The 89161-nt window shown below is 67.7% G+C and carries 91 protein-coding genes, 5 pseudogenes and 1 CRISPR repeat array; of the genes and pseudogenes, 37 read left to right on the top strand and 59 right to left on the bottom strand.

What is annotated here, in order from left to right; translation table 11 throughout:
• Positions 1 to 98: 98 nt before the first annotated feature.
• From L1088_RS05910 to L1088_RS05900, 3 genes are read right to left on the bottom strand one after another with little or no spacing between them, the layout of a single operon-like run.
• Positions 99 to 419, bottom strand: coding sequence for a DUF3208 domain-containing protein (locus L1088_RS05910; protein WP_038041038.1), 321 nt, complete (start codon positions 417 to 419; stop codon positions 99 to 101).
• A gap of 4 nt (positions 420 to 423) precedes the next feature.
• Positions 424 to 1503 carry an alanine racemase gene (gene alr, locus L1088_RS05905; protein ID WP_234554130.1) on the bottom strand — a complete coding sequence of 360 codons (1080 nt, stop codon included), beginning with the start codon at positions 1501 to 1503 and terminating at the stop codon, positions 424 to 426.
• A gap of 36 nt (positions 1504 to 1539) precedes the next feature.
• Complete coding sequence (locus tag L1088_RS05900) at positions 1540 to 3654, bottom strand: primosomal protein N' family DNA-binding protein (protein WP_234554129.1); 2115 nt, start codon at positions 3652 to 3654, stop codon at positions 1540 to 1542.
• A gap of 21 nt (positions 3655 to 3675) precedes the next feature.
• Here L1088_RS05900 and L1088_RS05895 point away from each other — a divergent pair, with 21 nt between their 5' ends.
• Both L1088_RS05895 and L1088_RS05890 read left to right on the top strand, forming a co-directional pair.
• Positions 3676 to 4725, top strand: a complete 1050-nt coding sequence (locus L1088_RS05895; RefSeq protein WP_234554128.1) for an MFS transporter — start codon at positions 3676 to 3678, stop codon at positions 4723 to 4725.
• An 18-nt stretch (positions 4726 to 4743) separates the two neighbouring features.
• Positions 4744 to 5403, top strand: a complete 660-nt coding sequence (locus L1088_RS05890; RefSeq protein ID WP_234554127.1) for a DUF5639 domain-containing protein — start codon at positions 4744 to 4746, stop codon at positions 5401 to 5403.
• A gap of 159 nt (positions 5404 to 5562) precedes the next feature.
• On the opposite strand, the gene L1088_RS05885 is transcribed toward L1088_RS05890, so the two are convergent.
• Complete coding sequence (locus L1088_RS05885; protein ID WP_234554126.1) at positions 5563 to 5853, bottom strand: hypothetical protein; 291 nt, start codon at positions 5851 to 5853, stop codon at positions 5563 to 5565.
• Between the two features lie 293 nt (positions 5854 to 6146).
• Entirely contained in the window at positions 6147 to 6698 is a 552-nt protein-coding gene (locus tag L1088_RS05880; protein WP_234554125.1) for a transposase family protein, read from the bottom strand.
• 96 nt (positions 6699 to 6794) lie between these two features.
• On the opposite strand from L1088_RS05880, the gene pheS reads away from it, so the two are divergent.
• The 3 genes from pheS to L1088_RS05865 are packed head-to-tail and all read left to right on the top strand — an operon-like array spanning position 6795 to position 10712.
• Positions 6795 to 7853, top strand: a complete 1059-nt coding sequence (gene pheS / locus L1088_RS05875; RefSeq protein WP_234554124.1) for a phenylalanine--tRNA ligase subunit alpha — start codon at positions 6795 to 6797, stop codon at positions 7851 to 7853.
• Positions 7850 to 10198 carry a phenylalanine--tRNA ligase subunit beta gene (pheT, locus tag L1088_RS05870; RefSeq protein WP_234554123.1) on the top strand — a complete coding sequence of 783 codons (2349 nt, stop codon included), beginning with the start codon at positions 7850 to 7852 and terminating at the stop codon, positions 10196 to 10198. The genes pheS and pheT overlap by 4 nt, the downstream gene beginning before the upstream one ends.
• A gap of 46 nt (positions 10199 to 10244) precedes the next feature.
• Positions 10245 to 10712, top strand: a complete 468-nt coding sequence (locus L1088_RS05865) for a hypothetical protein (RefSeq protein WP_234554122.1) — start codon at positions 10245 to 10247, stop codon at positions 10710 to 10712.
• Here the strand turns inward: L1088_RS05865 and pfkA are convergent.
• The 5 genes from pfkA to L1088_RS05840 form a co-directional block, all read right to left on the bottom strand.
• Entirely contained in the window at positions 10689 to 11657 is a 969-nt protein-coding gene (gene pfkA / locus L1088_RS05860) for a 6-phosphofructokinase (protein ID WP_234554121.1), read from the bottom strand. The genes L1088_RS05865 and pfkA overlap by 24 nt on opposite strands.
• The gene (rsmI, locus tag L1088_RS05855) at positions 11654 to 12442 is read right to left on the bottom strand and encodes a 16S rRNA (cytidine(1402)-2'-O)-methyltransferase (protein ID WP_234554120.1); all 789 of its coding nucleotides are present in this window, start codon (positions 12440 to 12442) and stop codon (positions 11654 to 11656) included. Before rsmI ends, pfkA begins: the two co-directional genes overlap by 4 nt.
• 1 nt (position 12443) lies before the next feature.
• Positions 12444 to 12947, bottom strand: coding sequence for a TFIIB-type zinc ribbon-containing protein (locus L1088_RS05850; RefSeq protein WP_038048528.1), 504 nt, complete (start codon positions 12945 to 12947; stop codon positions 12444 to 12446).
• 73 nt (positions 12948 to 13020) lie between these two features.
• Entirely contained in the window at positions 13021 to 13548 is a 528-nt protein-coding gene (locus L1088_RS05845; protein ID WP_234554119.1) for an inorganic diphosphatase, read from the bottom strand.
• Positions 13549 to 13558: 10 nt separating this feature from the next.
• A complete protein-coding gene (locus L1088_RS05840) occupies positions 13559 to 14197 on the bottom strand; it encodes a glycerophosphodiester phosphodiesterase (protein WP_234554118.1) in 639 nt (212 codons plus the stop codon).
• Positions 14198 to 14219: 22 nt separating this feature from the next.
• Between L1088_RS05840 and L1088_RS05835 the strand changes: the two genes are divergently transcribed.
• From L1088_RS05835 to L1088_RS05825, 3 genes are read left to right on the top strand one after another with little or no spacing between them, the layout of a single operon-like run.
• Positions 14220 to 14861, top strand: a complete 642-nt coding sequence (locus L1088_RS05835; RefSeq protein WP_234554117.1) for a YcxB family protein — start codon at positions 14220 to 14222, stop codon at positions 14859 to 14861.
• Positions 14834 to 15142 carry a ComEA family DNA-binding protein gene (locus tag L1088_RS05830; RefSeq protein ID WP_234554116.1) on the top strand — a complete coding sequence of 103 codons (309 nt, stop codon included), beginning with the start codon at positions 14834 to 14836 and terminating at the stop codon, positions 15140 to 15142. Before L1088_RS05835 ends, L1088_RS05830 begins: the two co-directional genes overlap by 28 nt.
• A gap of 2 nt (positions 15143 to 15144) precedes the next feature.
• A complete protein-coding gene (locus L1088_RS05825) occupies positions 15145 to 17199 on the top strand; it encodes a DNA internalization-related competence protein ComEC/Rec2 (RefSeq protein ID WP_234554115.1) in 2055 nt (684 codons plus the stop codon).
• Here L1088_RS05825 and L1088_RS05820 read toward each other — a convergent pair.
• From L1088_RS05820 to mnmG, 4 genes are read right to left on the bottom strand one after another with little or no spacing between them, the layout of a single operon-like run.
• Positions 17187 to 17999 carry a ParB/RepB/Spo0J family partition protein gene (locus L1088_RS05820; protein ID WP_234554114.1) on the bottom strand — a complete coding sequence of 271 codons (813 nt, stop codon included), beginning with the start codon at positions 17997 to 17999 and terminating at the stop codon, positions 17187 to 17189. The two genes, L1088_RS05825 and L1088_RS05820, sit on opposite strands and share 13 nt — an antisense overlap.
• Positions 17983 to 18732: a chromosome-partitioning ATPase Soj gene (gene soj / locus L1088_RS05815; RefSeq protein WP_234554113.1), complete on the bottom strand. Its 750-nt coding sequence runs from the start codon at positions 18730 to 18732 to the stop codon at positions 17983 to 17985. Before soj ends, L1088_RS05820 begins: the two co-directional genes overlap by 17 nt.
• Positions 18726 to 19454 (bottom strand): 16S rRNA (guanine(527)-N(7))-methyltransferase RsmG, encoded by a 729-nt coding sequence (gene rsmG / locus L1088_RS05810; protein WP_038048541.1) that lies wholly within the window; start codon positions 19452 to 19454, stop codon positions 18726 to 18728. The genes soj and rsmG overlap by 7 nt, the downstream gene beginning before the upstream one ends.
• 28 nt (positions 19455 to 19482) lie before the next feature.
• The gene (gene mnmG, locus L1088_RS05805; protein ID WP_267961067.1) at positions 19483 to 21378 is read right to left on the bottom strand and encodes a tRNA uridine-5-carboxymethylaminomethyl(34) synthesis enzyme MnmG; all 1896 of its coding nucleotides are present in this window, start codon (positions 21376 to 21378) and stop codon (positions 19483 to 19485) included.
• On the opposite strand from mnmG, the gene dnaA reads away from it, so the two are divergent.
• From dnaA to pyk, 4 genes are all read left to right on the top strand, one after another.
• The gene (gene dnaA, locus L1088_RS05800; RefSeq protein ID WP_038048545.1) at positions 21338 to 22651 is read left to right on the top strand and encodes a chromosomal replication initiator protein DnaA; all 1314 of its coding nucleotides are present in this window, start codon (positions 21338 to 21340) and stop codon (positions 22649 to 22651) included. The two genes, mnmG and dnaA, sit on opposite strands and share 41 nt — an antisense overlap.
• A 297-nt stretch (positions 22652 to 22948) precedes the next feature.
• On the top strand, positions 22949 to 24073 hold the full coding sequence (gene dnaN / locus L1088_RS05795; RefSeq protein ID WP_234554111.1) for a DNA polymerase III subunit beta: 1125 nt from the start codon (positions 22949 to 22951) through the stop codon (positions 24071 to 24073).
• A 45-nt stretch (positions 24074 to 24118) separates the two neighbouring features.
• Entirely contained in the window at positions 24119 to 25387 is a 1269-nt protein-coding gene (eno, locus tag L1088_RS05790) for a phosphopyruvate hydratase (RefSeq protein ID WP_234554110.1), read from the top strand.
• On the top strand, positions 25374 to 26798 hold the full coding sequence (pyk, locus tag L1088_RS05785) for a pyruvate kinase (RefSeq protein ID WP_234554109.1): 1425 nt from the start codon (positions 25374 to 25376) through the stop codon (positions 26796 to 26798). Before eno ends, pyk begins: the two co-directional genes overlap by 14 nt.
• A gap of 97 nt (positions 26799 to 26895) precedes the next feature.
• Here the strand turns inward: pyk and L1088_RS05780 are convergent, their stop codons facing one another.
• The 5 genes and pseudogenes from L1088_RS05780 to L1088_RS05770 form a co-directional block, all read right to left on the bottom strand.
• On the bottom strand, positions 26896 to 28368 hold the full coding sequence (locus L1088_RS05780; protein ID WP_234554108.1) for a phosphodiester glycosidase family protein: 1473 nt from the start codon (positions 28366 to 28368) through the stop codon (positions 26896 to 26898).
• A 50-nt stretch (positions 28369 to 28418) separates the two neighbouring features.
• Positions 28419 to 29675: an RtcB family protein gene (locus tag L1088_RS12540; protein ID WP_326490758.1), complete on the bottom strand. Its 1257-nt coding sequence runs from the start codon at positions 29673 to 29675 to the stop codon at positions 28419 to 28421.
• Between the two features lie 1164 nt (positions 29676 to 30839).
• Positions 30840 to 30944, bottom strand: a pseudogene (locus L1088_RS12610) (hypothetical protein); the annotation flags it as partial.
• 33 nt (positions 30945 to 30977) lie between these two features.
• Positions 30978 to 31295: pseudogene (locus L1088_RS12605) on the bottom strand (RtcB family protein); the annotation flags it as partial.
• 92 nt (positions 31296 to 31387) lie between these two features.
• On the bottom strand, positions 31388 to 32047 hold the full coding sequence (locus L1088_RS05770) for a hypothetical protein (protein WP_234554106.1): 660 nt from the start codon (positions 32045 to 32047) through the stop codon (positions 31388 to 31390).
• 213 nt (positions 32048 to 32260) lie between these two features.
• Here L1088_RS05770 and L1088_RS05765 point away from each other — a divergent pair, with 213 nt between their 5' ends.
• On the top strand, positions 32261 to 33193 hold the full coding sequence (locus L1088_RS05765; protein ID WP_038048554.1) for a PP2C family protein-serine/threonine phosphatase: 933 nt from the start codon (positions 32261 to 32263) through the stop codon (positions 33191 to 33193).
• Between the two features lie 21 nt (positions 33194 to 33214).
• Positions 33215 to 33628: a nucleoside-diphosphate kinase gene (gene ndk / locus L1088_RS05760; protein ID WP_234554105.1), complete on the top strand. Its 414-nt coding sequence runs from the start codon at positions 33215 to 33217 to the stop codon at positions 33626 to 33628.
• Positions 33629 to 33670: 42 nt separating this feature from the next.
• Here the strand turns inward: ndk and L1088_RS05755 are convergent, their stop codons facing one another.
• The 3 genes from L1088_RS05755 to folP form a co-directional block, all read right to left on the bottom strand.
• Positions 33671 to 34216 carry a LabA-like NYN domain-containing protein gene (locus L1088_RS05755; protein ID WP_038048562.1) on the bottom strand — a complete coding sequence of 182 codons (546 nt, stop codon included), beginning with the start codon at positions 34214 to 34216 and terminating at the stop codon, positions 33671 to 33673.
• A gap of 175 nt (positions 34217 to 34391) precedes the next feature.
• Positions 34392 to 34748, bottom strand: a complete 357-nt coding sequence (folB, locus tag L1088_RS05750; RefSeq protein WP_038048564.1) for a dihydroneopterin aldolase — start codon at positions 34746 to 34748, stop codon at positions 34392 to 34394.
• Between the two features lie 2 nt (positions 34749 to 34750).
• A complete protein-coding gene (gene folP, locus L1088_RS05745) occupies positions 34751 to 35569 on the bottom strand; it encodes a dihydropteroate synthase (protein WP_234554104.1) in 819 nt (272 codons plus the stop codon).
• Between the two features lie 34 nt (positions 35570 to 35603).
• Between folP and L1088_RS05740 the strand changes: the two genes are divergently transcribed.
• The 4 genes from L1088_RS05740 (at position 35604) to L1088_RS05725 (ending at position 38540) form a co-directional block, all read left to right on the top strand.
• Complete coding sequence (locus tag L1088_RS05740; protein WP_234554103.1) at positions 35604 to 36437, top strand: universal stress protein; 834 nt, start codon at positions 35604 to 35606, stop codon at positions 36435 to 36437.
• 10 nt (positions 36438 to 36447) lie between these two features.
• Positions 36448 to 37656, top strand: coding sequence for an MFS transporter (locus L1088_RS05735; RefSeq protein WP_234554102.1), 1209 nt, complete (start codon positions 36448 to 36450; stop codon positions 37654 to 37656).
• Between the two features lie 21 nt (positions 37657 to 37677).
• Positions 37678 to 38148 carry a cyclic pyranopterin monophosphate synthase MoaC gene (gene moaC, locus L1088_RS05730; protein ID WP_234554101.1) on the top strand — a complete coding sequence of 157 codons (471 nt, stop codon included), beginning with the start codon at positions 37678 to 37680 and terminating at the stop codon, positions 38146 to 38148.
• A 74-nt stretch (positions 38149 to 38222) separates the two neighbouring features.
• Positions 38223 to 38540, top strand: a complete 318-nt coding sequence (locus tag L1088_RS05725; protein ID WP_038041067.1) for a NifB/NifX family molybdenum-iron cluster-binding protein — start codon at positions 38223 to 38225, stop codon at positions 38538 to 38540.
• Here the strand turns inward: L1088_RS05725 and L1088_RS05720 are convergent.
• The 9 genes from L1088_RS05720 to L1088_RS05680 form a co-directional block, all read right to left on the bottom strand.
• Positions 38527 to 39486, bottom strand: a complete 960-nt coding sequence (locus tag L1088_RS05720) for a hypothetical protein (protein ID WP_234554100.1) — start codon at positions 39484 to 39486, stop codon at positions 38527 to 38529. The genes L1088_RS05725 and L1088_RS05720 overlap by 14 nt on opposite strands.
• An 81-nt stretch (positions 39487 to 39567) precedes the next feature.
• A complete protein-coding gene (locus L1088_RS05715; RefSeq protein WP_135259257.1) occupies positions 39568 to 39996 on the bottom strand; it encodes a c-type cytochrome in 429 nt (142 codons plus the stop codon).
• 28 nt (positions 39997 to 40024) lie between these two features.
• The gene (locus L1088_RS05710; protein WP_038041070.1) at positions 40025 to 41095 is read right to left on the bottom strand and encodes a TIGR04053 family radical SAM/SPASM domain-containing protein; all 1071 of its coding nucleotides are present in this window, start codon (positions 41093 to 41095) and stop codon (positions 40025 to 40027) included.
• A gap of 38 nt (positions 41096 to 41133) precedes the next feature.
• Entirely contained in the window at positions 41134 to 42132 is a 999-nt protein-coding gene (locus tag L1088_RS05705) for a DUF4139 domain-containing protein (RefSeq protein ID WP_234554099.1), read from the bottom strand.
• Positions 42129 to 42743: an MBL fold metallo-hydrolase gene (locus tag L1088_RS05700; protein ID WP_234554098.1), complete on the bottom strand. Its 615-nt coding sequence runs from the start codon at positions 42741 to 42743 to the stop codon at positions 42129 to 42131. The genes L1088_RS05705 and L1088_RS05700 overlap by 4 nt, the downstream gene beginning before the upstream one ends.
• Positions 42730 to 44577 (bottom strand): 1-deoxy-D-xylulose-5-phosphate synthase, encoded by a 1848-nt coding sequence (gene dxs, locus L1088_RS05695; protein ID WP_234554097.1) that lies wholly within the window; start codon positions 44575 to 44577, stop codon positions 42730 to 42732. Before dxs ends, L1088_RS05700 begins: the two co-directional genes overlap by 14 nt.
• 7 nt (positions 44578 to 44584) lie before the next feature.
• Positions 44585 to 45229 carry a hypothetical protein gene (locus L1088_RS05690; protein WP_234554096.1) on the bottom strand — a complete coding sequence of 215 codons (645 nt, stop codon included), beginning with the start codon at positions 45227 to 45229 and terminating at the stop codon, positions 44585 to 44587.
• Between the two features lie 10 nt (positions 45230 to 45239).
• The gene (locus tag L1088_RS05685; RefSeq protein ID WP_234554095.1) at positions 45240 to 45638 is read right to left on the bottom strand and encodes a hypothetical protein; all 399 of its coding nucleotides are present in this window, start codon (positions 45636 to 45638) and stop codon (positions 45240 to 45242) included.
• 7 nt (positions 45639 to 45645) lie between these two features.
• Positions 45646 to 46308, bottom strand: a complete 663-nt coding sequence (locus L1088_RS05680; protein ID WP_234554094.1) for a PspA/IM30 family protein — start codon at positions 46306 to 46308, stop codon at positions 45646 to 45648.
• A gap of 78 nt (positions 46309 to 46386) precedes the next feature.
• Between L1088_RS05680 and L1088_RS05675 the strand changes: the two genes are divergently transcribed.
• The 6 genes and pseudogenes from L1088_RS05675 to L1088_RS05655 all read left to right on the top strand — a co-directional run bounded on the left by L1088_RS05675 (position 46387) and on the right by L1088_RS05655 (position 50311).
• Positions 46387 to 46965, top strand: a complete 579-nt coding sequence (locus L1088_RS05675) for a TetR/AcrR family transcriptional regulator (RefSeq protein ID WP_234554093.1) — start codon at positions 46387 to 46389, stop codon at positions 46963 to 46965.
• A 46-nt stretch (positions 46966 to 47011) separates the two neighbouring features.
• A pseudogene (locus L1088_RS12600) lies at positions 47012 to 47368 on the top strand (ATP-binding cassette domain-containing protein); the annotation flags it as partial.
• Positions 47366 to 47809: an AAA family ATPase gene (locus tag L1088_RS12595; protein ID WP_438948061.1), complete on the top strand. Its 444-nt coding sequence runs from the start codon at positions 47366 to 47368 to the stop codon at positions 47807 to 47809. The pseudogene L1088_RS12600 and the gene L1088_RS12595, both read left to right, overlap by 3 nt.
• Positions 47806 to 48927, top strand: a complete 1122-nt coding sequence (locus L1088_RS05665; RefSeq protein ID WP_234554091.1) for an ABC transporter permease — start codon at positions 47806 to 47808, stop codon at positions 48925 to 48927. The genes L1088_RS12595 and L1088_RS05665 overlap by 4 nt, the downstream gene beginning before the upstream one ends.
• Positions 48924 to 49676, top strand: coding sequence for a hypothetical protein (locus L1088_RS05660; RefSeq protein ID WP_234554090.1), 753 nt, complete (start codon positions 48924 to 48926; stop codon positions 49674 to 49676). The genes L1088_RS05665 and L1088_RS05660 overlap by 4 nt, the downstream gene beginning before the upstream one ends.
• A complete protein-coding gene (locus L1088_RS05655) occupies positions 49673 to 50311 on the top strand; it encodes an outer membrane lipoprotein carrier protein LolA (protein WP_234554089.1) in 639 nt (212 codons plus the stop codon). Before L1088_RS05660 ends, L1088_RS05655 begins: the two co-directional genes overlap by 4 nt.
• Here L1088_RS05655 and cysK read toward each other — a convergent pair.
• On the bottom strand, positions 50308 to 51222 hold the full coding sequence (cysK, locus tag L1088_RS05650; protein ID WP_234554088.1) for a cysteine synthase A: 915 nt from the start codon (positions 51220 to 51222) through the stop codon (positions 50308 to 50310). The genes L1088_RS05655 and cysK overlap by 4 nt on opposite strands.
• 128 nt (positions 51223 to 51350) lie before the next feature.
• On the opposite strand from cysK, the gene L1088_RS05645 reads away from it, so the two are divergent.
• The 3 genes from L1088_RS05645 to surE all read left to right on the top strand — a co-directional run bounded on the left by L1088_RS05645 (position 51351) and on the right by surE (position 52949).
• On the top strand, positions 51351 to 51818 hold the full coding sequence (locus L1088_RS05645; RefSeq protein ID WP_234554087.1) for an FKBP-type peptidyl-prolyl cis-trans isomerase: 468 nt from the start codon (positions 51351 to 51353) through the stop codon (positions 51816 to 51818).
• Positions 51819 to 51937: 119 nt separating this feature from the next.
• Positions 51938 to 52144 carry a cold-shock protein gene (locus L1088_RS05640; RefSeq protein WP_038048619.1) on the top strand — a complete coding sequence of 69 codons (207 nt, stop codon included), beginning with the start codon at positions 51938 to 51940 and terminating at the stop codon, positions 52142 to 52144.
• Positions 52145 to 52199: 55 nt separating this feature from the next.
• Positions 52200 to 52949, top strand: coding sequence for a 5'/3'-nucleotidase SurE (gene surE, locus L1088_RS05635; protein ID WP_234554086.1), 750 nt, complete (start codon positions 52200 to 52202; stop codon positions 52947 to 52949).
• Here surE and L1088_RS05630 read toward each other — a convergent pair.
• Both L1088_RS05630 and L1088_RS05625 read right to left on the bottom strand, forming a co-directional pair.
• Positions 52946 to 53722, bottom strand: coding sequence for a (R)-S-adenosyl-L-methionine hydrolase (locus L1088_RS05630; protein ID WP_234554085.1), 777 nt, complete (start codon positions 53720 to 53722; stop codon positions 52946 to 52948). The two genes, surE and L1088_RS05630, sit on opposite strands and share 4 nt — an antisense overlap.
• A gap of 1 nt (position 53723) precedes the next feature.
• Positions 53724 to 55178, bottom strand: a complete 1455-nt coding sequence (locus L1088_RS05625; RefSeq protein ID WP_234554084.1) for a tetratricopeptide repeat protein — start codon at positions 55176 to 55178, stop codon at positions 53724 to 53726.
• 59 nt (positions 55179 to 55237) lie between these two features.
• On the opposite strand from L1088_RS05625, the gene L1088_RS05620 reads away from it, so the two are divergent.
• Positions 55238 to 55939, top strand: a complete 702-nt coding sequence (locus tag L1088_RS05620) for a tetratricopeptide repeat protein (RefSeq protein WP_234554133.1) — start codon at positions 55238 to 55240, stop codon at positions 55937 to 55939.
• A gap of 45 nt (positions 55940 to 55984) precedes the next feature.
• On the opposite strand, the gene L1088_RS05615 is transcribed toward L1088_RS05620, so the two are convergent.
• Together L1088_RS05615 and ispF are read right to left on the bottom strand one after the other, a co-directional pair.
• Positions 55985 to 56581, bottom strand: a complete 597-nt coding sequence (locus tag L1088_RS05615) for a trimeric intracellular cation channel family protein (protein ID WP_234554083.1) — start codon at positions 56579 to 56581, stop codon at positions 55985 to 55987.
• Positions 56574 to 57032 (bottom strand): 2-C-methyl-D-erythritol 2,4-cyclodiphosphate synthase, encoded by a 459-nt coding sequence (ispF, locus tag L1088_RS05610; protein ID WP_234554082.1) that lies wholly within the window; start codon positions 57030 to 57032, stop codon positions 56574 to 56576. Before ispF ends, L1088_RS05615 begins: the two co-directional genes overlap by 8 nt.
• 16 nt (positions 57033 to 57048) lie before the next feature.
• On the opposite strand from ispF, the gene L1088_RS05605 reads away from it, so the two are divergent.
• Positions 57049 to 57600 carry an HD domain-containing protein gene (locus L1088_RS05605; protein ID WP_038040910.1) on the top strand — a complete coding sequence of 184 codons (552 nt, stop codon included), beginning with the start codon at positions 57049 to 57051 and terminating at the stop codon, positions 57598 to 57600.
• A gap of 36 nt (positions 57601 to 57636) precedes the next feature.
• On the top strand, positions 57637 to 57957 hold the full coding sequence (locus tag L1088_RS05600; protein WP_167764528.1) for an FUN14 domain-containing protein: 321 nt from the start codon (positions 57637 to 57639) through the stop codon (positions 57955 to 57957).
• A 5-nt stretch (positions 57958 to 57962) separates the two neighbouring features.
• Here L1088_RS05600 and L1088_RS05595 read toward each other — a convergent pair whose 3' ends face one another.
• The 5 genes from L1088_RS05595 to L1088_RS05575 form a co-directional block, all read right to left on the bottom strand.
• On the bottom strand, positions 57963 to 58805 hold the full coding sequence (locus L1088_RS05595; RefSeq protein WP_234554081.1) for a carbohydrate ABC transporter permease: 843 nt from the start codon (positions 58803 to 58805) through the stop codon (positions 57963 to 57965).
• Positions 58802 to 59677 carry a carbohydrate ABC transporter permease gene (locus L1088_RS05590; RefSeq protein ID WP_038040906.1) on the bottom strand — a complete coding sequence of 292 codons (876 nt, stop codon included), beginning with the start codon at positions 59675 to 59677 and terminating at the stop codon, positions 58802 to 58804. Before L1088_RS05590 ends, L1088_RS05595 begins: the two co-directional genes overlap by 4 nt.
• Before the next feature lie 55 nt (positions 59678 to 59732).
• A complete protein-coding gene (locus L1088_RS05585; protein ID WP_234554080.1) occupies positions 59733 to 61022 on the bottom strand; it encodes an ABC transporter substrate-binding protein in 1290 nt (429 codons plus the stop codon).
• 316 nt (positions 61023 to 61338) lie between these two features.
• Positions 61339 to 62319: an asparaginase gene (locus L1088_RS05580; protein WP_234554079.1), complete on the bottom strand. Its 981-nt coding sequence runs from the start codon at positions 62317 to 62319 to the stop codon at positions 61339 to 61341.
• On the bottom strand, positions 62316 to 62597 hold the full coding sequence (locus L1088_RS05575; RefSeq protein WP_038048639.1) for a DUF309 domain-containing protein: 282 nt from the start codon (positions 62595 to 62597) through the stop codon (positions 62316 to 62318). The genes L1088_RS05580 and L1088_RS05575 overlap by 4 nt, the downstream gene beginning before the upstream one ends.
• Before the next feature lie 31 nt (positions 62598 to 62628).
• On the opposite strand from L1088_RS05575, the gene L1088_RS05570 reads away from it, so the two are divergent.
• Genes L1088_RS05570 through L1088_RS05560 form a run of 3 tightly spaced genes read left to right on the top strand, consistent with a single transcriptional unit; the run spans position 62629 to position 64725 of the window.
• Positions 62629 to 63429 carry an ABC transporter substrate-binding protein gene (locus tag L1088_RS05570; RefSeq protein WP_234554132.1) on the top strand — a complete coding sequence of 267 codons (801 nt, stop codon included), beginning with the start codon at positions 62629 to 62631 and terminating at the stop codon, positions 63427 to 63429.
• Positions 63416 to 64051 carry an ABC transporter permease gene (locus tag L1088_RS05565; protein ID WP_038040897.1) on the top strand — a complete coding sequence of 212 codons (636 nt, stop codon included), beginning with the start codon at positions 63416 to 63418 and terminating at the stop codon, positions 64049 to 64051. The genes L1088_RS05570 and L1088_RS05565 overlap by 14 nt, the downstream gene beginning before the upstream one ends.
• A complete protein-coding gene (locus tag L1088_RS05560; protein ID WP_234554078.1) occupies positions 64048 to 64725 on the top strand; it encodes an ATP-binding cassette domain-containing protein in 678 nt (225 codons plus the stop codon). The genes L1088_RS05565 and L1088_RS05560 overlap by 4 nt, the downstream gene beginning before the upstream one ends.
• 4 nt (positions 64726 to 64729) lie before the next feature.
• Here L1088_RS05560 and L1088_RS05555 read toward each other — a convergent pair whose 3' ends face one another.
• Complete coding sequence (locus L1088_RS05555; RefSeq protein WP_038040893.1) at positions 64730 to 65239, bottom strand: ubiquitin-like small modifier protein 1; 510 nt, start codon at positions 65237 to 65239, stop codon at positions 64730 to 64732.
• Positions 65240 to 65295: 56 nt separating this feature from the next.
• A complete protein-coding gene (locus L1088_RS05550) occupies positions 65296 to 67119 on the bottom strand; it encodes an aldehyde ferredoxin oxidoreductase family protein (RefSeq protein WP_234554077.1) in 1824 nt (607 codons plus the stop codon).
• Between the two features lie 133 nt (positions 67120 to 67252).
• Here L1088_RS05550 and L1088_RS05545 point away from each other — a divergent pair, with 133 nt between their 5' ends.
• A complete protein-coding gene (locus L1088_RS05545; RefSeq protein ID WP_234554076.1) occupies positions 67253 to 68161 on the top strand; it encodes a carbohydrate kinase family protein in 909 nt (302 codons plus the stop codon).
• A 54-nt stretch (positions 68162 to 68215) separates the two neighbouring features.
• On the opposite strand, the pseudogene L1088_RS05540 reads toward L1088_RS05545, so the two are convergent.
• Positions 68216 to 68431 (bottom strand): annotated as a pseudogene (locus L1088_RS05540) (DUF4277 domain-containing protein); the annotation flags it as partial.
• A 117-nt stretch (positions 68432 to 68548) separates the two neighbouring features.
• On the opposite strand from L1088_RS05540, the gene L1088_RS05535 reads away from it, so the two are divergent.
• Positions 68549 to 68818, top strand: coding sequence for a helix-turn-helix domain-containing protein (locus L1088_RS05535; RefSeq protein ID WP_234554075.1), 270 nt, complete (start codon positions 68549 to 68551; stop codon positions 68816 to 68818).
• Between the two features lie 255 nt (positions 68819 to 69073).
• Here the strand turns inward: L1088_RS05535 and L1088_RS05530 are convergent, their stop codons facing one another.
• The 15 genes from L1088_RS05530 to cas3 form a co-directional block, all read right to left on the bottom strand.
• Entirely contained in the window at positions 69074 to 69286 is a 213-nt protein-coding gene (locus L1088_RS05530) for a hypothetical protein (RefSeq protein ID WP_234554074.1), read from the bottom strand.
• Between the two features lie 120 nt (positions 69287 to 69406).
• Positions 69407 to 70471 carry a putative CRISPR-associated protein gene (locus L1088_RS05525; protein ID WP_234554073.1) on the bottom strand — a complete coding sequence of 355 codons (1065 nt, stop codon included), beginning with the start codon at positions 70469 to 70471 and terminating at the stop codon, positions 69407 to 69409.
• A gap of 27 nt (positions 70472 to 70498) precedes the next feature.
• On the bottom strand, positions 70499 to 71308 hold the full coding sequence (cmr6, locus tag L1088_RS05520; RefSeq protein WP_234554072.1) for a type III-B CRISPR module RAMP protein Cmr6: 810 nt from the start codon (positions 71306 to 71308) through the stop codon (positions 70499 to 70501).
• 193 nt (positions 71309 to 71501) lie between these two features.
• Positions 71502 to 71951 (bottom strand): type III-B CRISPR module-associated protein Cmr5, encoded by a 450-nt coding sequence (cmr5, locus tag L1088_RS05515; RefSeq protein ID WP_234554071.1) that lies wholly within the window; start codon positions 71949 to 71951, stop codon positions 71502 to 71504.
• Between the two features lie 2 nt (positions 71952 to 71953).
• Positions 71954 to 72754: a type III-B CRISPR module RAMP protein Cmr4 gene (gene cmr4 / locus L1088_RS05510; protein WP_234554070.1), complete on the bottom strand. Its 801-nt coding sequence runs from the start codon at positions 72752 to 72754 to the stop codon at positions 71954 to 71956.
• 3 nt (positions 72755 to 72757) lie between these two features.
• Positions 72758 to 73909 (bottom strand): type III-B CRISPR module-associated protein Cmr3, encoded by a 1152-nt coding sequence (cmr3, locus tag L1088_RS05505; protein ID WP_234554069.1) that lies wholly within the window; start codon positions 73907 to 73909, stop codon positions 72758 to 72760.
• Positions 73890 to 75404, bottom strand: coding sequence for a type III-B CRISPR-associated protein Cas10/Cmr2 (cas10, locus tag L1088_RS05500; RefSeq protein WP_234554068.1), 1515 nt, complete (start codon positions 75402 to 75404; stop codon positions 73890 to 73892). Before cas10 ends, cmr3 begins: the two co-directional genes overlap by 20 nt.
• On the bottom strand, positions 75401 to 76654 hold the full coding sequence (gene cmr1, locus L1088_RS05495; RefSeq protein WP_234554067.1) for a type III-B CRISPR module RAMP protein Cmr1: 1254 nt from the start codon (positions 76652 to 76654) through the stop codon (positions 75401 to 75403). The genes cas10 and cmr1 overlap by 4 nt, the downstream gene beginning before the upstream one ends.
• A gap of 84 nt (positions 76655 to 76738) precedes the next feature.
• Positions 76739 to 78606: a CRISPR direct-repeat array (repeat unit 37 nt; unit sequence GTTTCAATCCTCACCGGCCCTTTCGGGCCGGTGCAAC).
• A gap of 189 nt (positions 78607 to 78795) precedes the next feature.
• Positions 78796 to 79095: a CRISPR-associated endonuclease Cas2 gene (cas2, locus tag L1088_RS05490; RefSeq protein ID WP_135260054.1), complete on the bottom strand. Its 300-nt coding sequence runs from the start codon at positions 79093 to 79095 to the stop codon at positions 78796 to 78798.
• Positions 79096 to 79104: 9 nt separating this feature from the next.
• The gene (gene cas1c, locus L1088_RS05485; protein ID WP_234554131.1) at positions 79105 to 80115 is read right to left on the bottom strand and encodes a type I-C CRISPR-associated endonuclease Cas1c; all 1011 of its coding nucleotides are present in this window, start codon (positions 80113 to 80115) and stop codon (positions 79105 to 79107) included.
• A gap of 5 nt (positions 80116 to 80120) precedes the next feature.
• Entirely contained in the window at positions 80121 to 80705 is a 585-nt protein-coding gene (gene cas4, locus L1088_RS05480; RefSeq protein WP_234554066.1) for a CRISPR-associated protein Cas4, read from the bottom strand.
• A complete protein-coding gene (gene cas7c, locus L1088_RS05475; protein WP_135260057.1) occupies positions 80695 to 81594 on the bottom strand; it encodes a type I-C CRISPR-associated protein Cas7/Csd2 in 900 nt (299 codons plus the stop codon). Before cas7c ends, cas4 begins: the two co-directional genes overlap by 11 nt.
• Before the next feature lie 9 nt (positions 81595 to 81603).
• Positions 81604 to 83451 (bottom strand): type I-C CRISPR-associated protein Cas8c/Csd1, encoded by a 1848-nt coding sequence (gene cas8c, locus L1088_RS05470; protein WP_234554065.1) that lies wholly within the window; start codon positions 83449 to 83451, stop codon positions 81604 to 81606.
• Positions 83444 to 84121: a type I-C CRISPR-associated protein Cas5c gene (gene cas5c, locus L1088_RS05465; RefSeq protein ID WP_234554064.1), complete on the bottom strand. Its 678-nt coding sequence runs from the start codon at positions 84119 to 84121 to the stop codon at positions 83444 to 83446. The genes cas8c and cas5c overlap by 8 nt, the downstream gene beginning before the upstream one ends.
• A 10-nt stretch (positions 84122 to 84131) precedes the next feature.
• A complete protein-coding gene (gene cas3 / locus L1088_RS05460; RefSeq protein WP_234554063.1) occupies positions 84132 to 86666 on the bottom strand; it encodes a CRISPR-associated helicase Cas3' in 2535 nt (844 codons plus the stop codon).
• 158 nt (positions 86667 to 86824) lie between these two features.
• Here cas3 and L1088_RS05455 point away from each other — a divergent pair, with 158 nt between their 5' ends.
• Both L1088_RS05455 and L1088_RS05450 read left to right on the top strand, forming a co-directional pair.
• Positions 86825 to 87103: a hypothetical protein gene (locus L1088_RS05455; protein WP_234554062.1), complete on the top strand. Its 279-nt coding sequence runs from the start codon at positions 86825 to 86827 to the stop codon at positions 87101 to 87103.
• Positions 87104 to 87514: 411 nt separating this feature from the next.
• Positions 87515 to 88584 (top strand): annotated as a pseudogene (locus L1088_RS05450) (integrase core domain-containing protein); the annotation flags it as partial.
• Positions 88585 to 89161: the final 577 nt, after the last annotated feature.

Below are 89161 nucleotides of genomic sequence, written 5' to 3'. Positions count from 1 at the left end.
GTCGCTGGGGTAGGATGGGCGTGTCCTCTGCACCCTTCAAGGATACAAGACTTTTACGACAGCCTCTTAGTTTGGGCCGCGACGGGGTGCCGAGGCCCCTAAAGGGGGCGGAGGTCCTCCAGGAGGAGCCAGCCCACCCCGGGGGGAAGGGCCTGGAGGAGGGGCTCCACGCCTTTCGCTACCCGCTCCGCCAACGGCTTCAGGGCCTCCGGGGGCTTTTCCGTGAGCACCAGGAGGGTGAGCTGGTAGAAGCGCTGGGTGTGGGTGGGGGTGCCGTCCTGGAAGAAGGGGGTGGGGGGAGGAACCTCGTCCAGGAGGAGCCTCGCCCCCTCCACCTCCCCGGGCAGGAGGGCCTTGGGGTCTAGGGGAAGCTCCTTGGGGTGCCAGAGGTAGCCCTGGAAGAGGCGCACCGCCTGCATGGGGCTAGTCTAGAACCTCCCGCACCTCCTCGCCGTGGCGGTAGACCCGGGGGAGCCTCCTGGAGAGGTGCACCGCCACCTCGTAGGGGATGGTGCCCCGGGCCTCGGCCCAGGCCAGGAGGCCCGTGGGGCCAAAGTCGGGGGAGAGAACTTCGAAGACCGCTTCCAAGGGAAGCGGTTCCGGAAGGAGGACCGTGGTCTGGTCCATGGAGATGCGGCCCGCCACGGGAAGAAGCTCCCCCCCTGGCCCCCGCACGAAGCGCACCGCCCCCCTTGGAAGCCCATCGGCGTAGCCCACGGGCAGGGTGGCCAGCCACTCCCCGCCTTGGGCCAGGTATTCCCCGCCGTAGCCCACCCGGTCCCCCGCCCTAAGCCGCTTCACCAGGGTGGGCCTGGCCAGGAGGCGCAGGATGGGCTTTAGGCCAAAGCCGGGGACGAGGCCATAGAGGGCCAGGCCCACCCGGACGTTCTCCCCCCCGTGGAGGAGGAGGCCGTAGGAGTTCTCCAGGTGGTAGAAGTACCCCTCCCCCAGGGCCTCGCGAACCTTCTGGAAGCGCGCCCTCTGCACCTCCACGAAGGCCGCGTCCTCCCCGGCGGTGGCCAGGTGGCTGTAGACCCCCTCCACCCTTACCCCCAAGGCCTCCACCGCCTGGAGGGCCTCCCTCGCCTCTTCCCAGGGAAAGCCGACCCGGCGCATCCCCGTGTCCACCTTGATGTGGGCCCTGGGGGTGAGGCCCAGGGCCCGGGCCCTTTCCGCCAGGGCCTGGGCCGCCTCGAGGGTGGAGAGGCTGGGCACCAGGTTCCAGCGCAAGGCCTCCTCCGTCTCCAGGGGGTGGAGGCTTCCCAAAAGGAGCACCTCCCCTTCCACCCCGCCCTGCCTCAGGGCCCGCCCCTCCCACACCGTGGCCACCGCCACCCGCTTCGCCCCCAGGGACCCTAGGAAGCGGGCCAGGGGCAGGGCCCCGTGCCCGTAGGCGTCCGCCTTCAGCACGGGGATCACCTCCCCCTTGGCCCGAGCACGGAGCAGGTTCCAGTTGGCCCTAAGGGCCAGGAGGTCCACCTCCACCCAGGCGCGGGCTTCCACGAGGGGTATGGTACCCCAGGCCAAGGCGGGGCGGCCTCAGTCCTCCAAAAGCCCCACGAAGCGGTGGGGGTCGGGGTCCAGCTTAAAGCGACGGCGGTCCAGGCGAGAAAGAAGCTCCCCAAGCCGCTCTGTGGTCCCCTTCAGCAGGAGGTGGAAGACGTACTGCCCCTTCACCCGGGGGAGGGGGGCGGGGGCCGGCCCCAGCACCTCCCCCTCCTTCGCCACCCCCTTGAGGGCCTCCACCAGGGCGAAGGCGGCCTCGAGGGCCCGCGCCTCCAGGCGGTGGGCCACCTCCAGCTTCACCATGCGCACCTTGGGGGGGTAGTCCAAAACCTCCCGCAACGCCTTCTCCGCCCAGGGGAAGGCCTCCACGCTCCCCTCCAAAAGGGCCAGGTGGGCGGGGTGGTCTGGGGTGTAGGTCTGGAGGGCCAGAAGGGGCCTCCGGCCAGGCCGCAGCTCCGTGAGGGCCCAAAGCAGGCGGTGGTAGCGCTCCGCGGCGCGGAAGTCTGCGTCGTAGAGGAAGCCGTCGGCGTAAGGTAGGAGGACCAAGGCCAGCTCGGGCAGGACCGGGGCCCGCAGGAGGGCGGTGGTCCCCACCACCACCCCCGGCTCCCCGGCCAGCAGGGGGCTGAGGTCGTCCTTGGCCTCCTTGGTGTAGCGGTAGAGGGGCAAGGCCGTGGCCTTCCGGAGCTCCTCCCAAAGCCACTCCAGCCCCGGCCCCCGGGGTTCCAGGAGGGGGGAGCCGCAAACCGGGCAGAGGGCGGGAGGGGCCTCCCGGTGGCCGCACTGGTGGCAGAGGAGGGCCTTGGCCTCCTTGTGGTAGCGCAAGGGAAGGGCGCAGTCCGGGCAGGTGGGTTTATAGCCGCAGTCGGCGCAGAGGAGGAGGGCGCTGTAGCCCAGGCGGGGGGAGAGGACCACCGCCTGGCGGCCCTTTTCCTCCACCTGGCGGAGGAGGGCCAGGGCGCGCCCGGTGAGGGGGTGGCCCCGCTCCCGCTTCAGGTCGATGAGGAAAAGCCTCGGCTTGGGCACGGGAAAGGTGAGGCCCGGCCGCTCCAGGACCTCCACCGCGGGCACCAGGGAGAGGAAGGTGAGGGGGATGCCGAGAAGCCTGGCCCGCATCTCCGCCAAGGGGGGCACGAAGGCCCGGCTTCCCGAGGAGAGCTTGTAGCTCTCGCTCCCCTCTTCCACCACCACCAAGGACCTGGGGGTGAAGGGAAGGAGCAGCCCCCCGTAGGTGGCGAAGACCAGGCCCTTGGGGTTGCGGAAAAGGGCCTCCCGCTCCTTAGGGGAAAGCCCCCCGTGGTAGGGCCTGGCCTGGGGAAAGCGCTGAAGGAAGCGCTCCAAGAGGCTCACCTCGGGGAAGAGGACCAGGTGGTCCCCTTCCGCCACCAGCCCCGCCAAGAGGCGCATCCTTTCCAGGAACCTGCCCCCGTTCAGCCGCTCGGGGCGCTCGGGGAGAAGGAGAGGCTCCAGGGGCTCCCCCGAAGGCGAAGGAGGGAGGGGCTCCCCGTAGCCGATGTAGCCCTCTTGCAAAAGCCGCTTCACCCGGGCGACCCCTACCCCTGCGGCCCGGGCCAGGGCGGCGAGGCTTTCCGCCTGGCCCATGGCCTTAAGGGTTTGCAGGATGCCGTCCAAAGCGGGGTCAGGATGGGCCTCCTTCAAGGGGAGGAGGACCCGCTTGCCCTCCTTGAAGGCCACCTCCTCCTCCAAGACCCCCGCCTCCCGCAAAAAGTCCAGCAGCTTGGGGTCAAACCCCTTGGCCTCCTGCCAGGCGGTCAGGCCCTCGAGGCCCTTGGGCAGCACCTTGGGATCGGCTCCTGGGTAGAGGCGCACCCGGTGGCGGAGCTCGGGAAAAGGGGGCAGGAAGTCCGCCAGCACCTGGCCCAGGGGAGCGAACAGGTAACGGGCGGCCTCCTCCAAGAAGAGGACCTCCTCCGCCCGCAGGTAGGGCGCCCCGTCCAGGTAGGCGATGGCGTGGCGCAGGGCATGGGAGGGCCTTCCCCCTTCCCCCACCACCACCCCCACCCGCACCTCCCCCCGCCAGGGAACGGCCACCCTCCGGCCCAGGGCTTCCACCTCTTCCTGGCCCAAGGGGGGCAGGTAGCTCATGGGGGAAAGGGGCAGGGGCAGGGCCACCTGGAGCACCCGCATGGTAGCCCTAGGATAAGGGGGATGCGCCTGGCGGTGGTCCTCTCCGGGGTGGCCCTCTACAGCGCCCTCTACGCGGTGGTCCCCCTGCTTCCCCTCCTGGAAGCCCTCTTCCGGGCACCCCCCGGGGCGGCGGGGCCGGGGATGGGGCTACCCCTTTTGCTCCTCGTCCTCCTCTCCCCCCTGGTGCCGCGGCTTTCCCTTCCCGCCGGGCGGGTCTTGGGGGCGGGCCTCCTCCTGGTAGGCCTGGGGGGCATCCTCGGGGCCCTTAGCCCCAGCCTGGCCCTTTGGACCCTGGCCCGCTTGCTCCAAGGGGTGGGGGCCGCCCTGGTGCCGGCTTTGGCCATCGCCCTCATCCCTTCCCTCTACCCCCAAAGGGCCCTGGAGATGGCCGGGGTTTACATGGCGGGGAACGTCCTGGGCGGGGGTTTGGGCCGGGTGCTGGCGGGGCTTCTGGCGGAGGGCGCGGGGGTCAGGGGGGCGCTTTTCCTCCTCTCCATCCCCGCCCTTCTCCTGGGCCTTTTGCTCCTGCGGGCCCCCGGCGGCCTCCCCTCTCTGGGGCGGCCCCGGTACGACTTTAGCGCCCTTCCCCTCTACGGGGTGGGGGCCATCCTCCTCTTCCTGAACCTCTTCCTGGCCAACCTCCTCCCCTACCGCCTCCTGGAGCTGGGTTTCCGCCCGGCGGTGGTGGGCCTGGTCTACCTGGCCTACCTCTTCGGCATCCCGGGAAGCGCCCTCTCTGGGCCCCTGGCCCGGAGCCTGGGAGCGGTGGCCACCTTCCGCCTGGCCTTCGCCCTCGTCCTCCTAGGCCTTGGGCTTCTCCTCCTCCCACCCCCTTACCTGGTCCTGGGCTTCGTCCTGATGATGGCCGCCCTCTTCACCGCCCAAAGCCTGGCCTCGGGGGCGGCGGGCCGGAGGGGGGCGGGGGTGAGCGGGGCCTACGTGGCCAGCTTCTACCTGGGGGGCACCTTGGCGGGCCTCCTCTATCCCCTCTTCCTCCACAGCTTCCCCCTGGCGGTGGCGCTGGGGATGGGCCTGGCCCTTTGGGCCCTCCTCCTGGCCCCCGTGAGGTGAGGGGGTTAGGATAACCCCGTGGAGCTTCACGCCGCCGACCAGTACCTGGTGGCCCCCGCGGAGGCTGGCCTTTTGGAGGTTTACGAAAGGCTTTCCGGCACGGGGCTCTTCCCCCCCTTCCCCCCGGTGGAGCTCCCAGGAGGGGTAGGGGGACTGGTAGCGCGGGGGGGCTTCGCCCAGGCCTTCTTCTTCCCCGCAGAGGTCCTGGGCCTCACCTTCAAGACCCCCAAGGGCCGGGTGGTGCGGGCGGGGGGCGTGGTGGTGAAGAACGTCCAGGGCTACGATCTGGTGCGACCCTTCGTAGGGAGCTTTGGGCTTTTGGGCGAGGCTTTGGAGGTGGTCTTCCGCCTGCGGCCGGGGCAGGCCTCCGCCTTTTTGAAGAAGCCCTTTGCCGGAGAGTTTCCGGAGCTTACCCCCAGCCCCCGCTTCCTTTTCGCCCTTCTGGAAGAAGGGACGTGGTGGCTTTACGCCTACCACTTCGGCCACGAGAAGGAGGTGGCCCGCTTCCGGGAGGCCTTCGCCGGGGAGGAGGCGGGGCCAATGGACCTGCGCCTCCTCTTCCCCCAGGGGATGGGGGTGGGGGAAGGCCCCTTGCGGGACCTCCGCTTCCCCTGGGGGGACGGGGGTAAGCCTCCCGCGGCCCCGGGGCTTTTCCGCAGGCTGGCGGAAGCCCTCTAGCACCCGCCCACGCAAGCCTCGCCCGCGTGGGGGCCCCAAGCCCATGTGCCTGCAAGCAAAGGGCCCCATCGGCCTAAGCCCAAGCGCTGTGCCCGTGGTCTCTTTGGGGCCCCTGTCGTGGCGCAAACCACGATGGGACACCTAGGGCAGACTTGACCGCTATACGGCATAGAGCCCCAGGAACCGCAGCGCGGCCAGGGGGTTGAAGGAGAAGGCCTCCAAGGCCGCCTTCTTCCGACGTATCCCCTTCCAGTTCAGCCACAACACCAAATGCGCCCGCAACACCGCCAGCACTTCACCCCCTCGCCCCCGCACCTGAGAAGCATCCTCCCGCAGGAGCACGTCCCGCACCCAGAAAGACCCGTTCTCCACACCCCACCGCCCCAACCAAACCTCCCCCAGCACCCCAGCATCCGCCTCATCAATGTGTTTGCCCAGAGGGCAAAGCATTCGGCCCCAGGCTGGTCAGGGCCTACCCCTCCGTCCGCCCCACCTCCCCGTCCCCCTCCCGCTCCCACACCGCCCGGGTCTCCCCAGGCAAAGCNAGCATCCGCCTCATCAATGTGTTTGCCCAGAGGGCAAAGCATTCGGCCCCAGGCTGGTCAGGGCCTACCCCTCCGTCCGCCCCACCTCCCCGTCCCCCTCCCGCTCCCACACCGCCCGGGTCTCCCCAGGCAAAGCCCCCTCCGCCATCCCCGCCAACACCTCCCGCACCCACCCCAGCAACTCCCCCTGGTTCCCCTTCAAGACCAGGAAGTACTCCCCCCTTTTGCCCGCACCCCGCGGGCCACCTCGGGGTACAGGAAGCCCGCATCCCCTACCACCACCTTCCCCGCCAGTCCCCCGGCCCCCAGGCGCTCCAAGAGAGCCCCCTGTTCGCTCCCCTCCGCCCTGGCCTGGGCCAGGGTCTGCCCCAGGGAACGAGCCCATACCTCGACCAGGCGCACCTGGGGGCTCTTGCCCTTGCCGCTTCCCCGGAGGGCCTTCCCGTCGGCCACCAGGACCTTTTCCCCTTCCCGCTCCGTCTCCGGGAAGACGGCGGCCAGGGCCTGGGCCAGGGCCTCGGGGTCCAGGCGGTGGAGGAGCTCGGTGAGGGCGGTGTGGCCCGGGGGCTTGCGCAGGCCCAGGTGGGGGAGAAGGTGGGGGTGGGCGCGGGCGAAGCGGGCGACGCCGCGCAGGGAGTCCACGCGGGAGAGGAAGGCCAACAGGATGAGGGCCAGGAGGCCCCAGAGAGGGTAGCGGCGGTTGTGGGCGCGGGGGTCGGGAACCTGGGATAGGGCTTCGCGCAGGTTCATCGGAACTCATCTACCCCAAAAGGGGTATACCGGTCAAGTCTGACACCTAGGGCCCACCCCTTGGCCCTCGGGGTCTTCCGGGATATCCTCTAGGGGATGCGGGAGCTGGAAGAAGCCTTGGCCGCCATAGCGAAGGCCCCGGACCTCGAGGCCCTCCGCGCCCTCAAGGCCCGCTACCTGGGCAAGAAGGGGCTGCTCACCGAGGAGATGAAAGCCCTCGCCCGCCTCTCCCTGGAGGAGCGCAAGGAGCGGGGCCGGGCCCTAAACGCCCTCAAGGAGGCCCTGGAAGAAGCCCTGGCGAAGCGGGCGCGGGAGCTGGAAGAGGAAGCGCTCAGGAAGGCCCTGGAAGAGGAGCGCCAGGACGTGTCCTTGCCGGGGGTGCGCCTCTTCGCCGGGGGGCTCCACCCCATCACCCTCATGGAGCGGGAGCTCGTCCAGATCTTCCGCGCCCTGGGCTACCAGGCGGTGGAGGGCCCCGAGGTGGAGGGCGAGTTCTTCAACTTTGACGCCCTGAACATCCCCGAGCACCACCCGGCCCGGGACATGTGGGACACCTTCTGGCTGGAAGGGGAGGGGCACAGCCTCCCCGGCCCCTTGGGAGAGGAGGTTAGGGGCAGGCTCCTTCTTCGCACCCACACCTCCCCCATGCAGGTGCGCTACATGGTGGCCCACACCCCTCCCTTCCGCATCGTGGTGCCCGGGCGGGTTTTCCGCTTTGAGCAGACGGACGCCACCCACGAGGCGGTCTTCCACCAGCTGGAAGGCCTGGTGGTGGGGGAGGGGATCAGCATGGCCCACCTCAAGGGGGCCATCTACGAGCTGGCCCAGGCCCTCTACGGCCCCCACTCCCGGGTGCGCTTCCAGCCCGTGTACTTCCCCTTCGTGGAGCCGGGGGCCCAGTTCGCCATCTGGTGGCCGGAGGGGAAGAAATGGCTGGAGCTCGGGGGGGCGGGGATGGTCCACCCCCAGGTCTTCCAGGCGGTGGACGCGTACCGCAAGACCCTAGGCCTCCCCCCGGCCTATGAAGGGGTCACGGGCTTTGCCTTTGGGCTCGGAATCGAGCGCTTGGCCATGCTCCGCTACGGCATCCCCGACATCCGCTACTTCTTCGGGGGCAGGCTCAAGTTCCTGGAGCAGTTCCGGGGGGTTCTATGAGGGTGCCCTTCACCTGGCTCAAGGAGTACGTGCCCGAGCTGGAAAGCCCCGAGGTGCTGGAGGAGCGCCTGGCGGGGCTGGGGTTTGAGACCGACCGCATGGAAAGGGTCTTCCAGATCCCCGGCGGCGTGGTCTTCGCCCGGGTCCTCGAGGCCCACCCCATCCCCGGCACCGGCCTGAAACGCCTGGTCTTGGAGGCAGGGCAGGTGGTGGAGGTGGTCTCAGGGGCGGGAAACGCCCGGGCAGGCATCGGGGTGGCCCTGGCCCTGCCCGGCACCGAGGTGAATGGGCTCAAAATCGGGGAAAGGACCATCCAGGGGGTGGTCTCCCACGGGATGGCCCTCTCCCCCAAGGAGCTGGGGGTGGGGGAGTACGGCGGCGGGCTTCTGGAGTTCCCCCCGGAGGCCCTTCCCGCCGGCACCCCCCTGGCCGAGGCCTGGCCGGAGGAGGTGGTGCTGGACATCGAGGTCACCCCCAACCGCCCGGATGCCCTGGGGATCCTGGGCTTGGCCCTTGACCTGCACGCCTTGGGCTACAGCCTGGTCCTGCCCGAGGTGCGGCTGGAAACGGAAAACGTACCCATCCCCTTTGGCCTCCAGGTGGAGGACCCCAAGGGGGCGCCCCACTTCACCCTTTCCTACGCCTTTGGCCTCCAGGTGGGGCCAAGCCCCCTATGGCTCCAACGCATCCTTTTCGCCTGTGGGATGAGGCCCATAAGCAACGTGGTGGACATCACCAACTACGTGATGCTGGAACGGGCCCAGCCCATGCACGCCTTCGACCTGCGCTTCATCGGGGAGGGCATCCGGGTGCGCCGGGCACGCCCCGGGGAAAGGCTCCGCACCCTGGACGGGGTGGAGCGGGAGCTTCACCCCGAGGACCTGGTGATCGCCGGTTACCGGGGAGAGGAAAGCTTCCCCATCGGCCTCGCCGGGGTCATGGGGGGCGCGGAAAGCGAGGTGCGGGAAGACACCTGGGCCATCGCCCTGGAGGTGGCCCAGTTTGACCCCGTTTCCATCCGCAAGACCGCCAGGCGGCAGGCCTTGCGCACCGAGGCCAGCTACCGCTTTGAACGGGGGGTGGATCCCCTGGGCCAGATACCCGCGGCCCAGCGGGCCCTGGCCCTCCTGCAGGAGCTCGCAGGGGCGAAGGTGGCGGAAGGCTTCCTGGACGCGGGAAACCCCAAGGCCCCAGACCCCATCCCTTTCCGCCCGGATTACGCCAACCGCCTCCTGGGCACCCAGTACCCCGAAAGGGAGCAGCTCGCCATCCTAAAGCGCCTGGGCTGCCAGGTGGCTGGGGAAGGCCCTTACCAGGTCACCCCCCCAAGCCGCCGCCTGGACCTGAGGCTGGAGGAGGACCTGGTGGAGGAGGTGGCCCGCATCCAGGGCTACGACACCATTCCCCTAGCCCTCCCCGCCTTCTTCCCCGCCCCCGACAACCGGGGGGTGGAAAAGCCCTACCAAAGGGAGCGCCGCCTGCGGGAGGTTCTGGCGGGCCTGGGCTTCCAGGAGGTCTACACCTACAGCTTCGCCGACCCCGCCAAGGCCCCCCTGTTCCGCCTGCCCCCGCCTCCCTGGCGCCTCCTGAACCCCTTGAGCCCCGAGCGGGGTGCCCTCAGGACCCACCTCTTCCCCGGCCTCCTCGAGGCCCTGCGGGAAAACCTGGCCCTGGACCGACCCGAAAGGGCCCTCCTCTTTGAGGTGGGCCGAGTCTTCGGGAAGGAAGGGGACCAAGTGGTGGAGGCAACCCACCTGGCGGGCCTCCTCTTCGGGGAGGGGGTGGGGCTTCCCCACGGGGAGAAGCTTTCCGGCTTCCCCCTCCTCAAGGGGTATTTGGAAGCGTTTCTGGAGCAGCTGGGCCTGGGCCTCCGGGTGGAGGCCCACCCCTTCCCCTTCCTGCACCCCGGGGTTTCTGGGAAGGTCCTGGTGGAGGGGGAGGCCAAAGGCTTTTTGGGCCAACTCCACCCGGAGGTGCAAAGGGCCCTGGAGCTCCCCCCGGTGTGGCTCTTTGAGCTCACGCTCCCCCTCCCGGAACCGGCCTTCCGCTTCCAAGACCCTTCCCGCTACCCCTTGGCCCTCCGGGATCTGGCGGTGGTGGTGCCCCAAGCGGTGCCCTACGGGGCGGTGGAGGAGGTCATCCGCCAAGCGGCGGGGCCCTGCCTGGAGGGCCTCGCCCTCTTCGACCTCTACCAGGGGGCACCCCTCCCGGAGGGGCGCAAGAGCCTGGCCTTCCACCTCCGCTTCCGCCACCCCCAGCGCACCCTCACCGACGAGGAGGTGGACCAAGCGGTGGCCTCCGTGGTCCAGGCCCTCCGGGAGCGGGGCTGGGACATCCGGGCCTGAGGTTCCAACGGGGTACTCCGAGGCTGGGGTGGCGTAAACTGAACCCATGCTCACCTGGGTGGACCTCCTGGCCCTCTTCAGCCTGTCCCTAGGCCTCGCCTTGGGCTACCGGGGGGGATGGCCGTGGGCCTTTGCCGGCGGGGGCGTTGTGGCCTACGTGCTCCTGGCCCAGCTGGGGTTAGCCGGCCCCCTTCTGGGCCTTGGCCTGGGCTTGCTGACGGGCCTGCTGGGCAAAAGCCTGCCCCTGCCCCAGCTTTCCCGACGCCTGGAGGGGGGGCTTGGCGCCTTGGGCGGCTTCCTCCTGGGCCTCTTCCTGGCCTTGAGCCTCTGGGCCGGGTACCCCTTTGAGCGGGTGGCCTCCACGGGGGGCCTCCGCTACCCGTCGGTGAACCTGCCCACTCCCATCTATCAGGGGGTGAGCCAGAGCCCCTTCGCCCGGGAGGCCTTCCGCCTGGCCTGGCAAACCCCCTGGCTGCGGAAGGCCCTGGCCCTAGAGGGCCAACACCCGCGATAGCCCAAGAAGGCCCCGGTTAATGTCCTTCTTGTGCTCCACCGCCTCCTTGAGGGGGGTGAGCTCCACCTCCCCTTCCACCTCGCCCACCATAACCCCGCTCGCTCCTGCCGCCAGGGCCTCCACCGCTGCCGCCCCCAGGCGGCTGGCCAGGATACGGTCCTTGGCCGTGGGGCTCCCGCCCCGCTGGATGTGCCCCAGCACCGTGACCCGGGCCTCCACCCGCACGTGCTCGCGGATGGCGGCAAGAAGCCCCGCCGCCCCCCCAGGGTAAGCCCCTTCCGCCACCACCACGATGGAGCTGGTCTTCCCCCGGCGCTGGGATTCCATGAGCCCTTCCGCTATGGCCTTGGGGTCCAGGGGCTCCTCGGGCACGGCGATCACCTCAGCCCCCCCGGCCAGGCCCACGTCCAAGGCGATGAAGCCGGAGTGCCGCCCCATCACCTCGATGAAGAAGACCCGCTCGTGGCTGGCGGCGGTGTCGCGGATGCGGTCGATGGCCTCGAGGGCCGTGTTCACGGCCGTGTCAAAGCCGATGGTGTAGTCGGTGCCGTACAGGTCGTTGTCGATGGTGCCCGGCACCCCCACCACGGGCACCTTGTGCTCCTCCAAAAGCCGGATGGCCCCGCGGAAGGTGCCATCCCCGCCGATGGCCACCAGGCCCTCAATCCCTGCGGCCTCCAGCTTGGCCACTGCCCGGGCCCGGCCCTCCTCGGTCATAAACTCCTCGCTCCTGGCGGTGAGGAGGATGGTCCCTCCCCGCTGGAGGGTGTTGGCCACATCCCGCACCCCTAGGGGCACCATCTCCCCCAGGATCATGCCGGCGTAGCCCCTACGGATGCCGATGACCTCAATCCCCAAGACGTGGGCCTGGCGCACCACCGCCCGGATGGCCGCGTTCATGCCCGGCGCGTCGCCGCCGCTGGTGAAAACCCCAATGCGCTTCATCCCTCCTCCAAAGAAAGCCGGTAGGCTTCGTTTCTGGGAACTCCCCGCTGCAAAAGGGCCCGGAAGAGGGCCTTCCCGGAAAGCCCCTGGGCCTTGAGCTCGTCTAAAAGCGCCTCTGCCGCCACCGGCGGGGCCTCCTTGGGTCCCAGAACCAGCACGAACTCCCCCCGCGGCTCCAAAAAGTGCGCCCACGCCTCCTGCAAGCTTCCCCGAAACACCTCCTCGTGCACCTTGGAGAGCTCCCGGGCCACGGCCACGGGGTGGGCAGGGCCGTAGACCTCCATGAGGTCCTCGAGGGTCTTGCGCAGGCGGTGCGGGCTTTCGTAGAGCACAGCCGTCCTCCCCTCCCGGGCCAGGGCCAGAAGGCGCTCCTTGCGCTCCTTGCCCGCCTTGGGCAAAAAGCCCTCAAAGGTGAAGCGGCGCGTGGGCAGGCCCGAGGCCACCAGGGCGGGGATGAGGGCGGTGGGCCCAGGAAGCGCTTCCACCCGCCAGCCCCATTCTAAGGCCAGCCGCACCAGCTCCGCCCCCGGGTCGGAAATCCCCGGGGTACCGGCATCGGTGGCGTAGGCCACGTAGGTATAAGGGGAGAGGAGCTCCCGGGCCCGCCCCACCGTGTGCTGGTCCAGGCGCAGGGTGGGGGTGGGGATGCCGTAGTGGCGGAGGAGAACCCCGGTGCGCCGGGTGTCCTCACAGGCCACCACCTCCGCCTCCTTAAGCACCCGGAGGGCCCTTAGGGTGATGTCCTCCAGGTGGCCAATAGGGGTGGGTACCAGGACCAGGCGCACGCTAGAGGAGGATGGGCTTCAGAAGCTCCCGCACCTCCTGAAAGCCAAATTCGTACACCGAACCCGAGGGCAGGGTGAACTCCAAAAGGTCCCGGGCCCCGGGGAAGAGGATGCGCCGCAGGGCCAAAGGCCCCTCATCGCCCTGCACATGCGCCGTCAGGTAGTCGGGCTCCAGGTTGGGCTCGTCCTCCGCCTCCTTGGGAGGCTCCTCCCCCACCCCTTCCTCCAGGCGGCGCAGGGCTTCCAAGAGCTCCACTCTGGGCACCCGCACCTCCTCCTCCAGGGTGCCGTCGGAGAAGACCAGGACTACCTCCTCCCCCTCCCCATAGGCGGAAAGCCCCCACAGGGCCTCCTCCCCCTCCTCCCCTTCCTCCGGCGCCTCCACCAGCTCCAAGGTGCCGTCGGAAAGGAGGCGGAGAACAGCCCCGCAGGACTCACAGTCCAAAAGGTCCCCCGCCTTGTACCCCTCCAGCTCCAGGGTTTCCCCGCATACCGGGCAGACCATAGGCTTCCTCCAATCCCATTGTAAGGGGAAAAAGACCTGGCCCCAGGGCCAGGCCCACTCGCTTCCCCCGCATTCAGGCGCCGTAACGGGCGATGCAGGCCCGCACCTCCTCCAAGGCCGCCTGCCGGTCCCGCCAGCCCGTGACCTTCACCCACTTGCCCTTCTTGGCCTCGAGGGCCTTGTAGGTTTCAAAGAAGTGCTGGATCTCCTGCCGCACCCCCTCGGGCACATCGCCGATGTCCTGGATGTGGTCCAGGCGCTGGTCCTCCGCCACCACCCCGATGATCTTGGCATCCCCGCCCTTCTCGTCCTCCATGAGGAGGAGGCCCACCACCCGCACCTCCACCACCACCCCGGGCAGCAGGGGGTAGGTGGAGAGGACGATCCCGTCCAGAGGATCCCCGTCCTCCGCCAGGGTGGAGGGGATGAAGCCGTAGTCCCCCGGGTAGAACTGGGCCCCTGGGAGCACCCGGTCCAGCCGGATCACCCCCAGCTCGGGATCGTACTCGTACTTATTTCCAGAACCCCGGGGTACCTCGATGACCATGTGGACCACTTCAGGGGCCTTCTTGCCCACGGGAAGGCTCTTGAGGTTCGCCATAGCCCCCCCATTATAGGGGAGGAGCAAGGACTTCCGGGAAGTCCGTGATGAGGGCCTCCACCCCCCAGGCGGCCAGGGCCTGGGCGCGCGCCCGGTCGTTCACCGTCCAGGCCAGAACCCGGTAGCGGGCCTTCAAGGTGCGGACCCTTTCCGCCGTGAGCAGGGAAGCTTCCGGGTGAACCCACTCCACCCCCAGGCAGGAAGCCAGCTCCTCGGCCTCCGGCTTCTCATAAAGCAGCCCCAACGGCCTCACGCCGAGCCTACGGAGGCGCACCAGGGCCAGCGGATCAAAAGAGCTCACCCAAAGGCGCTCCAAGGGGTAGCGGACCAGAAGCCGGGCCAAAGCCTCCTCCCGCCCGTCGGTTTCCGGGGGCAGGCTTTTGAGCTCCACGTTGATCCAAGCGGTGGGAAAGGCCTTCAGCACCTCTTCCAGGGTGGGAATGAAGGCGGGAAGTTCACGGCGGCTGAGCTCCCTTAGGGGAACGCCCTCCAGGGTGAAGTCGTGGTGGAGCACGAGAACCCCGTCCCGGGTCAGGTGCACGTCCAGCTCAAACCCATCCAAGCCGGCCTCCAAAGCCCTCCTAAACGACTCCAGGGTGTTCTCCCGAACGGAGCGGGCAAAGCCGCGGTGGCCCAGGCGTAAGAGCACGGGGGGAGTATACAATGGGGCCATGGGCAAGTATGAAGCGGCGTTTTCCCAGCTGGGAGAGCGGGCTTTGGCCCAGCTGGAGGGCCCTGGCGGTTTTCTTGCCGTTACCGAAACCCACCTGGTCTTCGTGGACGAGGGCGGCGTGCAGCGCCTGGAGCTCGCCCGAATCCGGCGGGTGGGGCGCGGGGAGGCTGGTACCCTCGCGGTGCAGGGAGAGGAGGCCTCCTTGCTCATTCCCCTAAAGGCCTTTCCCTTGGAGGAACTGAAGGCTTTCCTGGAGGGCCTCAAGCTCCACGTGACCCGGGCCCGCAAAGCCACCGCCCCCCCTCCCCCCGGCCGGGCCGCCCTCCCCACGCAGGAGGCAGCCCCGCCCCCCAAACCCGCCAAGCCTCCCGTTTGGGAAGAGGAAGCCCCCCCACCCCGCTCCTCGGTGGAGCTGGCCCCGGAGCCTGAGCCCGCCCCCACACCCGCACCGCAACCCGTCCAAAGGGGGCGAAACCCTTTCGCCCTCGCCTTGAAAGTGCTCTCCCTGCTCACCCTGGGGTACACGGTGGGGTTTTTGGCCCTGAACCCCGGGGCCGACCCCTGGGTGCTGGCCGGGGTGGCGCTGGGAGGGCTGGGCCTGGCCTTGACGGAGTGGTCCTCGGCTACCTCCTCGCGGTAGCCCTGCTGGCCCTTTTTAGCCTCTGGCCCAAGCTGGCCCCCACACCCCAACCCGTTCGGGTGGAAACCCTGGCGGAGGCCAGCTTCCAACCCCCGGCCCCGGAGCCCATCAGCTTGAACCGGGCGAGCCTCGAGGAGCTCATGGAACTGCCCGGCGTAGGTCCTGTGCTGGCCCAGAGGATCGTGGAAGGGAGGCCCTACGCCCGGGTGGAGGACCTCCTGCGGGTCAAGGGCATTGGGCCGGCCACCCTGGAGCGCCTCAGGCCCTACGTGCGCCCTTAGGGATGAACGCCACGCGGTCTTCCCCTGCTCTCCTGGCCCCAGGGGTGGGCCTGGGGCTTGGGGGGCTTCTTGGGGCCTGGGGCCTCCTCTCCCCCTGGGTCCTCCTCACCGCTCTTCCCCTTTTCCCCCTCTTTCGTTGGCCCTTAGCGCTGGGGCTGGCCCTGGTCCTCCTGCGGGGTACCCTCTGGCCCGCTCCGGAACCCCCTTATGGCCTGCGGCTGGAGGGGACCTTTGCCGTCCAGGGAGGCTTCACCCCATGGGAGGGGCACCGGCTTTGGGTTAGGCACTACCCGCCCCTGGAAGACGGCCTCTACCGCCTCCGGGGGTACCTGGGGCCGCCCGAGGGGCGGCGCAACCCCGGTGGGCTGGACCAGAGGGCCTGGCTCCTGGCCCAGGGGGTAAAGGGGGTGTTTCACGTGAAACAGGCGGAGCCCCTAGCCCCCCTCCCCGATCCCCGGGCCCCCTTCCGGGAGCGCCTCCTCCAGGGGCTTTCCCCCTTAGGCCGGGAGGTTATGGAGGGGCTCACCCTTGGGGACAAGAGGGGCCTGGAGGAAGGCTACGCTCTATTCCAGAAAGCGGGCCTGGCCCACCTCTTGGCCGTTTCCGGGCTCCACGTGGGCTTCCTGGTGGGAAGCATGGTTCTCCTCCTTTGGCCCCTGGGGCGGTGGCGCTACCTGCTGGCGCTTCTCGTCCTGCCCCTCTACCTCTGGCTCGCCGGCCCCAGCCCCTCCCTGGTCCGGGCCAGCCTCATGGCCGGGCTCTCCCTCCTCGGCCTCTTCCTGGGGCTGGGGGCCGCGGGAGTGCTCCAGGCCTTAGGCCTAGCCCTTTTCCTCCAGCTCCTCCACCGGCCCGAGACCCTTTTGAGCCTGGGCTTCCAGCTCTCCCACCTGGCAGTCCTAGGGATCGCCCTGATCCTCTCCCCTCTGCCCCGGCCCCCAGGGGCCTGGGGCTACTTCCTGGAAAGCCTCCTGGCCGCGGTGGCGGCGCAGGCTTTCCTAGCCCCCCTTCTCCTCCACCGCTTCGGCTTCCTGCCCCTTCTCTCCCCCCTGGCCAACCTCCTGGCCCTCCCCCTGGTGGCCCTTCTGGTGCCCCTGGGCTTCCTCAAGCTCCTCCTCGGGGGCGTCCTGGCCCCCCTGGTGGAGCCCTTGGTCCAGGCCCTCCTCGCCCTGGCGGGGTTGGCCAGCCAGGGCCCCCTCCTGCGCTGGGGAGAAGTGAGCCCAACGGGGTTCGCCCTCTACTACCTGGGCCTCCTGCCCCTCCTCCTGGTCCTCCACCGGGTGTGGCCCTGGCGAAGGGCCCTGGTCCTGGCCAGCCTGCCCCTCCTGGTGGGGCTCCTCGCTGCCTGGCCCAAGCCCCTGGACCTCTGGGCCCTGGACGTGGGCCAAGGGGATGCCCTCTTGGCCCGGATGGGCGGGGCTGAGGTTTTGGTGGATGGGGGGCGGCCCGAGCAGGGGGAGAAGCTGGTGCGGGCCCTACGGGCCCTGGGGGTGGAGGCCTTGGAGGTGATGGTGGCCACGCATCCGGACGCGGACCACTACGGGGGGCTTCTCAAGGTGGCGGAAGAGGTGCCCCTCGGCCTCGCCCTCCTCTCCCCCGCTTTCCCCCGGGATCATCCCCTGGTGCGGACCCTGGAGGCAAGGGGGGTGCCCCTCCTCATTCCGGGCGCGGGAACCCGGCTCTGGGTGGGAAGGGGCCGCCTCGAGGTGCTTTGGCCATCCCATCTTTCGGGAAATGACGACCAAGACGGCCTGGTCCTCCTCCTGGACTTCGGCGGCCCCAAGGCCCTCCTCCTGGCGGATGTGCCCCAGGGGGTGGAGGAGCGCCTGGACCCACCGCGGGTAGTGGTCCTGAAGGTGAGCCACCACGGCTCCCGCACAGGCACCGCGGAAGCCCTTTTGCAGCGGGTAGCGCCCCGCATCGCCTTGATCGGCGTGGGGTCGAACCCCTTTGGGCACCCCCATCCGGAGGTGAGGGAGCGGCTCCTGACCCGCGGGGTAAGGGTCTACCGCACCGACCAGCAGGGGGCGGTTCGCGTCCTCTTTGGCTACTCCTGGTAGCCCAGGCGGCGGAGCAGGGCCTCGAGCTCCTCCAAGGAGCGGTAGCGGATGACCACCTTGCCCCGCTTGCCCCCCACCACCTGCACGGGCATCCCCAGGTGGCGCGAGAGGCCCAGGGCAAGGGGCGAGGGCTCCTTGGCGCTCCGCTCCCGTTCCCGCACCAGGCGCTCCCGCAGGGCTTCCGCCTGGCGCACGGAAAGGCCCTTCTCCAGCACCTGCTGAAGTCCGAAGAGGCGGTCCTCCGGCTCCAGCATCAAAATGGCCCGGGCGTGCCCGGCGGTGATGCGCCCCTCCTCCAAAGCCGCCAACGCCTCTTCGGGAAGCTGCAAGAGCCTGAGGGCGTTGGCCACGGTGGAGCGGGCCTTACCCACCCGCCGGGCCACCTCCTCCTGGGTAAGGCCCATGGCCAACAGGGCCTGGTAGCCCCGGGCCTCCTCCACCGGGGAGAGGTCCTCCCGCTGGAGGTTCTCCACCAGGGCCAGCTCCAAGGCCTCCTGGTCGGTGAGGTCGCGGACCACCACCGGCACCTCCGTGAGGCCCGCCAACTCCGCGGCGCGGAAACGCCGCTCCCCAGCCACCAGCTCGTAAGCTTCCCCTTTGGGCCGAACCAAAAGCGGCTGGAGCAGGCCCTTTTCCCGAATGGAGGCCGCCAGCTCTTGCAAGCCCTCCTCGGAGAAGCGCTTGCGGGGCTGGGCGGCGTTGGGACGGATAGCGGCGAGGGGCAGGCGCACCACCGCCCCCGCCGTCTTCGGCAGGAGGGCCTCGAGGCCCCTCCCCAGACCGCTAGGCTTCTTGGACACGGGCGATCACCTCCTCGGCCAGTCGGCGGTAGGCGTGAGCCCCTGGGGACGTGGGGGCGTGCTGGGCGATGGTCTTGCCGAAGCTGGGGGCCTCCGCCAGGCGCACGTTGCGGGGAATCACCGTCCAAAAGACCTTCTCCCCAAAGTGCCCCCGGAGCTGGGCCTCCACCTGTTGCGACAGCAGGGTGCGGCCATCGTACATGGTGATGAGGATGCCGAGAAGCCGCAAGCGGGGGTTGAGGCGGCTTCGCACCTCGTCCAGGGTGGAGAGGAGACCCGCCACCCCCTCCAGGGCGTAGTACTCCGCCTGCACCGGCACCACCACCCCGTGGGCCGCCGCCAAGGCGTTCAGCGTAAGGGGGGAGAGGCTCGGGGGCACGTCCAAAAGGGTGAGATCGTAAGCCTCATCGCCCAGGGTCTGCGCCAGGGTCAGGGGCATCTCCGCCAGCTCCACCGTGGCCCCCACCAGCTCCGGGGTGGCGGGGAGCAGGTGGAAGCTGTCCACCTGCTGCACCAGCGTTTCCAGGGGCTCCCCCTGCAAGAGCTGGTACACTCCCCGTTCCGGGCGCAGGCCTAGGCCGCTGGTGGCGTTCATCTGCGGGTCCAGGTCCACCAGAAGGACCCGCTTGCCCATGCGCGCCAGGTAGGCGGCCAGGTTGATGGCCGTGGTGGTCTTGCCCACCCCCCCTTTCTGGTTGACCAAGGCGATGCGCCGCACCTTGGCCTTTAGCATAAGGGATGTTTCTGGGGTACCCCCGGGCGCCGGGGAAAGCGGGCAGGGGTGGGGCTTTCCTTGGCAAGGACCACCAGGGTCCTGACCTCTCCGGCAAAGGGGAGCTTCAGAGTGTGGGTGGCCTGGTGGCGGCCCCCAAGGAGGGGCAGGGCCTGGGGAAGACGGGAAAGCTCCTCCTCCACCCTCGGCCCCTTCTGCGCCACCATCGCCCCACCCAAGGCCGCGAAGGGCAAACCGATCTCAGCGAGAACACATAGGGAGGCCACCGCCCGGGCCACCACCCGCGCGTAGGCTTCCCGGTGCTCGGGGCGGTGGGCCAGCTCTTCCGCCCGGCCCCAAAGGGGGTAGGCCCCCTTAAGCCCCAGGGCCTCCACCGCCTCCGCCACAAAGGCCACCTTCTTCTGGGTGGCGTCCAGGAGGGTAACCTCCAGCTCCGGTCGCACGATCTTCAGGGGCAAGCCGGGAAAGCCCGCCCCCGTCCCCAGGTCCAAAACCCGGACGGGGCCTTCAAAAAGGGGCAGGGTGAGGAGGGTGAGGGAGTCCAGGAAGTGCTTGACCACCACCTCCTCCTCCGTGCGCAGGGCAGTGAGGTTATGGCGGCGGTTGGCCTCCATCAGGAGCTGGTAGAGGCGGGAAAAGGCGGGCAGGTGGGGCTCGAGGTCCAGGCCCAAGACCACCCCCCCCTGGAGCAAGACCTCCCTCCCCCGCGGGCTCAAACCCATGCAACCCCCCTGTGTTTCCCGTGAAACATCAGGCCAGCCTCCGCAGGTGGACCAAAAGGGCCGTCAGGTCCGAGTCCCGCACCCCCGGAACCCGCGCCGCCTCCGCTAGGGTGCGGGGCCTGAGGCGGGAGAGCTTCTCCACCGCCTCCCGGGAAAGCCCTGGCACCCGGGGGAAGTCTAGCCCCTCGGGGATGCGGAAGGCCCCCAGGTCCCGCATCCTTTCCCGCAAGCGCTCCTGACGCTCGATGTACCCCGCGTACTTGGCCCGCACCTCCACCTGGTAGGCCTCCTCGGGGGAAAGGGGCTTAGGCGGGGGAAAGCGCTCCACCAGCTCTCGATAGGTGTTGTCCGGGCGCCGCAGCCACTGGAGCCCGCTTACCCCTTCCACCCGCAAGGCTTCCAGACGCCTGAGCTCCTCCGCCACCCTGCGGTACTTGGCCTCCACCCGCTCTTGGTCCTCCCTGGGCCTCAGGCCCCAGGCCACCGCCAGGGGGGTAAGCCGCTCGTCGGCGTTGTCCGCCCGGCACAGGAGGCGGAGCTCCACCCTCGAGGTCATCATGCGGTAGGGCTCGTCTGTGCCCCGGCCCACCAGGTCGTCCACCAGCACGCCGATGTAGCCGCTCTCCCGGGGCAGGTGCACCTCAGGCAAGCCCAGCGCGTACCGGGCGGCGTTCAGCCCCGCCAAAAGCCCCTGGGCGGCCGCCTCCTCGTAGCCCGAGGTCCCGTTCACCTGCCCGGCGCTGAAGAGCCCGGGGAGCTTTCTGGACTGCAGGCCCCGGGTGAGCTCGGTGGGGTCCAGGCTGTCGTACTCCACCGCGTAGGCGTAGCGCTGGATCACCGCCCGCTCAAACCCGGGGAGGCTCCGCACCATCTCCTCCTGAAGCTCCGGGGGGAGGCTTGAGGAAAACCCCTGGAGGTAGACCTCGCTGGTGGCCAGGCCGTCGGGCTCCACGAAGAGCAGGTGGCTTTCCTTGTCGGCAAAGCGCACCACCTTGTCCTCGATGGAGGGGCAGTAGCGGGGCCCGATCCCTTCGATGTCCCCGGCGTAGAGGGGAGAGAGGTGCAGGTTCTCCAGGATCAGGCGGTGGGTGCGGCCGGTGGTGCGGGTCTGCCAGGTGGGAAGCCTGCTGGCGTAGGGCCCGGGGTTTCCCGTGAAACTTCCGGGGGGAACCTCGGGGGGCACCACCTCGAGGGCGGCGTAGTCCACGGAGTCCGCCCGGATGCGGGGCGGCGTACCGGTCTTGAAGCGCCTCAGGGTGTGCCCCACCGCCCGCAGGCTTTGGGAGAGAAACCGGGCCGGGGGCTCCCCCTGGCGCCCTGCGGGCCGGGACCTGCGGCCATACCAGACCACACCACCCAGGAAGGTGCCCCCCGCCACCACCACCGCCTTGGCGGAGATCCCCCGGCCATCCACCGTGCGCACCCCTAAGAGCTCCCCCCCCTCCACCCAGAGGGCCGCCACCTCACCCCGCACCACCTCGATGGGCCTTTCCGCCAGGATCTCCTGCGCCTTCAGGGCGTAGAGATCCCGGTCCACCTGGACCCTTAGGCTTTGCACCGCCGGGCCCTTGGAGCGGTTCAGCACCCGGGTGTGGATGGCGGCGGCGTCCGCCGCCCGGCCCATGAGGCCTCCCAAGGCGGTGAGCTCAGCCACCAGCTGGCTCTTGCCCGGCCCCCCCACCGCGGGGTTGCAGGGCATCATGCCTATACGCTCCGGGTTCACGGTGATCAGGGCTACCCGCACCCCCAAGGCCGCCGCCGCCCAGGCGGCCTCGAGGCCCGCGTGGCCGCCCCCCACCACCACCACGTCGTACCCCATCCCACCCTCCACTTTACCGGAGGGCCTGGCGTACAATGTTCCTCCGGAACGCTGGGGGGGAGCCTTGACCCACGAGGCCGTTTGGCAAAACGTCTTGGAACACATCCGCCGCAACATCACCGAGGTGGAGTACCACACCTGGTTTGAGCGGATACGCCCCCTGGGCATCCAGGAGGGCGTCCTGGAGCTGGCGGTGCCCACCTCCTTTGCCCTGGACTGGATCCGCAAGCACTATGCGGAGCTCATCCAAGAAGGTCTCAGCCTCCTGGGGGCTCAAGCCCCGCGGTTTGAGCTCAAGGTGGTCCCCGGCACCCCCGTGCAGGAGGACATCTTTCACACCACCCCCAGCGCGGAAGCCCCGCAACCCAAGCTCAACCCGAAGTACACCTTCGAAAACTTCGTGGTGGGGCCCAACAACTCCATGGCCCATGCGGCGGCAGTAGCGGTGGCCGAGTCCCCAGGCCGGGCCTACAACCCCCTTTTCATCTACGGGGGCGTGGGCCTGGGCAAGACCCACCTCATGCACGCCGTGGGGCACTCCGTGGCCAAGCGTTTTCCCCACCTTAAAATCGAGTACGTGTCCACGGAGACCTTCACCAACGAGCTCATCAACGCCATCCGCGAGGACCGCATGACGGAGTTCCGCGAGCGCTACCGCTCCGTGGACCTCCTCCTGGTGGACGATATCCAGTTCATTGCGGGCAAGGAGCGCACCCAGGAGGAGTTCTTCCACACCTTCAACGCCCTTTACGAGGCCCACAAGCAGATCATCCTCTCCTCCGACCGCCCCCCCAAGGACATCCTCACCCTCGAGGCCCGCCTCAGGAGCCGTTTCGAGTGGGGCCTCATCACCGACATCCAGCCCCCCGACCTGGAAACCCGCATCGCCATCCTCAAGATGAACGCCGAGCAGCGGGGCCTGAGGGTGAGCGAGGAGGTGCTGGAGTACATCGCCCGCCAGGTGACCTCCAACATCCGCGAGCTGGAAGGCGCCCTGATGCGCACCGTGGCCTACGCCTCCTTAAACGGCGTGGAGCTCACCCGCGCGGTGGCGGCCAAAGCCCTTTCCGACATCTTCGCCCCCCGGGAAACGGAGGTGGACCCCCAGGAGATCGTGCGCAAGGTGGCGGAGCACTTCGCCCTGCGCCCGGAGGAGCTGGTAGGAGGGGGCAGGCGCAAGGAGGTGGTCCTCCCCCGGCAGATCGCCATGTTCTTGGTGCGGGAGCTCACCCGGTCCTCCCTGCCGGAGATCGGCCAGCTCTTCGGCGGCCGCGACCACACCACGGTGCTCTACGCCATCCAAAAAGTTCAGGAGCTCTCAGAAAGCGATCGGGAAGTCCAGTCCCTCCTCCGATCCCTTAGGGAGGCCCTCACATGACCCCTGTGGATAACCTGTGGATAACCCTGTGGATAACTGGGGTTTGCCTGTGGATAACCTTGTGGATAACCTGTGGACAACTGACCCGTTCCGCGGGCCTGTGGATAACTGGCAAGTTATCCACAGCTTATCCACAAGGAAAAGCGGGTTATCCACAGGAGTTATCCACAGGCCTTTTTCTCTCCCACACGCTATTTTTGCCCCCTTATCCACATATCCACAGCCCCTATTACTATGGCTACTATCTTTTTAAATCTTTTAAGAGTCCTTAGAAGCAGTAAAAAGGAAGGTGGTAGAATGAACGTAAGCTTTCCCAAGAACCTCCTGGCAGAACAACTGGGCCTCTTAGAGAGGGTCATTCCTTCCCGGAGCTCCAACCCCCTCTTCACGTACTTGGGTCTAGCGGTTCTTCCCGACACCTTGGTGCTCTTCGGCAGCAACGGGGAGGCCGACTTGGAGGTACGCCTTCTTGCCGATGTCCAGGGCCAGGGCCGCTATCTGGTGCCAGCCCAACCCTTCTTCCAGCTGGTGCGTAGCCTTCCCGGGGACCTGGTGGAGTTGGGCTTGGGCCAGGATCTGGAGCTGGCTTCGGGGCGTTTCCGCACCCGCCTCAGCCTGGCCCCCACCGAAGGCTACCCCGAGCTCCTCTTCCCCAGCCCGGAGGCCCCCTCGGATGCCTATCCCCTGCAGACGACCCTTTCCGCGGAGGACCTCTTCCGAGCCCTTGCCCACGTGCGCTACGCCGCCAGCAACGAGGAATATCGGGCCATCTTCCGCGGGGTGCAGCTGGAATTCGGGGAGAAGGGGGTGCGCGCGGTGGCCTCCGACGGCTACCGCCTGGCCCTCTACGACCTGAAGAGCCCCCAACCCTTCCAGAAGAAGGTGGTGGTCCCGGCCAGGAGCGTGGACGAGCTCACCCGGGTTCTCAAGAGCGTGGGGGAGGGGCCGGTGGTGGTGGCCCTTGGCCAGGGAACCCTGGGACTGGCGGTGAGCCGTGAGGGGGTGGGGCAGCTCCGCATGGCGGTCAAGCTCATGGAAGGGGAGTTCCCAGACTACGAGCGGGTCATCCCCAAGGACTTCCCCCTGAAGGCCACCTTGGAGGTGGAGGCTTTCCGGGAAAGCCTTCGCCGGGTGAGCGTTTTGGCCGACCGCCAGAACCACCGGGTGGACCTCTTTTTCCAGGACGATCGGGTGCTCCTCACCGCTGAGGGGGATTATGGCAAGGGCCAGGAGGAGCTCCCGGTGCGCCTCGAGGGCACTCCCTTGGCGGTGGCCTACAACGCCCGCTACCTCCTGGAGGCCTTCGGACCCCTTTCCGGCCAGGCCAGCCTGCTGCTTTCTGGGCCCACAAGCCCCAGCTTGGTGCGTCCCGTGGGCGAGGGGGAGGGGTACCAGGCGGTGGTGGTGCCCCTTAGGGTGTAAGCTCTTATCCAGGGGGGCGTGAAGCGCTTCCAAAAAGGAGGAACCATGACCACAATCGTCAGCGTACGGGCGCGTGAGGTGTTGGACTCCCGCGGCTTTCCCACGGTGGAGGCTGAGGTGGAGCTGGAAGGGGGCGTCAAGGGGCGGGCCATGGTGCCCTCCGGGGCCTCCACCGGAACCCACGAGGCCCTGGAGCTACGGGATGGCGGCAGGCGCTACCTGGGCAAGGGGGTCCAGCGGGCCGTGGAGAATGTCAACGAGCGCATCGCTCCCGAGCTCATCGGCCGGGACGCCCTGGACCAGGAGGGGGTGGACCGGGCCATGCTGGAGCTGGACGGGACGCCCAACAAGTCCAATCTGGGGGCCAACGCCATCCTGGCGGTCTCCTTGGCCACCGCCCGGGCGGCGGCGGAGGCCCTGGGGCTTCCCCTCTACCGCTACCTGGGTGGGGTCCAGGGGGTGGTCCTGCCTGTGCCCCTCATGAACGTCATCAACGGGGGGAAGCACGCGGACAACCGGGTGGACTTTCAGGAGTTCATGCTGGTGCCCGCGGGGGCGGAGAGCTTCTCGGAGGCCCTGCGCATCGGCGCTGAGGTCTTTCACACCCTCAAAGGGGTCTTGAAGGAGAAGGGCTACAGCACCAACGTGGGGGACGAGGGGGGCTTCGCCCCGGACTTGAAGAGCAACGAGGAGGCCATCGAGCTCCTCCTCCTGGCCATTGAGCGGGCGGGGTACACCCCAGGGCAGGAGGTTTCCTTGACCCTGGACCCCGCGGCCAGCGAGCTTTACCGGGATGGGCGGTACCACCTGGAAGGGGAGGGGCGGGTGCTCTCCTCCGAGGAGATGGTGGCCTTCTGGGCCTCCTGGGTGGAAAAGTACCCCATCCGCTCCATCGAGGACGGCTTGGCCGAGGACGACTGGGAGGGTTGGCGGCTCCTCACCCAAGAGCTTGGGGGGAAGGTGCAGTTGGTGGGGGATGACCTCTTCGTCACCAATCCGGAAAGGCTTCGGCAGGGCATTGAGCGCAGGGTGGCCAACGCCATCCTGGTGAAGGTGAACCAGATCGGCACCCTTTCGGAGACCCTCGAGGCCATCCGCCTGGCCCAGCGCTCCGGCTACCGGGCGGTGATCAGCCACCGCTCTGGGGAGACGGAGGACAGCTTCATCGCTGACTTGGCGGTGGCGGTGAACGCGGGGCAGATCAAAACCGGCTCCCTCTCCCGCTCCGACCGCCTTTCCAAGTACAACCAGCTTTTGCGCATCGAGGAGGAGCTGGGGCGGGCGGCGCGCTTCCTGGGTTATGGGGCCTTTTAAGCGCACCAAGATCGTGGCCACCCTAGGCCCGGCTTCGAGCACCAAGGAGACCATCCGGGCCCTGGCGGAGGCGGGGGCCGACGTCTTCCGGCTGAACTTCAGCCACGGCACCCCCGAGGACCACCAGAGGCGGGTGGCCTTGGTGCGTGAGGTGGAAAAGGAGCTGGGCAAGCCCTTAAGCCTCCTTCAGGACCTCCAGGGGCCCAAGGTCCGCATCGGGCGTTTCCGGGAAGGACGGGTGGAGCTCAAGCCCGGCCAGACCTTTGTCCTTACCCGTCTCCCCGTGGAGGGGGACGAAACCCGGGTTGCCCTCACCTACCAGGGCCTGCCCGAGGATGTGAGCCCGGGCCAGGTCCTCCTGCTGGACGACGGCCGCATCCGCCTGCGGGTGGAGGGGGTGGAGGGGGGCGAGATCCGCACCCGGGTGGAGGTGGGGGGCATCCTTTCCGACAGCAAGGGCATCAACGTCCCCGGGGCGGACCTCTCCATCCCCGCCCTTTCGGAGAAGGACATCCAGGACCTGGCCCTGGGGGCGGAACTCGGGGTGGACTGGGTGGCGGTTTCCTTCGTGCGCACCCGGGACGACCTCCTCCTGGCCCGGCACTACCTGGCCCGCTACGGCTCCCGGGCCCGGCTCATGGCCAAGATCGAGAAGCCTTCCGCTGTCCAGCGGTTTGAGGAGATCCTGGAGGAGGCGGACGGCATCATGGTGGCCCGGGGAGACCTGGGGGTGGAGATGCCCCTGGAGGAGGTGCCCATCGTGCAAAAGCGCCTTATCCTCCGCGCCATCGCCGCCGGGAAGCCGGTGATCACCGCTACCCAGATGCTGGAGTCCATGGTGCAAAACCCAAGCCCCACCCGGGCCGAGGCCTCCGACGTGGCCAACGCCATCTTCGACGGCACGGACGCGGTGATGCTCTCCGCGGAGACCGCCGCTGGGGCTTACCCGGTGGAGGCTGTGGCCATGATGGCCAGGATCGCCCGGTCGGTGGAGGCTTCGCCGGAGTTTGCCCAAAAGCTTAGCGTGCTGCGCCCGGCGCCCACCCCCACCACCCAAGACGCCATCGCCCAGGCGGCGGAGGACATCGTGGAGGCGGTGGAGGCTAAAGCCATTGTGGTCTTCACCGCCACGGGTAGCTCCGCCCGGCGCATCGCCCGCACCCGGCCCAAGGTGCCCATCCTGGCCCTCACGCCAAGCCTCGAGGTGGTGCGGCAGCTGGCCCTGGTCTGGGGGGTGTGGCCCCATCTCGCTCCTGACCCGCAGGACACCGACGACATGGTGCGCATCGCCCTGGAGAAGGCCAAGGCCTGCGGGCTGGCCCAGGTGGGGGAGCGGGTGGTGATCGCCGCGGGAGTACCCTTTGGGGTGCGGGGGACCACCAACCTCATCCGGGTGGAGCGGGTGAGCTGATACCACCCCACCCTGGCAGGGCCAGGGTGGGGGCCCCGGTAATGCCTTTTTGCAAGCCCAATCTCGGCGTGAGCCCTCCCGCGGGAGGAGGCGCCCTTTAGGGGGCGTAAAGGGCCAAGGCGCTCACCACCGGCCTGGGGGAGCCTTGGTACGGGCTTCGCAGCCTCCCCTGAACCCAAAGCTGGGCCGAGCCTCCCCCGTCCATCCTGAGGGCGTTCCAGGCCCCCAAGGAGAGGAGGGCCCGGGCCAAAACCCCGGGGGTGGTGGGCTCGGAGACCAAAAGCCAAAGCCTGCCCTCCCGGGTCCAGGCCACCGCCGCCTGGGGGGCCACCGCCTGGAGGGGCCTCAGGTCCTTGAAGTTCTCTCGCATAGGATCGAAGGCGTACTGGCCTTCCCGCACCAGGAGAGGCCCGCCTTCCAAAGCGTAGGCGAAGGGGGGGTCTAGGCGGCCGTAGAGGCTCAAAGGATCCCCGGGTCGCAAGGGAAAGGGTGGGGATCCTTGGGGAAAGCTGAGGGCCCAGGCCCCAGGAGGGAGGTCCTGGGGAGCGGGCAGGATGGCTTCCACCCGGTCCCCCCGCACCAGGGCCACCTCCTCCCCCTCCCGCCCCACGGGACCGGGAACGGTGTGGGCGGTGAAGCGGGCGCGGGAGGCGTTCACCCCCACCCGCACCCGCTCCCCCTGGGGCCCCCGCACCACCGCCTCAAAGCGGGGGAAGTCCAGGAAGAAGCGGAAGCCCTCCCACATGAGGGCCACCCGGCCAAAGGGGTAGGCGACGGTGACCCCGTCCTGCACCCAGAGCCCGATGGGGGTGCCCGTCTTGGGGTCGAAGTAGCCCCCGTTTAAGACCGCCAGGGCCCCCGGGGCCAGGTTCTTGGGCAGGTCCCGTACCCCGGGCTTCCCCACGGGCAGGAGGCGGCCTTCGGTGGCCTCCACCAGGTAGAGCCTGAGGGGATCGGGGGCGAAGGCCCAGACCTCCTTGTAGTGCACCCCGGGGGCCAGGGCCTCCTCCACCTCGGGAGCCAGGAGGTAGAGGTCCAGAACCAGCCTGGGGGGGTCCTGGAGGGGGAAGAGGCGGTGGCGGAGGAGCCGGCCTGGGGCCTCGAGGCGAAGCTCAGTTCCCTGGGGGAGGAGGCGCACCCCTGCCCGCAGGCCCTGGGGCCAGGGGGCCTGGAGGACCTCCGGGGCCAGGTAGGGGAGGAGAAGGGTAAGGCGTTCCTGCCCCTGCGCTTCCTGGGGGGGACCTGGGTAGGGGGTGGGGAGGTCCAGGACTACCCGGAAGGCCCGGCCCTGGGACCCGAAGCGGGTCCCGGCTTCTGGGACCTGGAAGTACCCCAGGGCCTTCAGGGCTTGCAGGGGCAGGAGCTCTCCGCTAGGGGGCGGTAGGGAGGGATCGGCAGGCTCCGCCCATCCCACCCCCGGCACGTACGCCAGCCGTACGCCTGCCCCCTCATACACCCAAGCTCCTCCTTCCTCGCGAAAGGTCAAGCCGAAGACCCCGGCGGGCAGAAGGTTCTGGCCGAGGCCCAAGGGAAGAAAGGCCAGGAAGCTGAGGAGGAGAAGGCGTCTCATCTCCCCATGAAAGCAGAAGGGGGTGAGAGGAACCTGATACCCCTACCCCTTCAACCTTTGACCACGATGAGGGGTCTGAGGCGGGCCACCTTCCTTCCGATCCCCGCTCCCTGGACCGCCTCCACCACCACGGACACGTCCTTGTAGGCCTCGGGCATCTCCTCGTCCACCGTGGCCCGGGTGGCGGCCCGCACCAGGATGCCCCTTTCGGCGAGTTCCTTCACCAGGTTGCGCTCCCGGGCCACCCGCTTGGCCTGGTGGCGGCTCATCTTGCGCCCGGCCCCGTGGCAACTGGAGCCGAAGGAAACCGCCATGGCCTTTTCCGTTCCTGCTAGCACGTAAGAGTAGCGGCCCATGTCCCCGGGCACCAGGACGGGCTGGCCCACCCGCCGGTACTCCGGGGGGATCTCCGGGTGGCCGGGGCCAAAGGCCCGGGTGGCCCCTTTGCGGTGTACCAGCACCCGCTTCCCTCCGTGCTCCTCAAACTTGGCGTTGTTGTGGGCCAGGTCGTAAAGCACCCTCAAGCCGTGGTCCCTGGGGGTGTAGCCCACGGCCTCAAAGGCCTCCCGCACGAAGTGGGCGATGAGCTGGCGGTTGGCGAAGGCGAAGTTGGCGGCGGCGGCCATGGCCTGGAGGTAGTCCTGGCCCTCCGGGCTCTGGATGGGGGCTGCCGCCAGCTGCTTGTCCACCAGCTCGATGCCGTAGCGGGGGGCCACCTTCAGGAAGCGCTCCACGTAGTCCTGGCAGACCTGGTGGCCCAGGCCCCGGCTTCCCGTGTGGATGAGGACGGTGACCTGGCCCGGGAAGAGCCCGAAGGCCTCCGCCACCTCCCCGTCGTAGATCTCGTCCACGTACTGCACCTCGAGGAAGTGGTTCCCGCTCCCCAGGGTGCCGATCTGGGGGGCGCCCCGCTCAAAGGCCCTATCCGAGACCTTGTCGGGATTGGCCCAGGGGAGGCGGCCCTCGGACTCGATGAAGTGGAGGTCCTCCGGGTAGCCAAAGCCCCGCCGGATGAGCCAGCCCGCCCCCTCCTTGAGGATTTCCCTAAGCTCCCGCTTGCTGAAGCGCACGTCCTTGCGCTCGCTCCCCACCCCCGAGGGGATGAGGCGGTAGAGGGTATCGGCTAGCTCCTTCTGCTTGGGCAGAAGTTCTTCCAGGGTGAGGTGGGAGGTGAGGAGGCGGACGCCGCAGTTGGAGACCACGAACCCCTCCGCCACGAAGTTGTGCCCCTCATGGGCCATGGAGAGGTCGTACACCCTTCCCCCGTGGGGGACGACCTCCACCGCCACCACCCGGTCAAAGAGCATGGGTCCGGCCTGCTGGAGAAACTCGGGAAAGGTGGGGAACCCCCAGGTTCGGAACCCGCCTCTCCCTTCGTAAAGGGTGCGCTCCACGAAGCGCCTGGGGAGGTTTAGGGTGGCGGCGATGGCCTTTGGCCCAAGGCCCGCCTTCCGCAGGGCCAGGACGTCCCTGGCCCCGGCTTCCCGTGCTTGGAGGTGGGCCATCTTAAGGCGGAGGTAGAGGGCCGCTGCCTGGGCCAGGCGAGCCTTTTGGGGAGCATAAGCGTAGCCCACGTGCTCGTAGAGGCGGCGGAGGTTGTCCGGGGTGCTCCGCAGGATCAGCTTGAAGCGGTAGGAGGGGTCTAAAGGCTCTTCCCAATCGCTTTCTTCTCGCAGGGATTGGACTTCTAGGCCCAGGCTTTCCAACAGGTGGGCCAGTTCCTCCATGAGGCGCCGTCCCGCCTCGAGGAGGCTCTTTCGTTTGGACTGGGAGAGGGTGGGGGCCGCTAGATTGTGCCCGTGCCCGGATACCGCTTGCGGGGCCGAAAGCTCCGCCCCAAAGAGCCCCGCCAGAAAGTTGGCCTTAAGCCAAGCGGGCAGGGGGAAGAGCCAGGAAGGCAGGGCGAAGGCCTGTTGCGCCTTGGGACCCTCGGGGAGGCCCAGGGCGTGGAGGAGGAGGAAGAGGGCTCGGGAACTGGCCTTCAGGCTGGCCTCCTCCGTGGCGAAGCTGCGCCCCCGGAAGCGGTGCCTCCTTAGGCGCACGTAAGGACCCCCCGAACGGAAGCCCAGGCGCCGAAGGTCTTCTTTGGCCTCCAGGAGTCCTTCCGCGTCCCCGTAAAGGACCAGGTATGCCTTTCCCCGGGAGCGGTAAAGGGTGCCGTCGCCCAGCGCATAGCCCAAGAGGCGCAGGATGACGGGCAGGTGCGGATGGTCTGCCCGCAGGGGGAGGAGCCCCTTCGCCTTGAGCACCTCCGCCGCCTGGGGAAAGCCCAGGGCGCGCCCCAAAGTTCGGGCTTGCTCCTCGTCCAGGAGGGTGATAGGGGGAGGGGGTTCGTGGGGGAAGCCTTGGAAGGGATGGACGGCCACCCGGTCGTCAGGGGCCAGTTGCCCTATAGCCCGCATCCCTTCGGGCGTGTACACGGGATGGTCGGGGGTGGCCTCCAAAACAAACCCCCCCTCGGTGCGTAGGCGCACCAGGTTTTCCCCTTCCCGGGAAAGGAGCAGAAAGGCTTGGCCGGCTTCGGGTTTTTCCCCAAGCTTCCAAACGGTGAGCAAGGGTTCCTTCTCCTTGGCCACCTCCTCTATGGGGCGGGTGTAGCGGTCGTGGAAGAGGACGCGGGTACCGGCGGGGAGGCAGTTGATGTCAAAACCTACCCCTCCTGGGCTCACCACCCCGCCCGCTTCCGGGTCAAAGGCCGCCACCCCCCCGATGGGGAAGCCGTAGCCCCAGTGGATGTCGGGCATGGCCAGGGCGGGCTCCACGATGCCCGGCAGGGTGGCCACGTTCATGAGCTGCTGCAAGGAGGCGTGGTTTTCGGCCTCGAGGTCCTTCAAAATCTCCTCCGAGGCGAAGAAAACCGCGTCCACTCGCATCTTCCCCTGGCGGGGGATGCGGTAGGTGTAGGGGGCGATCTTCTCAAAGCGCATGGCGCCCTCCCCAAAGCAAAAGGCCGGGCTTTTGGGCCCGGGGTTAGTCTCAAGTTACCGCGGTATGCGGTATGCGTCAAGGCTATGCAGGCCTAAGGAGCCTTGGAAGGTTCGGAGAGGGGGGTAACCTCTAGGTTGTCCAGGTAGAGCACCAGGTTCGGGTCATGCACTCCGAAGCCCAGCCCTCCTTGGCGGAAGTCGGGGTCTTGCCACGCAAGGAGTTCCCTTCCGTCCATGCGGAACCGGACCTCCCCGGTGCTTCGGGCGAGGACCTCAAAGCGGTGCCATAGCTTGTCCATGACAAACGCTTCGCCCACTTCCTTGAGCTCGGGCCTCTTGGCCACCACCCTCCGTTGCTCTCCTAGCACCTTGGTCAGCTCTATGCCGTCGCGGCCGAAGCGGAACTCCAAGCCTTGAGTTCCCGCGGGATCAAGGAACACCCGGGCTAGGAGACCCGCCGAACCCCAGTAGGCGTTCCCCAGGGATTGCACATCAAAGCGGGCTTGGTAATCTGTCCAGTTCCCTGCCCCTGTGGTCAGCAGGGCGCCGCCAAACGGGGCTAGACGGACGGCGCGCGTGATGGCGTTTTTGGGGTCTAGCGCTTCGACGACGGTGAACGTCGCTTTTTCCTTCGCCAGCAAGCCATAGCGCTCGGGAGCCACCCCGGTCAGTACCGCGCCTACGGGATACCGTTCAAAGTCGTCGCTTAGGGGAAGAGGATTTCCCGGGAGAACCCAGGTGGGAACCTCCACTCGGCCCCTGGGGAGAGGCAACTCCACCCCCGGAAGGGGCTGGAAGACGGTGGGGGCGCACGCGCCCAGGAGCGTCAGGGCCGCACCCAACCATGGCCATGGATTCCGGAGCATGAGCCACCTCCTTTGCCCTTCCATTTCCACGATGGACCAAGGCGGTTTCCCTCGTCAACTGGACAGGCAGCTTAGAGCAAGGTGGGTTAAAATCCCCCTGTGCCCGACCTTGTCTTCGCCCTGGAAACCCACCCCGGGCTGAAGCGGCCCAAGAACGAGGACGCCGTGGGCCACGCCCTCGCCCCTTGGGGCGGGGTCTTCGTGGTGGCGGACGGGATGGGCGGGCACCGCACGGGGGAGGTGGCGGCCAGGCTGGCGGTGGAGACCATCCTGGAGCACCTGAAGGGGGTTGAGCCTTCCCCACGGGTGCTCCTCCAGGCCTTGGAGCGGGCCAACGAGCGCATCCACCAGGAGGCCCAGCGCCCGGAAAACCGGGGCATGGGCACCACGGCCACCTGCCTGGTCCTGGACCTGCCCTACGCCCTCATCGCCCACGTGGGGGACTCGAGGGCCTACCTCCTCAGAAAAGGAGAGCTCACCCTCCTCACCGAGGACCACTCCTGGGTGGCGGAGAGGGTGCGCCAGGGCCTCCTTTCCCCGGAGGAGGCCAAGACCCACCGCTGGCGCAACGTGATCACCAACGCCCTGGGCTCCTTCCCCCAGGCCCGGGTGGACCTCCTGGGCTTGAAGCTGGAGCCTGGGGACGTGTTCTTGCTCTGCACCGATGGCCTTTCCGGGGTGCTGGAGGACCGGACCCTCTTGGAGGTGCTGAAGCACTTCCCCCCGGAGGAGGCTGCCCGCCGCCTGGTGGCCCTGGCCAACGAGTGGGGGGGGCCGGACAACGTGAGCGTGGTGGTGGTGCGCCTTCCCGAGGAGCTTCCCCGGGCTAGCCGCCCCTACGCCCTGCCCCTCGAGGCGGCAAAGGGCGCCCCGGTGCGCCTGAAGCTGGGGGAGGAGCCGGAGGAGCTGCCCACCCAGGTCATGGAGCCCGAGGGGCGGAGGGTACGGGTGGGCTGGCGGGACATCCTCCTCATCGGCCTGTGGGTTCTGGTGGTGGCCTACATCCTCCTGGGCTACTTCAAAGGCCCCTAAACCTGCTAGACTCCTAAGGGTATGGAGCGAACCTTCGTGATGGTGAAACCCGATGGCGTGCGGCGCGGGCTGGTGGGGGAGATCCTGGCCCGCTTTGAGCGGAAGGGCTTCCGCCTGGTGGGCCTAAAGCTTATGCAAATCCCCCGGGAGCTGGCCGAACAGCACTACGCCGAGCACCGGGAGAAGCCCTTCTTCCCCGGCCTGGTAAGCTTCATCACCTCGGGGCCGGTGGCGGCCATGGTCCTGGAGGGGCCCAACGTGGTGGCCGAGGTGCGGAAGATGATGGGGGCTACCCACCCCAAGGACGCCCTTCCCGGCACCATCCGCGGGGACTTCGCCACCACCATCGACGAGAACGTGATCCACGGCTCGGCCACCCTCGAGGACGCCCAGAGGGAGATCGGCCTCTTCTTCCGACCGGAAGAACTTCTCTAAGCGATTTCCTCGAGGTCTGCTGGGAGGGTTGCCCAGCGGGCCTTATTCCTGGCTTTCCGGGGATTGCGGCAGGCTGGGGGCCCGGAGGCGCTCCCAGGGGAAGTCGTCCAGGGGGTAGAAGCGGTCTGCCTGTTGCGCCAGGCGGTGGGAGGAGAGGGCGTGGAAGGTGGTGTTCTCCACCTGCTTGCCCATGTCCTGCACCACCCGCACCACCTCGGCGAAGTCGCCGTCCCCGGAAACCAGCACCGCCACGTCGTAGGCGTCGGCGTAGGCCAGGCGCAGGATGTCGATGGCGATCTGGATGTCCACCCCCTTCTCCACGAAGCCGTCCGCCCGCCGCTCGAGCCTTCCTAGGCGCACGGCCACGTAGGGCACCCGCTTCAGGTAGTTGAGGAAGCTCTGGTGGGCCTTGGCCGCGGGGTCTTCCGGGGGCAGGGGGGCGTTGTAGTAGTAAGCCCGTAGAAGCCGCCGCCCGGCGGTGAGGAGGGTGATGAACTCCACGAAGTTCAGCCGATAGTCCGAGCCCAGGTGCTGCACCAGCCCCTTGTAGAGGTTGGAGCCGTCGATAAATATGGCCACCTTTTCCATAACTGGCCCGCCCCTTTCCGGGCTCCTTCAGTCTAGCCCAGAGGCGTGAGAAAGTTCATAGCCCACCGCCCCAATGAGCGGTGGGGAAGGCATACCCGCTTCGGCTTAGCCCTTTCGGGCGCCGGTATCCTACCACAGCCTTACCATGAGCGCAAGATGAGGAAAGAAAATGCCTTTAGGAGCGCACTTTTTCCGTTTCCGCGTACACGTCGCGGAAGACCCCGGGGATGGGGGCGTGGGGCTTGTGCACCCGCACCCGCACCCCCTGGAGGCGGGGAAAGGCCCTAAGGAGTTCCTCCGCCAGGTGGTCGGCCAGGGCCTCGATCAGGTAGAAGCGGCGCCCCCGCACCGCCTCCTCCACCAGGGCGTAGACGGCGGCGTAGTCCACGGTTTCCTCCAGCCGGTCTCCCTTGCCCTCAAAGGGCACCTCGAGCCAGAGGTCCACCACGAAGCGGGCCCCGAGCTTTCCCTCCTCGGGCATCACCCCGTGGTGGCCGTAAAACTCCAGTCCCAAAAGGGCGATCCTGCCCATACCTACTCCTGAAGGGCATTCCACACGGAGAGGGCTTCCCGGTGGGCCTTCACGTCGTGGACCCTCAAAAGCCTTGCCCCCTTCAGGGCGGCGAAGAGGTGGGCGGCCACCGAGCCGAAGACCCGCTCCTTGGGCTCTCCCACCCCGGTGAGCTCCCCGATGGCGCGCTTCCTTGAGAGCCCCACCAAAACCGGGTGGCCCAGCGCCACGATCTCGTCCAGGCGGCGTAGGAGGACCAGGTTGTGCTCCAGGAGCTTGCCGAAGCCGAAACCGGGGTCCAAGACCACCTGGGGCACCCCCGCCTTCAGTGCTATATCCGCTTGCGCTTTGAGAAAAGCCCTTACCTCCGCTACCACGTCCCCGTAGCGGGCGTGGGCCATCATGGTCCTGGGGTCAGGCACGGGCATGTGCATGACCACCGCCGCCACCCCGTACCGGGCACAGAGGGCCACCATGCGCTCGTCCCGAAGGCCCGTCACGTCGTTGATGAGGTGGGCCCCCAGCTTTAGGGCTTCCTCCGCCACCTCTGGCTTGCGGGTGTCCACGCTCACCGGCACCCCCAGCGCAAGAACGGCTTCCAGGACGGGGAGGAGCCGCCTTTTCTCCTCCTCCACGGGCACGGGCTCCGCTCCTGGGCGGGTGGACTCGGCCCCCAGATCCAAGAGGTCCGCCCCCTCGGCCACCAGGGCTTTGGCCCGCTCCAGGGCCCTTTCCGGGTCCAGGTAGAGGCCGCCATCGGAGAAGGAGTCGGGGGTGAGGTTGAGGATGCCCATGATCCGAGGCTGGGAGAGGTCTAAAGTGCGGTCGCGAAGCCAGAGCACGAAAGGATTATATTGGGGCCAGGAGGTGAGGAACATGCGCCTTTTGGCCGCGGTGGACCTGGGGGAGGAGTTTCAAGACGTGGTGGAAACGGCCCGCTTCCTCCAAGGGGTCTTGGGGATGCCGGCGGAGCTCCTCCACGTGGTTTCCACCTCGTACCTGGAGGCCCTGGCCCGGCGCTTCCCGGAACTGGCCCCCAGCCTGGAGGCCACCTTGGGCCTAGTGGAGGGAAAGGTGCGGGAGGCGTTGGCAGAAACGGGCCTGAAGAGCCAGGTGTTCCGGGGCTTTCCCGCCCAGGTGGTGGCGGGGGAGGCCCTGAAGAGTCGGCTGGTCCTCGTGGGCCAGCGGGGGGTGGGGGCCCTCGAGGTCCTGGCCCGGGGAGGGCTGGCCCGCTACCTCCTCCACCGGGGGGAGGTTCCGGTTTTGCTGCTCCCCAGGGCCATGAAGGCGGTGCGGCGCATCGCTGTGGGCTTGGACGATAGCCCGGCAAGCCTGAGCGCCTTCCGGGTGGCCGAGGCCTGGGGGAGGGCCATGGGGGCCGAGGTGTTGGGCCTGCACCTGGTGAGCGGGGAAGGAGGGTGCTGCTTCCCCACCTACCTGGACCCCAGGGGCCTTGCCCTCGCCGAGGTGCTGGAGCGGGCCAGGGGCCACCTCGAGGCCCTCTTGAAGGCCACCGGGGTGGTGGAGGTGAGCAAGGGAGAGGACGAGCTGGACCTCCTGCGCCTGGCGGAGGCCCGCGGGGCCGACCTCCTGGTCCTGGGCTCCAAGGCCAGGAGCACCTGGCGCCACCGCCTGGGCCGGATGGTGGAGGCGCTCTTGACCCAGAGCCACCTCCCCCTCCTGGTGGTCCCCGAGGCCGCAGTCTGGTAAGGTGTGGCCCATGCACCACAGGCCTGGCTGGTTTCTTTCCCTTTCCGCCTACTGGTTCGCCACCAGCCTCAAGTGGTTTTTGGTCCTCCTGGTGATCCTACCCGCCAAGGTGGCGGAGGTTTCCCCTCCGGAGGAGAAGGCCACCCGGCTGGGCTTTCTCTTCGGCCTGGGGGCGGTGATGGCCATCCTGGGTCCGCCCCTCATGGGCTACCTCTCCGACCGCCTGGGCCAGCGCCGGCCCTTTCTCCTCTTCGGAAGCCTCCTCACCGCCTTGGCCCTCCTCCTCCTGGTCCACGCGCCCACCTACGGCTTTCTCCTCCTGGCCTACCTCCTCCTGCAGGTGGCGGACGACCTGGCCACGGGACCCTACTCCGCCCTGATCCCCGACCTGGTGCCCCGAAAGGAAAGGGGCACCGCCTCGGGGTACATGGGGGTCTTGCAGGTTTCCGGGCAGGTGCTGGGGGGGGTGGTGGGCTTCCTCCTGCCCCTGGCCTCCCAGGCTTACCTGGCCGCCCTGGTGAACCTTGTGGGGGCGGCCTTGAGCCTTCGGGTCATCCCCGAACGCCCCCTCAAGGCCAACCCCCGGCCCCTGGTCCAGGCCCTGGCCCGGCCCTGGGGGGATTGGGATTTCCTCTTGGTCTACCTCACCCGCTTCCTGGTGATGTTGGGCTTCTACCTGGCCCAGACCTACCTTCAGTACTACCTGGCGGACGTGGTGGGCGCCTTCCAAGCCTTGGGGCGGTCCCTGGCCGAAGAGCCCTTCCAGGCGGTGGCCCTTTTGGGCCTCCTCATCTCCCTGGGCGCGGCCTTGGCCAGCGTGCCCGCGGGAAGGGCTTCGGACAAGGTGGGGCGCAAGCCCCTCATCTACCTTTCTGGGGCGGGGCTGGGCCTCCTCATGCCCTTTATCCTCCTCTTCCCCCGTTACGACCTCCTCCTCTTCTTGGCCCTCTTCTTTGGGCTCTTCTACGGGGTGTACCTGGCGGTGGACTGGGCTTTGGTGTCCGACGTCCTCCGGGACCCCGAGGCCCACGCCACGGACATGGGGCTGTGGCAGACCTCCATCGTGGTGCCCCAGGTGCTGGCGGGGGCCTTCGGCCGGCCCTTGGACCTCCTCAACGCCCGGGAAGAAGGCCTCGGGTACCTGGTTCTTTTCCTCCTGGCGGGGGCCTTCTTCCTCCTGGGGGCCTTCCTGGTGGCCCCCATCCGCCGGGCCCGCTGAGGGGCGGATTACACTTGAGCCATGGACCTCACCCACTTCAAGGACGGCAGGCCCCACATGGTGGACGTGACGGAAAAGCCCGCCACCTTGCGTACCGCCACCGCGGAAGCCTTCGTGGAGCTCACCGAGGAGGCCCTGGCTGCCCTGGAACAGGGCGGGGTGGGGAAGGGGGACCCCCTGATGGTGGCCCAGCTCGCGGGCATCATGGCCGCCAAAAGGACTGCGGACCTCATCCCCTTGTGCCACCCCCTGCCCCTCACCGGGGTGGAGGTAAGGGTGGAGCTGGAAAGGGAGGCCAAGCGGGTGCGCATCGAGGCCACCGCCAAGACCAAGGCGGAGACCGGGGTGGAGATGGAGGCCCTCACCGCCTGCGCCGTGGCCGCCCTCACCGTGTACGACATGCTGAAGGCCGCCTCCAAGGGGCTGGTTATCTCCGGGGTGCGCCTTCTCCACAAGGCAGGAGGGAAAAGCGGGGAGTGGCGGGCCTCCTGAGCCTGCTTGTCCTCGCATAGGAGAGGGTGGCTTGGGCCTCACCAGCGCGTACCCGGGGGGTGTATCCTGGGGCCATGAGGATCGCCGTGGCCCTGTCCAAGAACGACGAGGGAAAGGTCTACCCCGGCCCCTTCGGCCACGCCCCCCGCTTCGCCATCTATGAGGTGGAGGGGGAGGGCTTCCGCCTGGTGGAGGTGCGGGAGAACCCCTATGCGGCCATGGAGGGGGGGGACAAGCACGAGCGCATGCGGGAGCTCCTTAAGGATGTGGACCTGCGGGTGGGGGCCCGCTTCGGCCACGGAGGCTCCATGGGGGCCTTTCCCATGGCGGAGCGCCTCGAGGTGGGCCCGGTGAGCGTGGCCGAAGCCCTGGAGCGGGTCAGGGGGCGCTGAAGTACCTCTGGAGGAGCTCCTGGGCTTCCGGGGAGAGAGGGGTGCGCTCCAGGTAGACCTCCACCCCCCGGCGCACCGCCTCCGGGGGTTGGCCTTGGCCCCAGGGAGAGGGCAGGGGAGCAGCCCCCACCTCCACCCCGGGTTGCAGGAGCCCTTCGCCCCTGCCCTTGGTCTCTGGCGGAGGGGAAAGGGTGGGCCCCGCCACTTGGGGACCGGGTCCGGAGGTTCCGGGACCTTTGGGTGCTGTTTCCCCCGGGCCCTCCTGGGAGGGGGAGGTTTCTCGGCCCGGTCCTAAGCCCTCAGCCCGGCCTGGGGAACCCTCGGCTCGGCCTGGGGGGGAGGGGTAGGTTCCTCCTCCTGGGCTTGGGTTGCCCGGGGCGTTCGGGGAAGGGGTTCCTGGCCCTGGGTTTTCCTGGGGTCCTTGGGGGGAGGGTTGCCCCGCGGAAGGCGCTTCTCCCGGCCTAGGGGGGGGCGCCTTGGCGGGCCCCTGGGGGGGTTCCCCTGGTTTCTCCTGGCCTTCCGCACCCCCTGAGGGGCTGGGGGCCCTCTCGGGCCCCAGGGGCCTTTCGCTCCCTGGCAGGGTCCAGGGACTCCCTGGTCCTGCGGAAGACCGCCAGGCGGCGAGGGCCAGGGCCAAGAGGAGGGCAAGGAGGTAGGCAAGGAGGAGGCCTGAGGGGAAAGGGGGGAGCTTCATGGGCACCCGCCTCGCTTCTTGCCAGAGGCGCTCTTCCCCATAGGCCAAGGCGGTGGGGTAGGCCAGGCTGGTCCGGGCGATCTCCTGTAGCGCCCGCCCTTCCCAAAGCCGGGCGGGCAGCAGAAAGGGTAGGAGGGAGGCCAGGGCGAAGAAGGGGTGGAGAAAGCCCAGAAGCGCCAAGGGAAGGGCCAAGAGGAGCCGGTGGCGCCAGGCCAGGCGCCTTGCGTAAAGAAGGTGGAACCCAGGCTCCACGGCAAGACCATTATCTCCCGCCAGGGGTTAAGGAAAAGGTGCCCGGGGCCTAAAGGCCCCGGGGGGAGGGAGTACACCGGTCTACTTGACCGGGGGACGAGACTTGAGCACATCCTGCGGGGACATGGCCTTGGCCCGCAGGGCCTTCACCTCCTCGGCGCTTATGGGCTTGGCCTTGGACTTGGCGAAGGTGGTGAGGATGTGGTTCAGGAGGTCGGCCACCTCCTGGTCCTTGAGCTGGCGGAAGGGGGGCATGACCCCGTTGTAGGTCTTGCCCTCCACGGTGAGGCTGCCCTGCAGGCCGTAGAGCACCACCCGGATCAGGTACTCCCGGCCCCCCTTGGCCTGGACCACCTTGTCCAGGTGGGTGAGGGGCGGGAAGGCTCCGGGAAGCCCCTGGCCGGTAGCTTGGTGGCAGCTTTGGCAGTTGGCGGAGTAGAGCTTGGCCCCTGGGCTTTGCGCCAGAGCCAGAAGGCCCAGAAAGGCCATAAGCGGCAGAAGGCGCTTCATGACCCCAGCATAGGAAACGCCTGTTCCCTTAGGCCAGGGGCATTTGTCCCCAGGCTTTGGGGATGTAGGCGCAACGGGGATCGGCGGCCAAGGGATCCCCGGTTTCCGCCCAGGCCCGGGCCCGGCTTCCCCCGCATAGCTCCCGGTACTCGCAGACCCCGCACTTGCCCTTTAGAAGGGCCTTGTTGCGGAGCTCGAGGAAAAGGGGGCTGTTTCGGTAGATCTCCAAAAGGGGCCGCTCGCGCACGTTGCCTGCGGAAAGGGGCAGGAAGCCTGAGGGGTAAACCTCCCCCGTGGAGGAGACGAAGACGAAGCCAAAGCCGTCGGAGAGGTGTACCCCCCGCCCTTCCCCCACTAGGGCCCCATCTTCCCCTCCCTCCTTCTTGCGGCGCTCCAGGGCCACCCGGCGGAACATGGGGCCTTCCGTGGTGCGCACCTTGAAGGGGTAGCGGCGGGAAAGATCGTAAAGAAGGTGCATCACCTCCTCGTATTCTTCCGGGGAAAGCTGCTCCAAAAGGGCTCCCCGGCCCACGGGCACCAGGAAGAAGACCTCCCAGGTGGCCACGCCCTTCTCCGCCAGGATCTCGGCGATCCCGGGGAGTTCCTTGGCGGTGCTCCGGGTGACGGTGGTGTTCACCTGGGTCATGAGGCCCACCTCCCGGGCCCAGTCCAGGGCCTGTAGGGCCAGGGCGAAGGTGCCCGGCACCCCGCGGAAGCCGTCGTGGGCCTCGGGGGTGGCCCCGTCCAAGGAGATGGCCATCTGGTGCACGCCAAGCTCCTTGAAGCGGGCCACCACCTCCCGGGTGAGCCTGGGGGTGACGGCGGGGGTGATCCCCACCTTAAGGCCCAGGCGTTTGGCCTCCTCCAGTAGGAGGAAGAGGTCCGGCCGGGCCAGGGGGTCGCCCCCGGTGGGGAGCAGGATGGGCTTGGGGGTGTAGGTGGCGAGCTCCCGGAGAAGGGCCAGTCCTTCTTCGGTGGAAAGCTCTCCGGGCAGGGGGTCGGGCACCGCCGAGGCCCGGCAGTGCTGGCAGGCGAGCAAGCAGGCCCGGGTCATCTCCCAGGCCACCAGGAGGGGGAAGCGGTGGAGGTCGGGCTTCATGCCCTTAGGATGGGGCCTGGGGATGGGGGCAGATGTCCCTAGCGGGGCAGGGTGAGGCGGTAGGTGAGGGTGCGGGTCTCTTTGGGTTTCAAGGTGAGCTCCAGGCGGTAGCCCTGGGGGAGGAGGGTAGCGGTGGGGAAGTCCAGGCGGAAGGGCTCGGGGAAGGTTTCCGAAAGGAGGAGGGTGACGGGGTAGGGGTAGGGGTTTTCCAGATGGGTTTCCACCCCGTAGGTGGCCTCCTTCTCCGTGCGGGAGAGGAGGCTCACGCTCCGGAAGAGGCGGGCTTCCAGGTCCTTGCCAAGCCAGACCTCAGCGGCCTCTCCCTTAGGGGTAGCGGGGAGGAAGGCCTGGCCCAGGAAGAGGCCTCCTTCCACCGCCTCCAGGTTCCCCGGGGCCAGGGGAAAGGGGGCCCTGAAGCGGTAGCCCCGTTCCAGGGGGAGAAGCTTCTCGGTGCGGAAGGGGCCCTGGTAGCGCAGAAGGCGCTCCGGTTGCACTTCCCCCTTGAGGAAGGGCACCTCCGTGGTGCCCGGGAGGAGCTTTCTGGGGGGAAGCTCGTAGCGGAAGAGGCCGAAGGGGCTTTCCGGGATGGGGCCCCCTTCGGCGAAGGCCCGCAGGGCGGCCTTGGGGGCGGATGGGGCCTCGAGGAGGGGGGCTTCCCCCGCCAGCAGGGTGAGGCGCTTGGCCTCGAGGGGCTCCCCCTCCAGCCGGAGCCTAGCCCACAGGGTGAGCGTCCCCTCCTCCAGGGTGTAAAAGATTTCCCCTGTAAGGCCGGTGTAAAGGTAGCGCAAGGTGGCAGGGCCTTCCCCTTGGTAGCGGAAGAGGACCGCCGAGCCCTGGTAGATGCGCTCCACCTCCTCCACGCCGAGGAGCCTGAGGGAGCCTGGGGCCATGCGGGAAAGCTTTTCCCCCGCCAGGTAGACCCAGGCGCCGGGGGGCAGGACCACGGGTTCCTTCACCTCGGCGAAGCCGGGGTAGACCACCACCTCCTGGGCCAGGGCGAGGAGGCCCAGGGAGAAAAGGGCGAGGAGTTGTTTCATACCCCCAGTCTACGGGCCAAAGCCTCCACCTCGGCCCGGGTGAGGGGCCCGCCGTGGCCGATGTAGGCCCTTTCTACCCCCAGGTCCAGGATTTTGCGCACCGTCTTCTGGGCCAAGGCGTGGTCCTCGTTGATGAACTTAGGGGGAAGGCCTTTTCCCCTTAAGGCATCCCCAGCGATCAGGACCCCTTCCCGAAAAAGCCCCACCTGGCCCAGGGTGTGGCCGGGAAGCGCCACCACCCGCCACCCAAAGACGGCCTCCCCTTCCTCTACGGGCCTTAAGGCCTCCTGGGGAAGGGGCGGGGCCAGGTTGGCGAGGAGGGAACCCAGGAGGGGGAGGGGTAGGGGCGGGCGGGGCTTGGCCTTGGTGAGGTAGGGCCATTCCTTGGGGTGGGCCAGGATGGGGAGGCGGAACCTTTCCCAAAGCGCTTTGGCCCCGCCTGCGTGGTCCGTGTGGTGGTGGGTGAGGAAAAGGAGCCTGGGCGGGGGTTCCAGGAGGGGGAGAAGCCGTTTGGCCTCCCAGGCAAGGCCCGCGTCCACCAGGAAGTACCCCTCTTCCGTCGGCACCCGGTAGAGGTTGGCGGCGAAGCGCAGGACCTCAGGCCCGCTCATAGGCGGGATGGACGCCCATCTCCCGGAGGGCCTTCCGGATGCCCTCGGCGTCGATCCCCGCTTGGCGGTGGAGGCTAGGGATGGTCCCGTGCTCAAAGAAGCGGTCGGGGAGGGCCAGGATCCGCACCTCCGGCTTCAGGCCTAGCTCGTTCAAGGCCTCCAGGACCGCGCTCCCAAAACCGCCCATCTGTTGGTGGTCCTCCACAGTGAGGAGCCGGTAGCGGGCGAGCGCCCTTAGCATCTCCTTGTCCAGGGGCTTGAGGAAGCGGGCGTTCACCACGCCCACCCGGGGGTCGTCCGCGGCGGCCTCGAGGGCGTACTTCAAGGTCTTTCCGAAGGCCAGGATGTAGGCCTCGGTGCCCTCCTTCAGGACCTCCCAGCGGCCCCACTCGATCTCGGGCCACACTCCCTCGGGGGCCCGCTCTACGTTGTCCCGGGGGTAGCGGATGGCCACGGGCCCTCCGATCTCTAAGGCCTTCTTCAGCATGGCTCTTAGCTCCAGGGCGTCCTTGGGGGCGGCGATCTGCAGGTTGGGGATGGTGCGCAAATAGGCGATGTCAAAGACCCCGTGGTGGGTGGCCCCGTCGGCGCCCACGATCCCCGCCCGGTCGATGGCGAAGACCACGGGCAGGTTCTCGATGGCCACGTCGTGGATCACCTGGTCGTAGGCCCGCTGCAAAAAGGTGGAATAGATGGCCACGATGGGCTTGAGGCCTCTTAGGGCCATCCCTGCCGCCGTGGTCACCGCCACGTCCTCGCAGATGCCCACGTCCAGGTAGCGCTCCGGGTGCTCCAGGGAGTAGCGCACCAGCCCCGAGCCCTCCCGCATGGCTGGGGTGAGGACGAAGAGGCGGGGTTCCAGATAGGCCAGCTCCGTCACCGCATCCCCAAAGGCCTGGCTCCAGGAGTACCCCTTGGAGACCTTCTCCGGCTTCTCCGGGTTGAAGCCGGGGGGGCCGTGCCAGTAGATGGGGTCGGCCTCGGCCACCTTGTAGCCCTTTCCCTTCTTGGTGACCACGTGGAGCAGGGTGGGGCCGTCCAGCTCCTTGAGGTGCTCCAGGATGTGGATGAGCCCCTTGAGGTCGTGCCCGTCCACGGGGCCCACGTAGCGGATGCCCCAGGCGTAGAAGGGGTTTTCCTGATGCAGGATGAGCTTGGCCGCCTCCTTGGCCCGGTCCACCAGGCCGAAGAGCTTGGGGGAGATGTGTTCCAGAAGGCTCCTCCCCAGCTTCTCCGCGTCCTGGACCCACTTCCTGATCTGAAGTTCCTTGAAGTATTTGTTGAGGGCCCCCACGTTCTCGGAGATGCTCATCTCGTTGTCGTTGAGGACGATGAGCATCTTCTTGCCCAGCTCCCCGATCTTGTTCAGGGCGGCGAGGGCCATGCCCCCCGTGAGGGCCCCGTCCCCGATTACCGCCACCACGTGATAGTCCTCTCCCAGGACGTCCCGGGCCACAGCCATGCCCAGGGCATTGGCCAAGGAGGTGCTGGCGTGCCCCACGGTGATGGCGTCGTGCTCCGACTCGGAAACCTTGGTGAAGCCGGAAAGCCCACCCTCCTGCCTCAGGGTGTGGAAACGGTCCTTCCTTCCAGTGACCAGCTTGTGGGCGTAGGCCTGGTGCCCCACGTCGAAGAGGATGCGGTCCTTGGGGGACTGGTAGACCCGGTGGAGGGCTAGGATGAGCTCCACCGCCCCCAGGGAGCTTGCCAGGTGGCCGCCGTTTTGCGCCGTCACCCGGATGATCTCGCTGCGGATCTCTTCAGCCAGTTGGAGGAGCTCCTCCAGGCTCAGGCGCTTCAAGTCCTCGGGGCTGTTCACCTTTTCCAGTATCATACCCACCTCAGTTGAAGTTGCGTTCCACCAGGAGGCGCCCTTCCCGGGTGCGCACCTCCCCCACCCGGGGGGCGAACCAGACCTCGCGGGCGTCTTGGCCGCGGCTGTCCTGGTAGGTTTGGCGGATGCGGAAAACCCGGAAGGTCCCGGCGGGCAGGCGCACCTCCCGTTCCTCCAGCACCTCCATGGCGTAGCGGAGGGTTCCTTGGGTCAGGGGTTCCCGGCCCCCGGGGGTGAGGAGTTCCACCCGTACCTCCGTGGACCCTCCCCAGCGGTAGCCTACGCTCAGCAGGCTTTCGGAAGGGTACTCCAGGAGGGGTGGGGTGAAGACCACCCGGGCGGAGGGGTCCTGAAAGCCGAGGAGCCGCACCCCAAAAGGCCCCACCTGGCGGTAGTAGACCCGGTCCTCCCCCCGCCCGAAGCTGCGGAAGCGCAGGGCTTCCTGCCCCTCGTAAAGGGCCGGACCCTCCACCCGCACCCGGTAGAGGGGGGAGGTCAGGGCCTCCCCCTCGGGCACGTAGGTCCACTCCAAGCCCGTGCTGGCCGGGTAGAAGGCGGCCTCCTGCAGGAGGGGCCGGACCTCCGGGGTCTGGGTGGCCTGGGGGGCACAGGCGGCGAGGGCAAGGGCAAGGGCCATAAGGTACCGCCTCATGGTACGGAGTTTACTCCCCCCTCTCCCGTAGGCTGGCCAACACTTCCCGCAGGGCGGCAAGACGCTCCTCCAGGCCTTTGGCCGCTTCCAGATCCTCGCGGGCTAGGGCCCTTTCCGCCGCCAGGCTTTCCAGGAGGGCCAGGAGCGTGGCCCGTTGCCCCCGCGTCTCGCCGAGGGTGGCCTCGAGGCGCCCCCGGGTTTCCGGGAGGAGGTGGGGGGCCTTCAGGGCCGCTTCCAACTCCCTTTCCCGGGCTTCCAAGGCCCGCAGGGCCCGCTCCACCTCGCCCCAGTCCACCAGGTTCTTGAGCTGGGCCTTGCTCCATGCGAGCCCCTCCGGCCTGGGCCGCAGGAGGAGGGCCAAAAGGAGCAGGGCGCTGAGGAGGAGGAAGAGCTCCAGCACAAGGGGCATAGAGGCTTCAGGCCTGCCCCAGCTCCCGCTTCAGCCGGGCGAGCTCCTCCTCCACCTCTTTGTCCGCAGAGAGGGCAACGAGCTCCTTGTCCAGGTCCTGGCCGTCCAGCTCCTTCAGGGCCTCGTGCCGGTCCTCCATGGCCAGGATGCGGGCCTCCATCTCCTCGAAGGCCTCGAGGGCGGGATGCTGGTCCAGCCGCGACTCCATGCGGCGCACGGCCTCGGCGGCCTCCACCCCCTTCTTGCGGGCCAGGAGGAGCTTCTTGCGGGCCTCGGCCTCGTCGATCTTGGCCTCGAGGGCCTTGAGCTGGGTCATGAGCCGGTCGATGAGGGCCTTTTGCTCCTCCGCCTGCTGCCGGAAGCCCTCGGCCAGGTCCAAAGCCCGCTTCCTGCGCTTGAGGGCTTCCTTGGCCAGGTCCTCCCGGCCCGCCTGCAGGGCTTCCTTGGCCTTCTCCTCCCAGAGGGCGGCCTCGTTCAGGTGGCTTTCCACCTCCCGTTCCAGGCGCTTGCCCTCGGCCATGGCGGCCGCCACCTGCTCCCGGGCTTCCCTAAGGGCTTCCTTCATGTCCAAAAGCGCTTGCTCCATGATCTTTTCCGGGTCCTCCGCCCGGCGCAACAGGTCGTTCAGGTTCGCCCGGATGAGGCGGCTGATGCGGTCCAGTAGGTTCATGGCTGTCCTCCAAAGAAGAGTATGCCATACCCGGCCCTTGACGGGGTGAGGGGAGGGGGGTAGGCTCCCCTTGTAAGTATGCGCTCACTTACAGACCCCGTGGAGGCCCGGCTTCTCCAGGCGGCCTTGGAACTCCTGGCGGAGCGGGGGTACCGGGGGGCCACCACCAAGGAGGTGGCCCGGCGGGCGGGGGTGAGCGAGGTGACCCTCTTCCGCCGCTTCGGGAGCAAGGAGGCCCTCCTGCAACGGGCCCTTTCCGCCTTCGTGCCCCATGGGCTTCTGGAGCGCTTACCGGGGGCGGAGGCCCCCCTGGAGGCGGGCTTGAGGGCGCTTTTGGAGGCCTACCTGGACCTCCTGGAGGGCCACCGGGCCCTCCTGCCCAAGCTCCTCTCTGAGCTCCTGCGCCACCCGGAGCTAAAGGCCCAGGGGCCGCCCCAGGGGCTTTTGGCGGCCATGGAGGGGGTGGTGGGCTTCTTCCGCGCTAAGCAGGAGGCGGGGGCGCTCTGGCGGGGGGAGCCCCCAGAGGAGCTGGCCCTGGCCTTTTTGGGCCCCCTCATGGCCCGCTTCCTCCTGGGGGAGGCCTTGGGGGTGCGCTTGGCCCTGGACAAGGAGGCCTACGTGCGGGGATACCTGGAGGGAAGGTATGGTGGAGGCTGAAGCCATCACGCAAAGCTTCGGGGAGGTGAAGGCCTTGGACGGGGTGAGCCTTCAGGTGCGCCCAGGGGAGGTTTTCGGGCTCCTCGGGCCCAATGGGGCGGGGAAGACCACCCTGGTGCGGGTCCTCACCGGGGTTCTCAAGCCCGATGGGGGGAGGGCTTGGGTGGCGGGGCTGGAGGTGGCGAAGGAGCCCCACCGGGTGAAGGCCAAGATCGGCTACGCCACCCAGGAGCAAAGCGTCTACCGGGATCTTACGGTGGAGGAAAACCTCCTCTTCCGCGCCCGCCTCTACCGGCCCAAGGAGGCCCGGGCTTTGGCCCAGGAGGCCTTAAAGCGCTTTGGCCTTTGGCCCTACGCCCGGAGCTTGGCCGGCCACCTCTCCGGGGGGTGGCGGCAGCGGCTGGCCCTGGCCCAAGCGGTGGTCCACCGTCCTGAGGTCCTCTTCCTGGACGAGCCCACCACGGGCCTGGACCCCCTTTCCCGCCGGAGCATCTGGGAGCTCATCCACCAGGAGGCGGCCGGGGGGGCGGCGGTTTTGGTCACCACCCACTACATGGACGAGGCGGAGCGTTGCCACCGCCTGGCCCTGCTCTTCGCCGGGCGGGTCCTGGCGGCGGGCACCCCCCAGGAGCTGAAGGCCATGGCCAAGGAGCGGGCCCGCTTCCTCTTCGCTCCCGGGGCCTCGCTGGAGGCGGTGCGGGGATGGCCGGGGGTCCTCGAGGCCTGGCCAAGCGGAGAGGGGGTGCGGCTCATCGTCCGGAAAGAGGTGACCCTGGAGGGACTCCAGGAGGTGGAGCCCAGCCTGGAGGACGTCTTCGCCCTCCTCAGCAAGGAGGCCCTATGAACCGCATCCTGGCCTTGGCGGAAAAGGAGTTCCTGCAGATCCGCCGGGACCACGTCCTGCCCCGGCTCATCGTGCTTCTGCCCAGCCTCATGCTCCTCCTTTTCGGTTACGCCATCAACTTCACCCTGAAGGGCATCCCCCTGGCGGTCCACGATGCCTCCCAGGACCGCGTGAGCCAGACCCTCCTGCAGGAGCTCACCCGGGAAGACCTCTTCCGCCTGGCCCTCCAGGCCAAAACCCCCGAGGAGGTGGTGCGCGCCGTGGACCGGGGCCAGGCCCGGGTGGGCCTGGTGGTGCCCGCGGCGGCTCTGGAAAAGGTGCGCCGGGGGGAGAGCGTGAGCCTGGAGGTCTACGTGGACGGCACCGACCCCAACTTCGCCTTCCAGGCCCAGGCCGCCCTCCGGAAGGCCATCCAGGAGGTGAACGCCCGCATCCTCGTGGGCCGGGCCCTGGCGGGGGAGAGCGTCCTGCCCCCCTTGAGCCCCAGCCTCCACACCCTCTACAACCCGGAGAACAAGACCGCCTGGTTCATGATCCCCGGCATCATCGGCCTGGTCCTCACCATGTTCACCGTGCTCCTCACCGCCCTTTCCATCGTGCGGGAGGCGGAAAGCCGCATGATGGAAAGCCTTCTCGCCTCCCCCCTGCGTCCCCACGAGATGGTGCTGGGGAAGGTTTTGCCTTACCTCTTCATCGCCTTTGGGGTGGCCCTGCTGGTGCTGGCCCTGGGGCACTGGGTCTTCGGGGTGCCCGTGCGGGGAAGCCTGGCCCTGCTCCTCTTGGCCATGTTCCTCTTCGTGCTGGGCTCCTTGGCCGCGGGGGTCCTCATCTCCACCCTGGCCCGCACCCAGGTGCAGGCGGTCTTCGGCACCTACGCCTACGCCTTTCCCACCATCTTCCTTTCCGGCTTCGTCTTCCCCATCGACGGCATGCCCCGCCTCTTCCAGCTCCTCTCCTACCTGGTACCCGCCCGCTACCTGATTGAGGTCCTGCGGGGGGTGATGCTGAAAGGGGTGGGGCTTGGGGTGCTCTGGCCCCACCTTTTGGCCCTGGCCCTCTTCTCGGGGCTGGTGCTCTTTCTGGCCTCCGCGCGCTTCCAGAGGCAGGTGGCGGTATGAGGCGGGCGCTTTTCTGGCTTTTCTTGGGGCTTTCTTCGGCCTTGGCCCAGGGGCGGCTGGAGGCGGGGGTGTACGGGGTGCCTGGGGCTTTGGCGCCCACCCTCGAGGCCGCCCTCGCCCTGGAGGCGGGGGAGGCCTACCTCCGCCTCGGGCCGGGGCGGGGGGCCTTGGGCCTGATGGGAAGCCTTTCCTTGGGGCCCTTGGGCTACCTGGCCTACGGGGTGCAGGGGGAGGTGGGGGAGGGGGGGCTTGGAGGCGCCCTCTTCGCCGAGGGCGGGGCGGGGCCCATCGCCTTGGAAGGGCGGCTCGGCTACCGCCCCCAGGAGGCCCTTCCCCTTTTCCCCGAGGCGGGGCTTTTCGGGCGGGTGGCCCTCCGCTACCGCCTCCTGCCCAAGGAGGTGGTGGGCCTCCTCCTGGAGCGGGGGGAGGTGGCCCGGGCCGAGGCCACCTACGCCCTTCGGGAAGGGGCCACGTACACCCTGGGGGCAGGGGCTTCCCGCCTCCCCTACCTGGTTTTGGGATGGAAGGGGGAGGTGGGGGAGGGGATGGAGGTCCTGGACCTGGCCTTGCGCCTAGGGGGGCTGAACCGTCTCGAGGCGGGCCTTTACTTAGGGGAGGCTAGCCTTTTCCTCACCCTCTCCTACCCCTTTGCGGGTAGCGTGGGGGCGTGGGTGGGGGACCTGGGCCTCGAGGGGGGCTACAAGGGCTTTCCCTACGCCTGGGTCCGCTACATCTGGAGGTGGCCATGAAACGCATGTTGGCGCTTTTGCCCTTGCTCTTTGCCCTAGCTCTAACCCAGTCCGCGACGGAGATCCTGGACCGGGTGGAGAAGAACCTGCAAGACCCCTGGCAGGCGGTGGTCCAGGGCCTGGTGCAGGGCCCTTCGGGCCAGGAGGGGCTTAGGGCCAGGGTTTTCGCCCTCCCCAAGGAAAACCTCTTCCGCATAGAGTTCCAAAAGCCAGGCTCCCTGGAGGGGAACTTCACCGTCATCACCGAGAAAGAGGTCTGGAACTACCTCTACCTCACCAACCAGCTCATCATCAGCCCCAAGGAGAAGGCCCAGGTGCAGGGCCTGGGCTTCAGCCCCCAGGGCCTGGGGGACCTCAAGGGGCTTTCCGAGCGGGTGGCCCTCCGGGTGGTAGGGGAGGAGCGCCTGCCGGAGGGGACAGCCTGGAAGCTCCTTGGCCAGGCCAAGGAGGGGCAGGGCTTTGCCAGCCTGGAGCTTTACATCCTCAAGGCCGACCCCCGCCCCGTGCGCTTCGTCTTCCGCGACGAGGCGGGGAAGGTCCTGGCAGACCTCAAGGTGGTGGAGTTCAAGCGGGCTGCCCTCAGGGCTCAGGACCTCAAGCGCTACCCCAAGGACGCCCAGGTGGTGCGGCGCTAGGGTTCGGCGTAGAGGGGGGTGGTGAGGTACTTCCAGCCCCCGTCCGGGCTGATGCAGGCCACCCGCTTGCCGGGGCCGAGCTCCTTGGCCACCTGCAGGGCTGCCCAGACGATGCCCCCTGAGCTCATCCCCAGGAAAAGCCCCTCCTCCCGGGCGAGCCGCCTCGCCAGGGGGAAGGCCTCCTCCTCCCACACCTGGATCACCCCGTCCAGGAGGGAGAGGTCCAGGTTCTCGGGGATGAAGCCCGGGCCCATGCCCTGGAACCCGTGCTGGCCCATCTTGCCCCCGGAGAGGACGTTAGAGCGCGCCGGCTCCACGGCGTAGACCTTCACCTGGGGTAGGCGCTCTTTCAGGTAGCGGCCCACCCCGGTAATCGTCCCCCCGGTGCCCGAGCCGTAGACGAAGGCGTCGATCCGCCCCTCTAAAGCTTCAAAGAGTTCCGGTCCGGTGGTCTCGTAGTGGGCCCGTACGTTGGCGGGGTTGGCGAACTGGTCGGGCATGAAGGCCCCAAGCTCCTCCTTAAGGCGCAAGGCCTCCTCCCTGGCGGCCAGCATCCGGCGGCTGGGGTTGGTGAGGACGAGCTCGGCGCCGAAGGCCTTCAGCACCCGCTTCCGCTCCTCCGACATCTGGGCGGGCATGGTGAGGATGAGGCGGTAGCCTCGGCTGGCGGCGATCATGGCCAGGCCAATCCCGGTGTTGCCGCTGGTGGGCTCCACGATGACCTGGCCCGAGCCGGGGCGGAGGAGGCCCCTTTCCTCGGCGTCCTTAATCATGTACCAGGCGGGGCGGTCCTTGATGGACCCCCCCGGGTTCTGGCCCTCCAGCTTCACCCACACCTCGGCCATGCCGGGCTCCACCACCTTGGCCAGGCGCACCACCGGGGTGTTGCCGATGACCTCTTCCACCCGCATACCCCCACTATAGACCCTGGCAGGGGCTGGGAACCCCCTTGGGGGCGAGGAGGGTGGGCCTGGCCTTTTCCCCGCGCGACCGGTCTGCTAGGCTAAGGGGAGCAAGCCTGGCTTGCGAAAGGGTGAACATGAAGGTTGAACAGGACAAGGTAGTGACCATCCGCTACACCCTCCAGGTGGAGGGGGAGGTTTTGGACCAGGGGGAGCTTTCCTACCTGCACGGGCACGGCAACCTGATCCGGGGCCTCGAGGAGGAGCTGGAAGGTCGGCAGGAGGGGGATACCTTCCGGGCCCACGTGCCTGCGGAGAAGGCCTACGGCCCCCACGACCCCGAGGGGGTGCAGGTGGTGCCCCTTTCCGCCTTCCCCGAGGACGCGGAGGTGGTGCCGGGGGCCCAGTTCTACGCCCAGGACATGGAGGGGAACCCCATGCCCCTCACCGTGGTGGAGGTCCAGGGGGAGGAGGTCACCATCGACTTCAACCACCCCCTGGCGGGCAAGGACCTGGACTTTGAGGTGCAGGTGGTGCGGGTGCGGGAGGCCACCCCCGAGGAGATCCTCCACGGCCACGTGCACGAGGGCGGGCACCACCACTAGACCCTCCTGGACTCCCCGGCCCCAAGGCTCCGTGCCTTGGGGCTTGACTTTTTCCTCCCCCCGTGGGATAGTGAAGGGTCCCTGGAAAACCAAGTGGGTTTTCGGGATGAAGGAGAAGCATGAAGAAGGGTACCGTCAAGTGGTTCAACGCGGAAAAAGGCTACGGGTTCATCCAGCAGGAAGAGGGTCCGGATGTGTTCGTGCACTTCACGGCCATCGAGGCCGAGGGCTTCCGCACCCTGAACGAGGGGGAACGGGTGGAGTTCGAGGTGGAGGCCGGCCGGGGCGGCAAGGGCCCCCAGGCCAAGAAGGTCCGCCGCCTCTAAAGGATCTTTCCGCCCAAAGGCCCCTTCGGGGGCCTTTTTGCTTTAGGCTTAAGCCATGCGCATCCTGGTTTCCAACGACGACGGCATCTTCTCCCCCGGGATCAAGGCCCTGGGCCTGGCCATGCGGGCCTTGGGCGAGGTTTACGTGGTGGCCCCGGACGTGGAGCAGTCCGCGGTGGGCCACGGCATCACCGTCCGCCGCCCCCTGCGCTTCAAACACACCGCCAGCGCCGGCTTCGGCGAGGTGCCGGCCTACCGGGTGGACGGCACCCCTGCGGACTGCGTGGTGCTGGGCGTTCACCTTTTGGGCCGGCCCGACCTGGTGGTTTCCGGCATCAACATCGGGGTGAACCTGGGCCTGGACCTCACCCATTCCGGCACGGTGGCCGCGGCCCTGGAGGGCACCTCCTTGGGCATTCCCTCCATCGCCTTTAGCCTGGACACCTCGGGGGAGGAGCTGAACTTCGCCGAGGCGGCGGCGTGGGCGGTGAGGATTGCCCGGCTGGTGATGGCGAAGGGCCTGCCCAAGGGGGTGCTCCTCAACGTGAACTTCCCCCCAGGTCCGCCCAAGGGGGTCATGGTCACCCGGCTCTCCACCCATCACTGGGAGGACAAGGTGGTGGAGCGCCTGGACCCCGAGGGTCGGCCCTACTACTGGATCGCCGGCACCCCCGTGGGCGAGGAGGAGGAGGGCACGGACCTCTATGCCGTGCGCCGGGGCTACATTTCCATCACCCCGGTGAGCCTGGACTTTACCGCCGGGGAGTTGCTGGCGGAGGTCCGGCGCTGGGTGGCGGAGCTCTAAAGGAGCCGGACGGGCGTCCCCTCCTTCAGGCCCAAGGCCTCCTTGGCGCTTCCCCGGTTCACGGCCACCTCCAAAAGGCCGGCGCTTCCCAGGTAGGCCACCGCTTCCCCCTCCCCCACCTCGCCGAAGGTGCGCCGCACCGGCACCCGCCTACCTCCTACCTCCACCCAGGCCCCTAGGGGGGCTTGGAGGAGGGTGGTGATGGCGTTGCCAAAGCGGTCAAAGGTGAGCACCTCCCCCTCCGGCCCCGGGCTCAGACGGAGGGGAAGGCGAAGGAGGCTTCCCACGGGCACCTCCGGGCCCAGCTCCCCTGCCGGGAGCCCCAGGGCCAGGTGGGCGGCGGCGGGGGCGAAGAGGTCGCGGCCGTGGAAGGTGTGGCCCCCCGGGGCCCAGCCCCCAAGGGTCTGGACGCCTTGGGGTGCGGGTGGGCGCACCTTTTCCAGAAGAAAGGCCCTTTGAGGGGGGTCCAGGAGCCAGGCCAGGGTGAAGAGGCCGTTATCAGGCCCCACGTAAAGGCGCCTTCCTATGGCGGCGATGGCCCGCCTCCTGGTGCCCACCCCGGGGTCCACCACCGCCAGAACCACGGCCCCCTCCGGCAGGTAGGCCAAAGCCTCAAAGAGGGCGTAGGCCGCCCGGCGCAGGTCCTGGGGGGGCAGGGCGTGGGCCAGGTCCACCACCTTCACCCCGGGGGCCCTTTGCCGGAGGACGGCCTTCACCACCCCTACGTAAGGATCTTCCAGGCCGAAGTCAGAGAGAAAGAAGACGGGGCGCATCCTAAAAGCGCCGCAACCAAGAGGCGGGGAAAAGGGCTAAGACCACCCCCGCCACCACCCAGCCCAGGGCCACCCCTAGGACGCTTCCCGCCCGCTCCTTGGCCCAGAGGAGCCCTGCGCCCAGAAGGAGAAGCAAGGGGGTGGGTCCGGGCACCGCCAGGGCGAAGAGGAGAGCGGAGAGGTGGGGGGCAAGGTCCCGGTAGCGCTCCTTGAGAACCCACGGCGCCAGGCCGCGGAAGAAGGGTTCCATAAGGGCGAGGCCCAGGAAGGTGAGGAGGTTGAGGGGCAGGGTGGAGAACCCCAAAGGACCCCGGACCCACCCATAGAGGAAAAGGAGGAGCACCAAAGCCGGTCCCACCCAGAACCCCTCCACCCAGCTCCCCCAGGGGCCCAAGAGGGGGGGCAGGCGTTTCCGCTGCCACAGGAGGAGTCCCAGGAAGAGGAGAAGGCCGTAGGTGAGGTAGAAAGAGGGCAAAAGCGCCTGCTGCTGGTAGGGGGTGAGGAGGGCCAGGGCGTTGCTAAAGAGGGTTTTGCCCAGGAAAAGGGCGAAGCCCAAGGCCAGGAGGAGGGCGCCGAGCACCAGGAGGTAGAGGCTTCCTGGGCCTGGCAAGGGGTCTTCCACCACCTCGAGGGTCCGCAAGGGCTCGATGCGGCTCTCGCCCAGCAGGACCAGGACAAGAAAGACGAGAAGGACCGAGAACCAGGGCCAGGCCCGGGCCAGGAAGCGGGCGGGGAGGTTTTCCATCTGGGAGAGCTGGCGCAAGGCGTCCCAGCCCTGCTCCAGGTTCCCCTGGCCCAGGTAGGCCAGGGCCAGGGTGGAGAGGGCCTTGGCCTGGAGGTCGGGGCGCCCGGAAAGCTTGGGCAGCGCCCCTTCCAAGAGGGGGATGGCCTGTCCCGGCTGGCCCACCAGGAACAGGAGGCGGCCCCGCTCCACCTCTTCTTCCAGGGAGGAGCCCAGGTGGGCGAGGCCCTCTTCGGGGCGCCCCAGGGCCAGGTGGAGGCGGGCCAGGAGGAGGCGGGCCTCGGGGGTGGGGGGGAGGCCTTGGGCCAAGGCGAGGGCCGCCTCGAGGCGGCCCAGCTTCTCCAGGGCTAGGGCTTGGAGGAGCCTAGCCTCAGGCCCCGGGGGCAGGGAGAGCTGGAGCACCTCCTTGGGCTTCCCCTTGCGCAGGAGAAGGCGGGCGCGGAGGAGGGCGCCCTCGGGGTCCTCCCCCAGGCGCTCCAGGTAGCTCTCCGCTTGGGCCAGCTCCCCCCGCTCCAGGTGGATGCGGGCCAGGAGGCGGAGGCTTGGGCGGTGCTCGGGGTCGCTCACCAGGGCCAGCTCGCAGGTGGCCTGGGCGCTGTCCAAGGCCCCTTGCCCGTAAAGGCGGGCGCAGCGGGCGAAATACTCCTCGGCGCCCTGGGCCAAGGCGAAGGGGGCAAGGCCCAGGAGCACCAAAAGCCCCGTAATAAGCCTCATGGCTTCCAGTTTACGCTCCTTCCCCTTGGACCAGGTATAATCCCCTGCGGGTGAAGCCCATGAAGCGCTGGATACCTTTACTTGCGGCATCCCTTTTGGCCCAGGGCCTGGCCCAGGCGCCCCAGGTGGTGGCCCTGGTGGACGCGGGGCGGTTTCAGGAGGCCTACGAGGCGGGGCTGAAGCTGGGCACCCCCGAGGCCCTGGCCTTGGCGGCCAAGGGGGCGAGCTTCTACGCTCTCTACCAGGCCAAGCCCGAGGAGAAGCGCGCCTGGTTTGAACGGGCGGAGAAGGCCGCCTCCCAGGCCATCGCCAAGGCCCCGGACTACCCGGAGGGGTATTTTGAGCGGGCCCGGGCCCTGGGCAGGCTTTCCCAGTTCAAGGGGATCCTCGAGGCCCTGGCCGAGGGCCTGGCCCCCAAGATCAAGGGGGACCTGGAGAAGACCCTTAAGCTCAAGCCCGACCATGCCGGGGCCATGGTGGCCCTAGCCCTCTGGCACTTTGAGCTGGTGCAGAAGGGCTGGCTGGTGGCGGCCACCCAAGGGGCGGACGCCTCCCGGGTGGAGCCCCTCATGAAAAAGGCCATAGAGCTGGAGCCTGAGGTCATCATCCACCGGGTGGAGTACGCCAAGGTCCTGGCCGCCTGGAACAAGAAGGAGGAGGCCAGGAAGCAGCTGGAAACCGCCCTCGCCCTCCCCGCCAGGACCGCCGCTGACCGCTACGACCAGGAAAGGGCCCGGCAGGAGCTGGCCAAGCTGAAGTAGGCTCCTGCCGGGGTCCCCACGGGGCCGAAGGCCTCGTGGGGCCTTTCACTTTGGGGTGGGAAGCCTCAGGCCAAGCCGCCTGCCGAAGACCCGGAGGAGGACCGTGGCCAAGGCCCCGGCGAAGAGGGAGGCTTCCGGGTGGGCGCCGTGGAGGGCGTAGACCAAAAGCGCCCCCACCAAAGCGGCGGAGGCGTAGAGGTCCCCCGCCCGGTAGAGGATGCCGGGCACCTCTCCGGAGAGCACGTCCCGCAAGACCCCGCCTCCCACTCCCGAGAGGGTGCCCGCCAGGGCCACCCCAAAGGGCCCAAGCCCCGCCTCCAGGCCCCGCTCCGCCCCTAAGGCGGCGAAGAGGCCGAGGCCCAGGGTGTCCAGGTAGTAGATGGGCCTTTCCAGGGCCTGCACCCTGGGGTGGAAGCGGAAGACGAGAAGCCCCACCAGGACAACGCTCCAAAGAAGGGGTTCGTTCCTCAGGGCCGTGGGGGGCAGGGTGCCCACCAGGACGTCGCGGATGGAACCGCCCCCCACCGCCGTCACCGTGGCCAGGACCAGGACCCCGAGGAGGTCAAAGCCCTTCTCCACCCCCTTCAGGGCCCCGGTGGCGGCGAAGACCAGGGTGCCGAGCCAGACCAGGGCCTCAACCATCCAAAAGCACCACCGCCCGGGCCTGCACGTGCTCTGGCGCCAGGCCCTCCGAGGTCTTGAAGGTGAGGCCGATGCGGTCTATGGGCAGGCCGAGGAGGCGGGAGAGGTTTTCCAAGAGGGCCTCCCGGTGGGGAGAGAGCTTGGGCCGGTCCAGGATGAGGACCAGGCTCGCCTGCACCAGCTTCCCCCCCCGCGCTTCCACCTGGCGCAGGGCCTCCTTCAGGAAGACCTCGCTCCGCACCCCCTGCCAGCGGGGGTCGGTGTCGGGGAAGTGGAGGCCGATGTCCCCAAGGCCGTAGGCGGAAAAGAGGGCGTCGGTAAGGGCGTGCAGGGCGGCGTCCCCGTCGGAGTGGGCCAGGGCCCCGTGGGGGCTTGGAATCAGGAGGCCGCAGAGGTATAGGGGTTTTCCCTCTATAAGGCGGTGGCTATCCTCCCCGTAACCTAGGCGCATGGCTATACTTTAGGGCATGCCGAGCTTTGCGGAAGCCTTAGCCCTCATGGAGGCTTGGACGGAAGGCGAGTCCCTGAGGCGGCACATGCGGGCGGTGGAGGTGGCCATGCGGGCCTACGCCCGCCGCTTTGGGGAGGACGAGGAGCTTTGGGCCGTGGCCGGCGTCCTCCACGACATGGACTACGAGAAGTACCCCCAGGAGCATCCCTACCGGGGGGTGGAGGAGCTAAGGCGCTTGGGCTACCCGGAAGAGGTCCTCGAGGCCATCCTGGGCCACGCCTCCTACACCGGGGTGCCCCGGAAAAGCCTCATGGCCAAGGCCCTCTTCGCGGTGGACGAGCTCACGGGCCTCATCACCGCCGCGGTCTACGTGCGCCCTGACCGCTCCATCCTGGGCCTGGAGCTCCCAAGCCTCAAGAAGAAGTTCAAGGACAAGGCCTTCGCCAAAGGGGTGAACCGGGAGGAGATCCGGATGGGGGCCGAGGACCTGGGCCTTTCCCTGGATGAGCACATGGCCTTCGTCCTCGAGGCCATGAAGGAGAAGGCCGACCTGTTGGGCCTCCGGTAGTTGCCCCTCTTGGCCTTTCCCGCTAGGGTGAGAGGCGTGGAGCTACCCGACCTCACCCCTTACCTGGGGCAGATGACCTTCGGCGGCCTGGCGGGCTACGCGGTGGGCTACGCCCTGAAGAAGGTGGGCCGCCTCCTGGCCATCGGCCTCGGCCTCCTCTTCATCGCCCTGCAGCTCCTGGCCCAGGCCGGGTACGTCCAGGTGGACTGGACCCGCATCCAAAAGGACGTGGAGCCCCTCCTCCAGCAGCCGGGCCTGCAAGGCCTCTGGGAAAGGCTGGTCCAAACCCTCACCTACAACCTCCCCTTCGGGGCCAGCTTCGTGGGGGGGTTGCTCTTGGGCCTGCGGGCGGGGTAGGTGCTTTACCCCTTAACCGCTCCGGCGGTGAGCCCGGCCACGATGCGCTGCTGGAAGACCAGGACCAGCACCACCAGGGGCACGGTCACCGCCACGCTGGCGGCCATGATGGACCCCCAGGGGATCTCAAAGGGCGTGGCCCCCCCAAAGCTGGCGATGGCGGGGGGCACGGTCTTGACCGCGTCTCCCACGGTAAAGGTCAGGGCGAAGAGGTACTCGTTCCAGGCGGCGATGAAGGAGAGGAGCCCCGTGGTCACGAGCCCCGGCCCCGTGAGGGGGAGCATGATGCGGAGGAGGGTCTGTAGGGGCGTGGCCCCATCCACGTAGGCGGCTTCTTCCAGCTCCCGGGGAAGCCCCCGGAAGTAGCCCACCAGCACCCAAACGGTGAAGGGCAGGGTGAAGAGGAGGTAGGAGAGGATGAGGCCCAGGTGAGTGTTGAAGAGGCCCGCTTGCCGAAGGAGCATGAACAGCCCTCCCAACACGGAGATCTGGGGGAACATGGTCATGGCCAAGACCAGGTAGAGCACGGCGTTCCGGGGAGGGAAGGGGAGGCGGCCCAAGGCGTAGGCGGCCAAGACCCCCAGGACCAGGGAGAGCAGGGTGGCCCCGCCCGCCACCAGGAGGGAGTTCAGCAGGTTGCGACCGAAGTTCGCCTGCAGGAAGACGCTCTTGTAGTGCTCCAGGGTGAAGGGTAGGGGCAAAAAGCTGGGGTCGGCGGCGAAGAGGGCACCCGAGGGCTTGAAGCTGGAGATGACCGCCCAGTAAAAGGGGAAGACGCTGTAGACCACCACGAAGATCACCAGGAGGTAGAAGAGGGTGCGGCTCAGGATGCGGGAAAGCGGCTTCATTTCAAGGCCTCCTTCCCCAGGGTGCGCATGTAGAAGACCACGAAAAGGAAGATGAGGACCAGGATGGCCACGCTGATGGCCGAGCCGTAGCCCAGGTCCTGGAAGTCGATGAGGGTTTGGCGGTTGTAGACCGCCAGGGTGCGGGTGGCGGGGTTCACCCCACTCATCACAAAGATGACGTCAAAGACCCGAAGCGCGTCCAGGGTGCGAAAGATAAGGGCCACCACCAAGGCGGGGGTGAGGAGGGGGAGGGTGATGGTCCAAAACTGCTGCCAGCGGGTGGCACCGTCGATGCTGGCCGCCTCGTAAAGTTCCTCGGGGATGAGCTGTAGCCCCGCCAGGAGGAGAAGCGCCATAAAAGGGGTGGTCTTCCACACGTCCACGGCGATGATAGCGGGCAGGACCAGCTCAGGACGGGCCAGGAAGGCCACCTTCTGGGCCAGGAGGCCGAGCTTTACCCCGAGGACGTTGATGACCCCGTAGACGTCGTGGAGCATCCACTGCCACATCTTGGCGGAAACCACCGTGGGGATGGCCCAGGGGATGAGGATGGCGGTGCGCACCAATCCCCGCCCCTTGAAATTGGAATGGATGACCAGGGCAATGGCCAGCCCCAAGAGGGTTTCCAGGCTGACCGAGATCACCGTGAACTTCACCGTGTTCCATAGGGCCTGGCGGAAGTCGGGGTCTTGGAGGAGGAAGCGGTAGTTCTCCAGGCCCACGAACTGGGGAGGTTCCACGAAGGCGATGTCGGCCTTGAAGAAGGACCAGTAGAAGACCTGGGCCAGGGGATAGCCGGCCACCAGGGCCACCACCAGGAGGGTGGGGAGGACCAGAAGCCAGGCCAGGCGGACTTGCCGTTGCGTGAGCATGATGCTTGAGGATAGCCCGCCGGGGGGCCTAAAGGCCCCCCGGGAGATCAAGGGCTTAGCGCAGGATGCGGCGGATGCGGCCCTCGAGGTCCCTCACCGCCACCTCTCCGGTCTTACGCCCAGTGAGGACGCTGTGCACCTCGGTCCAGATGGCCTCGGATACCTGGTTGTACCTGGCCCCGGCCACATCGGAGGGCCTGGAAACCGCATTCTGGAAGACGGGAAGGAGATCGCGGAACCACGGGTTCTTGGCCAGCACATCCCGGTCGGTATAAAGGGCTGGACGGGTGGGCAGGCGGGAAAGCCGGACGGCGTTGTCCTTCTGCACCTCGTAGGAAGCCAGGTACCGCACCAGGTCGGCGGCCTCCTTGGGGTAGCGGCTGTAGGCGGAAACCATAAGCTGCCAGCCCCCCAGGGTGGCGGCGTTGGGCGCGTCTGCACCGCCTTTGGGAAGGACTGTGACCCCGAACTTGCCCCGGATGGGGCTTCCCTCCGCCTGACCCAGGGCGTAGGCGTAGGGCCAGTTGCGCATGAAGAGGCTATTGCCCTGCTGCCAAACGTTCCTCGCCTCCTCCTCGGCATAGCTGGTGACCCCCGAGGGGGCGATGGTGCCCACAAAGCGGCGCACGGTGTTCAGGGCCAGGGCCGCACGGCCATTGTTGATGCTGATGGTGCCATCGGGCTCAATGATGCGCCCGCCCTTGTGGGAGTAAATCCACTCCAAGGCGTCGCAGGTGAGGCCCTCGTAGGCCTTGCCCTGGAAGACAAAGCCCCAGAAGTCGCGGTTGCCCGCTTTGCGCTCTCCCTCCATCACCTTTTTGGCCATCTGCTCCAGCTCGGCCCAGGTGCGGGGTGGGTTCTTGAAGCCGTATTTTTCCAAGAGGTCCTTGCGGTAGTAGAGGATGCCCGCGTCGGTGAAGAAGGGGATAGAGGTGAGCTTGCCGCGGATGGTGTTGTTCTGCACGATGCGGGGGAAGAACTCTTTGAGTTCGGCCTCGGAGAAGAACGCCTTGAGGTCAGCGGCGTGGGGGGCCACGATGCCCGGCCAGATGACGTCGATCATATAGACGTCCACGTCGGGGCTCTTGGCCGCCCAGTACTGCTGGTAGAGGGCCAGGCGGTCGTTGGTGTCTGGGGGGGCGTCGATGTACTCCACCCGGGTGCCGGTTTTCTTGCCCCAAGCCTCCACCATTTCCTTCATCCAGCGGCCGCCCTCGCCTACGGCGGTGGAGTCCCCGGCTACCCGGATGACGGGGCCCGTTTGAGCCCGAACCACCGCAGGCCCCAGAACGAAGCTGGCCGCAAGCCCCACGCCCACCTTCTTGAGAAAATCCCTACGCCTCATATCGTCCCCCTATGGAAGCTTTTCCAAAAGGAATTATATGTTCCCCTCCCCGGGATGTCAACGCAAGGAGGCTGCCTTCGGTCCACCGCGACCCTTTAGCGGGAAAGGGAACGATGCCAAGGGTGTCCCGGGGGAAAGGGTTTCTGGGGACAACCTAGTCTAGGGCGCTTCTGCCTTCCCCCGCGCCCTGGGGTGATACGGGGCCAGGGGGTCTTATCGCCCTCCCGGCCCGTGGGGCGTCCTCTTCCGACCAGTGGGGGTGGCGGGGTGGATGGTAAAGGCGTAGAGGGAAAGCGCCGAAGGGGTCCTTTGGCCTCTACACCCAGGTGAGGTCCAGCTGGGCCTCGAGGTGGCCCACCAGAAGCCCCCGGTGGTTCCGCACCTCCGGCCGGTCCCAGGGGGTGGGGCCGGGATCCAGGCCCAAAAGGCGCAAGAGGGCCACCACCGCCACCTCTCGGGCCTGGGAGGCGCCGTCCTCCACCTTTAGGGCCACCCCTAGGGGCCCTTTAGGGCCCTCCAGGAGGGCCAGGCCGTAGTACCCGTCCGCTCCCCTCTTGGCCACCAGGGGAAGCCGTTCCATGAGGAGGGTGTCGATGCTCCCCGGCCCCGCCACCAGCTTGGCATGGCGGCGCATGGCCTTTTGCACCCGGAGGAGGGGCTCCCGGTAGGCCTCGAGGGCCTCCTCCGGGTGGGCCAGGAGGTAGAAGGCCCGGGCGGCCCGGGCCAGGGGTAGGGCGAAGGTGGGCACGCTGCAGCCGTCGGTGGCGTGGGCGGGCTCCTTCCCGGAAAGGTCGGCCAGGGTTTTGCGGTTTAGGCGCTGCACCGGGTGGTCCGGGCTTTCGTACCCCGCCACCGGGGCCCCCAGGGCCAGGGCGGCGGCCAGCATGGCGGCGTGCTTCCCCGAGCAGTTGTGGTGGAGGGGGGTGGGGCTTAGACCAGCCTCCTCTAGGGCCCGCCGGGCCTCCCGGGAGAAGGGGGGGTGGACCCCGCAGACCAGGTGCTCGGGGCCCAGGCCCAGCTTCTCCAGGAAGCGGGCGGCCACGGCCACGTGCTCCGGGGTGCCGTCGTGGCTGGCGGTGGCCAGGGCTACTTCTTCTTCGGTGAGGCCAAACCGCTCCACCGCCCCCGTGAGGAAGAGGGCCAGGGCCTGGAAGGGCTTGGCCGAGGAGCGCATATAAGCCCATAACCCCGGGTTTCCCGCATAGGCCAGCAGACCCCCCGGCCCATGGATGGCCAGGGAAATGCGGTGCCGGTTCTCCACCTGCTCGCCGCGGTAAGCGTAGACCCAAGCGTTCACGCTCCAAGTCTACGCCGGGCCTCTTCAAGGAGGGGCTGCCAGTCTAAGCCCAGATAAGGGGAGGGGAGGCCCAGGAGCTTCCCTTCCGCCTTCCTTAGGTTCCGCAGACCCTTGCGCCCGCTCTTGGCCTGGTGCAAGGCCGCCGCCAGGAGGATGAGCCCTTGGAGGAAGCGGCGCTCCTCCCCTTCCGCTTGCCGCCAGGCCTCCTCGAGGACCTCGTGGGCCTCAAAGTATTCGCCCTCCTGGAAAAGGCGCCAGGCCTCCCTCAAGGCCTCCACCCCTTCAGGCTAAACTCCCGCTATGGGCTCCATGCGGGCGATCTTCCTCCTGGCGGCTTGCCTTTCGGGCCAAGCTTTGGGGCTCAGGCTGGCCACCACCACCAGCGTCTACGATTCGGGGCTTCTGGACCGAGTTTTGCCTGCTTTTGAAAGGGCCACGGGGGTGCGGGTGGAGGTCCTGGCCGTGGGCACGGGCCAGGCCCTGCGCTTGGCGGAGCGCAAGGACGTGGACGCGGTTTTGGTCCACGCCCCGGAGCTGGAAGGGGAGGCCCTAAGGCGGGGGGTCTTGGCCGAGCCCTTCTGCCTGGCCCAGAACCGTTTCCTCCTGGTGGGGCCCAAGGGGGATCCCGCCCGGGTCCGGGGGGTAGGGGGTATCCTGGAGGCCCTGCGGCGTATCGCCCGGGCCCAGGCGCCCTTCGTCTCCCGCGGGGATCGCTCGGGCACCCATCTGAAGGAGCTGGCCCTTTGGCGGGCAGCGGGCCTAACCCCCCGAGGAGGCTGGTACCTGGAGTCCGGGGCGGGCATGGGCCAGACCCTGGTCCTGGCGGCGGAGAAGGGGGCCTACACCCTCTCCGACCTGGCCACCCACCTCACCGTGGGCCGGAAGCGGGGCCTGGTGGCCCTTTACGCTGGGGAAGACCCCTTGCTCCTGAACCCCTACACTTACTACCTGGTGCCCGGGGGGCCCAAGGCCAAGGAGGCGGCGGCCCTGCGCCGCTTCCTGGCCACGGAGGAGGCCGCCCGCCTGGTGGCGGGCTTGAAGGTGGAAGGGCAGGCCTTGTTCCAGCCCCTGAGGGGGCGGTGTATCATCCCTGGAAGTGGAGGCCGCTGAGCTTTGGGAAATCGCCCTGCGGAGCCTCTGGGTGGCGGGGCTCGCCACCCTGCTGGCGGCCTTGCCCGCGGTGCCCTTGGGGCTTTGGCTGGCCTTGAAGGGGGGCGGGGGCTTTTTCGGGCGGGCGCTCCTCTACGCAGGGCTGGCCCTGCCCTCGGTGGTGGTGGGGCTTTTCTTCTACCTCCTCCTTTCCCGCTCTGGACCCCTGGGCTCCTTGGGCCTTCTCTACACCCCCTACGCCATGGTCCTGGCGGAGGCCGTCTTGGCCTTTCCCCTCATCGCCGCCTTCGTCCTTTCCGGCGCCCGGGGGCGGGTGGAGGAGGTGCGGCTTCTGGTGCGGAGCCTGGGGGGCAGGGAGGGGCAGGTGCTGCCCACCCTCTTCTGGGAAAGCCGCCGCACCCTGGCCGCTGCCCTGGCCGCGGGGTTCGGGGGGGCCATCAGCGAGGTGGGGGCGGCCACCCTGGTGGGCGGGGATATCCGCCACCACACCCGGGTCCTCACCACGGCCATCGTGGTGGAAACCCGAAAGGGGGAGCTGGAAAGCGCCTTGGCCCTAGGGTTTATTCTCCTGGGGGTGGCCCTCTTGGTCACCGCCCTGCTGATCATCCTGGAGCGGGAATGAGCCCGGTTTTGAAGGCCCAGGGGTTGGTCCACCGCTACGGGGATTTTCGCCTCGAGGTTCCCCGCCTCGAGGTGTACCCTGGGGAGATCCTGGCGGTGCTGGGGCCCTCGGGGAGCGGCAAGACCACGCTTCTCCGCCTCCTTTCTGGGCTTCTCCTGCCCGAAGAGGGCCGGGTGGAGGGGGGCTTCCGCGCCTACCTGCCCCAGGCCCCGCCCCTCCTCCGGCGGAGCGTGTTGGAAAACGCCGCCTTCGGCCTCCGCCTCCGGGGGGTGCCCAGGGGGGAGGCTTGGGCCAGGGCTTCCGCCATGCTGGAGCGGGTGGGCCTGGGGGCGAAGGCCCGCCAGCCCGCCCACCTCCTCTCCGGCGGGGAGGCGGTGCGCCTGGCCCTGGCCCGCACCCTCTTGGTGGAGCCGGGGGTGCTCCTTTTGGACGAGCCCACCGCCAGCCTGGACCCGGCCAACGCCGCCCAGGTGGAGGCCCTGCTCCGGGAGGCCGCTGGGGAGGGGAAGGGGGTGGTCCTGGCCACCCACGACCTCTTCCAGGCCAGGAGGCTTGCCCACCGGGTGGTCTTCCTCTTCCTGGGCCAGGTGGTGGAGGAGGCCCCCGCTTCCCTCTTCTTCCAGAGGCCTCAGGACCCGCGAAGCCAGGCCTTCTTGGAGGGGCGTCTGCTTTAGAGGCTTACCCTCCACCCCGGCTGGCGGCCAGGAGGATGCGCGCCCACCAGGCCTGGGCCTTTTCTCCTTCCACCTGCACGAGAAGCTGGGGGACGACGAGGCTTCCCACCCTGAGGGGCTCGGCCTCGGCGAAGTGCACCCGGGCTCCGGGGAGGGCGTAGACTCCCTCCTCTAGCTTTCTCCCGCCCCATTCGCTGAGGTACCTTTCCAAGAGCCAGGCGGGCAAAGCTCCGAAGCGCTGGGCGAAGGTTCCGCCCGCCACCGGGGGGAAGAGGTCCAAGGTGGCTTCCTCCGCCAGGGGGGTGGCAAGCCCGTTTAGGTAGCGCACGTCCCGCCCCTCCAGGAAGACGGAAACCCGCTCGGCCAACGCTTCTCCCTCAAAGAGTTCCTCCCGCATCCGGGGGTAGAGGCGGATGAGGTTTTCCAGCACCTCCCCCACCGTCTGGCCCTCCACCTGGAGCTGGCTCGTTCCCGTGAGGTCGCGGAAGGTGGCGTAGAGGTTGACCTTGGGCATAAGGGGAGTCTAAGGGAAAACCCGGCCCCTTGGGGGCCGGGCCTTGCCCAAAGGGCTTAGTCGGCGGCTTGGGAGAGGATGCCGAGTTCCTGAAGCTTGGCGGGAGGCACCACGCCCCGCTCCCAGCCCCGCTCCCGGTAGTACTCTTCCAGCATCAGGTCCAGCTCGGTGAGCTGGCCCTTGGAGCCTGCGCAGTCGGAGGGTTCCTTGAGGAAGCGCTCGGGCAGGTAGTCGGAGCCCTCTGCCCATCCTGCCAGGTTGTTGTAGTAGCGCTCCAGGTTGTAGATGCGCTCCCCGATGCGGAGGATCTCCTCCGGGGTCACGGGCCGGCCCCAGTAGGCGGCAAGCTGCTTGGCGTACTCCTCGGGGCCCTCGGCGAACTGGCTGAACTTGCAGAGGTCCAGGGAGTCGGTGAAGGCGGAGAGGTCCTGGAGGAGCTTGGTGAGCTTGCCCTTCCCCTCCCAGGCCAAGGGGTCGGTCTTGTAGGGAACGCCCAGGATCTCCGAGGCGGGGGTGTAGGCCCGGAGGTGGCAGGCCCCGCGGTTGGAGGTGGCGTAGGCGATGCCCATGCCCTTGAGGCCCCTTGGGTCGTAGGCGGGGATGGACTGGCCCTTGACCTCGAGGGAAAGCTCGGGGTGGCCGATGGATTTGGCCCAGCGGGCCGGGCCCTCCGCCAGGCCATCCCCCACCCCCTTGCGATAGGCGATGGCCTCGATGAGGCGGGCCTCCCCTTCCTTGTCCCCGAAGCGGATCCCGTCGGGGCCCTGGTAGTAGCCCTTTTCCGTGGCCTCCATGAGGACGGCGATGGCGTTGCCCGTCTCGATGGTGTCCATGCCGTAGGCGTTGCAGAGGTAGATGGCGTACCCGGTCCAGTCGGTGTCCGTGTGGCCGGAGTGGGCCCCCAAGGCCCAGGCGGATTCGTACTCGTAGGATTCGAAGCGGATGGCCTTGCCGTTGATGTGGACCTCCACCATCTTCTTGCAGGCCACGGGGCAGGCGTGGCAGGTGTTGTCCTTGATGAGGCGGTGCTCGCGGATGTACTCCCCGGAGATGGTCTGCACCCCCTCAATGCAGGTGTGCTGGCCGTTGAAGGTGGGCAAGGCCCCCATGACGTTGGTGATGTTCATGAGCACGTTGGTGCCGTAGAGGGAAAGCCCACCCTTCTTGGGGGCGGTCACGTTCTTGGGGTCGTTGATGGTGGCCGAGGCCAGGCGGTCCGCCTCCCGCCACGCCTCCGGGTCCTTGGGCTGGGGCATCTGGTCCTGCTTCCCCACCACCACGATGGCCTTGAGCCGCTTGCTTCCTGCCACCGCCCCGGTGCCCCCGCGGCCTGCGGCCCGCTCATCGTTGTTGATCCAGTTGGCGAAGCGCACCAGGTTCTCCCCGGCGGGGCCGATGGCCATCACATCGGCATCCTCCCCGTGGCGTTCCCGCAGGATGCGGTGGGTTTCATGGGTGGTCTTGCCCCATAGGTCTGAGGCATCGTGGAGGGTGACCTCCCCATCCTTCACCAGCAGGTAAACGGGTTTGTCCGAGGCTCCCTGGATGAGGAGCCCGTCGAACCCCGCCCACTTCAGCTTGGCCGCGGTCCAGCCCCCCATGTGGCTGTCGGTGACCCCGCCGGTGAGGGGGCTTTTGGTGACGATGGCCAGGCGGCCCGACATCTTGGCCCGGGTGCCGGAGAGGGGGCCGTTCATGATGCAGAGGAGGTTTTCCGGGCTCAAGGGGTCCACCTGCGGGCCGTTTTCAAACACGTACTTCACCCCGAGGCCCCGGCCCCCCACGTACATCTCCAGGTCCTTGGGGTCGGGGGCGATGTACTCCACCCGGCCGCTGGAAAGGTCTATACGGGCAAGCCTATGGGCATATCCACCGAGCATCTGCCACCTCCTTGGGGCTTGGAAGACGGGCGCCCGTCGCCTGGAAGGTCTCACAAGTCTGCCCTGGTTACTGCGGGATTATACCACCGAGCCTCCCCCGGATTGTAAAGGGGATGACCAGGATAATGGGGGTATGTTGGCTTTGGCGGGCGAGGTCCTGGTGGACCTCTTTCTGGAGAGCGAGGTCCCGCTGCACTTGGCTGGGGTTCTTGGGGGCTCGGCCCTGAACACTGCTACCACCTTGAGCCGTCTGGGCTTCCCCGTGCGCTTCTTCTCCGAGGTGGGGGAGGACTGGTTATCCCTCTGGAGCGAGGAGGAGATGGGGCGGCGGGGCCTCGAGGCCTTCTTGCAGCGCCACCCAGGCCCCATGCCCCTGGCCCTGGTGCGCCTGGATGGGGGAGGAAATGCCCTCTACAGCTTCCACCGGCCCTTCCAGGCGGCCTACCGGCCTGCGCCAGGGGGGCTAAAGGGGGCGAGGGTCTTCCACTTCGGTTCCCTCTTCGCCCTGGAAGGGCGCACCGCCGGGGGCCTCGAGGCCCTCCTCCAGGAGGCGGAGGGGGAAGGGGCCCTTCTCTCCTACGACCCCAACCTGCGGGCCCGCCCTTCCCCGGAGGAGCGGCGGCGCCTGGAGGGCTACCTGGCCCGGGTGGACCTCCTGAAGCTCTCCCTGGAGGACGCCCGCCTTCTTTTTCCCGAAGGCCCCGTGGCGGCGGTCCGGCGGCTTCCCCCGCCCCTCAAGGTCCTCACCCTGGGGCCGGAGGGGGCGGTGGCCTTCTTCGGGGAGGAGGAGGTGCGCCTCCCCGGGGAAAGGGTGGCGGTGGCGGACACCGTGGGGGCGGGGGACAGCTTCACCGCCGGGCTGCTCGCCCTCCTCCTGGGGAAGGGGTACGGGAAGGCCAGCCTTCCCCAGCTTTCCCTTCAGCACCTGGAGGAGGCCCTAAGAGGGGCCATCGCCCTCTCCGCCCTGGCCTGCACCGTGCGGGGGGCCTATTTGCCGGAAAGGGGGCTTGGAGCCTGGAAGAAGCGCTATTTAGGGGATTAAGTGCCCCTCCATTATACTTGCCCCATGCCAGCCCCTCTGCGCATCCACCTGAGTCCTGAGGAAGNGGCCGAAGAGGTAAAGGGGGGAGGAGAGGAAGCCCAGGGCGTTGAGGACTGCGGCCTTCAGGGCTACCCCCGTGCTCACCTTCTCCCCCGGGCGGGGACCTACCCGCCTGTCCACCAGGGATACCAGTCCGATGCGGTCCAGGATGCCGGCCACCAGGCCCAGGTGGCCGAGGTCGTACACCTGCAGGTCGGGAGTCTCTGCCACCCCAAAATCCTACGGGAAGGTGGGAGGGGTGCGGAATGTGGGATGAGAACCTTCATGGTCCCATTATTCGCCGCCCTGCGGGCCGCCATGGCTTTCTCCCCCGGCGCTGGGGCCTAAGTGCCCCTCCATTATCCTTGCCCCATTCCAGCCCCTCTGCGCATCCACCTGACCCCCGAGGAAGCCGCCCAGCTGCGGGAACTGGAGACCAACCCCGTGGTGCCCCACAAGGTGCGCCGCCGCGCCCAAGCCGTCCGCCTGGCGGCCCAAGGATGGACCGCCCCCCGCATCGCCCGCCACCTGGGCCTGGACCGGGCCACGGCCCGGCGGGACCTCAAAAGCAATCCCGATGACCCGATCCGAGGGGACGGCGTCATGGGGAATTCGTAATCCCTTTGTTTGCTACTTGATCTGCACCCCTTGGGTATGAGAAAAGGGGGATGCTATGCGACCCGATCGCGAGCATCCCCAGAACATAGCCTGACGGCTGACCTACCATCTTGACACAGGTACCCTCCTGGCGGCTACCTAAATCTGGGTCGGTCAGCCGAAGGCTACGTTCCTGACGCCCTCAAGGCCCTCCAAGCCCAAGGCATCCGCCTCCCCAAACCCTGCGCCACCAAAAAGCTACCCCAGACTTGACCGCTATACGGCATAGAGGCCCAGAAACCGCAGAGCAGCGAGGGGGTTGAAGGAGAACGCCTCCATGGCCCCCTTCGTCCGGCGAACTCCTCTGCGTTTCAGCCACAGCACCCGATGTGCCCGCAACACCGCCAGCACCTCACCCCCACGCCCCCACACCTGAGAAGCGCCCTCCCGCAAAAGCACGTCCCGCACCCAGAAGGAACCGTTCTCCACCTCCCACCGCCCTACCCCAGCCTCCCCCAGCGCCCGGGCACCCGCCTCCTCAACGTGCTTGCCCAGAGGTCAAAGCATCCGTCCCGTCCCCGGGCTGGTCAAGGCGTACCCCCGTCCGCATCACCCTTCCCAGGGAACAAACGTTTCGGGCTCGTGGTCCTCCCAGCGGAAACCCTCTTTGCACAGACGATCGTACTCCGGGCCATGGCGGGTCAGCGCGAAGACATACAACTTCCCGTCTCGCTCCGCATAAAAGACCCGTTCGTCCACGTGGCCTGTGGGGTAAGCCAAGGCGTCCCCCCCACCGCTCTTCAGTTCGCTGTTTAACCGGCGGTTGGGCAAGCGCAGGTTCTCTAATACCCTCTTAAACTTCTCGCGGCTTGACGGGTCCATATCCGACCACTCCCTGTAGGCCTTTGGGGAAAGAAGGATGGGAATCTGCTGAACCTCCTCCCGTTTTAGCCGGAAAGCCTCTATATACGCTTGGCCTAGGGGCGAAAATCCAACAACCACCCCGCTGTCGAGCTTAGACTCTTCAAGGAGCATCCCCACTTCCGTAGGAAGGGCTTTCAGGCGGGACTCTACCTCTGCTTTTGGCCGTGTCTCTCCCTCACCCTCCATCAGCCATTGGAAGAAATCCCAATGCCAAGCGATGAGCGCATCGTCCCAGTTGAGGGGCGTGGGGGGAAGATAGACTATTTCCTTGAAGCGCTCATGCATGTAGTACACCGGTACCTTGAACACGAGGCCAACAACCGTGGCATAGGCGATCTCCGCTTTGAAACCCCCCGTGGCGTTGATCAGCACCTCCCTGCCCCTCTTGCGAGCAACGCTTACCTCCTGTGCCAACGCGTGAACAAAGCTTTTTAGGCCGTAATCCACGAAACCACGCGCCTCGTAGCCGAGCCCCTCTATTGTCTTATGGGAACACGATACTCCCCGCTCCTTCAAGTACCCCTCCAACAACTGGGCCACCCGTTGCCCTTCAGGGGTATTGCTCACCAGCAGGCGAACTTCGTCCTCACCCGGCCTAAGGGGCAAGCCCTCTAAAGAGTTGATTTCCGCGCTGGCTTCCGCGGGCTTTCTCCGCAGAAAATCCAAAATCTCGCCGTCCTCCGTCAAGCCCTCCCTTTGGGCGTTGCTCAAGAGGCTAATGCCCACCGTGGTAATGATGGTCCGTGCCATATCCCTCACCTTTCCTTTCACCTGATTCTAAGGCCTTTCGCCTGATTCTAAGGACTTCAGGATTCTATCGATCTCCTGAAGCTCCTTCTTGTCGAGCCCCAGCTGAAGAAGGCGTTCCCGCACCGCCCCGAGGGTCTGCGTCCTGTGCCCTGGGGGATAGGGCGAAAGCTTTGACGCCAACTCCCGAACCCCACGGACCGGGTCCTGGGGATTGATCCTCTCCACAAAGGGCCTTAGCCTTTCATAAACTTCTCTGGCGAAGTCCGCTTCTGTTTTTTGCTCTTCCACCCTCACGCGGAAGTACCCGTAGCCCGAATGGGTTTTGGCCCCAAGGCCCAGGTGGGTCAGCCCCCACTCCAGGAGCCTCGCAGCCAGGTTGGCCCACCCAACCCCCCCCTCCGGGTAGGTGATGGGAACCCAGAATGTGGAGCCGGGTTTTACGGAGAGAAAAGGTATGGGTACCGGATCGTCAAAGTCCGTGGGCCAGGTTGTCCCTCGAGTCTGGTAGTAGGCAGGGTGATGGGGAGTGATCACGTCCAGCTGAAGGGGTTTGTGGGTCCCGGGGTCTAGCAGACCGTCCCAAAAGACCAAATGGGCCGCACTTTCCGGAAGTCCTCTTAGGGGATCAGGACCCGCACCCAGGAGGACCGCCCTCTCCTGCTCGCTGAGCCCCGCCCGAGCCGACACCCGGCGCAGGAGCCCCTTAAGGGCGCTCCCTGGCAAATAGGGGATGCCATAGGTGTGGTGGAGGGTGAGGCCCACCTCCAAAGGGCTGGCGTTGCCCAGGCCTATGGCCAGGGGTGTGGAGGTGGTGGCCTCGAGCCATACGGCACCCATGGCGGTAAGGGCTTCCTTCCAGCGCCTGAAAAACCCAGGGTAGGCACGGGGCAGACCGGCATCGGCTACCCCCTGTAAAAACTCCCAGGTGCTTGCGGCATTCCCCTTCCTGCCCCCCTGCTTCCGTTCGGGCACGTAGTGTTGCAAGGTTAGCCCAACGTGTTCGTATTGCCGATCCTTGCAGCCGTGAGGATCAGGCCAGCTCCTCGCCTTGGCCGGGTTCACCTCTCACCCCCGTGTGGACTCCCAGGACGCTCGCGGCAAAGCGCTTGAGGTAGGCCCAGGTCCCCAAAACCCGACGGGTTTGCCCCATGTAGAGGAGGGCATCCCCCTGCGCCACCGACTGTACGGGATCCTCCACTCCCAGCACCCGCCCCACGTGATCCAGAAGGAGCCGGTAAGCCCTGGCGCGCGCCCTTTCCCTGGAGGCCTCCTCCCCCCCTCGCCCCCCTTCCTCCCCAAGGGCCGCCTTCCCGGCGGCGAAGGCCAGGGCCTGGACCAAGCCGCACTGCCGCACCATGACGGGGAAGCTGTGGCAGAGGGCGCCGTAGATCTCCTTCACCTCTGGCTCTTCACCCTCGAGGCTCCGCACCAGCTCCAGGGCCAAGCGCAGGCTCCTTTGGGACCTGGTCTCCAGACCCATGCCTATCCTCCCAGGCTCGCCAGGCGGCGCAACAACCCCCGCCCCACGCTGCCCTGCCCTCCCACCTGTAGGTACGGCCGGTCCAGCTCCTGGAAGGCCTCCTCCCTGGGGGCCAGGGCGAAGCAGTAGAACACAGACTCCGCAGGGATGGCCTCCTCGTACCAAGGCCCCTCCTCCACCGTCTTGCTCTCCGCCTTGAGCCGTACCCTGGGGATGACCTCTAGCCCCATCTCGCAGAAGAAGCCGAAGACCTCGTCCGATACCACGGCAAGGTGCCTTCGGAAAAGCTCCGCCTCCTCCCCGCCCACCCACCGGGCAAGCTCCTGGACCAGGTCCTCGGCTCCCCCGGGGATGGCCTCCAGGTCCAGGTCTTCCAAGGACACCTGCTCCCCGCAGACCAGGCCTGTTTCCTTGGGCAAGAGAGCCTGCGCCTGCCCTGGGGATGGGAGGGGAGCCTTCAGGGGAGGCAAACCCAGGACCTCAAGGTCCCTGCGCAGCCGGCCCAAGACCGTGGGCGAGGTGATGAGGGCAAAGGTACCCATATGGGAGCGCACAGCAAGCAAGAGGATGCGGGCGTCGGTGAGGGTAAGCTCTGCGGCCCTTTCCTCTGAGCCGAAGATGTGCTCCGCCTCATCGCCCTTCCTACCGTCCCGCAACACCCCCTTGAGGCTGCTGGCGGGGATTACGGGAAAGCCGGTGGACTTCTCACGGGCCACGGGAAGGTCCACCACGCTCTCTGAGGCTTGGCCCGTGCCAGGATGCACGGGCGTGAGGGCTTGCCAGAGGACCAGTTTCGCCTTCACGGTCTACCACACTCCCCAAAGGGCGAGGCCAAACCCGTCCTTGCGATCCCTTTCGGCATCGCTCACGGGCCTGAGCCAGCTCTCCAACAGGTGGGAAGGATTGCCCTGCTCCACTTCAAAAAAGTAGACGCTCCCCGCAGGAACCGCCCAGCGTACGGGCTTAGGCCGGTTCTCCCGGAGGGACCAGCCGCTTATGGCCTCCCGCCGCCCCACCGCCGCGGCCACCAGGCGGAGCCTTACCTTGGACAGGCCCCGCGGCAGGTGCAGCGCCCCCGTGCCCGCGGCCTCCAGCCAGCCCGGCTTCCAGCCCCCGCGGAAGAGACCTGGGGTGGCGAGGATCAGGCGTACCCTGGCCTTTTCCCCCCTGGCCACGGCCTCGTCCAGCTGCTGGAACTTCTCCCGGATACGGGCGGGCGGGTCCCACCAGCTCCGGGAGAGGTCTTCCAAGACCCGCACCGCGGCCGGGCGCCGCTCCCCCCCGAGGTGGCCTAGGGGGGCGGGCCTCGCCCCGTTGGGCAGGGCAACCCGGGCCCGCAGGGTCAAGGCCCTGACCCCGCCCTGGCTCCCCCTTTCCTCCAAGACCCTGTAGGCCACGCTGAAGAGTTGCCCCTCTAGGGCCTTGCCCGTTTCAGGGTCTATGGCCACGTGAACCCGGGTTTCCTCCGGGGGGCCTGGCCTCCTGCTGGGGGAGACCTCCTCGGAGAGAAGCCACTTCTCCATCTCCCCGGCGCTCCAGAAGGCGTAGCCGGAGGCGGGCTTCACGTCCCGGTCCACCTCCAGGGGAAGGAGCCCCTCGGGAAGATTGCACCCAGCCCCCTGGGGTGGGCTATAGGGGCGGAGGCGCATGGTCTGGGGGCGCCCGCCTTCATCCAGGTAGACCACCGCGTCCTTGGGAGCCGGGAAGAGGAACTCTCCCTCCTGGACCAGGAGAGGGCCGTAGACCGGGATATCGCGCAGGAAGTAGAGGTCCCGCGCGGTAAACCCGCTTTTCTGGTCCAGGCCCACCTGGGTGCGCACGAAACCCGCCAGGGTGCCGGGCGGGGGCAAGGCCCGGCCGCGGGCGTGGGTTTCGGCGCCCTCGGCGGCGGAAAAGGGCCTTCCATCCCGGAAGAGCAGGGGAGTTAGGGCCTGGATCTCAAGCACCGCTTCTGGCATCTTGCCCTCTTTCCTCCTTCCCTATGCCGCCCAAAAAGCGGGCGATGACCAGTTGCTTGGCGAAGACCTCCAGCTCTCCTGGGCCGGCAAAGGCCGGCAGGAAGGGTTCTTCGCCCCGCCTTTCCTTGCGCCGGAGGATGCGCCGGGCCTCGGCGTTGAGGAAATCCGGGGGGAGGTCCTCCGGCCACTCCCGGGCGAGACGCCAGAGCTCGTAGGCCAGGCCCCGGCTCAGGCTGTTTTCGGCATAGAGCCTGACCAGGACCTCCCAGTCCAGCTGGGGGCTCTCCAGCTCCGCCCACCGGCGCACCACCACCAGGGAGGAGCCGCTCCGGGTGTGCAAGGCTACCGCCAGCCGGTCACCCTGCTCCTCCCTGGGGGCCGCCTTGTTCTTGGCCGCCCTCTCGGCTCCCCGGGCGGCCTCCAAGGACAGGGAAAGGGGCTCGCGGTAGTGGACGATGGCCACCCCAACGGAAAGGGTACCCCCCACCTTTTCCCGGAAGGCCTGGGCCAGCCTCTTGGCGCAGACCACGGCTTGGTTGGCGGGCAAAAAGGCCAGGACGTCGTCCCCACCGGAGTAGACCAGGAGCCCGTGGTGCTCCCTCACGATGGTGTCGGCCACCTTGGCGAACTTCCCGATCTTTTCGGACAGCTTCCGGTGGGCCTCGAGGCTGGCCTGGCGACCGATCAGCTCCCCCATCCGGTCCCCGTCGGCCACCAGGATGGCGAAGTAGGGCCAGGGTTCAGGGACGCCGTCCTCCTCTTCCCCGGGGACGTCCGCTGCTGTGGCCTGGGGGTGGAGGGACCTCCTCGCCAGGACGCGGGTACTTTCCACCTGCCCGTGTTTCAAGACCCCGAAAAGCCGCTTGAAAAGGGAGATGGCGTCCAGGTGCTCCGTGGGCTTGATGCGCAAGGGCCGCTTGCCGTCCTCGGTTATGAGGTGGGCATCTCCCCACTCCCGGGCGTTGATGACCGCGGCCCAGGCGGGATCCAGGGGGGACTTGGGTACCCCTTGGTCCCCCTGGTCCAGGGGCGCGAAGTCCCGCAGCGCCTTGCGCCCGGCCAGCATGCGCTCCACGGCCCGACGGGCTGCGGCGTAGTCCTCCTGGAAGGGCACCCAGGCAGCATAGAACTCGAGGAAGTTGCGGAGTTGTGCCTTGGCCCGGTCCTCTTGGATTTTATCCCGATAGCTCCTCGGAAGCCGCCCGACAGCCGCCTCCCACTCCTGCAAAAGGTACTCCTCAAGCCGAAGGCGCACCTCCTGGACCAGCCTCTCGGGAGGGGGCTTATCCCCCAGCTCGGCCAGGACCTTGTTGACGCCCGTGACCTGGGGGTCGGCTGGGAAGATCAGGGAGGCTCCTCCCTTTTGAAGAACCTCGGCAGCCTTGCGGCTGAGCGCCTCCAGGATGCGGGAGCCGGCGTAGAGGTCGGCGGTGCGGCGGCCGGCGGCGATGAAGTCCTGCACGGGGCCGATGGATAGGGAAAGAAGGTACCTCATAAACGGATCTCCTCCGTAAAGCCCGCCAGCTCCGCGGCCCGCATTAGGGCTTCCAGAGGGTTTTGGGCACCGAGGCTGACCAACACCTCCTCCTCAGCGGGCCCGGGGAAACTCAGGTCCAACTCCCAGGCGTGGGGGGATTCCTGCTTGGTTATGCGGATCCGCTGCGGAGGAGGGGTCTTGAGGAAAACCACCGCGGGGCGGATGGTGCCGTCGGCAAAGGCTATGGGCTTGAGGATAACGGGCGAGGCCATGCGCTTCCCGCGGGGGTGGAGGGCCTCGAGGGTGCCTGCAAAGGTGCGTTTGCCCTTGAATGCCTGGTACACGATGGGCAGTCCATAGAAGGGTTTGACCAGGCTCACCCTGGGGTGCCCCGGCTTGAGACCGAGGAGAACCTTATGGTCCTGCCAGGCTGTGGGCCCTGTGGGCCGGTATTCGCTGGGGAAATGCCCCTTGCGGAAGCGGGCCCAGAACTCGCCCAGACTCCGCCAGGCCTCATGCCCTTTGGGCAACCCTCCATGGCCCCGTGCGGCCGGGCCGAGGCGGATGATTGCCCCTGCGAGCGTGGTATGGGAGGATTCTTGCGCCGGATGGGCAAACCATTCCCTGAGATGCCCCGGGGACTGCGGCAGCCACTCCTCTTTGTCTTCTTCCACTTCCAAAGCTCCAAGCCCCCGCCGAGTCCTGGCCCCAACCCCTCCAAAGGCAACCCAGGCGCGGATGGCTCGGCGGAGCGCCTCCGCCTCTTCCACAGAGAGATTATGGATTATCCGGAGGGTGAAGCTCACCCGCTCGAAGCCGGCGTCCTGCCCCTTGTTCTCGCTGGGCCTGGCTTCAAAAGGGAACAAAAAGAATCTTTCCCGCGGCCCGGAAGATGGTTTTACTTTCGGGACGAGCCTTGATGGGGTGGTTTCGCCCGCTGCATCCTGCGCTTCCACCCTGAGGATGACCCTTGACGGGCGCTCGGTGCTCCCCCAAACGGCCTCCTCGGCCAGAAAAAGCTCCTCTGGCGTGCGGAAGCCCGCCCCCTCCGTTGCCCGCCACCAGAAGCGCAGATGCCCCCGCAGGCTGGATGGACGGATGGGACGCCTCGCGTCGGCTTGGCCGGGTATGGCGCCACCACCGAACATCGGGGTTATAGTGGCTAACTTCAGTTCCCACTCCTCCCATTTCGGAGGGGTGGAGATGTCGAAATCCGGTGCCCTAAGGGAGATACGCCTCGGCATAGACCTCCGTTTGTAGGAAAGCATAGCAGAAAGCCTCCCTCAGTTTCAATGGCCTTTCGGGTCAGTGCAACGCAAGCCCCCCGGCGCTTTGGAGGTGCCCGAAAGGGCGTTTCAATCCTCACCGGCCCCTTCGGGCCGGTGCAACAAGAACCTAGGGCTTGAAGACGTGCGCACCAAAGAGTTTCAATCCTCACCGGCCCTTTCGGGCCGGTGCAACCTCACCAAAATCGCCTTCCACCACGCCAACTGGCAGTTTCAATCCTCNCCTCACCGGCCCTTTCGGGCCGGTGCAACCGGCTGACCGGGCGGGCGAGGTTCCTCCCCTCCGGGGTTTCAATCCTCACCGGCCCTTTCGGGCCGGTGCAACGGCATCGCCGCCGGGTACGTCTACGAGCACGAGCGCGTTTCAATCCTCACCGGCCCTTTCGGGCCGGTGCAACTTGGACGGGCCGACGTAGGTAGTAATGGGCTGTTCGTGGTTTCAATCCTCACCGGCCCTTTCGGGCCGGTGCAACGTTTTCTGCTCAGAGGGAGCCCTTGAGATTGGAACACGGTTTCAATCCTCACCGGCCCTTTCGGGCCGGTGCAACCAGGTTAATCCTGTGGGACGGTCTGCTGAAGTCTCTGTTTCAATCCTCACCGGCCCTTTCGGGCCGGTGCAACACCTCCCCGTCCTCTGCCCGGACCGCCTGGAGGAGGTTTCAATCCTCACCGGCCCTTTCGGGCCGGTGCAACTGGGATGGTGTGCTGGGCGATTTGCGTGCCGTCGGAGTTTCAATCCTCACCGGCCCTTTCGGGCCGGTGCAACGCCCACCGGACCGGCGCAGGCGGGACCTGGACAACATCCTGTTTCAATCCTCACCGGCCCTTTCGGGCCGGTGCAACGGCCAGGGCGTCCAAGCCCTCCCTCACGGCGCCCACGTTTCAATCCTCACCGGCCCTTTCGGGCCGGTGCAACCCGCCGAAGCCTCGTCCCGCAAGCGCAGGATGATTTCCAGTTTCAATCCTCACCGGCCCTTTCGGGCCGGTGCAACGGTCCAGCGCATCTCCCCCACGATGCCCCCCGGCGTTTCAATCCTCACCGGCCCTTTCGGGCCGGTGCAACCGGACCCGCGAGGAGGCGGCCAGCAGGAGGGTGGAGTTTCAATCCTCACCGGCCCTTTCGGGCCGGTGCAACACTCGGTGGGCTCCAGGTAAGGGGTGCGGACCAGGGTTTCAATCCTCACCGGCCCTTTCGGGCCGGTGCAACATCCTGCAGGAGGCCGGGGCCTCGGTGTCCCCCGTGGTTTCAATCCTCACCGGCCCTTTCGGGCCGGTGCAACTCCCGGGGGATTGGCGCAATCCAGGTTGCGCCGTCATGTTTCAATCCTCACCGGCCCTTTCGGGCCGGTGCAACATGTCTACTGCGACCGGTGCGGCGAGCGAATGGAGGTTTCAATCCTCACCGGCCCTTTCGGGCCGGTGCAACGAAATGGAAGTCCGGGAGGCGCTAATCGAAGTCTTGTGGTTTCAATCCTCACCGGCCCTTTCGGGCCGGTGCAACGTGCAGGATGTGAGGGACTACATCTTGGGCGTGATTGCTGTTTCAATCCTCACCGGCCCTTTCGGGCCGGTGCAACGTGGGGGCTCTCGCGGATGGCCGCCATCACGCGGGTTTCAATCCTCACCGGCCCTTTCGGGCCGGTGCAACATGACGGTGGTGGCGGGTGGGATGATGCCCCGCTCCAGTTTCAATCCTCACCGGCCCTTTCGGGCCGGTGCAACTACGGCTCCAACCAGTCCGTGGCCCTGCGCCCGTTTCAATCCTCACCGGCCCTTTCGGGCCGGTGCAACACGGCCTGGGGGAGCGGGATATATGCGTCCCCGAGGGGTTTCAATCCTCACCGGCCCTTTCGGGCCGGTGCAACGCCTGGGGCATCGCCGATATGCTCGCCCCGTGGTTTCAATCCTCACCGGCCCTTTCGGGCCGGTGCAACTCTGCCTTCTACCATAGCAGTCTGGGAGGGGAAAAGAGAACCCTCTTGCGCGAACCCCCCTGCGCCGACCTCCGCCGAAGGGTCCAAAGGGTGAAGGGGAATGCAGGTTTTCAAGCTCCCCGACGGCTCTTGCCGCCTTGCGCGAACCCCCCGGGATTTTGGCGCTCACTTGGGGTCCGCGCAAGCCCATCATAGGACCAGGGGCTCATCAAAGTCCGTGTAGTGGTCCTTGCCGTGGGCCCGCAGGGACCTTTCCCTTCCCCCGTGGAGCACATAGATGCGAAGGCTGTCCTTCTCCAGGTCCACCACCTTCAGGAGCTTGGCCTCGAGGTCTTCCAGCTGGGCCCTGGTCACCCGGCACTCAAAAAGGGAAAGCTGCACCCTTTGGCCGAAGTTCTTGCACACCTGGGCCACGCGCCGTAGCCGCCTGCGCCCCTCTTCTGAGAGGGTGTCCACATCGTAGGCCACCAATATGTCCAGACGTTCCATCGGCCCTCCCTAGCGCACCCAGAAAGCAGGGTACCCGGGCAGGTCCCCCCGCAGGTGGCGGGCCAGAAGCCGCGCCTGAAGGTGAGGTAGGAGACCCACGGGCACCGGTTCCTTGAAGAGGGGATGCGTTATCTCCTCCTGTTTGCGCTTCTGGTAGGCCACGATCACCTCGCGCCTCCCCTCCTCCGTGAGGAGCACCGCACCCCCAGGCCGCTCCACAAAGTGCTTGGCCTCCAGCTGCCTGCGGTTGAGGAGGGTGAGGGCCAGGCGGTCAGCCCACCACGCCCGAAACTCCTCCACCAGGTCCAGGGCCAAGGCTGGCCTTCCCGGGCGCAAGGCGTGAAGGTAGCCCACCTGGGGGTCCAGGCCCACTCCCTCCAAAGCGGCCACCGCGTCCGCTACCAAGAGGGTGTAGAGGAAGGAGAGGAGGGCGTTCACGGGGTCACGCGGGGGTCGTTTGACGCGTCCTTGGAAGGAAAAACCTGGGGCAAGGATCATGTCCCCGAAGGCAGAAAAGTAGGCCGCGGCGGCCTGTCCCTCCAAGCCCCGCACCTCCTCCAGGGTGCGTGCCTGGGAGAGGTACGCCAGGACCGCCTCCTGGGCCTCCACAGCTTGGCGGAGCAACCCCGAACCCTCCCGCTCCCGCAGGGCCCTCTGCAACACCGCCTTGGCGTTGCGCACCTTAGCCCCCACGAAGGCCTTGGCCAAGGCCAGGGCTTTGTCTTCCCGGTCCAAGGCCTGGTGCTGGGCCCGCCGCAGGAGCACATTCCCCGACACCGGCCCCTCCAGGCGCCCCTGGAACCGCCCCGACTCGCTCAGCCACACCACCGCTCGCCCGTCCTCCGCACAGCGGGCCAGCAGGAAGGGGCTCACCAAAACGTTGCCGAACAGGACCAGCCCCCCCAGGTGGTGGAGGGGGACCTGCAGGCGTAGCTCCCCCTCCACCTCCACCCGCACGGTATCCCCTTCCAGGCGCAGGTAGGCACCTTGGGTCTGAACGAACAGGGTGTTGAGCAGCACCCGGTTCAATGGAGCTCCTCTAGAGACCAGGCGGCCAGGTGGGGCATGCAGGCGTCCACCAAGGAACAGTCCCGGCAGCGGGCGTCGTGAACGGGAGGGGGGAGGCGGGCCGACTCCAAAAGGGCCCGCACCTCCACCGCCGTCCTCTCCACCAAGGCCCTAAGCTCGGGGGTAAAGCGCACCTCCCGCCTACGGCGGCTGGCCCGGTAGAAGAGCGCCCCTCGAGGCACCTCCACCCCGAGCATCTCCTCCAAGCAGAGGGCTTGGGCGCAAAGCTGCACCTCGTCCGCCAGGCGGGCCCTTCTGGGCCCTACCTTGTGCTCCACCGGGTAAGGGGCGCCCCCGTGGAACTCCACCACATCCGCCCGCCCCACCAGGCCCAGGCGCTCGGAGAAGAGGGGCAGGGCGTACTCCACCCGCACCCCCTCCCGCACCATCCCCTCGGGGACGTCCACCCCCTCGTGGGCCCGGCGCCCCCGCAGGGTGAAAAGGTTCTCCTCCCAAACCCCTTCCACGTGGATGAGGGCGCACTGCCGGGGGCAGTAGACGTAGTGCTGCAGGGCGGAGATGGGGATGGGTTCATCCCCCATGGGGGGTCAGCACCTCCAAAGTCTCAGGGCGGACCAGCCAGGTGAGGTGGACCCCAGGGAAGCCCTCCAGGGGGCCCGCCTCGGGAGCCACCACCCGGTAGTCGGCGAAGGCCCGGGGGGCCCCCACGCCCTCCCGCCTTTCCACCCGCACCAGGTCAAAGAGCCGGTGGGCGGGGGCGTTGCCCTTGGGGTTCTCATGGGTGAAGACCGCCAGGCCCCGCACCGCCATGAGGCCGCGGCTGGCGGAGCGGTCCTCGGTGAAGAGGTGGGTCATGGCCTCCCAGAAGGCCTCGAGGTCCCCTCGGTCGACCCCCGTGTCCTCGGCCAGGTAGGGGCTGAAGAAACCGAAGGCCCGGTAGAGCCCGTAGGGGACCAGGGGCTTGCGGCCCATCTCCGTGGTTCCCGTTTCCATGCGCTCCTCGCTGGTGCGGGCCTGGCGGGTGATGGGCACGTCCCAGGGGAAGACGGGGTCGATGGAGCGGGCGAAGGTGAGCTGCACCGGCCCCCGCACCTGCCCCGCGTTGTAGTCCCCCGTGGAGAGCACGGCCCCGAAGAGGCGGATGTCGTAGTACCGGCGGCACATCTCCCGGCGGAGGTCCTCGCTGGCCCGCTTTTTGTCCGCCTGAATGCCCTTCTCCTCAGCGGCTTGCTTGATAAGGGTGTTGAGGGCCACACGGCTTTGGATGAAGATGGGAAGCCCCAGGACCTTCTGAGCGTAGTCCCGCACCTTGCGCTTCAGGGCCACATCCGTGACCACCCCGTGCATGGTCTCGGGGTCTACCCGGGGGAGGTTACCCGCGTCCGGATCGCCGTTGGGGTTTCCCTGCCACACGTCAAAAAGCAGGACAAAGTCGTGCCGCTTCTTAGGGTCCAAGTGGATGTCCGCCATACCGCCTCCTCACTCCTGGTCTGCAGTTTCCCCTCTCTCTTCAGCCCAGCCCTCCGTGGCAGCAGAACCCGCCTTGCCCTTACCCCGCCCCGCCCGGAAGGCGGCCCGCTGGGCGTAGAAGCCTAGGGCGAACTCCGCCTGCTCCGGCAGGCTCAAGACCTTGGGGAAGCCCCCGGCCTGGGCGAGCCGGGTGAGGATCTCCTCCGCCAGCTTGGAAACCTCCTGGCCCACCTCAGGGAAGTGGGCGGTGGTGGCCTGGCGGAGGAGAGGGCCGAAGGTGGAAGCCGGGGCCAGGGAAGCGGCCCCATAGAAGCGATCCACCAGGGTCTGGTTGATCTTGAAGTTGGAGGCCCGCAGCTGGGCTTCCTCCAAAACCGCCAGGAGCCTGCCGCAAAGGTAGGCCGGGGTGTTCCGATCCGCGCTCAGGGTCGCCATCTCTTTTGCCTCCTCCCTTCCGTGAAATAACCCTAGCTTAAGGGCCGCCACCAAGGGCCAAAGGGAGCGCCTTCGCTCCCAATCCCCCCGGTCGGGGTTCCAGAGTCTGGGGTTGCGGAGGCGATCCAAAGCCATTTGCCACAAGCCCTTAGGAGGGCTTTGCCCCAGGTAGGCGGTGCGCAGGAGGCCCCGCACCAGGTTGGGGTTTTCCGAGCCCAGGGCCTCGAGGACCTCCCCCAGGCTGGGCACCCGGGGAGGTTCCCCCCAGGGGCCCACCACCCGCAGGCCCTCCAGGAAGCTGGCCAGGTGTTTTTGCAACTGGGCCAAGGAGGTGGTGATCCACTCCCGGACCGCCACCCGGCCCACGTTGGGGGAAACCACCGCCAGGTAGAAGGCATAGGCCTCCAGGGTGAGGCCGGCCTCCTTGGGCCGCCAAGGGAGCCTGAGGAGGGCCTCCAGCTGGCCCAGGGCGGGGGGCGGGGCCTCCCCTCCTCCCTCCCCTCCCAGCACCTGGGTGAGGTTCCGGAGGAGGTCCTCCTCCCCCCACGCCTCCCCTCCCACCTCCAAGGGCGCGGGGGCCTTGAGCCAGAAAAGGGCGGTCTGGTTGGCCAGGCTGTCCCGGCTCTCCCGCTCCCGCACCAGGTCCAGGCGGTGGAGGGGGTGGTCCACCAGGTAGTTGAAGGCGCGGGTGGCGGTGTCCCCGCAGGGGAAGCAGAGGCCCAAGGGGGCCTGCTTCTCCGGCTCCGCCCCCCCTTGGAAGGAGGGGAAGGCGCTGGCGTTGAAGGAGTGGAGGGGCTTGGTGCCCGCCAAGCGCACCCCCAAGGGGATCTTCCCCACCAGCCTCACGGGGGAGGCCCCGCACACCGCGCACTCCCCCAGCACCGCCCGCTTGTTCCCCTTGGCGCCGGGGGCCGAGCGCTCCGCCAGCTCCTCCTGCCAGAAGGCCTGGGCCTCGGGGTGCTGGAAGAGGTGCTGCCCAGCCAGGGGCCCCCACTCGGGCACGAAGGAGACCCAATCCTTGGGCCTCACCTTGGGGAAAAGGGGGTGGCCCTGCAACCTCCCCGAGCGCAGGAGAAGAAGGAGCTCCCCCACCGCCTGCCGCAGGTTGGGGTCCCTAAGCCCCTTCCACCCCAGGAACTTGTCCAGCAGCTCCAGGAAGAGGCGGTGCTTCTCCTGGCCCTTGGGGCTCGGGTCCACCCCCAGAGCGTAGGCCCCCTCGTCGGCCAGGAGGTGGGCCTCGAGGCCCGAGGTCCGGCCGCTATAGGGCCGGGCCCAGTCCAGGCTGGCCTCCCGAAGCTCTGCCTCCCCAGGGGAAAAGTGCACCACCCAGCGGATGGGCTCGGCGTAAGGGTAGAAGCCGGGCGGGGGGAGCTTCCCTTCCCCTTGCAGCCGCTTTCCCAGCTCCACCAGCTCCCTAAACATCCCCCTCCTCCAAGCGGTAGAGCTCCTGGTACTTGGCCGCAGGCACCTCCAGCCACCCCCCCTTCACCTCCGCCTGGAAGAAGAGGGGGTGGGCGTAGCCCTGCACCCGGCCCCGGGTGGGGTGGCGGAAGGCGAGCTCCGGCCTCTTGGGGTCCGGCACAAAGGCCACGTCAAAGAGCATGGTGCCGATGGGGAGGTCCAGGGGAGGCGGCTCCTCCCCCGCAGCGGGGGCGAAGTGGGCGGGGAACTCCCTCGTGCCCAGGTAAGGGGGATGGTGGAACTGGCCCCGCTCCACCCGGCGGCGGAGCTGGTCCAGGTACTTGGCCAGGGGGTCCTGGGCGTGGGGCCTCAGGACCAGGTCCGCCTCCAGGAGGTAGGCCACGCCCTTGAGGAGAAGGGTGGAGCGCTGGGCCCGGTGGTCCTCCACCACAAGGGGCTCCCGCCCCTGCCTGCTGGTGAGCTCGTTGCGCAGGACAACCACTTGCGTGCCGAGCTGCAGGACGCCGATGCGGCGGATTTGGTAGCGGAACTCCGGCTTCCAGAAGATGGCCTCCAAAAGCCCCCGGGCGGCGCTGGGGGTGATGAGGGGGTAACTCACCCGCTCGGTTTTGAACTCCGGGCGGGTGAAGCAGGCGTAATCCCCCCAAACCTTGATGCGGATGTGCGCCACGGAACGCCTCCTAGATCACCAAGTCTGCGGGATCATTATAAGCTTCCACGATGCCCCGCCTGGGGTCGTACCCCCCCGTCCAGTGGAAAAGGCCTGGGCGAAGCTCCTCGGCGAAGGGGGAGCGGTGGGCTTCCCTGCGGTAGAGGTTCACCAGGTAGGGCTGGAGGGCGCGGAAGGCCTCGAGGGAGGGCGCGGCCAAAAAGGCCTCCAGCGCCTCTTTGGCCCCCTCGTAGGGGACCACCACGGGAACCGTGTCGTCCCGAATGAGGCGGTAGCGCTCCGCCACCTTGGGGAAGCTCATCTCCCGCCGGAGGTCCTGGATGCGGTGGGCGTCCGTATTCACTCCCTGGAACAAACGCCGGAAGTATTCCCGGTAAAGCCCGGGGTCGTGGAGCCTTTCGGGATCCTCCCGGTTCAGGAGAAGGCGGGCCAGCCCCATCCCCTCCTGGTAAGGACCTGAAGGGCTCCTTCCTCCCTGGGGCTCAAACAGCACCACCTGGCCCCCCGAGGGTTGTTGTCCTTCCCGGTTGCAGCGTCCCGCTGCCTGCACCACCCGGTCCAAGGGGCCCACCGCCCGCCAGACCTCGGGAAAGTCCAGATCCACCCCGGCCTCCACCACCTGGGTGCTGACCAAACGCACGGGTTCCCCTGAACGAAGCCTCCGGCGCACCTCCGCCAAGACCTCCCGCCGGTGGGCGGGGCAGAGGAGGGCGGACAGGTGGAAGGCGTGGGGGTCGTCCCCTAGGGCCTCCAGAAGGGCGAGGGCGTCCTTGCGGGCGTTGAGGACCACCATGACTTGGGGCTTGCTTCGGACCTCTTCCGCTAGAGCTTCCCAAGAGAGGGGCTCCCGCCGGAAGGCGTAAGCCACCCTCCGAAGCTGGGCAAAGTGCTGGGGGTAGTGGGGCACCATCTCCCGCACGGGAAGCCCGGAAAAGCTGGGAATGGCCTCGAACGCGGGTTGGGTAGCGGTGGAGAAGACCACCGTGGCCCCGTACCCCCCCTCCTCCACCGGGGTGGCGAGGAGGCGGAGGACCTCGAGGGTGGGCTGGAGGAGCTCCGGGGGCAAAGCCTGCACCTCGTCCAGGAGGATGACGCTCCTCGCCAGGCGATGGAGCTTGCGCACTTTGGCCGGGGTATTGGCAAAGACGCTCTCAAAGATCTGCACCGTGGTGGTGACCACCAGGGGGAAGTCCCAGTTCTCCGTGGCCAGGCGCCAGCGGATGGCCTCCTCAGACTGCTCCTCGCCCACGGAAACCTCGTAGGCGGAGTGGTGTTCCAAAACCGCTTCCTCCCCCAGGATCTTCCGGTACTCCTGGGCGGTCTGGTCGATGATGCTGGTGTAAGGGATGGCCACCACCACCCTCCTCAGGCCGTGGCGCAGGGCATGCTTGAGGGCGAAGGCCAAACCGCTTCGGGTTTTCCCTCCTCCCGTGGGAACGGTGAGGCGGAAAAGGCCTGGGGGAAGCTCCGCGGCCTCGAGGCACGCCTCGTAGACCTCCCGCCGAACCCGGTTCACAAGGGAGTCGCGCGCGTGGGCTGAAAGCCTCGCCTGGTCCTCCTGCAGCCTGCGCCACATCTCCTCCAGGGTGGGGGCCTGGCCCCGGCGCCGGGCCGCTTGGGGCTGGAAGTGGGCCTCCGTGTCCAGATAGTCCGCATCCACCAGCGCGGAGAAGGCCATTCGCACCAAAAACTCAAGCCTGGTGCCGTTATCCCCTTGCCCCCTCGCCACCACCTCCTCGACGGCCTTGGGCAGGGACTGGGCCAACACCCCCGTCATCCCCCAGGCTTGGAGGACGTCCTTAATCCCTTGCAACGCCTGCCTTTCCCGCAAGGCTGTGGCCAGCTTCTGCTGGGCTTCGCCCCTGTCCGCAAGCCCAGCGTGGTGGCCGAGCACCGGCAGAACCAAGGCCTCCCAGCCGGGGACCTGGCATCTGCCCAAAAAGGCGCAGGCCAAGGCTGCGCCCCAAAGGGCGTGGGGGCTTCCCTGTGCCCTTCGCCCTTGGGCGGCGGCGCGGAGGTAGGCCTGGAACTCCTCCCTGGCCTTGCCCAGATCGTGGAAAAGGGCCAGCGCCCGCCCCAGGGCAGGGGCTCCAAAGGCCTGGGTAAAGCCCTCAGCGCGGAGGGAGGTGGCCTCCAGGTGGTGCCTGAGGGGGTGCCAACGGCCCTCTGCGTTTGGGCTGTGGGCGTAAAGCTCGCTTCCCATACCATCCGGCTCCTCTAGGTGTGCTTCGGGAGCTCCGGCCCCCCGCCCGCTTCCCCCATCCCCATCGCCGGCTCCAACACCAACACCATTGTTATAGCGAAGAAGCGCCTCCCCTTCGGGGTTCTCCACGGCCAAAATCACCTCATCCTTCCGCAGGTCGGCCACGTAGGCCTTGGGCTTGCCCAAAGTCCAGGCGTAGGCCATCACCTGGAGGCGGTAGGCCTCGAGGTCCACCTCCTGGTCGGTCTGGTGGTCCAAAACCCAGTCCGTCCCCGCCCGGTCGGCCCAGCCCTCCAGGCGCACCCCCGCCACCTCCAGGGCCACGGGAACCTCCTTCGCCAAAGGGCCCTCCCGGAAAGGGGCAAACGCCTCGTTGGTAAAGAAAACCTGGGCCAGCCGGAGGGCTTCCTCCCTCTCCTTCTCCTCCGCGCCGGGGAAGGCCTCCGCGTTTTCGCGAAAAACTCTCTTGCCCCGGAAGACGCGGGGACGAAGGAGGAGGCATGGGTTTCCGGATAGAAGAGGTCCTAAAGGCCCCGGGCGAGGGCAGGAGCGGCTGCGACGAGGAACTGCGCCGCAAGGTGCAGGAGCAAGCCCAGCTCCTCCGTAAGGGGGAAAACCCCATAGCCCAAGCACTCTACCTGGGGCGCCAAGCCCTCCTGGCCGTGGTGCAGGGACGGGAACGGGAGGCTTGCCGTCTTCTTCTGGAAGCGGTCCGCTGCCTCCTCTGGCCCAAGGGGGGAAGGTGTTGGAGGTCGGGCTCTGGCGCTGGGCTGATCTGACTCCCGAAGCCTTCTTGGAGCGCTACCATAACGCCAGCTACGCTCCCAAAGAGGGGCTGGCCGCTTAGATCGAGGCTGGGGTGCGGAGGGGGAGGCTGGACCTCGAGGCCTGGCAGCCTGTCCTGGAAATCCTGGGGAGCCCCTAACCGAGGCCGCCAGACTGGCCTGCTCGGAACCCTCCCCCATCCACCCTTCAGGTGCCAAAACGGTGAGGGCGCCTTCCTGCGACCACCTCTTTGCCCGCGCCCAGAGGAGCGCCCTCGGATTTGGGGCCTGACTCCAATGTCCCTGCTTCATGGGATTGCCTTGGCTCGGGGTTGTTATCTGCAGAGCCTGAACCCGGACAGACACATGTGAGACTGGACGAGTAAAAATGTGGGGACCACTCCAGGAGAGAGGGGGTCCCCACGGATGCAGCTTACCACGGTTGGCAAAGAGGTTTTGCGGGGAGCACAAAAGGCCCGGGAACTCCAAGAGGCCGGGGCCGGCGATCCCACGGTTCAGGACCGCTTACGGAAGCTCAAACAGGTGGAGGCGCTCAGGAAATACCGGGTGGGCTGGCCCGAGATCCAGGAGCTTTTGGGGATCAGCCGGGCCACCTATTACCGCTGGCGGAAACGCCTCAAGGAAGAGGGCCTTGCCGGTCTTAAGCCTCGGTCAAGACGTCCTCAGCGCTTGCGGAGGAGGATTTACTGGTCTTCCGATCTGCTGATCCGGGTGGAAGCCCTAAGGAAGGAGAACCCCACCTGGGGCCGCTGGCCGATTTGGCTGACCCTAAGGAAGGAGGGCTTTGCGGTGAGCGAGCGCACCGTGGGGCGGATCCTGGCCTACCTGGAAGCACACGGCCGCGTGGAAAGCGTAGCTGCCTTTCTGGCCCAGGCCCGGCGGGGGAAGGGGGGGCGAAGACCCAGGAGGCCCTATGCGCAAAGGAAGCCCAAGGGATACGAGGTGGGTCACCCTGGCGACCTTATCCAGGTGGATACCCTCACCGTGACCCTGGGCCCTGGGGAGACGATCCAGCACTTCTCGGCCGTCGACCTCTTCACCCGTTTCTCCCTTGCGGAAGTCCACACCCGAGCCACGGCCAACCTGGCGGCCAGCTTTCTTGCCCGCCTGATGGTGCAAGCGCCTTTTCCTATCCGTGCGGTGCAGGTGGATGGGGGCAGCGAGTTTATGTCCGATTTTGAGGAGGTCTGTGAACGTTTGGGCGTTAAGCTCTTCGTTCTTCCTCCGAGGAGCCCCAAGCTCAATGGTCACGTGGAGCGGATGCAGCGGACCTTTAGGGATGAGTTCTACACACGGCCGTTGCCTTCACAGATCCCCGAGCTCCAAAGGGAGCTTGACGCCTACCTGGACCACTACAACCGCCGGCGACCCCACCGGGCCTTGGGGGGCCTGGCCCCTTTAGAGTACCTGGCTAGAATACGGGGGGAGGCGGTCCCCACAGAGTCTCAAATGTGTTGACCGACTACAGAGCCTTGCTTTTTCGTTGGCCACATAGTAGCTTGCTACTGAAGCAACTTTGCGCAGTACACCTTTTGGGTACATGGAACTGCAGCTTGTGGAAGTTGCTTCAAGGAGGTGTGTATGCCATTTGGCCTTTACGAGGTTAGCGGGGGTACATATAGCTTGGTCCGTCGCTTAAGCATAAATAACATCGTAGTTCACCCAGCTCTAGCAAAAGGGTTTTTAGCCCGCACAGCAGGGTCGGGACGTGCAGCTCTGGATGAGCAGGGCTGCTTCCCAGCCGGTGTGGAAAGCTCTTTAGGTACATCTTGGCATTTGGATGAGGTCGCTATTCTAGCTTATCTCTTAAGCTCTTTGAAAGGATCATCGTCAAGCAACTCACCAGAAGGCTCAGATTCTTCGAAGAACCAATGCGCCAGCAAAGATCTGCACGATTTGCGAATAGTGGTGGATATCACTCCCGGTAAGCCCACTGTCCATTTGGCTCAAAACTTGCACCTCCCGAATACCCTGCATGAACACCCCCTTCCCCCCGCAGGCGGGGGCCAAAGACCCAAAGCTCCCAGCTCGGCCATGAGGACCCGCAAGACC

The sequence above is a fragment of the Thermus caliditerrae genome, from assembly GCF_021462525.1.
GTDB lineage: Bacteria > Deinococcota > Deinococci > Deinococcales > Thermaceae > Thermus > Thermus caliditerrae.
The sequence above is the reverse complement of the archived record's forward strand: the minus strand, read 5'-3'. Positions and strand labels throughout refer to the sequence as shown.

What these genes read in the sequence shown, in the direction of transcription:
- L1088_RS05910 (WP_038041038.1), bottom strand. Translation starts at nt 419, where the DNA reads ATGCAGGCGGTGCGCCTCTTCCAGGGCTACCTCTGGCACCCCAAGGAG.
- L1088_RS05900 (WP_234554129.1), bottom strand. Translation starts at nt 3,654, where the DNA reads ATGCGGGTGCTCCAGGTGGCCCTGCCCCTGCCCCTTTCCCCCATGAGC.
- L1088_RS05895 (WP_234554128.1), top strand. Translation starts at nt 3,676, where the DNA reads ATGCGCCTGGCGGTGGTCCTCTCCGGGGTGGCCCTCTACAGCGCCCTC.
- L1088_RS05885 (WP_234554126.1), bottom strand. Translation starts at nt 5,853, where the DNA reads ATGCTTTGCCCTCTGGGCAAACACATTGATGAGGCGGATGCTGGGGTG.
- L1088_RS05880 (WP_234554125.1), bottom strand. Translation starts at nt 6,698, where the DNA reads ATGAACCTGCGCGAAGCCCTATCCCAGGTTCCCGACCCCCGCGCCCAC.
- pheS (WP_234554124.1), top strand. Translation starts at nt 6,795, where the DNA reads ATGCGGGAGCTGGAAGAAGCCTTGGCCGCCATAGCGAAGGCCCCGGAC.
- pheT (WP_234554123.1), top strand. Translation starts at nt 7,850, where the DNA reads ATGAGGGTGCCCTTCACCTGGCTCAAGGAGTACGTGCCCGAGCTGGAA.
- L1088_RS05865 (WP_234554122.1), top strand. Translation starts at nt 10,245, where the DNA reads ATGCTCACCTGGGTGGACCTCCTGGCCCTCTTCAGCCTGTCCCTAGGC.
- pfkA (WP_234554121.1), bottom strand. Translation starts at nt 11,657, where the DNA reads ATGAAGCGCATTGGGGTTTTCACCAGCGGCGGCGACGCGCCGGGCATG.
- L1088_RS05850 (WP_038048528.1), bottom strand. Translation starts at nt 12,947, where the DNA reads ATGGTCTGCCCGGTATGCGGGGAAACCCTGGAGCTGGAGGGGTACAAG.
- L1088_RS05845 (WP_234554119.1), bottom strand. Translation starts at nt 13,548, where the DNA reads ATGGCGAACCTCAAGAGCCTTCCCGTGGGCAAGAAGGCCCCTGAAGTG.
- L1088_RS05835 (WP_234554117.1), top strand. Translation starts at nt 14,220, where the DNA reads ATGGGCAAGTATGAAGCGGCGTTTTCCCAGCTGGGAGAGCGGGCTTTG.
- L1088_RS05825 (WP_234554115.1), top strand. Translation starts at nt 15,145, where the DNA reads ATGAACGCCACGCGGTCTTCCCCTGCTCTCCTGGCCCCAGGGGTGGGC.
- soj (WP_234554113.1), bottom strand. Translation starts at nt 18,732, where the DNA reads ATGCTAAAGGCCAAGGTGCGGCGCATCGCCTTGGTCAACCAGAAAGGG.
- rsmG (WP_038048541.1), bottom strand. Translation starts at nt 19,454, where the DNA reads ATGGGTTTGAGCCCGCGGGGGAGGGAGGTCTTGCTCCAGGGGGGGGTG.
- mnmG (WP_267961067.1), bottom strand. Translation starts at nt 21,378, where the DNA reads ATGTGTTCCAAGACGTTTTGCCAAACGGCCTCGTGGGTCAAGGCTCCC.
- dnaN (WP_234554111.1), top strand. Translation starts at nt 22,949, where the DNA reads ATGAACGTAAGCTTTCCCAAGAACCTCCTGGCAGAACAACTGGGCCTC.
- eno (WP_234554110.1), top strand. Translation starts at nt 24,119, where the DNA reads ATGACCACAATCGTCAGCGTACGGGCGCGTGAGGTGTTGGACTCCCGC.
- pyk (WP_234554109.1), top strand. Translation starts at nt 25,374, where the DNA reads ATGGGGCCTTTTAAGCGCACCAAGATCGTGGCCACCCTAGGCCCGGCT.
- L1088_RS05780 (WP_234554108.1), bottom strand. Translation starts at nt 28,368, where the DNA reads ATGAGACGCCTTCTCCTCCTCAGCTTCCTGGCCTTTCTTCCCTTGGGC.
- L1088_RS12540 (WP_326490758.1), bottom strand. Translation starts at nt 29,675, where the DNA reads ATGCTCTTTGACCGGGTGGTGGCGGTGGAGGTCGTCCCCCACGGGGGA.
- ndk (WP_234554105.1), top strand. Translation starts at nt 33,215, where the DNA reads ATGGAGCGAACCTTCGTGATGGTGAAACCCGATGGCGTGCGGCGCGGG.
- L1088_RS05755 (WP_038048562.1), bottom strand. Translation starts at nt 34,216, where the DNA reads ATGGAAAAGGTGGCCATATTTATCGACGGCTCCAACCTCTACAAGGGG.
- folB (WP_038048564.1), bottom strand. Translation starts at nt 34,748, where the DNA reads ATGGGCAGGATCGCCCTTTTGGGACTGGAGTTTTACGGCCACCACGGG.
- L1088_RS05740 (WP_234554103.1), top strand. Translation starts at nt 35,604, where the DNA reads ATGCGCCTTTTGGCCGCGGTGGACCTGGGGGAGGAGTTTCAAGACGTG.
- L1088_RS05735 (WP_234554102.1), top strand. Translation starts at nt 36,448, where the DNA reads ATGCACCACAGGCCTGGCTGGTTTCTTTCCCTTTCCGCCTACTGGTTC.
- moaC (WP_234554101.1), top strand. Translation starts at nt 37,678, where the DNA reads ATGGACCTCACCCACTTCAAGGACGGCAGGCCCCACATGGTGGACGTG.
- L1088_RS05725 (WP_038041067.1), top strand. Translation starts at nt 38,223, where the DNA reads ATGAGGATCGCCGTGGCCCTGTCCAAGAACGACGAGGGAAAGGTCTAC.
- L1088_RS05715 (WP_135259257.1), bottom strand. Translation starts at nt 39,996, where the DNA reads ATGAAGCGCCTTCTGCCGCTTATGGCCTTTCTGGGCCTTCTGGCTCTG.
- L1088_RS05710 (WP_038041070.1), bottom strand. Translation starts at nt 41,095, where the DNA reads ATGAAGCCCGACCTCCACCGCTTCCCCCTCCTGGTGGCCTGGGAGATG.
- L1088_RS05705 (WP_234554099.1), bottom strand. Translation starts at nt 42,132, where the DNA reads ATGAAACAACTCCTCGCCCTTTTCTCCCTGGGCCTCCTCGCCCTGGCC.
- L1088_RS05700 (WP_234554098.1), bottom strand. Translation starts at nt 42,743, where the DNA reads ATGAGCGGGCCTGAGGTCCTGCGCTTCGCCGCCAACCTCTACCGGGTG.
- dxs (WP_234554097.1), bottom strand. Translation starts at nt 44,577, where the DNA reads ATGATACTGGAAAAGGTGAACAGCCCCGAGGACTTGAAGCGCCTGAGC.
- L1088_RS05690 (WP_234554096.1), bottom strand. Translation starts at nt 45,229, where the DNA reads ATGAGGCGGTACCTTATGGCCCTTGCCCTTGCCCTCGCCGCCTGTGCC.
- L1088_RS05685 (WP_234554095.1), bottom strand. Translation starts at nt 45,638, where the DNA reads ATGCCCCTTGTGCTGGAGCTCTTCCTCCTCCTCAGCGCCCTGCTCCTT.
- L1088_RS05680 (WP_234554094.1), bottom strand. Translation starts at nt 46,308, where the DNA reads ATGAACCTACTGGACCGCATCAGCCGCCTCATCCGGGCGAACCTGAAC.
- L1088_RS05675 (WP_234554093.1), top strand. Translation starts at nt 46,387, where the DNA reads ATGCGCTCACTTACAGACCCCGTGGAGGCCCGGCTTCTCCAGGCGGCC.
- L1088_RS05665 (WP_234554091.1), top strand. Translation starts at nt 47,806, where the DNA reads ATGAACCGCATCCTGGCCTTGGCGGAAAAGGAGTTCCTGCAGATCCGC.
- L1088_RS05660 (WP_234554090.1), top strand. Translation starts at nt 48,924, where the DNA reads ATGAGGCGGGCGCTTTTCTGGCTTTTCTTGGGGCTTTCTTCGGCCTTG.
- L1088_RS05655 (WP_234554089.1), top strand. Translation starts at nt 49,673, where the DNA reads ATGAAACGCATGTTGGCGCTTTTGCCCTTGCTCTTTGCCCTAGCTCTA.
- cysK (WP_234554088.1), bottom strand. Translation starts at nt 51,222, where the DNA reads ATGCGGGTGGAAGAGGTCATCGGCAACACCCCGGTGGTGCGCCTGGCC.
- L1088_RS05645 (WP_234554087.1), top strand. Translation starts at nt 51,351, where the DNA reads ATGAAGGTTGAACAGGACAAGGTAGTGACCATCCGCTACACCCTCCAG.
- L1088_RS05640 (WP_038048619.1), top strand. Translation starts at nt 51,938, where the DNA reads ATGAAGAAGGGTACCGTCAAGTGGTTCAACGCGGAAAAAGGCTACGGG.
- surE (WP_234554086.1), top strand. Translation starts at nt 52,200, where the DNA reads ATGCGCATCCTGGTTTCCAACGACGACGGCATCTTCTCCCCCGGGATC.
- L1088_RS05630 (WP_234554085.1), bottom strand. Translation starts at nt 53,722, where the DNA reads ATGCGCCCCGTCTTCTTTCTCTCTGACTTCGGCCTGGAAGATCCTTAC.
- L1088_RS05625 (WP_234554084.1), bottom strand. Translation starts at nt 55,178, where the DNA reads ATGAGGCTTATTACGGGGCTTTTGGTGCTCCTGGGCCTTGCCCCCTTC.
- L1088_RS05620 (WP_234554133.1), top strand. Translation starts at nt 55,238, where the DNA reads ATGAAGCGCTGGATACCTTTACTTGCGGCATCCCTTTTGGCCCAGGGC.
- L1088_RS05615 (WP_234554083.1), bottom strand. Translation starts at nt 56,581, where the DNA reads ATGGTTGAGGCCCTGGTCTGGCTCGGCACCCTGGTCTTCGCCGCCACC.
- ispF (WP_234554082.1), bottom strand. Translation starts at nt 57,032, where the DNA reads ATGCGCCTAGGTTACGGGGAGGATAGCCACCGCCTTATAGAGGGAAAA.
- L1088_RS05605 (WP_038040910.1), top strand. Translation starts at nt 57,049, where the DNA reads ATGCCGAGCTTTGCGGAAGCCTTAGCCCTCATGGAGGCTTGGACGGAA.
- L1088_RS05595 (WP_234554081.1), bottom strand. Translation starts at nt 58,805, where the DNA reads ATGAAGCCGCTTTCCCGCATCCTGAGCCGCACCCTCTTCTACCTCCTG.
- L1088_RS05590 (WP_038040906.1), bottom strand. Translation starts at nt 59,677, where the DNA reads ATGCTCACGCAACGGCAAGTCCGCCTGGCCTGGCTTCTGGTCCTCCCC.
- L1088_RS05585 (WP_234554080.1), bottom strand. Translation starts at nt 61,022, where the DNA reads ATGAGGCGTAGGGATTTTCTCAAGAAGGTGGGCGTGGGGCTTGCGGCC.
- L1088_RS05570 (WP_234554132.1), top strand. Translation starts at nt 62,629, where the DNA reads ATGCGGGCGATCTTCCTCCTGGCGGCTTGCCTTTCGGGCCAAGCTTTG.
- L1088_RS05560 (WP_234554078.1), top strand. Translation starts at nt 64,048, where the DNA reads ATGAGCCCGGTTTTGAAGGCCCAGGGGTTGGTCCACCGCTACGGGGAT.
- L1088_RS05555 (WP_038040893.1), bottom strand. Translation starts at nt 65,239, where the DNA reads ATGCCCAAGGTCAACCTCTACGCCACCTTCCGCGACCTCACGGGAACG.
- L1088_RS05550 (WP_234554077.1), bottom strand. Translation starts at nt 67,119, where the DNA reads ATGCTCGGTGGATATGCCCATAGGCTTGCCCGTATAGACCTTTCCAGC.
- L1088_RS05545 (WP_234554076.1), top strand. Translation starts at nt 67,253, where the DNA reads ATGTTGGCTTTGGCGGGCGAGGTCCTGGTGGACCTCTTTCTGGAGAGC.
- L1088_RS05525 (WP_234554073.1), bottom strand. Translation starts at nt 70,471, where the DNA reads ATGGCACGGACCATCATTACCACGGTGGGCATTAGCCTCTTGAGCAAC.
- cmr6 (WP_234554072.1), bottom strand. Translation starts at nt 71,308, where the DNA reads ATGGGTGCCGTATGGCTCGAGGCCACCACCTCCACACCCCTGGCCATA.
- cmr5 (WP_234554071.1), bottom strand. Translation starts at nt 71,951, where the DNA reads ATGGGTCTGGAGACCAGGTCCCAAAGGAGCCTGCGCTTGGCCCTGGAG.
- cmr3 (WP_234554069.1), bottom strand. Translation starts at nt 73,909, where the DNA reads ATGCCAGAAGCGGTGCTTGAGATCCAGGCCCTAACTCCCCTGCTCTTC.
- cas10 (WP_234554068.1), bottom strand. Translation starts at nt 75,404, where the DNA reads ATGAGGTACCTTCTTTCCCTATCCATCGGCCCCGTGCAGGACTTCATC.
- cmr1 (WP_234554067.1), bottom strand. Translation starts at nt 76,654, where the DNA reads ATGCTTTCCTACAAACGGAGGTCTATGCCGAGGCGTATCTCCCTTAGG.
- cas2 (WP_135260054.1), bottom strand. Translation starts at nt 79,095, where the DNA reads ATGGAACGTCTGGACATATTGGTGGCCTACGATGTGGACACCCTCTCA.
- cas4 (WP_234554066.1), bottom strand. Translation starts at nt 80,705, where the DNA reads ATGGGGGATGAACCCATCCCCATCTCCGCCCTGCAGCACTACGTCTAC.
- cas7c (WP_135260057.1), bottom strand. Translation starts at nt 81,594, where the DNA reads ATGGCGGACATCCACTTGGACCCTAAGAAGCGGCACGACTTTGTCCTG.
- cas8c (WP_234554065.1), bottom strand. Translation starts at nt 83,451, where the DNA reads ATGTTTAGGGAGCTGGTGGAGCTGGGAAAGCGGCTGCAAGGGGAAGGG.
- L1088_RS05455 (WP_234554062.1), top strand. Translation starts at nt 86,825, where the DNA reads ATGGGTTTCCGGATAGAAGAGGTCCTAAAGGCCCCGGGCGAGGGCAGG.